This window comes from Micromonospora sp. NBC_01412 (assembly GCF_045040215.1).
Classification (GTDB): domain Bacteria; phylum Actinomycetota; class Actinomycetes; order Mycobacteriales; family Micromonosporaceae; genus Micromonospora; species Micromonospora rubida.
The window spans coordinates 6,468,655-6,583,997 of the sequence record NZ_CP109528.1 but is presented as its reverse complement, the minus strand read 5'-3'; the positions used below and the strand labels follow the sequence as shown (position 1 = coordinate 6,583,997).

The window sequence follows — 115,343 nt, the reverse complement described above, 5'->3', positions numbered from 1 at the left end:
GGCCCGGCCAGGGGCGGCCCGGGGTGCGGATCGGTCGCGGTGGCGCCCGTCGACGCTGTCGCGCCCGGTAGAGGTCGCGCGGCAGCGCGGTGAGCAGGACCGCCCGCCACGCCCTGGCACCGGAGTCGAAGGCGGCGACGGCCTCCGCGACCGTGGCGCTCAGCACCTGGTCAGTCGACGGGAAGCGGCGAGCCGCCGGCCCCTCCGTGGGCGGGATTGTGGGCGGGGGCGTTGATCTCGACCGGCGGCGGGAAGCGCGTCACGAAATCGCACAGCGTGATGTGGGTCGGGATGATCGTGACCACCACCATGTCCGTCGTGTGCGCGCGCTTCTGGCTTTCCCACCCCGGCGCCAGGCCCTTGTCCGCGAACATCCGCCAGGACGCCTCGACGTGCTCATCCGGGACCCCCGGCCGAACCTCGATCGACGCCGTGCCGCGCACCAGCATGACAACGGGCGTGTAGTCGGCGACCGGGTCAGCCCCGAGCTTCGCCGCCACCTTCCTCCGCACCTCGGCCGAGTACGTGTCGACGCTGAAGGACACCTGCGGGTGCGCCGCGATCGCCTTGACCTTGTATGCGGTCGTCGGGCTGGCGAAGACGAACGCCTTGCCGTTCCACAGGTAGGCGACCGGCACCGTGCGCGGGTGGCCGTCCAGTCCCACGTACCCGAGCCGCATCGCGACCGGCGACTCCAACAGCGTCTGTGCCACCGGGTCGGTGTTCACCAGATGAACGATCTCCGCGTAGTCCACAGCTGTCCCTTCCTACAAGCGGATGCCGGCACCCGCCCCATCATGGCGCTCACCCCGGACGGCGGCCGCGATCTCCCGCGTCACGGAATGTAGCCTGATCACTACCAGAAAAGTATCGGCAAGGTGCGGGGCCCACGTCTATACGACTGGTTGCCATTCCGGTATCAGGGGGTTTCACGGCGTTTTCCCGGGGGCCTGCGACCGATGGGTGAACGGGTCCCGGATAGTCACGCCGGCCGAAGCGGCGGTGCCGGGCGCGTCGTTCCGGGCCTCGGGGCGGGGCCGCGCCCGCCGGGGCAGGTCGGGGCATCCGGCGCGGGGCGTTGCCGACTGCATAGACGTGCATTACTATACCGATGCTCGGGAAGTGACCACGGCGTCATCGGTCCACTGCGGACCGTCGGTGCGCTGACGGGCTGCGTTCCCGTCCCCCCACACCGCCACCACCAGGCGATCGAGCGGCGTCAGGAAGACACCATCCCGCGAGCGGTGGATGGGGAAGGGGGGAGGATGAGTGGGATCGCGTCCCTGGTCATCGGCATCGCCTCCTCACCGGCGCATCGCCGGCAACTCGCGCAGCTGTTCGGCGGCACCGAGGCGTTCCTGATCGTGTCGAGCGTCGACCAGGCGCGGCGGTTCCTCGGGGTGGTCCGCCGGCCCGACGCCGCAGAGCCGGTAGTGCCCGAACCGGCCGCACGGACCGAACCGGCCGCTCGGACCGAACCGGTGGCCGACGGTGGTACGCCGACGCCGGGGCTGAGCGTCGACTCGGACCGCCGGGTGCTGTGCTGGCGGGGCCGCGAGATCGGCCTGACCCCGCTGGAGCACGACCTCCTTCGCTGCCTGGTCGGCACGCCCGGACACATCTGGAGCTACCAGCGGCTGCACCGTGAGGTCTGGGGCACCGAACACCTGGGCCGGGGCTCCGACCTGCACTCGGTGGTGCGCAGGGTACGGCGCAAGCTGGTCCGGTTGGGCACTTCGGCGACGATCCACACGGTACGTGGGGTCGGCTTCCGCCTCGCGGTGTGCTGACCGCGAGGCCGGTTCGCCACCCACCCATGGAACGGGTCCGGCCCGCCCGGTCGGGTGACCAGGCGGGCCGGATCTGTTCGTCAGCGGTCAGTCGTCAGCAGCGGACCGGGGACAGGGCGAAGTTCTCCACGGTGGGCGTGGCGGTAGTGATCTTCGTCTGCCGGGTCTGCGGCTTCCAGTCGTCCTTGGCGACGATCATGGTCAGCGGGTTGTTCCGCTTGTCCAGCCAGTAGGCGTACCGGCCCTCGGCGTCGGTGGTGAAGGTCAACGACGTGGCCCACGAGTCGACCTGGACCAACGCGCCGGCGATCGGCGCGCTGGCACCCTGGCAGCTCGTCCCGGTGACCGTGCCCATCAGCTTGCCCCAGGTGGTCGGCTGCTGTGCGGTCATCTTCACCGACACCGGCTGCACCGTGTACGGGGTGTCCTCCTTGATCAGGATCGACGCCGAGTAGGTGCCCGGCTGGTCCACGGTGGCCGCGATCCCGACGGTGATCGTGACCTTCTCGCCCGGCGCCAGGGTGGCCGCCGTCTTGTCGATCGTCAGCCAGCTGACGTCCGCGGAAGCCTCGGCACACTCCTCGAAACCGGGCAGGGCCTCGCTGTCCGCCGTGGCGGTGAAGCCACCGGACGAGCCACCGACCTTGTAGAAGCCGCACGCCGCTCCGCCACGGTACCGGGCGGTGTTGGCGTTGGGCAGGTTCGACCACGAGTTGGTGGCCGGGTCGTAGGCGAAGCCGGCGTTGGTGATGGCGCCGCCCTGCGAACCGCCGACGACCAGGAGCTTGCCGTTGGCGACGGCGAACGAGCTGGCCCAGTTGTCGACCGGCGCGTCGGCGATCGCGGTCCAGGCGTTGGTGCCCGGGTCGAAGGCGTAGCCGGCCTTCTGCGCCGCCGTTCCGTCGTTGCCGCCGGCGCAGTAGACGATGCCGCCGATCCCGCCACAGGACAGGAAGGCCACCGCCTTCGGGTAGTCGGGCAGCGCCTCCCAGGCGTCGCTGCCCGGGTCGTACCGGACGACGTCGTTCGACATCGGCGTGCAGCTCGCCGTGGTGCACCCGCCGATGGCGTACAGCTTGCCGTCGACGACCGCCTGACCGGCGGCGGACCGCGGTGCGGGGTTGTTCGCCTTCTTGGTCCAGGTGTTGGCCGCCTGGTCGTACGACCAGGTCGCGGCGTCGGGGCCGGAAGCCCCCCAGCCGCCGGTCACGATGATCTTCCCGTCCACGACGCCCGCCGTCACGGCGTTGCGCGCGCCGGGAAGGTCGGCGATCGGCTTCCAGCTCTGCGCGATCGGGTCGTAGACGTAGTTCTTCGCGCTCGACGCCGAGCCGTTACCGCCGGCGATCGAGTACACCTTGCCGTCCAGGTTGACCACCCGGTTGTCCATCACGTTCGTCGGGTAGTCGGCGATGTCCGTCCAGGGATCGGCCTGCGGGCCGACCGGGGCGGGGGTGGCCGTGCTCGCCTTGCCCGACGCCTGCGCGGCGAACGACGTGGCGGCGGTGAGCCGCTGCGGCGGAGCGCCTGCGGAGCCCAGGATCTGCTGCTTGGTCAGCCGGGATCCGTCGGCCCGCAACAGCTCGAACCCGTCGTCCCGCTCGCTGAACTGGACCTTGACGGGGGCGCCGCCGGTGTTGGTCACCGTGACGGTCTTGGTGGCCTTGCCGCTGGGCATCCGGACCGTGGCGGCGACCGCCGCCGGCTGCACCGACAGCCGGCCGGCCGCGAGCTGGAAGTTGACAGGGGTGGCCCAGTCGGTCTGGACGTCGACCTGCTTGCTCTGGCTGACGTAGTTGCCGGCCTTCGCGGTGAAGCGGTGCGTGTCGGTCTGCGACGAGAACAGCCAGTAGAAGCCGTCCGCCAGCTCGGTGTCGTCGGGGGTCGCCACGGTGGTGGCCGTCTCGTTCGGCTTGTCGTCGCTGGTGACGGTGGCGCCGTTGACGTAGCCGTTGTCGTTCTTGTCCCGGACGTGCCCGAGCACCAGGCCGCCGTTGGTCGGCTTGCAGGTGACCGCGCTACCGATCAGCACGTTGTCGACCTGCCACCACCACTCGTAGGAGGCCTCGTAGTAGTGGAACCGGACCTGGACCTCCGACTTGCCCGCGGCCTGCGGGATCGGCACCTGGGTCACCCGGGGGCCGCGGAAGTCCGCCGCCTGCCGGAGCACGTTGGCCCAGGTCGCACCGCCGTCGAGGCTGAGGTCGACGTCCGCGCGGTCCGAGCTCAGCCAGTTGTAGTCCTGGTTGAACCGGATCATCGGGGTCGCGACGTCGGTGAGGTCGACGACCGGGCTGACCAGGGAGGTGTCCTGCCGACCACCGGCTGCGTAGTTGTCGCTGTCGATGATCGCAAAGTTACCGGCGCCGCCGGTGAGGTTGCCCCGGTCGCCGGCGTCGGTGAAGTCCCACACCTGACCGGTGCCGGCGTTGTCCACCACCGACCAGTCGGTCGGAACGCGGTTGCCGTCGAAGGTCTCGTACACGCCGTCCGAGCCGTACGTGTATCCGGGCGCCGTGGTGCAGGCGGCGGAGTCGACGGGCACGGCGACGTTGTGGGTGGCGTTGCCCGAGCCGACCACGACGTCCTTGGTCACGGTCTGGTAGCCCGCGTACTTCGGCTCGACCTTGAGCTGGTACGTCGCGCCGGCGGGGAGCGTGAGGCTGTACCGGCCGTTGGCGGGCGTGGTGTAGTCGGACGCCGACAGGCCCACGACGCTGACCTTGGCGTACAGCGGCCAGCCGTGTCCGGAGCCGTCGGTCACCGAGCCGCTGACGGTCACGCTCGGCACGGCGGTCAGGGCGACGTCGATCGTGGTGGTCGCGTTCTTGGCGACCGTCGCCGGGACCGTCTTGCTCCCGTAGCCGAACGCGGTCACGGCGACCTGGTAGTCGCCGGCCGGGAGCAGGGTCGAGTACGTGCCGTCGGTCCCGGTGGTCAGCTCGCGGGCCGCCGGGCCGGTGAGGGCCAGCGTGGCGCCCGGCAGCGGGGCGCCGGTGTCCGCGTCGGTGACCTTGCCGGCCAGGGTCCCGGTGTCGCCGATGGGGGCGGCGGCGAGCAGCGCGAGCGCGTCCAGTCGACCCTCGCCGTACACGTTGTTGTCGTCCGCGGTGCCGCCGCACTGGGCGTCGGCCTTGTCGATCGCCGAGTTGTCCAGCAGGGCGCGCGTCGCGGTGATGTCACCGGCCAGCGCGGGCGCCGCCGACCACAGCAGCGCGACCGCACCCGCGAGGTGCGGCGCGGCCATCGAGGTGCCGCTGTAGCTGGCGTAGCCGCTGCCGGGAACGCTGGAGCGGACGTTGACGCCGGGCGCCGAGATGTTGGGCTTGATCCCGCCGTCCTGCCCGGACCCCCGGGAGGAGAAGCTGGCGATGTTGTTGTTGACGTCGTACGCGCCGGTCGAGTAGTTGCTGGTCCGGCTGCCCGGTGAACCACTGGTCTGGCAGGCCGGGCCCTTGTTGCCGTTGGACCAGGTCCCGAAGATGCCCGACGCCTCCCAGGCCAGCGTCACATCCTCCATGAACGGGTCGTTGGAGGGCTGCGTGGTGCCCCACGAGTTGTTGATGATGTTGGGCCGCTTGCTGGCGTCCGGGTTCTGGCCGGCGAGATCGGTGGGCTCCAGCATCCACTGGCCGGAGGTGACCAGCGCGGCGTCGCTCGGGCAGCAGCCGTTCGCCGCGATCCACTTGACCCCGGGCGCGACACCGATCTGGTTGGCGCCGGCGGCGCCGGCCATCGTGCCCATGGTGTGCGTGCCGTGGCCGTCGCCGTCGCAGGGCGCGGTGGCGCACTCGCCGGCGGCGTCGAACCAGTTGTAGTTGTGGTCGAAGGTGCCGTCGCCGTTGTTGCCGCGGTAGGCGCCCACCAACGCCGGGTGGTCGAACTGCACCCCGGTGTCGATGTTCGCCACCGTGATGCCCGCGCCGGTGACGCCGTACTCGGACCAGACGTCGTCGGCGTTGATGTTGGCGATGCCCCACTCGAGGGCGTTCGCCGCCTTCGCGTCGGCGTCCTTGGTGACCTTGGGCACCTCGTAGGCCGTCGAGGCGTAGACGCCCTCGACCTCGGCGTGCTCGGCGAAGTTCTGCGCCATGGCCAGGGAGCCGCTGCTGACCTTGATGGCGTTGGTCGCCCAGAAGGACTGGTACTTGGCGCCCGAGCCGTCGAGCTCGGCGCGGACCTTGGTCTGACTGTCGACCGCGGTCTTGCGCAGCGCGTCGGCGACCGCCGCGCCCCGCTCGGTCCAGTTCTTGATCGCGCTGGCCTTGCTCAGGTCGGCCCGGTCGGTGAAGCGGATCCAGAAGTCGCTCTCGCTCTTCGCCTGGAGCTGGTTCATCAAGTCGGGTCGGATCTTGTCCGCGGACGCGGCGGGCGCGGCCTGCACGCCGGAACCGGTTGTCGCCAGACCTGCCGCGGCGAGCGCGATCGCCGCACCCGCGCTCGCCAGGCGCCTGAACAGGCGCCTGCCGTGTGGACGTCTCAGCATCGGTGCTGTCTCCTCCAGAAACGACCCGCGGTTAATCGAGCCATGGCGAAGGGTGCAAAAGACCCATCTCCTGTCTGGATCACACCGGAATGAACGAACCCCCCAGGCCCCCAGGCGCCGTGCGGGTCACGCCGGCTGCCTGTGTGGACACTATGATCGAAAAAGATGAACGATCAAGCACGGCACGTGAGCAACTTGTCGCTAAGAGTTGCTCACGTGGCGGCGGGTTTGACAATTACTGTCACGGCCATGACCAAGTCGGGCAGAAATTGCCCATCGTTTCCGGGTGGGTGCGGTGACCGAGGACGACGACAGCACGACGCCGGCCGGGTTCGACGAGACCGGCAGCCCGTTCCCGCTGGTGATCGCGGTGACACCGTCACCGGCCGAACGGATCCGGCTCGCCGAACACCTCGACGGCATCGCGCCGCTGCTGCTGGTGGCCGACCTTGACGAGCTGCGCAGGCTGATCACGGCCGCACAGGCGCAGCCGAAGCCCGGTGCGCCGCCGGCACGGACCCCCGCCGCCGCGCCGGCGGCACCGGACGACACCCTGCGGATCGACCCGGCCCGGCTCACCGCCCGGTGCCGGGACCGCGAGGTCTCCCTCACCCGGCTCGAACACGACCTGCTGGCCTGCCTGATCACCGAACCGGTCCGGGTCTGGAGCTACGCCGAGCTGCACCGGTCGGTCTGGCGTGCCGAGGGACGCCAACGCACGGCGGACGTGCAGTCCCTGGTGAAGCGGTTGCGGCGCAAGCTCGGCGAGCTCGGCACCGGCGTCACCGTCGTCGCGGTGCGCGGTGTCGGGCTCCGGCTGACCGATCACCGACAGCCGAGGGTCGGCGGCGCCGACGGCTGACCCTCGCCCGGTGGCCGTGGGCCGGCCGCGCGTGGCAGCCCGACAGGCGGGAGCCCCACCGCGGCCGGCCGGATCGCGCCCCAAGGCGCGTGGTCACCCCGGGCCGGGCTCGGGGCGAGGGTCTCTCTTCACGGCGGCGGCCAGGTCGCCTGTGTCGGCGAAGGTCCTCATCCGAGATGCCCGCCGATCTTCGTGTAGCCGCGCAGCAGGTCCCGCGCAATGATCAGGCGCTGCATCTCGTCGGTGCCCTCGAAGATCCGGTACAGCCGGACCTGCCGGTACCAGCGCTCGATCGGCAGTTCCCGGGTGTAGCCCATGCCGCCGTGGATCTGGAGCACCCGGTCCACCACGCGGTTGACCATTCCGGCACCGTAGAGCTTGCCCATCGACGAGGCGTGCCGGGGGTCCATTCCCTGGTCGACCGTCCAGGCGGCGCGCAGCACCAGCCAGCGGGCCGCCTCGAGTTCGGTCTCCGAGTCGGCGATCATCCACTGGATGGCCTGGTTGGTGCCGATCTTCGCGCCGAACGTCTCCCGGGTGTTGGCCTGGTCGATCGCCATCTGCAACGCCCGCTCGGCGATGCCGATGGCGTGCGAGGGGATCGTGTAACGACCCTTGCCGATCCACTCCATGCCCAGCGCGAAGCCCTGGCCGACCTCGCCGAGGATGTTGCGGTGCGGCACCCGTACGCCGTCGAAGACCAGCGCGGCCGGGCCGCCCTCGCCCATGGTCTGGATGAACTCGGAGCGCCAGCCCATCGACCGGTCCACCAGGAAGGCGGTCGCCCCGCCGTTGCGGGCGCCCCGCTCCCGGTCGGTGACGGCGACCACGATGGCGAAGTCGGCGTCGTTGCCGCCGGTGATGAAGGTCTTCTCCCCGTCGAGGATCCAGTCGTCACCGTCCCGGCGGGCCGCGAGCCTGATGTTGGCGGCGTCCGAGCCGGCGCCCGGCTCGGTGATCGCGAAGCAGGACAGCCGTTCCCCCTCGATGGTCGGGATCAGGAACTCCCGCTTCTGCTCCTCGCTGGCGTGGAAGAGGATGTTGTCGGCCTCACCGCCGAAGCGGAACGGCACGAAGGTACGGCCCAGCTCGGTCCAGATCAACGACTGGGTTACGGCGGGCAGCTCCATCCCGCCGTACTCCTGCGGGGTGGCCAGGCCCCAGAAGCCGAATTGCCTCGCCTTGAGCTGCAACTCGCGCAGTTCGTCGCGTTCCAGGCCGGGCCGGTGCGCCCGCTCGCGCCGCAGCAGCTCCTGCTCCAGCGGCCTGACCTCCCTGCTGATGAAGCTGCGGGCGGTGTCGCGGATGGCCCGCTCCTCGTCGGAAAGCGCGAAGTCCATGTCCCCTCCGGATCTCTTCGGACGTGGCGCGGGTCAGCGCGCGCAGCCGTTGACGTACGGGGTCTGCCCGGTGACGTACGACGCGTCGCCGCTGGCTCCCCTGCGTCCCGCCGTGACGACGGCGGGCCGGGCGACGAATCTGGTCACGGTTCTCCCTGGGCTAGAAGGCGTTGACGCCGGTGAGCGCGCGTCCGATGAGGAGTTGCTGGATCTGGCTGGTGCCCTCGTAGAGGGTGGCGACGCGGGCGTCGCGCAGATACTTGCCCACCGGGTACTCGTCGATGTAGCCGTACCCGCCGAAGACCTGGACCGCGTTGTTGGCCGCGCGGACGGCGGCCTCGCTGGCGAAGAGCTTGGCCATCGACGCCTCGGTGGCGAAGGGCTCGCCCCGGTCGATCAAATCGGCCACCCGCCAGACCAGCAGCCTCGCCGCGGCGGTGTCGACCGCGATCTCGGTGAGGAGCTGCTGCACGAGCTGGTGGCCGGCGATGGGTTTGCCGAACTGGGTGCGCTGCCCGGCGTAGCCGACGGCGGCGTCGAGGCAGCCCTGGGCGATGCCGACGCAGCCGGCGGCCACCGACATCCGGCCCTTGGCCAGGGTGGCCAGCGCCAGCCGGAAGCCGCCGCCCTCCTCGCCCAAACGGGCCGAGTCGGGCACCCGGACGCCGTCGAGGACCAGCTCGGCGGTGGCCTGCCCGCGCAGCCCGAGCTTGCCGTGGATCTCCCGCCGGGTCAGCCCCGGGCTGTCGGTGGGCACCAGGAAGGCGGTGATCCCCCGGTGCCCCGGCCCGCCGGAGCGGGCGAAGACCAGGGCGACATCGGCGGTGGTGCCGTTGGTGATGAACACCTTCGCGCCGGTGAGCAGCCAGTCGTCGCCGTCGCGGGTGGCCCGGGTGGTCAGGGCGGCGGCGTCGGAGCCGCTGCCCGGCTCGGTCAGCGCGAAGCAGCCGAGGGCGGTGCCGGAGCAGAGCCGGGGCAGCCATCGCGCCCGCTGCTCCGGGGTGCCGTGCGCGGCGATCGACTTCGCGACCAGTCCGAGCGACACCGAGACGATGCCGCGCACGGCGGAGTCGCCGCGGCCCAGTTCCTCCAGCACCAGGCAGTAGGAGAGGTGGTCGCCGCCGGAGCCGCCGTGTTCCTCGGCGACGGTGAGGCCGAGGAAGCCGACGTCGCCGAGCTTGCGGACGATGCCCGGGTCGACCGACTCCCGCCGGTCCCAGGTCGCCGCGTGCGGCACCACCTCGCGCGCGACGAAGTCCGCGGCGAGCTGGCGTACGGCCGCTTGCTCGGTGGAAAGGTGCAGGTCCATGACAATAAACTAGCGGTGCAAGTTTTAATCTGTCCAGACCCGCCTGTGGCAGAGTTCTGCACGGATCATCGAACAGAGGAGGAAGCCGATGCCCCGGCCGCGGCAGGCACTGCTCAGTCGGCAGCGAATCGTCGAGGCCGCTGCCGCGCTGATCGACTCCGCAGGGCTGGAGGGGTTCTCCACCCGCCGGCTCGCCGCCGAGCTGGGCGTCCGTGGCCCCTCGTTGTACAACCACTTCGCCACCAAGGACGAGATCCTCGACGCGGTGGCCGACAGCATCACCGCGCGGGTGGACGTGTCGTTCTTCGGCAGGCTCGACTGGCGGGAGGCACTGCTCCGGTGGGGGCACTCGTACCGGGCCGCGCTCGCCGCCCACCCACACATCGTGCCGTACCTGGTCCGGGGCCCGGGACGCCGGCCGGCGGCGCTGGCCATGGCCGACGCCGTGTACGGCGGGCTGGTCGACGCGGGCTGGCCACCGGCCCGGGCCACCCACGTCGGCGCGCTCATGCGGTACTTCGTCGCGGGATCGGCGCTGGGGTCGTTCGCCCAGGGCTTCGTGGAGGACCCGGGGCTGTACGCCGACCAGTACCCGCACCTCGCCCAGGCCCACCGGCTGGCCGAGCACCAGCAGCGCGTCGACGAGGGCGCCTTCGACCTCGGCCTCGACGCGCTCGTCGACGGCCTGGCGCGCACCTACGAGCGGACCGTAGGCCCGCTACCGCCCCTCCCGCCGGCCGGCGAAACGGACTAAAGTCGAAACTTTCACTGCTAGTTCAGGGCCGACGTACGTGAGGGGCGCGATGGATCTCGCACGGACCGACTTCTACCTCGACGGCCGCTGGGCCGCCGCCTCCGGCTCGGGGACCCTGCCGGTGCACAACCCGGCGACCGAGGAGGTCATCGCGACCGTGCCGGCCGGCACGGCGGACGACGTCGACCGGGCCGTCGACGCCGCCCGGGCCGCGTTCGCCGGCTGGGCCGCCGCCGCGCCGGCCGACCGGGCGGCGTGCCTGGGCCGGCTGCACGACGCGCTGACCGCCCGCGCCGACGACATCGCCCGGACCATCGCGTGCGAGCTGGGCACCCCGCTCAAGGTGGCCACCCGGATGCAGGCCGGGCTCCCCCTCACGGTCCTCGGCGGCTACGTCGAGCTGGCCGCGCGAGGGCCGGCCGAGCAGACCGTGGGTCACTCGCTGGTGGTGCGTGAACCCGTCGGCGTGGTCGGCGCGATCACCCCATGGAACTACCCGCTGCACCAGGTCGTGGCCAAGCTCGCCCCCGCCCTCGCCGCCGGCTGTCCGGTCGTGCTCAAGCCCAGCGAGCTGACGCCGCTGGTGGCGTACCTGCTCTTCGACGCGATCGACGAGGCCGGCTTCCCGCCCGGGGTGGTCAACCTGGTCACCGGCACCGGCCCGGTGACCGGCGAGGCCCTCGCCGCCCACCCGGGCGTCGACATGGTCTCCTTCACCGGGTCCACGGCCACCGGCCGGCGCATCTCCCACCTGGCCGCGGACCGCATCGCCCGGGTCGCCCTGGAACTCGGGGGCAAGTCGGCCAACGTGATCCTCGACGACGCCGACCTGGCCGCAGCGGTGAAGGTGGGCGTCGGCAACGCCTTCCTCAACTCCGGGCAGACCTGCACCGCCTGGACCCGGATGCTGGTGCACCGGACCCGCTACGAGGAGGCCCTCACCCTGGCCGCGCAGGCCGCGGCGGGATACCGGCTGGGCGATCCGTTCGACCCGGCCACCCGGCTCGGCCCGCTCGTCTCGGCCGCGCAGCGGCAGCGGGTACGCGACCACATCGACAGGGGCCTGGCCGACGGGGGCCGGCTGGTCGCCGGCGGACCGGACGCCCCGGTTCCGGACCGGGGCTTCTTCGTCGCCCCCACGGTGATCGGCGACGTCGACCCGGACAGCGCGCTGGCCCAGGAGGAGGTCTTCGGGCCGGTGCTCGCGGTGATCCCGGTCGACGACGACGCGCACGCCGTCGAGGTGGCCAACAACTCCCGGTACGGGTTGGCCGGCGCGGTCTGGTCCGGCGACGAGCAGCGGGCGCTGCGCGTCGCCCGGGCGCTGCGCACCGGCGCGGTGGACATCAACGGCGCCCCGTTCAACCCGCTCGCCCCGTTCGGCGGCTACAAGCAGTCCGGCCTCGGCCGGGAGCTGGGCGGCTACGGGCTGGACGAGTTCCTGCAGACCAAGGCGATCCAGCGATGAGGGCGCTGGTCGCCCGGGCCGTCGGGGAGCCGCCCCGGGTGGAGGACGTCGACCTGCCCGCCCCCGGCCCCGGCCAGGTACGGGTGGAGATCCGGGCCGCCGGGGTGTGCCACTCCGACCTGTCGATGGTCAACGGCACGGTGGCGTCGCCGTACCCGCTGGTGCTCGGGCACGAGGCGGCGGGGGTCGTGGTCGAGGTCGGCGACGGCGTCTCCCGGGTCGTGCCCGGCGAGCACGTGGTGCTCAACTGGGCGCCGCCGTGCCGGCGATGTTGGCACTGCGGGCACGACGAGCCGTGGCTGTGCGAGCGCGCCGGGACGCCCGCCGTCGCCCGGGGCCGGACCTCGGGCGGCGAGCAGCTACACGTCACCCTCGGCCTCGGCGCCCTCGCCGAACAGGTGGTGGTGCCGCAGCACGCCGTGATCCCCGTCCCGGCAGAACTGCCGATGGAGGTCGCCGCGCTGCTGGGCTGCGCCGTGCTCACCGGCATCGGTGCGGTCCGCCGGACCGCCCGGGTGGCCCCCGGTGACTCGGTGGCCGTCGTCGGCCTCGGCGGGGTGGGGCTGTCGGTGGTGTCCGCCGCCCGAGCCGCCGGCGCCGGCCCGGTGCTCGCCGTCGACGTGTCGCCGGCGAAGGCGGAGCTGGCTCTCGCCGCGGGCGCCACCGACTTCCTGGTCGCCGACGAGTCCCTCAGCCGGGCGGTCCGGGCGCTGACCGCCGGGCGGGGCGTCGACCACGCCGTGGAGTGCGTGGGGCGGGGCAGCACCATCCGCGCCGCCTGGCGGGCCACCCGGCGGGGCGGGCAGGTGATCGTGGTGGGCATGGGCGGCAAGGACGACATCGTCAGCCTCAGCGCGATGGACATCTTCCACTCGGCCCGGACGCTGCGCTCGTCGGTCTACGGCCCCTCCGACCCCGACCGGGACGTGCCGGAGCTGGCCCGGGCCGTGCTCGACGGCACCCTCGACCTCGGCTTCCTGATCACCGACCGGACCACCCTGGACGGCGCGGCGGAGGCGTTCGCCCGGATGGCCCGGGGGGAGGGGGCCCGCACCGTGGTCGTGCCCCAGTAGAGCCGGCCCCGGTCACGAAGATGGTCGTCACCGCTGTCCCCCCACCGCCGTGACCTGCTGAAGCAGGCGCCCGAGCGCGGCGTTGAAGACCGCTTCCCGCTCCAGGTTGGGCAGGTGGCCGGCGCCGTCGACCACGACCAGCGTCGCGCCCGGGACGCACTCGGTGATGAGTTCGGCATCGCCGATCGGGGTGAACTCGTCGTCACTGCCCACCACGACCAGGGTGGGGACCTCGACCCGGCGCAGCGTCTCGACGTAGTCGGGGCGCTCGGCACGTCCGCGCAGGGCGGCGGCGGCACCGACCGGCGAGGTCGTACGCATCATGATGCTGACCTGCCGGGCGATCTCCGGCAGGGCCGAGATGTTCCGCGGAGCGAGCATCTTCGGCAGGACCTCCTCGGCGTAGCCGGCCATGCCCTCCCGGAGCAGCCGGTCGGCGAGCTCGTTGCGGAGCTCGCGCCCGAGATCGGTCTCCGCCGGCGCGGAGGTATCGGCCAGCAGGACGCCGGTGATGCGCTCGGGGAACTGGCGCAGACACTCCATCACGACCTGCCCGCCCATCGACAGTCCACCGAGGACGAATCGGGGTACGCCGAGCCGGTCGAGCAGGCCAGCAACGTCCCGGGCGAACACGTCGAGTGTGGTGCGGCCCGAAACCACCGTGCTCTCGCCGTACCCGCGCAGGTCTGCGGCGACGACCCGCCACCCGGCGGCCACCGCGAAGTCGACCTGTGGACGCCACATGGAGCGGTTGAAGGGATGCCCGTGCACGAGGACCAGAGTCTGCCCGTCGCTGCGATCGTCGTATCCGACGCTGACTCCGTTGACCTGTGTCGTGGCCATCGCCGCCTCCTCCCGAGGTTGATCTCGACAAGAAGGCTATGCGGTGCAATAGTCAGGTGCAATAAGAACAATGCCCTCGGAGCAATTGGGAGCGGATCGTGGACGACTACCGGCGGATCGCCGAGGGGATCGCCACCGACATCGCCGCCGGCCGGCTCGCCGCCGGACACCGCCTGCCGCCGCAGCGGACCTTCGCCCGCCAACACGGCATCGCCAACTCCACCGCCTCCCGGGTCTATGCGGAGCTGGCCCGGCGCGGGCTGGTGACCGGGGAGGTCGGCCGGGGCACCTTCGTCCGGACGGCGACCCCGCCCCCGGAACCCGCCCTCGCCGAACCCGGTGACGTCCGCGTCGACCTGGAGCTGAGCTTCTCGGTGCTGCCGCAACAGCCCGCGCTGCTGGCCGGTGCTCTGGCCGGCCTGCTGCGGCCCGAGGCGCTGGCAACCGCGCTGCCCCCGGTCGGAGTCGCCGGGACGCCCGCGGTGCGGGAAGCCGTCGCCGGGCTTCTCGGCCGCCCCGACTGGGCCCCAGACCCACGGCAGATCCTGTTCACCGGCAACGGCCGGCAGGCGATCGCCGCCGCCATCGCCGCCCTTGTCCCGGTGGGCGGGCGGCTCGGCGTCGAAGCGCTCACCTACCCCGTCGTCAAGGCCATCGCCAGCCGGCTCGGCGTCACCCTCGTCCCGATGCCGACCGACCAGGACGGCTTGCTGCCCGAGGCCGTCGCCGAGGCACACCGCGCCGCCCCGCTCCGGGCCGTCTACCTCCAGCCGACCCTGCACAACCCGCTCGGCACGACCATGCCGGCGCACCGCCGCGCCGCGCTCGCCGGCCTGCTCGACCAACTCGGGGTGTACGTCATCGAGGACGCCGTCTGGTCGTTCCTCACCGACGCCCCGACACCGCTGGCCGCACTGGCACCGTCCCGCACCATTCTCGTCGACAGCCTCTCGAAGCGGCTCGCTCCGGGCCTCACCGTCGGCTTCGCCGCCGCGCCACCACAGCTCATCGACCAGCTCGCGACCGCGATCCGGTCCGGCACCTGGACCGCCACCCGCTTCGCGCTGGACGCGGCCACGCGATGGCTCTGCGACGGGGCGGTCGCCACCATCACCGCCGGCAAGCGCCGGGACGCCCGCGCCCGGCAGGAGCTGGCGCGAACCCGGTTGGCCGGCCAGATCCTCCAATCCGATCCGGACGCCTATCACTGCTGGTGGGAGCTGCCGGAGCCGTGGCGCGCCGAGACATTCGTCGCGGCCGCGGCCCGCCGGGGCATCGCGGTCACCCCCGCCGCCGCGTTCACCGTCGGGACCAGCCACGCCCCCAACGCCGTACGGCTCGGGCTGGCCGCACCGCCGCTGCCGACCCTGTCCTGGGCGCTTGACACGCTCGCGGCGCTGGCCCGCTCCAGTCCGGAGGACGGCGGGCCGGAATAGCCCGCCGGCCCGAGCGACACCGGGTGGAGACCGTCGCATCAGAGCCGAGGCAACGAATACACGCTCTAGGACAACGCGCGGGCCAGTTGGGTGCGGGAGCGGATGCCGAGGCGGTGGAAGATGTTGCGCAGGTGGTGGTCGACCGTGCGGGTGGAGAGGAACATCCGGCTGGCGATCTCCCGGTTGGTGGCGCCCTCCGCGACCAGCTGCGCGATCCGCAGCTGCTGACCTGTCAGCACCGCCGCCGCCGGCAGGTCCGGCCCGCCCACCGCCTCCCCGGCGGCCCGCAGCTCGGCGGCGGCCTGCTCGGCCAAGGCTGTCGCCCCGAGGACGGTGAACGTCTCGCGGGCGTCGTGCAGGTGCTCGCGGGCGTCTCGGGGCCGCCGGCTGCGCCGCAACTCCCGGCCGAACAGCAGCCCGGTGCGGGCCCGCTCGAACCCGCCCGCCGGGTGCAGCCGCAACGCGGCACGGAAGCCCTCCTCCGCCTCCGCGCTGCCCCGGGGGGCGAGCAGCGCGTGGCACCGCGCGGACAGCGCCCGACGCGACGGGCTCGCCGTACTGTCGGCCCAGCGGTCGAAGACGGCGAGGGCGGCGACGGCCACCGGCCGGTGTGCCGGGTGAACCGCGGCCTCCACCAGGTACGGCGTGGCCATCACCTGGACGAGGACCTGCCCGCGGCCGGTGCCGGGCCGGGCCAGGCCCGCCAACCGGGCCGCGGCGTCGCCGGGTCGCCCGTCGACCAGGTCCAGCACGGCCAGGGCCCAGCGCGCCAGGGCGGCGGGACGGCTCTCCGGCGCCGGGGCCTCGCCGATCTGGCGGATCAGCCGCAGGCCGGCGTCCCGGTCGGCGCGGATGGCGCAGAGCACCGCCAGCATGCCCAGGTGGACGCCGGCCCAGGTGGCCTGGCCGGTGATCCGGGCGAGGCGCAGCCCTTCCCGGGAGGTCTCCGCCGCCGCCTCGTGCCGGCCCAACCAGTACTCGGCGTCCGCCCGCAGCTCCAGCGCCCGCGGCAGGACTGCCAGTTCACCGCTCGTACGGGCCAGCTCGACGGCCCGGTCGGCGAGCCGGTGCGCCGTGGCGTCCACGGCCACCAGGAGACCGGCCACCGAGGCGCAGGTCAGGGCGGCCGGGGTAAGGGCCTGGCCGGTCAGCTGGTCGGCGAGGACGACGACCCGGCGCAGCGCCGGGCCGGCCCGTTCGTGGTCGCCGCGCAGCGTTGCCGCGACCCCGGCGACGTGGGTCGCCAGCAACTCCGCGCCGGGCCCCTGCCCGGGGCGACACAGTGCCGGCGCACGCCGCGCCACCTCGGCGTAGCGGTACTGGTCGCCGGCGAAGCAGACCGCCTCGCCGGCCCGCACCAGCGTGCCGAGGGCCAGGGCGGGTTCGGCGCCGGCCACCGCGTCCGCCGCGGCCAGCAGCGTCGTCAGGGCCACCGGGGTCGGGCCGCAGCGCAGTGCCATCTCGCCGCGCAGCAGCGCCGCCCGGCCGGCCGGCTCCGGCGCGGCGGTGGGCAGGCCCGCCAGCAGCAGCCGGGCCCGGTGCGGTTGGCCCGCCGCCCAGGCGTGGTGAGCGGCGTCCACGAGCCGGGCGGCGGCGCGGGCGGGCTCGGCGCTGAGCTCGGCGGCGCGGTGCAGCGCCGCCGACAGTGCGGCCGGCCGCCCACCGCCACTCGCCGCAGCCTCCAGTTCGCCCGCCAGATCGGGATCGGGGCCGTCGGCGGCGGCGGCGAGGTGCATGGCCCGGCGCAGTCGCCGCCCGGGGCCGTCGAGCAGGCCAGCGAGCAGCAGGTGCGCCGTACGACGCTCGGCGAGGGGCGCCGTGGCCTCGACCATCGCCCGGGCCACCGGGTGGGGGAACGTCACCCCGTGCGGCTCGACGCGGACCAGTCCGGTGACCTCGGCGGGGACGAGCGCCTCGATCACCGTGCCGGCGGCACGCGCGGCCCGTACCAGGGTGGCCGGGTCCAGCTCGCTGTCGAGGGCGGCGAGCAGCAGCACGCGTCGGGTGTCGTCCGGGAGCCGGCCCAACCGGGCCCGGTAGCCGCGGCCCAGCGCGCCGTCGGCCGGTGGCGCGGCGGGCAGGGGTTCCTCCCCTCGGCACTGGGCGGGGCTCAGCGAGCCGGCGAGGTCCACCAGCGCCTGCGGGTTGCCCCCGGCGAGCGTGCCGAGGGCGGTGGCGACCAGTTCGGACGGGCGGGTGGGCAGCCGGTCGACGAGGACCGCGCGGCTGTCACGTTCGTCGAGGGCCCGGAGCCGCCGGGTGGGGATGCCGCCCGGCGCGGTGTCGGTGGCCCCGGTGAGGACGACGACGACCGGCAGGTGGCGCACGCGGCGGGCGACGAACGCCAGCAGGTCGGCGGTGGGGCGGTCGCCGACGTCGACGTCGTCCATGGTGCAGAGCAGGGGGCGCTCCCGGGCGGCGGCGGCGAGCAGCCCGAGCACGGCCATCGAGAACGCCAGGCGATGGTCGACCGGGCAGCCCTCGCCGGCCAGGGCGTGCCGCAGCACGCGGCGTTGCCGTTCGGGCAGGGATTCGGCCCGGTCGAGCACCGGGTCGAGGAGTCGTTGCAGTCCCGCGTAGGGCAACGTCGCCTCCTCCGCGAGCCCGGCCCCGGACAGGACGGCGCACGCCCGCGCCTGCCGGTGCGCGTAGTTGACCAGGGCGGTGCGGCCGGAGCCTGGCTCGCCCTGGATCAGCAGCGCTGCCCCGCCGCCCGCCACGCCGTCGAGCAGGCCCCGGATCGCCCGGCACTCGTCGTCCCGACCCCGCAACACGGTTATTTGCACTGGCGATGCATTAACCATGCAGCCAGTGTCACCCATCGTCAACCCGTTGGAAAGAGGCCGGTGACGGCCCACCCCGGCCACCCCGGGCGGGCCGCCGCCTGCGCGGCCGCGCTACGGGCGCCCACGCAGGCGCTCGACTTCGCCCCGGGCATGGTCGACGGCCGGGGTGTCCCGGCCGCCGCAGCGGGCCAGTTCCTGCGCCAGGTCGTGCGCCGCGGCGAGGGTGTGGTCGGCGCTCCGGCGTTCACGGTGGCCATGGATCGACCTGTGGTAGGCGCGCCTGGTCTTCCATCCCCCACTGACGGCCCGCACCTCCGCGTCGGTGAGCAGGCCGCGCTCCGCCTCGGGGGCGAGGATGGCGTACAGCCACGCCTGTTCCTGCGGCGCGGCCAGCCGGAACGCGGTCCACAGCAGCAGGAGGCCGCCCACGGCCAGTAGGAGCATCATGAGCGGAATGCCGAGGACACCGGCGATGCTCAAGCCGTACGCGCTGAAATTGTCCCAGCCGCTGTGCACGACCATGGCGCCGAGCATGAGCAGCAGACCCCGCCCGCGGTGCCGGGTGCCGCCGCGGCCGAGCAGCCACATCAGCCCGGAGCAGAAGACGGCGCTGAACAGCACGTGCTGGAAGAGCCCGGCACCGGCCCGGGCCGCGAAGATGCCCCACGCGCTGGCCACCTGGTCGGCGCCGAAGCCGTTGGCGGCGGCGTTGAACGCGTACGACACGTCCTCGGAGATCTGGAAGCCGAGGCCGGCGAACGCGCCGATGATCAGCCCGTCGTACGGGCTGCGCACCAGCCGCGGCGCCAGCCCGAGCAGCAGCACGAGCGCCGTGGCCTTCGCCGCCTCCTCGGTGAACGGGGCGGTCAGACCGGGGCCCCAGTCGCGGGCCCAGCCGGGGCCGAACAGCTTGCCGTACAGGGAGAGCACCGCGCCGTTGGCCTGCACCGCCATCCAGTACGTCGAGGCGACGAACGCCCACGCGAACGCGACGAACAGCAGCTTCGGCGGCAGGGACGTGTAGCGGTTGTGGTAGGACAGCAGCAGCAGCCACGGGACGGTGTACAGGCCGAACGCGATGACGCCGATGGTGAGCCCGGCGCCGTACGCGCCCACGCCGGGCACGTAGAAGTGGACGAGCTGAAGCGTGCCGGCGGCCATGCCGAACGCGAACACCCAGAAGCAGGCATTGCGCAGTTGCACGAGGTGGAACGGCGCGCCCCAGCCGGACGCCTCGATCGCCGCGGACCGCGCGGCGGCGAGGTCGCCGGTCTCGTTGGTCGTCATGACGGCTCCTCGGGGGTGACGCTGCGCAGCATGGCGGTGATCTCGGCGGTGTTGGCCGCGTACTGGCCGGTGGGCGCGCCTACGACGATCGTCATTCCGGTACCGCTTACGGGAAACTGGTACGCGGCGACGACGCCCTCGGAGGAGGCGCTGGCGTAGCTCTCGGCCAGCCCGACGAGCCCGCCCTGCGCGGTCACCGTGACGCGCCCGGCGGCCACGGCGAACTTCGGCCGCGCCGGGGACACGGCGTCGATCCGCTCGACCTGGTCCAGCAGGGCACCAGGGTCGCCGGCGAACTTCGCCACGTGGATGGTGGCCGTCACCCCGTTGCGGGTCACCTGCGCGTTCGCGGAGCCGGGCGAGGTCGGCACCGTCGTGTTCGCGCCGACGCGTACGCCGCTGGTGAGCTGCCAGCCGACCGGTGGGGTGACGGTGATCCCGCCGCCGAGGTCGAGCCGGTCACCGGCCCTGATCGGGTCGTCGGACGGTACGGCTCGACCGATTGCCGGCAGGATCACGACGAGGACGACGGCGATGGCCGCGACCACGAGGGCAGGGGCCAGGCTGCGCCGGTCCAGGCCCAGCCAGCGCCGCTCGACCGGCACCCACGTCTCGGCGGGGGTGCGATGTGCTCCGGATGGGTTGACCATGCCTCACCATGGCATCCCCGCTCCGGAGGGCCAAGCCAGATGCGCTGGTGATGACCGTTACGCCACCCACAGGCGTCCTCGGTCACGGTCGCGCCGCGGCGCCCGGGCCGGCCGTCAGCGGGCCGCCAGGTCGGCCAGCAGGGCGGCCACCGTGCGGGTCATCACCGCGCGGGCCTGGTCCACGCCCAGCCCCAGCCCGTCCCGCAGCATCGACCAGGCCGGCCACATGCTCGTGGCCACCAGGGCACTCACCAACTGCTCCCGCCCCGGCCCGGCGTGCTCCAGCTCGGCGGCGAAGAGCTGCTCGACCTCGTCGCGGACCCGGGCGATGTGCTTGAGTCGGTTGCGGTGCAGCTGCCCGGAGACCGGCTCGCGCATCTGCGCGGCCCGGGCGGACGGCGCGATGAGCTGGAGGAGCCTGGCCCGCTGCCGGCAGAACGCGTCGACCCGCTTGGCCAGCGGCAGCGCGGGCGAGATCGGCCGGTACGCGGCGTCCTGCTGCCGGAGCAGCTCCTGCCCGCTGGCCTCGAACAGCGTCTCCATGTCCTTGAAGTTGGTCCAGAGGGTGCGCAGGGAGATGCCGGCCCGCTCGGCGATGCGCTCGCCGGTCGGCCGCAGGTCACCCTCGGAGATCAGCGCCAGGTGCGCCTCGACGATCGCCGCCCGGGTTCGTTCGGCCCGGGCAGCCCGTCCGTCGACCCGGCCCGGCACCTCGGCTACGCCCATCCGTGCCCACCCCCTTCACACCGTGGTCTCCCCCGGACCGCACCGAGTCTAGGCACGCGGCGATCGGCCGGGCGCGGCTGACGGCGTGGCGGCCGGTGGGCCGGCTCAACGCCTCCCGGCCGGTCAGCGACCGGGAGGCGCGGCGTCGACCGGTCAGGGTGTGGTCGGCACCCCGTTGGCCGGCGGCGTCGCCGGCACGGCCGCGTACTCCCGCACCGGCCCGTCGCCCTCGTCGGTCTCGTACGCCGGGCCGAAGTAGCTCTGCGCTCCCCCGGTCACCCGGGTCAGCCGCTGGCCGCCGTAGCCGGAGTGGTCGGTGGCGGAGAAGCGGAGCGGGGCAAGCCCGGGCCCCCGGTAGCCCCCCTTGCGGACGGCCTCGGTCACGGACTCGCGGGTGAGGTCGCGGCCCGCGGCGAGGAGCACCTGCACGAAGAGGTAGCCCACCGCCATGCCGTAGACGGTGTTGCCGTCGAACGGCGCGTCCCCGTTGTGAGCCATGTTGACCTTGGTGAACAGCTGGATCCACGGGTCGGCGGTGTCGTTCTGCATCGGCAGGTAGTTAGCGCCGACCATGCCCTCCAACAGCGGGGCCCCGGCGCCGAGCTGCCGGGCCAGGGTCGGGTGGTCGGCGCCGACGTTGGAGACCAGCCACTGCGGCTTGAAGCGCAGCCGGGCCGCCGTGCCGACGGCGAGCGCGGTGAACCCGGGCACGGTGGCGAGGATGACGACCTGGCATCCGGCGGCCTTGAACGCGCCGATCTGGGGTGCGACGTTGGGGTTGCTGGTGACGTAGGTCTGGCGGGCCGCGACGCCACCGGCGCCGAGCACCTTCTCCACCCCGACCAGGCTGTCGCGGCCGAAGTCGTCGTCCTGGCCGAGGAAGCAGACCTTGCGACCGGGCAGCTCGGTCTTCACGTGCTGGGCGAGGATCTTGCCCTCCACCGTGTAGTCGGGGTTGAACCCGAACGTGCCCGGATACCTGTCGGGCTGGTCCCAGCTCCGGCTGCCGGAGGCGACGAACAGGTCGGGAACCCGGTTGCTCTTCAGGAAGTCGACCACGCCCGCGTGGGTCGGGGTGCCGAGGCCGTTGAGGATGGCGAAGATCTTGTCCTGCAGGACCAGTTGGCGGACCACCTGCTGGGTGTTCGCCGGGTTGTACCCATCGTCCATGACCTTGTAGGTGATCTTCCGACCGTGCACGCCGCCGTTGGCGTTGACGTAGTCGAAGTACGCCTTGGTGGCAGGCGCGATCTTGGAGTAGCCGGCCGAGGCGGGCCCGGTGAGCGGCATGTGGGTGCCGACGACGATCTCGGTGTCCGTGACGCCGGGCACCGGGCTACGGCTCCCGGCGTCGCCGCCGCAGCCGGCGGCGGTGACGAGCAGGGTGATGGAGGTGGCGATCGCGAGAGCGCGGGGTGCGAGGCCTGGCATGTGGGGCATCGACCTTCCTCGGTCTGGTTCTGGTCGAACGGGTGGTCGGGCGGCCGGCGGTGTCCGGACGACCGTGGTGGGACAGGAACAGCTCAGGTTCGCCGGGATTGTCGGCGGGCCTGCAGAGCGCGGCCGAGGCGGGACAGCAGGCCCTGCACGCCGCCGGGGGCGGCGATCATGACGACGACCAACGTGGTCCCGAAGATCGCCAGCGGCAGGTTCCCCTCCAGCCGTTGCGCCACCGCCGGCGAGAGGGTGAGCAGGTCGCTCACGGTGTGCGTCAGGTCGGGCAGGGCGACCAGCAGGACGGCGCCCCACACCGCCCCGGCGAGGCGACCGAGGCCGCCGATGACGACGGCCATGAGCAGGAAGAGCGACAGGGTCAGCGAGAACGCGCCGGGCGACGCGCTCTGGGCGAGCACCGCGAGCAGGGCACCGCCGAGTCCGGCGCCGGCGGCGCTGACCACGAAGGCGAGCACCTGGGTGCGGGCGACGTGGATGCCGGCGAGGCGCGCGGCGACCTCGTCGTCGCGGACCGCCCGGAACGTCCGGCCGAAGCGGCTGCGGACGAGGTTGCCCAGCAGCAGCAGGGCGAGCAGGGTGGCCGCCCCGGCGACCCAGAGCTGCCACCGCTCGTAGGGGAAGTAGGGGCCGAGCGCCGCCGGTGGTGGCTCGACGGGAACGGACAGCCCCTGCTCGCCCTTGAACACGCCGTCGAAGGTGACGGTCAGCGCCGGCACGACGACGGCGACGGCCAGGGTGACGCCGGCGAGGTACGGCCCCCGCAGCCGGGCCGCGGCCACGCCGATGACGGCGCCGACGGCGACGGTGCTCAGCAGGGCCGCGCCAAGCGAGATCGGCAGCACCCACTGCCCGGTGACGCCCCGGTCGGCGAACGCGTTCTGGCTCAGGGCGGCGGTGTAGGCGCCGACGGCCATCAGCGCGCCGTGCCCCAGCGAGAGCTGGCCGTTCAGTCCGGTGAGGACGGTCAGCCCGGCGGTCGCGCAGAGGTAGGCCGCCACGGTGGCGAGCTGGAAGTTGCGGAACGGCTCAAGGCCGTAGCTGACCGCCACCAGCAGCAGCGCGGCGACGGCGACGACGGCGAGGTGGCGCAGCAGGGTCGAGCCACGGGGCCCCTCGGCCGGGCGCACGCCGGCGGCGGTTCTCCGGCTCGCCGGTGGGGCCGCCGCCCGGGTGGCGCTCACACCTGCCTCGCGGTGACCGGGGCGAACAGGCCGGCGGGGCGGACCAGCAGCACCGCCAGCAGCAGGGCGAGCACGGCGAGGGGGGTGAGGTCGCTGCCGGCGTAGCCGCTGACGTAGGAGAGCAGGAGACCGACCAGGAGGCCGCCGACGACGGCACCGGGCGGGCTGTCCAGCCCGCCGACGACGGCCGCGGTGAACGCCGAGACGAAGACCAGGTCCATCGCGTGCGGGTGCAGGCCGAGCTCGGTGGGGATGACCAGCATGGCGGCCAGGGCGCCGACGCCGGAGGCGAGGGCCCAGCCGAGGGTGAGCATGCCGCCGACGTTGACCCCGAGCAGCCGGGAGACCTCGGGGGCGAACGCCGCGGCGCGCATCCGCAGGCCGACCGCGGTGCGGGTGAAGGTCCAGGCGAGCGCGGCGACCACCACCCCGACGGTGGCGAAGACGAACAGGTCGTACGGCGAGAGGACGGCGAGCCCGCCCACGGTGAGGGCGGCCCGGGAGAACGGGGTCTCGGCGGGCAGGAACTCGTTGCCGTGGATCATGCCCAGCACGGCCTGGATCAGCAGGACCAGCCCGAGCGCGACGATGACCGGGCTGAGCGGGGACCGGTGGTCGACGAAACGCATGACGGTCACGTCGACGAGCGCGCCGAGGGCCAGGCCGGCCGCGAGCGCGGCCAGGAGACCGAGCCAGTAGGAGCCGGTCTCGGCGGACACGGTGTAGGCGGCGTAGGCGGCGGCGACGGCCATCGCTCCCTGGGCGAAGTTGACGATGCGGGCGGCCCGCCAGATGAGCACCAGGGCCAGGGCGAACGCGGCGTGGACCGCGCCCCTCGACAGACCGTCGAGGGTGAGGAAGAGGAAGCGGTCCAACGGTCCTCCTTCCGGCGGACGGGGTGGTCAGAAACCGAGGTAGGTATGGCGCAGGTCGTCGTCGTCGCGCAGCCGGGCGGCCGGGGCGGTGGTGACGACCCGGCCGAGGGCCATCACCACACCCTGGTCGGCGACGGACAGGGCGCTGCGGACGTTCTGCTCGACGAGCAGCACGGTCAGCCCGGTGCTGTCGCGTAGCCGCCGCAGCAGGGCCATGATCTGGCCGACCACCCGGGGCGCCAGGCCGAGCGACGGTTCGTCGAGCAGCAGCAGGCGGGGTCGGCCGACGAGGGCCCGGCCGAGGGCGAGCATCTGCCGTTCCCCGCCGGAGAGCTGGTGGCCGAGTTGTCCGCGCCGCCGGGCCAGCGGATCGAAGAGCTGGTAGACCTCGTCGAGGGCGCGACGGGCGTCCGCCCGGTCGCGCCGCCACAGTCCGCCGAGTCGCAGGTTCTCGTCCACGGTGAGCTCGCCGACCACGCCACGCCCTTCCGGTACGTGGGCCAGGCCCCGCCGGACGAGTTGCTCCACCGGCACGCCGCGCAGGTCCTCGCCGTCGAGGACGATGCGGCCGGTGGTGGGGCGCAGCATGCCGGAGAGGGTGCGCAGCAGGGTGGTCTTGCCGGCCCCGTTGGCGCCGACGACCGCCACGATGGCGCCGGGCGGGACGGCGAGGTCGACGGCGTGCAGCACCGGCGCCGCGCCGTAGCCCGCGACCAGCCCGTGGACGGCGAGCAGGGCGTCGGCGCTCACTGCGCCGCCTCGCCGGCGGCGACGCCGAGGTAGGCGTCGGTGACCGCCGGGGCGGCGCGGACCTCGTCGGGAGTGCCGGCGGCGATGACCCGGCCGAAGTCGAGCACCACGATCTCGTCGCAGACCGACATCACCAGGTCCATGTGGTGCTCGACCAGCAGCACGGCGCAGGGGTCGGTGTCGCGGCGGGGCAGGTCACGGATCAGGGTCGCCAGCTCGGCGATGTCGTCGGCGCCGAGGCCGCCGGCGGGTTCGTCGAGCAGGAGCAGCCGGGGGCGGGCGGCGAGCGCGCGGGCCAGGGCGACCCGCTGGCGTACGGCGAAGGGCAGGGTTCCCGGCAGGGCGCCGGCGTGCCCGGCGATGCCGAGCCCGTCGAGGGTGTCGAGGGCGTGCCGGCGCAGCCGGCGCTCGTCGCGGTCGCTGGGACGCAGGCCGAGCAGGGCTGAGAGGAAGCCGGCCCGGGCGGTGTGCGAGGCGCCGGTCATGACGTTCTCCAGCACGGTGAGCCCGGCGAACAGACCGGTTCCCTGCAGGGTCCGGGCGATGCCCAGGCGGGTGAGCTGGTGCGGTCGTGGCCGCAGCGACCGGCCGTCGAGGGTCAACGAACCCGACTGGGGCGTGACGAAGCCGCAGATGACGTTGAACAGGGTGGTCTTGCCGGCCCCGTTTGGGCCGATCACGCCCACCACCCGGCCGGCGGGCGCCCGCAACGATACGTCGTCGAGGGCGGTGAGGCCCCCGAAGCGCACCCCGACGTGGTGCAGTGCGAGCCCTTGCTCCATCACGCACCCCCAGACCCGCGAATGTTATTTACACTGGCAGTGTACATTTCCGAGCAGTCTCGTCAATGTCTTCGATGCCTGGCTGTCGACGAGTGGGCACCCAGGCCAGCCCGGTGTCGAACCGGGCGCGAAGGAAGCCGGCGCGGTCGGCTGCGGGCTCGCGCCGCCGCAGCAGCTCGGCGACCATGCGCCGCAGCCGGTCGGCAATGGCGCCCGGCACACACAACTCCCCGGAATTGTCTTTGCACTGTCAATGCAGCATCAACCGTCGCCGGGCAATACGAAAGCCCGCCGCCCCGGGCCCGGGGCGGGGCGGCGGCTCGTGGCCGCCGCCCCGATCGCGCTCAGGAGCTGGGGCAGGTGCTGCGGTACTCCTCGACCTCGAAGCCGCTGGGCCCCGGGCAGAGGAACTGCTCGTACCGGGTGTCGTCGTCGACAAACCGCTTCAACCAGGCCACCGCCTGCTTCGCCGTGGGCGTGTTGACCGTCTGCGGGAAGAAGTGGCTCGCCCCGTTGAGCTCCAGGTACGCCTTCTCCGACGACGCCGGGATGCTGCTGTAGAACGGCTCGGAGTGCGACAGGACCGGGGCCACGGTGTCGGACTCACCACCGACGATCAGCGTCGGCACCCGCAGGTTCGACCAGTTCTTGGTGAGGTTCCACGGCGCGAGCGGCACGGCGGCCTGCAGCGAGGGCCGCGCGGCGGCGGCCTCCAGGCTCCCCCCGCCGCCCATCGAGTGTCCCGCCACGGCGAGCCGGGTGGCGTCGATCCGGCCGCGCACGGAGCTGCGCTGGACCAGGTAGTCCAGCGCGGCCAGCAGTTGGCGGCCCCGGCTGTCCGGCTGGTCGAAGACGGTGTTGGTCTCGATGCCGATGACCACGAACCCGTGCGAGGCGATCCGCGGCCCGAGCCAGCTCAGGCTGGACCATCTGGCCGTGTATCCGGGTGAGATGGCGACGGCGCCGAAGGTGCCCTCGCTGGTGCTGGTCGGGTAGTAGATGACCCCGCCGCCGAATCCGGTGACGCTCAGCGACGAGACGTCCTGCGAGGCGGTGGCGAAGGGGCCGCGATTGGCCTCCAGGATGGCGCTGGTCGGAGCCGGGCCGCGCTCGTGGGGGTTGTCCGCGGCCTGGGCGGCGGACGAGGCCGTCGCGACGCCCACGGACGCCAGGACGGCGGCCAGGGCCAGTCGGGCCAGGACACGGACGGCGGGACGGGGGCGGGTGATGGTTGATCGCACGTCGGGTACTCCCTGCCGGTCGGGGCGATATCGACGTAGATCAGTGTCAGGGGTGCCCCGCCGGTCCCGCATCGGCGAAATCACCAGTGCGGGCCGCCCGTGTCGCGGCGGCCCTCACTGGTGGCACGTCGATCAGATGATCTCCACCCCGTAGACGCTCAGCGCCTCGGTGACCGGCTGGAAGTAGGTCGTCCCGCCGGAGGAGCAGTCACCGCTGCCGCCCGAGGTCAGGCCCACCGCGGCGCTGCCGCTGAAGAGCGCGCCGCCGCTGTCGCCCGGCTCGGCGCAGACCGTGGTGCGGATCAGTCCGGTGACCGTGCCCTCGGCGTAGTTCACCGTCGCGCCGACCGCCTCGACAGCGCCGCCGTGCAGGCCGGTGGTGCTGCCGGAGCGCTGCACCGACTGCCCGGCGAAGGCGTCGGCCGCGCCGGTGATGTCCCGCGTGGTGCCGTCGTAGAGGTCGACGCTGCCGTCGGCGGCGGCCGAGTTGCTGTGCTGGACGATGCCGTAGTCGTCGCCGGGGAAGCTGCCGGTGCCGCCGGAGCCGAGCGGGCTGCTCTGCGCGGAGTCGGCGTACCAGTTGGCGGCGATGGCGGTGCAGTGCCCGGCGGTGAGGAAGTAGTAGCTGTCGCCGCTGCGCACGTTGAAGCCGAGCGAGCAGCGACCGCCGCCCTCGGCCCAGATGGCCTCGCCGCCGGCGGCCCGGGTGCTGAGCTTCCCGGCCTCCCGCTCGATCCGGACAGTCCCGCCGAGCCGGCCGGCGACGGCCTCGACGCGCTGGAGCTTCGCGCCGGTCACGGTGCTGTCGACGGAGACGACGACCTCGTTGGTCGCCGGGTCGGTCCACCACGCCGTGCCGGGGATCCGGGCGGAGCCCTCGAGGGTGGCGGTGGCGCGGGCCAGGTCGTCCGCGCCACGGGTGACGAGCTTCGGGGTGGCGCCGGCCGCGCGGACCTTTCGGGCGGCGGCGTCGTCGGTCACGGTGACGACCATGGTGCCGTCGGCCTGGGCGTACGCCCCGCCGGAGCGCCCGCCGAGTGCGGCGGCGAGCGCGGTGGCCTGGTCGGGGGAGGCGTTCTTCGCGGGTGCGGCCTGAGCGGGAACGCTGGTCAGCGCTCCGACGACCAGGGCGCCGGCCACCGAAAGAGCGGTGACGTGGCGCAGCGGGGACCCGGAGAGTCGCATGTGGATACCTCCATGGAGCTGAGCACGGGCCACCCTTTCGGGTGGCCCCGGGCAGCCGATCGGTTGGTGAGGCTCACCCGATCGGAGGCGTCGAAGTATTCATAGGTTTAACAATGATTGCAAGAGTGATGGTTGGCCGGACTCGACCACTTCTCACACCTTGGGTCCCGACAGCCCGACGAGTGGCGAGTCAGGCGATTAGCGGCTATTCGTCGAGTCTCCGCAGGTCAGCAACCGAGGTCGGCGGCCCGGTCGGGCCGGTCCGCGCACCTGCCCGACCGGATGGCGGGACAGGATCGATTCGGCGGGAATCGGTGTCGGTGGGAGTTGCTCGGGCACCCCCGGCGGGTCGGGCCGCCCGCCGGGTCGCACGGCCAGCGAGGCCGCCCGGGGCGCCGACGGGGCCGCGCCCGGGCCCGTCAGGAACCAGGCGGACCGGGCCCGTCAGGAACCAGGGGGGCCGGCGCGGTACGCCGCCACCGAGCCGCCGGGGCCGAACCATGTCCCGCGAGAGTCGCCGATCGCGCCTGTGGGCGAGCACGGCGTCGTAGCGTTGTCAGTGGGCACCCTCCGTCACGGGGCCGGAGACTGAGCAGTGGGAGGCGACTGATGACCGAACCGGAGGAAGAGCAGGAGAAGACCCCCAAGACCGACCGTGTCCTCTTCTCCCCCGACGGCGACCCGCACCACACCCTCGCGGAGGCGGGGCAGCCGGACGAGCACCTGGCCGTGCGCTACCAGCACGACGGTGAGAGCGAGACGGTGGGCGACGACGAACAGCGGCCCTGACCACGCCGACCGCCCGGGTCGGCGCGGATCATCGTCAGCGGCTGCCCACCGCGCTCCACCCCACCTCACCCCACCTGGCGGATCCTCGGACGGGCCGCACCAGAATGGTCGCGAGCGGTCTTCATATTCTTCTAGATCGGGTTTACGCTCTGCCTCAGTCCTGAAGCGAGTCACAGTGGAGGTTCCCGTGAAGAAGATGACCGTCCGACGCACGAGCGCGCTGCGCCTGGTGTCCGGTGCCCGCCGGCTCTGGATCGAGTGGTGCTGGTAGTTCCCGGCACGGCGGGCGCTCTCGGGCGCCCGCCACTACGGCGACGGGCACGGCCGTGACCGGCGAGCCGGGCCACTACGACTGCCACCGCGCCTACGGGCCGTACGCCGGGGTCGCGGACTTCCTCGGCCGGATCGCCGCCGAACGGCCGCGCCTGGCGTCCCGCCACGAGGTCGAGCTGTACGCCATCGCGCCCCGGCTCGACCACGCGGCACGACCGGCCGCCGAGGAGGAGCCGATCCGGTTCCATCCCGCCCGGCGCACCGCCTGCCTGGCCTACGGCGCGACGGAGTTCGTGGCGGCCTGGGCTGACAGGCTCCGGCGCCCGGTCACGATCCGGTTCGACCACGTCGCCAGCGCCGACGAGACCACCCGCGAGCTACTGGACGCGCTGGCCCGTCGGGTCGGGTCGTCCCCGGTACGCCTGGACCTGCGCGACGGCGGCGACCGCGAGCCGGCTGCGGCCGACCCGACGCCGGAAGCCACGCGCACGGCCCTCGGCGACAGCCTGGCCCGCGGCTTCTACCACCACGCGGCCCGGGTGGCGCGGCGCGGGCGCGCCACGGTGACCCCGGGCGGCGACCTGCGCCACTGGTGGGCGTTCACCACCGGTCTGGCCACCGCCCTGGCGGCGCTGGACGAGGCCACCGAGGCGCTCGACCTCTACCGCGAGGCCCGCGCCGCCACCGACGACCCGAAGATCACCATGTCGGCCGCGTACGCCACCGCCATGCTGTACGCCCGGCACCTGCCGGCGGCCGACCAGGACCCGGCGCAGGCCCGACTGTGGCTGGAACGGGCGGTCCACCTCGCCGCCGGCCTGGACGACCCTCGGCAGCGGATGCTGTCCACCGTCTTCTACGAGCAGGGCCTGGCGCTGCTGGACAGCAGGGCGGGCGACCCCGCCCGCGCGTTGCGGCTGATCGACGACGGGCTGGCCAGGCTGACGGCGGTACTCGGCCCCGGCGAACGCCCGCAGGATCTGGCCCGGCTGCGCCACAACCGGGCGCAGGTGCACCTGGCCCTCGGCGATCCGGCGCAGGCCCTGGCCGATCTCGACACCGTGATCGCCCACGACCCCGGCAACTGCGAGTACTACGTGGACCGGGCCGCCCTGCACCGGGCGGCGGGGCGGGCCTCGGCCGCGATCAGGGACTACGACACCGCGATCCGCCTGGGACCGCACCTGCCCGAGGCGTACTACAACCGGGCCGTGCTCCAACAGGAGCGGGGCCGCCCCGAGCGGGCGCGTGCGGATTTGGACCGGGTGCTCGCCATCGACCCCGGGCACCTCGACGCCCGGATCGCCCTGGTCAACCTGCACGTGGAACGCGGCGCGCTCGACGCGGCCGAGGCGGGCGCGCGAACCGGCCTGGCGCTGGCCCCGCAGGAGCCGGCGCTGCTGTGCACCCTCGGGCTGATCCGTTCGGAGCGCGGCGGCCTCGCCGAGGCCGACGAGCTGCTCACCCGGGCCCTGGCCGGTGATCCGGAGCTGGTCGAGGCGTGGACGAACCGGGCCGCCGTCCGGTTCGAACGCGGCGACGTGGCGGCCGCCGTGGCCGACCTGGACCGGGCCGTGGCGCTGTCGGCGGCGCCGGTGCCCCGCTACAACCGGGGCACGGCGCTGATGCGGCTGCGACGGTGGGACGAGGCCGCCCAGGACTTCACCCACGCGCTCGCCCAGCCCGGCCTGGACCGGGCACTACGGCGCGACCTGCGCGCGGAACTCGACCGCTGCCGTCGCGCGATGGCCGGATGACCCCGAGCAGGGCGGGCTGACGGTCACGACTGCGGCACCACGGGCGCAACCGCCCGGGCGGCGCACCCGGCCGAAAAGCGTTTGCTGCGCGCGGTGGGCTCCGGGAGGCTGGGTCCATGACGTTCTGACGGACCGCACCCAGCTGCTCCACGGCCGCACGGCGCCGACCCGCGCCGTCATGCCGTCCGTCCATGACCGCTTTCAGCAAAGTGAGCGTCCTTGTCTCAGCCATCCTTCCGGCAGGGTTCCCTGCCGCGGTCCGCCCCGGCCGCGGGTTCGGCCACCGTCACCGTGTTCGCCTCCCCCACGAGCTGGATCGAGTCCGACGCCCTCGCGCAGTGCCACCAGGTGGCCACCCTCGACGGCATGATCCACGTCGCCGCCATGCCGGACCTGCACCCCGGCAAGGGCGCACCCATCGGTGCCGCCATGTCGTCCACCGTGTTGTACCCGTTCCTGGTGGGCTCCGACATCGGTTGCGGCATCGCCGTGTTCCCACTCAAGCTCAGGCGCGCCGTGCCCGAACGCCTCGCCGCCCGGTTTCCCGACCTCGACCGCGCGTTGGACCCCGAGCGTGATGCCGACGACCCGGCCTGGGCCGTCGTGACGGGCGACGTTCCCGCCGGTCACGTCGAGGGCCTCGGGACGGTCGGTCGGGGTAACCACTTCGTCGAGCTGGCACGGATCGACACCGTCCTCGAACCGGACCACGCGAACCGTCTCGGGCTCGCCGCCGGCGACCTCGTGCTCATCGTCCACAGTGGTTCCCGAGGGCTGGGCGAGCGGATCCTCCGTTCGCACACCGAGGTCCACGGCGCGGGTCCCGCCCCGGATCCCGACGCCTACCTGAGGATGCATGACGACGCCGTACGCTGGGGCTCGCTCAACCGGCGGATCATGGCCGCCCGGGTCGCCCACGCCCTGGGAGCCGAGCCCACCGAGCCAATCGTCGACGAGTGCCACAACCTGGTCGAGGTCCGCGACGGGGTCTACCTACACCGCAAGGGGGCGGCGCCGGGTGACGGCCGCGACGTGCTCGTCGCCGGCACGCGTGGCACCCGTTCCTACCTGGTCGCCGCCCACGCCGGACCGGACGCCAACCATTCCGTGGCGCACGGCGCGGGCCGCAAGATGTCGCGCGCCGACGCCCTGCGCCGGGGCCGGGCCAAGCACACCGTCGAGGAGCTGCGCCGCACACCGGTGGGGTCGCTGGTGGTGTGCGGCGACCGCCAGCTGCTCTTCGAGTTGGCCCCGACCGCCTACAAGCGCATCGAGCAGGTGATCGCCGACCTCGTCGACCACGACCTGGCCACCCCCGTGGCCGCCACGGTTCCCCTGGTCACCTACAAGACGCCCGACCACGGGTCCACTCCCCCACGGGACCGCCGGGAGCACCGCCGCGGGCGTGGCTCCGGAGAGGACCTCGGCACGCTGCGCGCCGGTGCGCAGCACATCACGCAGGTGGTCCGGCTCCCACGCCGTACGGCGGGCGCGGATCGGCTCGAGGAACGCCTCGAAGGCCCGCGTCACCAGGTCGCGAGCGGCGTTCCACGACAGGGTGCCCGACTCGAGGCCGACACGAACCTCCGCCGCGGACTCCGGCGAGCCGATGACGTCGAGCAGGGCCGGAGCGAGCAGCTGGCCGTCCGATCCCCGGTAGGCCATCGCGTCCACCGCCTTGGCCACCTCCTCGGAGGTGGCCGAGAGCTCGATGGCGTTGCCGAGGCTCTTGCTCATCTTGTTGGCGCCGTCGAGGCCGATGAGGTCCCTGGTCTCGCGGAACACCGCGGTCGGCGCGGGCAGGCGCAGTGCGAACTCCTGCTCCAGTTCCGCGACGATCTCCCGCGCGATCGTCACGTGGTCGACGTTCTGGTCGCCCACGGCCACGTCGGTCGCGCCGAGCCCGATCACATCCGCCGCCTCGAGCACCGGGTAGCCGAGCAGACCGAGCGACGCGTCCTCAATGGCGCGACCGCCGAGCATGGCCTTGAAGCTGATCTGGTCCCGCAGCGCCCGCACCCGAACCAGGCTCTGAATGATGGCGTACAGGCGGGCCTGGCTGGGGACGTCGGACTGGACGTAGAAGGTGCACCGGTCCGGATCGAGACCCACCGACACGCAGTCCGCGATCAGGTTGAGGATCCGGTCCTGGATGACGGCGGTCGAGGATCGGGTCGCGTTCGTCGTGAACATGTGCAGGTCCGCGACGACGAAGAACAGCTCGGCATTCTCGTCGTTGGCCTGCCGCACCAGCGAGTCCAGCATGCCGAAGTAGTGTCCGACGTGAAGTGATCCGGTCGGGCGTGCGCCCGCAAGGAACCGCATCTGTGCTCCCTTTCCCTACGCGCGATCCGCTTGATGCGCGCAGGCCACTGCACTTGCGCGACCGGAGGCGTCACGGCGAGGTGTTCTACGTTGAGTGCTGGGGCGGGAACAGATTCCCGACGCCGCCTGCCGCCCTACTGGGCGAGCCTGCCGGGTGCCAGCCCGCGAATGGCAGGCACACCCTGCCCGACCACCCTCCCGTCGACCACACCTCCTCGACCCGATTACACTTGCCCGATGACTGAGGCCCCAAATGCCCCGCTCGCTGCGGCGATAGCCCGTAACCCCGCCCTCGTGCGGGAGATTTCGGAGCATCCCGAGCGGTTCCGGATGCTGACGGGGGAGCGCCCCACCGGCCGGTTGCACGTCGGGCACTACTTCGGCACTCTGCAGAACCGGCTCCGCCTGCAAGACCTCGGCGTCGAGCTGTTCGTCCTGCTCGCCGACTACCAGGTCTTCACGGATCGTGACATCAGCGCCGAGATCGGCCAGAATGTTCTCGAATGCATGGCCGACTATCTCGCCATCGGGCTCGATCCCCAGCGATGCACGATCTTCGCGCACAGTTACGTGCCTGAGCTGAACCAGTTGATGTTGCCATTCCTGAGCCTGGTCTCGGTCAGCGAGTTGCAGCGGAACCCGACTGTCAAGGAGGAGATTCGTTCCTCCAACCGGCCGCAGGTCAATGGCTTGATGTTCACCTATCCGGTTCACCAAGCCGCAGACATTCTGTTCTGCAAGGGAAACCTGGTGCCTGGCGGGAAGGACCAGTTGCCGCACGTGGAGGTGACCCGGGACATCGCCCGGCGGTTCAACGAGCGGTTCGGTGCCGGTGAGGCCTATTTCCCTGAGCCTGAGATCCTGCTCAGCAACGCCCCTCTGCTGCTGGGGGTCGATGGCAAGAAGATGGGCAAGAGCCTCAACAACTCCATCAACCTCGGTGCCACGGCCGAGCAGACCGCAAAACTGATCAAGGGTGCGAAGACCGACTCGATCAGGGAGGTCACCTACGATCCGGATCAGCGACCGGAGGTCTCCAACCTGGTGCTGCTGGGCTCTCTGGCGGCGGGGCAGAGTCCCGAGGAGTTCGCGGCCGCCTGTGCCGACAGCGGCGGTGCCGGGCTGAAGAAGGCCGTGACGGAGGCGGTGAACGAGTTCTTCCGCCCGATCCGCGAGCGCCGCAGCGCGCTGCTGACTGATCCCGGCCATCTGATGTCCGTCCTCAAAACGGGGAACGAACACGCTTCCGGGATCGCGCGACAGACCCTCACCGACGTCCGCCGGCTCATGGGCACCGACTACTACCCGCTCGGGAACGCCTGACCGCAGTGCGGGCGGCCGAACACGACTTCGCGTACCTCGAGGAATCACTGCGCGTCCACTGGCGTGCCGACGCCCATGCCTCAGCGGATGTGGAGCGTTACTCACACGGCGATTGCGAGTCGGGCGGGAGCGCTTCGATCAGGATGTCTGAGGGGTCCTGGCGTGGGTGCCGCTCCACGGCAGGTATGTCTCCCGGTGCCTATGGAGCTGAGTCGGATACGACATCAGCCATCCTCGCCGTGCTCGGCGACCGCAAGCGACGACCCGACGGGGCGGTGGGTAACGCGACGGCGGTGGGTAGCGCGACGGCGGTGGCCCGACCGGCGGTGATGACGTGGACGACTCAGCTCCATAGGCGCCGCCCCACCGCATCGACCGCCCCGGCCACAGCTCCGCCCCGGCCACAGGCCACCGGCCACCGCCACCAGCCACCGGCCCGGGCCAACCAGGGACCGCACCCGCGACAACGCAATGACCCTGCCCTCCGGCGGCAGAAAAAGCGACAGCGATCCGTCGGCGATCTCCCCTGCCAGTTCCAGATTCTTCGGCCCCAACGCCGCCAGGTAGATCGGCAGGTCACTCCGCAGGGGGCGCATCGTCAACCGTTGCGGCTCACCCGGCGCCCCGGGCAGCGGCAACGTCGTGTGCCGCCCGGCGAACCGGACCGGCCGGCGGGTCAGTGCCGCGCGGACCACGGCCACGTACTCCCGGGTGCGGGTCAACGGCTGCCCGAAGGGCACCCCGTACCAGCCCTCCGACACCACCGGGCCGGAGATCCCCAGCCCCAATCGGAACCGGCCCCCGCTGGCCAGATCGAGCGTCGCCGCGGTCATCGCCGTCATCGTCGGCGCCCGCGCCGGAATCTGCATGACCGCCGCGCCCAGGTCGATCAGCTCGGTCTGCGGGGCCAGCCAGCCCAGCAGCTTCGGCACGTCGCTGCTGTACGCCTCGGCGATCCACAGCGCGTCGTACCCCAACTGGTCCGCCGCCTGCGCCAACGCCAACAGATCGTCGAGACTGGTCCGGTCGTGCAACATACCGAGACTGAGTCCGAGCCTCATCGTCATGCCCCATCCGATTGCTGGTTCAGCACGAACCCGGCCAGCGCCTGCGGTGTCGGTGCCGAGAAGACCGCCGCCAACGGCACATTCACCCCGGTCGACCTGGTGACCTGTTGTGCCAGTTTCGCGGCGAGCAGCGAATGACCGCCGCTGCGGAAGAAATTCGACTGCTCATGCAGCTGCGGTGCCCGTTCCTTCGCGGACAACACGGTTCACCTCACCGGATCGGCGTCGAGGACGTCATGGCGGTCGTCTGCTGCGGCCCACCGAACGCAAGCGGAGCGGCTGGCGGAGCGGCGCCCGAGCCGCCTCTGCCGGTAACAGTCAGTGACCTGACCGTCCGGATCGGAGGCGATCCCGGGGCCCACTCGCACACCGTCAGAGGCCGCCGCCCGGACCAGGTGGAGCAATGCGGCTTCCGGCACACGAACCCCCTGAGGCGCGACTCCGAGCCGCCCGCGACGAATGATCCCCGACAGGCTAGCGGCGCACGTCGCGTGGCATCAAGCGCTTGGCACACGCGGACGAGACCCCCACCGCCGCACCGCGCCGCCGGCCCTCGAACCTCGTCCCGGGCCTCCGCCGGGGCGGCGACGTCGAACGGTTGGCGGAACCGACACAGACTCAGGCAACACGGAGGTCCTGCGGGCCGCCATGGTCACTCAGCGTCAGATCTCCCGCACTCCGCCGTCAGGCCGAACGCAGTCGGCCATCGAGCGCCGGCTCCGCTGCGGCGCGACGGAGGCCGCCGCCGCTCAGCGATCCGGGGCGTTCTCCGCCAGGTACATCTCGAGCTGGATGTTGTCCGGGTCCCGGAACGCGATCAGCGTGAAGCCCATCGGTGGCGTGACTGTGATCCCGGAGTGCGCGACGCCGGCACCCGTCAGCCGGGAGGCCCACGCCTCCAGTTCGGCCCGCGTCCGCACCGCGAACGCCAGGTGGTCGAGTCCCGTCCGATGTTCACTGAATTCCGCGCCGGCATCCGCGTGCTTGTGCGTCGTCAACCCGATGACGACCCCGCTCGGGTGGCGCATCAGCTGCCGGTCGAAGCTGTCGGTGTCCCACCGGAACAGCGGCGAGAAGTCCAGGATGGCGCTGTACCAGCGCACCGAGGCGTCGAGGTCGCGCACGTTCAGCGCGATGTGGTGGATCCCCGAGAACCCTGCTACCGCCACGTCTCACGCCTTTCGTAACCCTTGGGCCCCCGCAGAACAGTAAGCGGATGGTACGGCGCGGGAGAGCGCTCCGGCGGGCTGGGTCGGATGCGCAATCCCCCGGGCCTGCGCCGGACACGTGGCCGGTGGTCGCCGTGCGGCGCGCGCTGGATCGGCAGCGCACTCGGCGGCGACGAGCCCGTTGACACCGAGCAGTTCAAGGCTTAGAACAATTCATTGATAGTTGTAAATTGAAAGGTTGTCACCGGAAGGCGCCACCCCACGCCCAAGGAGGACCCGGAGCATGCACCGACCAGGCCCGTCCCGTCTGCTCGGCCTGCTGGCCGCCGCCATCACCGCCACGTCCGTGCTCGCCGCCGTCGTCCCGCCCGCCGAGGCCGCGGCGGCCGACCTCACGCAGTACGTCAATCCGTTCATCGGCACCGACGACAGCAACGCCCCCAACCCGGTGGGCGGCGGCGCCGGTGGCAGTACGATCCCCGGCCCGGTCCAGCCCTTCGGCATGGTGCAGCTCAGCCCTGACACACCGACGGCCTCGCCCTCCGGCTACCGCCACAGCGACACCGAGATCGAGGAGTTCAGCCTCACCCACTTCAACGGCGCGGGCTGCTCCAACAACGAGGACCTCGGCATCCTGCCGATCACCGGGGCCCTCGGGTCCTCACCCGGGACGTCCTGGACGTCCTACCGGGCCACCCAGAACAAGAGCCAGGAGCAGGCCAGTCCCGGCTTCTACCAGGCGGTGCTCAGCAACTACGGCAACACGAGGGTGGAGGCCACGGCGACCACGCGCACGGCCGCCCTCCGCCTGACGTACCCGTCCACCACCACGGCCAGAGTGTTGATCAACACCAGTCGCAGCGCCACCGGCAACCGGAACGGCTCGGTCACCATCAGTGGGTCCTCCGTGACGGGCAGCGTCACCGGCGGCGGCTTCTGCGGCAGCGCGAAGACCTACCAGATCTTCTACCGGATGGAGTTCGACCGCGCCCCGACCGGGATCGGAACCTGGTTGGGCGGAACGGTGAACGCCGGCTCGGCCAGCACCAGCGGCACGAACTCCGGCGGCTACCTGACCTTCGACACGTCCAGCAATCCCGTCGTGCAGGTCAGGGTGGGCATATCGTTCGTCAGCCAGGCCGGCGCCCAGGCCAATCTCGCCGGCGAACAACCCGGCTTCGGCTTCGACGCGACGCGCGCCCAGGCCGCCGCCCAGTGGAACGCCATGCTCAACCGGGTACAGGTCACCGGCGGCTCCGGCACCGACCTGCAGAAGTTCTACACCGCCCTGTACCGCGTCTTCATCAACCCCAACGTGTCCAACGACGTCGACGGGCAGTACCGCGGATTCGACAACGTCATCCGCACCGCCGGCCATCCCGTCTACCAGAACTACTCCGGCTGGGACATCTACCGTTCCTGGGCGGCCCTGATCGCGTTCCTCGCACCCGACGAGGCAGCCGACATCGCCAAGTCCATGGTGCTCGACGGGCAGCACGGCGGCCTGCTGCCCAAGTGGTCGCACAACACCAGCGAGGCGTTCGTCATGACCGGGGACCCCGGCCCGATCGTCGTGGGCAGCCTCTACCAGTTCGGCGTGCGCGACTTCGACACCGCCGCCGCGCTGTCGCTGATGAAGAAGAGCTCCGCCGGCGGCACGACCCAGGGCAGCCCGGTCCGGGGGCGGCAGAGCGGTTACGTGCAGCGCCAGTACATCGACGGCGACCCCTCCGACTCGTTGGAGTACTCGGCGAGTGACTTCGCGGTCGCCCAGTTCGCCCGGGCCCTGGGCGACACGGCCACGTACGACACCCACATGGCACGTGCCCAGTGGTGGCGCAACGTGTTCAACACCGAGTCGGGCTACGTCCACCCGCGCAACGCCGACGGCACCTGGCCGTGGCCGCTCGACCCGGCCAGCCAGTCGAACTACGTCGAGGGCAACGCGTCGCAATACACCTGGATGATCCCCTACAACCTCGGCGGCCTGATCAACCTGATGGGTGGTCGGCAGACCGCGATCCAGCGGCTCGACCACCACTTCACCCAGACCAACGGCGGCCAGTCGCAGCCGTACTTCTACATCGGCAACGAGCCGGAGCACGGCGTGCCGTGGGCCTACCACTTCGCCGCCGCGCCGGCCGGCACCAGCGCCGCGGTCCGGCGGATCATGAACGAGTCGTTCACCACCGGCGCCGGCGGGCTGCCCGGCAACGACGACCTCGGCGCGACCTCGGCCTGGTACGTCTGGTCCGCGCTCGGCATGTATCCGCCCACCCCCGGCGCGGACACCCTGGCCCTGCACGGGCCGATCTTCCCGTCGATCCTGGTCGACCGTCCGACCGGTGACCTCCAGATCAACGCCACCAACGCCGGGCAGGGCAACCAGTACGTGCAGAGCCTGTCCCGGAACGGCTCGGCGACGCAGCGCACCTGGCTGCGGTACGGCGACCTCGCCGGTGGGGCGACACTGTCGTACGCGATGGGAGCCGCACCCTCGGCGTGGGGCACCAGTCCCGTCGACGCGCCGCCGTCGTTCACCGACGGGTCCACTCCTCCGGCCGCCGCCCCCGAGCTGGGCCCCAACCTGGCCGCCGGGAAGCCGGCCACCGGGTCGGCCGGGTGCAACTCCAACGAGGGCCCCGACAAGGCCCTCGACAGCCGGCTCGGCGGCGCCAGCAAGTGGTGCTCGCTCGCCGCCGGCACCAAGTTCCTCCAGGTCGACCTGGGATCGAGCCAGACGGTCCGCTCGTTCGTGGTCAAGCACGCCGGACTCGGCGGCGAGACCACCGGCTGGAACACCGGCGATTTCACGATCCAGACCAGCACCGACGGCAGCGCCTGGACGACGCGTGTCTCGGTGTCCGGCAACCGGTCGAGCCGGACCTACCACCCGATCCTCGCGGCGCCCGCCCGTTTCGTCCGGCTGAACGTCACCACCCCCACCAACAACGGCAACAACGCGGCGCGCATCGACGAGTTCGAGGTGTACGGCACGAACAACCAGACCAATCTCGCACTGAACCGGCCGGCCACCGCGGACTCCCAGTGCGCCGCGAGCGAGGGGCCCGAGAAGGCCGTCAACGGCAGCACCTCGGGCGGCGGCTCCGACAAGTGGTGCGCCAGCGGCGGCACCAGATCCCTCCGCGTCGACCTGGGCGCGAACCGCCGTGTCGGGTCGATCGACATCCACCACGCCGGCGCCGGCGGCGAGAACCGTGCGTGGAACACCAGGGACTTCGACCTGCAACTGTCCGCCGACGGCGCGACCTGGACGACCGTGGCGCAGGTCAGGGGCAACACGGCCGACATCACCAGCCACCAGGTCTCGACGGACGGCCGGTATGTGCGCCTGAACGTCCTCACCGCCACCCAGACCACCGACACCGCCGCCCGACTGTACGAGGTCGAGGTCTACGGAACCTGACGCCCCCGTGGCTGGCCGCGCCGCGCGGCCAGCCACGGTCGGCCGGTCCGGCGGCCTACGCCCACCAGTTGCCGGAGTCGCTGTCGGCGCCCTGGACGTCGTCGGTCATCTGCGCGTTCACGGTGACCTGGTGGAAGGACTGCCACCCGAACCCGCTGAAGATGAAGATCTCCCAGGCAACCGGACCGCTCGCGCAGGGCACGTCCATGGCCGCCATTCCGAACGAGAACGGCATGACCTGCGTCGCCGACACGCTGATGTGCGCGGCGCCGGTCGAGCCGGTGCAGGTCACCGTGCCGTTGACCTGCAGCTGGTCGACGGTTACCGCGCTGGCCGAGGTGACAGTGATGTCGGCCGTCGCCGCCCGCGCCGGCGCGGCGACGGCCAGCCCGGCCGTGGTGAGCACGGCGACGGTCAGCACCCCACGACAGGCCCGTTCGATCATGGTCATCATCCCCTCAAGATTCGCGAAACCGGCGGGACAGGCCGGACCAGCCTAGCGAATACATCCACAAATACGAATCTCCCATGACAAATGTACTGACCGTCGCGGCTGCTGGCGCAGGTCCCGGTCAGCGCGGGACCAGACCGTTCTGGTACGCCCAGACCACGGTCTGCAACCGGTCGCGTACGCCGATCTTGGCCATGGCCCGCCCGAGGTGTGACTTGACCGTGCTGGTCTCGATGAACAGCTCGCCGGCGATCTCGACGTTCGACAGGCCCTGGGCGAGCAGCCCCACGATCTCCCTCTCCCGCGCGGTGAGCTGGTGTGCCGCCGCGGCGTCGGACGAGGGCGCCGGCCTGCGCCGCGCGAACTCCGAGATCACCCGATGGGTGACGGCCTGGTCGACGAGCCCGTATCCGTTGGCGAGGCGGCGTACCGCGTCGATGAGGTCCTCGGGCTCGCAGTCCTTGAGGATGAACCCGCTCGCCCCGGACTCGAGCGCGCCGAAGACGTACTCGTCGAGGTCGAAGGTCGTCACCACGAGCACGGCCGGCGGCGCCCCGGCGGCGTCGGCGACGATCTGGCGGGTCGCGGTGAGCCCGTCGCCGCCGGGCATCCGGACGTCCATGCAGATGACGTCCGGGTGCAGCCGGCGGGCCTGCTCGACAGCCGAGGATCCGTTGGACGCCTCCGCCACGACCTCGATGTCCCCCGCCTGCTCCAGGATGACGCGGAAACCGGCCCGCACGACCGCCTGGTCGTCGACGAGCATCACCGTGATCATGCCGGGTCCTCCCCCTTCGTGGCCGTCGCCGTCGAACCGGTGGGCGCGTCGTCGCGCCCCGTCGGCAACCTCACTGTGACAGACCACCCGCCCGGCGGCGTCGGGCCGGCGGCGAACCGCGCGCCGATCAGCTGGGCGCGTTCCCGCATGCCGACCAGCCCGACTCCGCCGCCGGTCCGCGCCGCGGGTTCGGGGCCACGCGTGGCGGGTTCGTTCGACACCCCGAGCGCGACCTCGCGCGGCAGGAAGCGGAGCTCCACGCGCACCGGGGCGCCGGGGGCGTGCTGGCGGGCGTTCGACAGGCACTCCTGCACCATCCGGTACAGCGCGACGTCGGCGATCGGGGGCACCTCGCGTTGCGGTCCCTCCCTGACGAACTCGACGGAGGCGCCGAGGTCGCGTGCGGTGCGCACGAGGTCGTCGAGGCTGACCAGCCCCGGCACCGGGGCGTTGTTGTCGTCGTCGTGCCCGGCGGTGTCCGCGCCGCCCCTGTTCACCGACCGTCCCCGGAGCACACCCACGACGAGCCTCAGGTTGTCGAGGGTCTCCTTGCCCTGCCCGCGGATCCAGGCGACGCCGGCCTTCGCCGCCGCGGGATCGCGGTCGATCAGCCGCTCGACCGCCGCCGCCTGCACCACCATGCCGGACAGGTGGTGGGCGGCGACGTCGTGCAGTTCCCGGGCCATCCGGGCGCGCTCCGCGCCGATCGCCGCCCGCACCTTCTCCCGGTGCGCCCGGAGCGCTTCGTCCGCCCGCACCCGCACCAGTTCCAGGTACCGCCGGTGGGTGGCGACGTAGCTGCCGACGAAGGTCGCCCCCAGGTAGGACAGGGCTCCCGACGCGAGGTGGCCGAGCGCCGTGACGAGGATGTCGGGGGCCACCCCGGCGGTGACCGCGACCACCCCCGACGCCTCGGCCACCGTGGCCGCCCCGGCCAGCAGCAGCGCCGTCCGGACGGGGAACAGGGTGCCGACGGTGTAGGCCGCGACGAGCGGTGCGAGGCCACGGACCGTCGCTTCGGACGGGACCACCGCGGTGACGACGACCTGCAGGCCGACGACGAGCCCGAGGCAGAGCCGCGGGCGTACCCGACGCAGGCACAGCACCAGCGCCTGCACGGAGACGACGGCGACGAGCACCCGGGCCCGCGCCGGGTCGACGGAGAGCCCTTCGACGGGCGTGGCGAACCGGAGGAACGTCGTCAGCAGCGCGAACGTCGCCACGGTGACACCGGCCGCCAGCAGGCAGTCCCGCGCGAACCGTCCGGTCACTCCGAGCCTCGTGAGTCGTTCGTCGATCCGCCGGGTCAGTCTCGGCGAGCCGGGGATGTCGGCGGGCGCTCGGCCGACGCCGGGGTGGTCTGCCATGGCGATGAGCATCCTTCGTCGGGGATCGTCGCGGGTCGGCGGGTCAGTAGGAGATGTCCGGGGCGAGCAGCATGAACTCGACGGCGAACCACCCCGTACCGGCGAGCGCGAGCAGGATCAGGCCGCTGCCGGCGGTCCGGTGCCAGCCGGAGCGGCGGCGGATGTCGCCGACGAGCCGGACGGCGGCGGGCAGCACACCGAGCAGGCCGATCAGCTGCAGCGCCTGCACGGCGCGCAGGGCGGCGCTGGGGACGTCCTGGAGGCCCATGATACTGACGATGCTCACCCCCCAGCCGACGAGTGCGAGGACGGCACCGGCGACGGCGAGGTGGCTCAGGACCCGCGCGGTGCGCCCGGCGGGGTCGCGGGGGGCGCGGCCGAGGCGGCGACGGACGACCGCGCCGACCGGCCAGGACAGGACGGCGAGGACGAGCACGACGGTCGAGGTGGTGATCACCGGGACGGCGAGGGCGGAGCTGCGGGCGGGCTCGACCGGCAGGAGGGCGAACGCGGAGTCGAAGCCGATCGCCTGCACCCTGCCGTCGGCCACCCGCATCGAGAGAGTGCGCTGCCCGCCGACCTCCCGCCAGACGTTGGGGGTGATCTCCTCGTACCGGGCGGGAGAGTCGGACAACGGGCCGGGCTCGAACAGCAGCCGGCCGCCGTCCTGGACGCTCACCGTCGTACGGCCGACCAGGCCGATCGCGGTCAGGAAGGTGCTGCGCATCGCCCGCGAGCTCTCGTAGGTGCCGGCCGCCATCGCGGCGTGCTCGGCGGTGGCCGCCGCGTCGACGGCCCGGGCCGGCAGGGGCTTCGTCGGCGGGAAGTAGCGGTCGGCGAACCCCGACAGAACCGCCTGCCGCAGCTCGTGGCTGTCCATCGCGCCGCGTCCGTTGCTGTTGAGCGAGATGAAGATGCCGGCCCGGTCATCGGGGAAGATCTGCAGGTGGGAGTGGAAGTAGTTGGTGTCGCCGCCGTGGCCGAGGATCCGGTGGCCGTTGCGGTTCTCCTCGAAGAACCCGAGAGTCATCCGGGGGCCGTCGGCGAGGGTGCCGAGCGAGGCCGCGTCGAGCGCCGGCCGATGCATGAGTTCTAGGGTCGGGGCGCCGAGCAGGGCTGTCCCGCCGACCGGCGTGCCGAGGTGGGCGAGCATGAAGCGGGCCATGTCCGTCGCCGGCGCGCTGAGCGCCCCGGCGGGTGGGACGCCGACGGTCTCGAACGGTGCGGCCGGTTGGGAGGCGTCGCCGTATCCGTTCGACAGGCGGTCCCGCAGGTGCGGCGGCAGCGGCTGGGCGAAGGTCGACGACGTCATGCCGGCGCGGCCGAGGACGTTGCGCTCGACGTACTCCTCGAAGCGCATTCCGCTCACCCGCTCGACGATGTACCCGGCGAGCGCGTTGCCGTAGTTGGAGTATGCGGGCACGGTGCCCGGCTCGTAGATCTGCTCGGGTGGGTCGGTCGCCAGCGCCTTGCGCAGGTCGGCGCCGGTGCCCGTCAGGTCGATCAGGCCGGCGACCCGCTCCTCGAACCCGGCGGTGTGGGTCAGCAGGTGCCGCAGGGTGACGGCCCGGTCGAAGGTGCGGGGCGGGGTGAAGTCGAGATGGTCGCGGATGTCGGCGTCGAGGTCGAGGTCGCCCTTCTCGACGAGCTGCATGACGGCGGTCGCGGTGACGAGCTTCGACACCGATCCCACCCGGAACAGGTGCCGGTCGGGGTCGACGGGCACGGGGACCGCGCCGCCGTCGGTGCCCGTGTCGGCGTGGCCGTAGCCCCGCGCGGTGAGGATCTTGCCGTCGCGGACGACAGCGACCGAGGCTCCCGCGATGCCGGTCCGTTCGAGTGCGGCCGGGAGCAGGCCGTCGAGCCAGGCGTTGACGTCCCTGCTGTTCAGGGCGGCCGGGTCGGTCGACGCGCCGGGGGCGGCCGGGGCGCCGACGGGCGGGGCCGGGTTGGCCGGCGACGTGCCGGCGCCGCAGCCCGCGAGCGCCGTCGCGGCGACGGCGAACAGGGTCGCCAGGAACGCCGCGCGGCGCGGCAGGCGGGACCCGGATCGGGGTGGGCGGGTTCGTGAGGTGAGTCGTCCGGGTGCGTCATCGTGGGTCATGGTCATCTGCTGCCTTCCGAGGCTCTCGGGTGTCCGGAGGAGGTCCGTTCGGCGTCACCCGAATGCCCTTAGGGCAGCCTGCGGGAGCAGCGCCGCCGCGCCATCTGGCGCAGGGACGCAATCGGTTTGCGACCTGAGTGGGAACCGTGGCGTCGCGAACCGGTCGCGGGGCGGTCAGGCATGGTCCGCGATCGGCCCGGGTGCGCTTCGGGCCCCCTCGGGGGCCCGCCTGGAAGCGCGGAAATTCCCCGGTGCAACAACCTCGACCGCTCGGCGGCCCCTGTGAGTCCACTGTGTACGGTGGCGGTCTGATCCCGCTCGGCCGGCGACCTTCTGGGCGGTTGCCGGGCCGCACCGGTCGCTGCCGCGCCGGATTGTCGGCCGGCTGGGCAGCCGAATCCCCCATCGGAGGAACTGCGAATCATGTACGACGCGATAGTGGTCGGCGCCCGCTGCGCGGGCGCCTCCACCGCCCTGCTGCTCGCCAGGCAAGGGCACCGGGTGCTCGTGGTGGACCGGTCGTCGTTCCCCAGCGACGTCATCTCGACACACTTCCTGTGGCCGCACGGGATGTCCTACCTCAACCGCTGGGGCCTGTTGGACCAGGTCACCGCGGTCACCCCCACGCACACGACCATCGATATCGTCAACGACGGCATCCGACTGACCGGATCGGTGCCGGCGGGCCTGCTGCGCGAGCACTTCCGGGACCTGCACGGCGACGACTCGGGCGTGGTGCAGAGCTACGCCTCCGTCCGCCGCCGGGTGCTGGACGAGATCCTCGTCGAGGCCGCGGCCAAGGCCGGCGCCGAGGTCCGCACCCACTGCACCGTACGGGAGCTGATCGTGGAGGACGGCCGGGTCGTCGGCGTCCGGGGGCGAGCGGCCGACGGCCAGGTGTTCGAGGAGCGGGCCCGGATCGTGGTCGGCGCCGACGGCCGGAACTCGTTCGTCGCGCGCGCCCTCGACCTGCCCAAGTACGACGAGCGGCCCCGGTGCACGTTCGCCTACTGGAGCTACTGGTCCGGCTTCGACCTCGGCTCCGGGCAGATCCACCGGCGTGGCCGGCTCGGCTGCGCGGCGGTGCCGACCAACTTCGGGCAGAACATGGTCCTGGTCTGGGGGCCGAGCGAGTGGTCCCGGGAGTTCCGCGCCGACGTGCCGGGCAACTACCAGCGGGCGCTGGACTTCGTCAGCCCCGAGCTGGGCGAGGTGGTCCGCACCCGGGGGACGCGGGAGGAGCGGATCTACGGCACCCTGGACCAGTCGGCCTTCCTCCGGCCGCTGCACGGGCCCGGCTGGGTGCTCGTCGGCGACGCCGAGTCCGCGAAGGACCAGTGCACCGCCATCGGCATGACCCACGCCTTCCGCGACGCGGAGCTGGTCAGTGCCGCCCTGGACCGGTGGCTGACCGGGGAGGTGCCGATCGACGAGGCGATGACGGCGTACGAGGGCCGCCGCCGCAGCCAGAACGCCGCCGCCTACTACGACTACGTGTGCACGTTCGCGGAGATGCGGCCGTACCGGCACGACGAGTTGCAACTGTTCGTCGCGTTGCGCGGCAACCAGGAGGAGACCGACCGGTTCATCGCCACGCACGCCGACGTCGCGCCGGTCTCGGAGTTCTTCCAGGCGTCCAACCTCTTCCTGCTCAACGACGCCGCGAAGGAGTCCTCGGCCGGCTACGCGGTCTTCGACGACTTCGCCGCGACGTCCCGCATGTACCAGCAGAACCTCTTCGCCTGATGCCGCACCAGGGAGCCGACACCGTGACCACCACCGACCTGCACCAGCGTGACGACGGCGAGCTGATCGAGGTCATCCTGCACGCGGCCCAGCACGGGGACGTCGAAGCCATGGCACGCACCGCGGCCGAGGTCTCCGAGATGACCCGCAACTGGGCCGCCCACATCCCGTGGGACGACTTCGCGACCCTCGACCGGTCCGGGGCCGACGGCGAACTCGCCCAGATCGTCGCAGACCTGACGGAGATGTGGGAGCCGGCCCACCTACGCAACCCCGTCGACCCGGACGAGGAGTACGCGCTGGACAAGAACGCCTACGACTTCTACCGCCCCGCCGGCCGGAACCTGCTCGCCCGCACCGAGGACTTCTACGGCTGGGTGCAGGCCCGCCGCCGTACGGAGACCTGGCAGTACTCCCGGGTGCTGGAGGCGGCCCCGGACAGCATCGCCCAGATCACCAACGACCTGGGCCGGCGGACCCGGGGCATCAACTTCAACTCGCAGGACTACCTGTCGTTCAACACCCATCCGGCGATCCGGGAGGCGGCGGCCCGCGCGATGCGCGACTACGGTCCGCACAGCGCCGGCTCGCCGATGGTGCTCGGCAACACCCTGATCTCCGACGACCTCGAGGCGGCCCTCGGCGATCTGCTGCGGCTCGACCACGTGACGCTCTTCCCGACCGGGTGGGCGGCGGGCTTCGGCGCGGTGGTCGGTCTGGTCCGCCAGTCCGACCACGTGCTGATCGACCGGCTCGCGCACTCCTGCCTCCAGCAGGGCGCCCGGGCGGCGACCCGCAACGTGGTGCGCTATGAGCACCTCAACGTCGAGGCGGTCCGCCAGCACCTGGTCGACATCCGGTCGCACGACACCCGCAACGGCATCCTGGTGGTCACCGACGGCCTCTTCTCAGTAGACGCCGACTGGCCGGACCTGGTGACCCTCCAGCGGGTCTGCCGGGAGTACGACGCCACCCTGCTGGTCGACGTCGCGCACGACCTCGGCTCGATGGGGCCGGGCGGTACGGGCGTGCTGGGGACGCAGAACCTGCTCGGCGAGGTCGACATCGTCATGGGCGCGTTCTCGAAGACGTTCTGCTCCAACGGCGGTTTCGTGGCCTCCCGCTCGCCGGCCCTGAAGCAGTACATCAAGATGTTCGGCGGTAGCCACTTCTTCTCGAACGCGCTCTCCCCGGTGCAGACCGCGGTGGTGCGGGAGGCCACCCGGATCATCCGGTCCGCCGAGGGGGACGCGCTGCGCGCCAGGCTGTTCACCGCGATCCACGCGCTCCGCGACGAGCTGACCAGCCGGGGCCTGACCTGCATGGGGGAGCCTTCGCCGATCGTCCCGCTGCTGATCGGCAACGAGAAGCTCGCCCGAACCGCGAACCGGCTGCTGTTCGACCGGGGGGTCCTCGCGTTCATGGTGGAGTTCCCGGTCACGCCGACCGGCTCGTCCCGGTTCCGGCTCCAGGTGCAGGCCGGTCACCGGCCCGAGGAGGCCCGGGAAGCCGCCCGCATCATCGAGGGAGCCATCGCCGACTCCCGGGCGTACCTGTCCAGCGCGTTCGGCAGCGCCCCCCGGTAGCCCGCGGGTGGGGTGCCGGAGGCTTCGGGCCCGGCACCCCACCCGGCCTCGTGGAGGCTCACCGGTGGCCACAACCGACATCGACGACGGGCGACGGCCCGAGTTGACGCAGGTCACCCCGGTCGGGGCCGGCGGCGGGTCACCGCCCGCGAGCTGGGTACGCTGGGTCACCAGCCTGATCCAGGGCGGTTGGGACAGCAGGAGCCGAAGGAAGGGAGCTGTCATGGACAGCAGTGCCCCCGTCGTGGTGGGTGTCGACGGTTCTGCCATCGCGCTGGACGCGGTCCGCACCGCCGCTCGGGAGGCGGCCAGCCGTCGGCGGCCCTTGCGGATCGTGCACGCGTTCATCTGGCCGCTGATGCGCGTCACGGTCGATCCGGCGCCCGGCGCCCCGGCCGGCGCCGGGCTGCGCAACCAGGCCGAGCGGTACGTCGCCGAGGCGGTGACCGAAGCCGGCAGGATCGCCCCGGAGGTGGTGGTCACCGGCGCGGTGGTCGACGGTTCGCCGGCTCCGGTGCTCCTCGCCGAGTCGCGCGACGCGTCGTTGCTGGTGCTGGGCAGCCGCGGCCTGGGCGGCTTCGCCGGGCTGCTGATCGGCTCGGCCACTGTGCAGTTGTCCGCCCGCGCGGCGTGCCCGGTGCTCGTGGTGCGCGGCGAGTCGCGCGCCGACGGCCCGGTGGTGGTCGGCGTGGACGGCTCCGAACTCTCCACCGAGGCGGTCGGGTTCGCGTTCGACGAGGCGGCCCGCCGGGGTGTCCCGCTGGTGGCGGTGCACACCTGGCTCTACCCGGCGCCGCTCGGCCCGGGTGACATTCTGCCGCTCGTGTACGACCTGGAGGCGCTCGCCGCGGAGGAGGAACGCGCCCTCGCCGAGTCCGTCGCCGGCTTCGCGGCGCAGTACCCGGATGTGCCGGTCCAGCAGCGGCTGACGCGGGGCTCCCCGGCCGGGGTGCTGGTGGAGGAGTCGAAGACGGCCCAACTGGTGGTTGTCGGAGCCCGCGGCCGAGGCGCGCTCGCCGGTCTGCTGCTCGGCTCGGTCAGCCACGCCGTGCTCCAACACGCGCACTCTCCCGTGGCCATCCTCCACCACCGGGGAACCACCGCCGGCAGCTGACGCTCCCCGCCCCGACGCCATCCCGATCCAGCACCCGGCGACCGGGAACGCTTGGAGCGGACCCGGGCCGACGAAACGATACGGGTCACCGCAGTCGCCGATGCCCGCCACAGCAGTCTTGATCTTTGCGGGGTGCGGAGGGCTGTGGCCAGGAACAATGAGGCAATGGCTCAGTCAGCGACGCAGGCGCGCGCCTGGTACGCCGTTCCCGCCGAGCACGTCGTGCGGGAGTTGGCTGTGGACCCGGCGACCGGCCTGTCGTCGGACGAGGCGGCCCGCCGGTTGGAGCGCCACGGTCCGAACCGGCTGACCGAAGCGGCGCGGGAGTCGCGGTTGCGCGCGTTCCTGCGGCAGTTCCAGGATGCGTTGATCCTGATTCTGCTCGTCTCGGCGCTGGTCAGCCTGATCGTGAGTCGGGAATGGGAGACACCGGCCGCGATCGCCGTGGTGGTGCTGTTCAACGCGACGATCGGCTTCGTTCAGGAGTCGCGGGCGGAGGCGTCGCTGGAGGCGTTGCGGCGGATGCTGGTCACGACCGCGACGGTTCGCCGGAACGGGCGGTTGGTACGCCTGGACGCCGCGCAGTTGGTGCCCGGCGATGTGATCGCGGTGGAGGCGGGCGCCCGGGTACCCGCCGACAGCCGGTTGCTGAGGTCGGCCTCGCTGGAGGTGCAGGAGTCGTCGCTGACGGGCGAGGCGCAGGCGGTGGCGAAGGCGGCGGACGCGGAGATCGACGAGCGGGCTCCGCTGGGCGACCGGGCGACCGCGCTGTTCATGAACACCATGGTCACCCGGGGCCGGGGGGCGGCCGTGGTCACCGCGACCGGAATGGCGACCGAGACCGGCCGCATCGCCGGCATGCTGCAGCAGGCGAAGCCGGGGCCGACGCCGTTGCAGCGCCAGATCGACACGCTCGGGCGAACCCTGGCCCTCGTCGCCGGCGCGGTCATCGTGATCGTGTTCATTCTGGGCCTGGTGCGCGGGCAGGACTTCGGGGACCTGTTCATCAGCGCGGTCTCGCTGGCGGTGGCCGCCATCCCGGAGGGGCTGCCCGCGGTGGTGGCGTTCACCCTGGCCATGGGCACCGGTCGGCTGGCCAGACGCGGCGCCATCGTGAAGCGGCTGGCGTCGGTGGAGACGCTGGGAAGCACCTCGCAGATCTGCACCGACAAGACCGGCACTTTGACCCTGAACCAGATGACGGCCCGGGAGATACTGCTGGCGGGCCGGCGGTTCACCGTCTCCGGGGAGGGTTACCGCACTGACGGGCGGATCCGCACCACCGACGGATCGCCGCTGCCCGGGACCCTCGACGAGGCGTTGGTCGCCATGGCGCTGTGCAACGACGCCGTGCTGCGTGACGGCGACCTGGTCGGCGACCCCACCGAGGGCGCCATGGTGGTGCTCGCCGAGAAGGGCGGCATCGACGTGGCCGTCCTGCGCCGCGAGCGCCCCCGGCTGCTGGAGATTCCGTTCGACGCCGACTACAAGTTCATGGCGACGTTCCACCAATGGACCGACGAGCACGGCCGCGAGACGGTCCGGTCCTTCGTCAAGGGCGCCCCGGACGTGCTGGCGGCCCGTGCCGACCGCCACCTCGGCGGCACGGGGATCCTGCCCTTCGACGACGCCGCCCGGGCCCACTACGACCAGAGCAACGCGATGCTCGCCGAGCAGGGCATGCGGGTGCTCGCGGTCGGCGCGCAGGATTTTCCGGCGGACGGGTTCAAACCCACCGATGATCCCAAGGACATGCTCGATCGGGTGGTCCTGGTCGCGCTGGTGGGGATCGTGGATCCGCCCCGGCCCGAGGCGCGACAGGCCATCGCCGAATGCCGGGCCGCCGGCATCCGCGTCAGGATGATCACCGGGGATCATGTCGTCACGGCCGGCTCGATCGCCGCCGAACTGGACATCCCGGGGAAGGCGGTGAGCGGCACGGACCTCGACGGGATCGAGGACGACGCCGAGCTGGCCCGCCGACTCGACGACATCGGGGTGATCGCTCGCGTCTCCCCCGAACACAAGATCCGCATCGTTCGGACGTTGCAGGCCCGCGGCGACGTGGTGGCGATGACCGGCGACGGGGTCAACGACGCCCCCGCCCTGCGCAGGGCGGACATCGGGATCGCGATGGGCCGCACCGGGACCGAGGTCACCACCGAGGCCGCGACGATGGTCCTCACCGATGACAACTTCGCCACCATCGTCCGCGCCGTCCGCGAGGGCCGCGGCGTCTACGACAACATCGTCAACTTCACGCGCTTCCAGGTGTCGACCGCGTTCGGCTTCGTGCTGACGTTCCTGGTCGCGTCGCTGACCGGCATCGCCGGCGGCACGCCGTTCACCGCCCTGCAGATCCTCTTCGTCAACCTCGTCATGGACGGCCCACCGGCGATGTCCATCGGCGTCGACCCGATCAGTCAGGATTCGATGAGCCGGCCGCCACGGCCCGCAGGCGAGCGGATCCTCACCCGGCACCGGCTCGGGCGGATCCTGCTGGCCAGTGCGGTGATGGCCGCCGGCACCCTCGCGGTTCTGGTGCTGGCACCCGGCCCCGACCCCGCGCCGGGGCTGGCCACCGTCGCCGGCACCATGGCCTTCGTCACCTTCGTGTTCTTCCAGGTGTTCAACCTGCTCAACGTCCGGCACTTCAGCCGCAGTGTCTTCGCCCGCGAGACACTGCGGAACCCGTCGGCGTTCATCGCCGTCGCGGTCGTCGTCGTGCTTGTGGTCCTGCTCGTCGAGATGGATCCCCTGCGCCGCTTCTTCGACACCGTCGACCTCACCTCCGGCCAGTGGCTGGCATGCGTGGCGGTAGGAGCCACGATCCTGTTGACCAGCGAACTCGTCAAGGCCGTGACACGCGCCAGGCTGCGCCGCCGGAGCGCGGCGCAAGCGTATGCGGTGACCCCCTGACGATCCGCCGGGAGGGAGTTCTGACCACCCGCGGGGCCTACTCCAGTGCGGGTGCGAGATGGTGGCCGGTGTCGTTGGGCGGTAGATGCTCTGGGCGGTGGCGGGCGAAGGCGTCGACCCTGCCCCAGCGGCCGGGGATGTCCAGCAGCGCGATCCGCCTGAAACTGGGTGGCAGCGCGGGGGCCACGACGAGATGGTTCTCGTGGGGGTCGATGCCGAGCATGGTCCGGAGGAGCAACAGGGACGCCCCGCTGGACCATGCCTGGGGGCTGCCGGCGGTCGGATAGCGGACCGGGTATCGGGTGGTGTCGCGGGCGAAGCCGCCGAAGGCTTCGGGAAGCCGACCTTGGAAGTAGGCGGCGGCGGCGATGACGCCCTCGGCGATGCGGCCGGCCTCGGCGGCGAATCCGTAGCGGCGCAGGCCCCAGGCGATGAACGAGTTGTCGAATGGCCACACGGTGCCGTTGTGGTATCCGAGTGGGTTGTAGCGGCGTTGCCCCTCGGCCAGGGTGCGTACTCCCCAGCCGGAGTACAGCGCCGGGCTCATCAGGTGCTCGGCGACCTGCGGGGCCCGCTCCGGCGGCACAATGCCGCTCCACAGCAGGTGCCCGATGTTGGAGGACAGACTGTCGACGGGGGTGCCGTCGCGGTCGAGTGCGAGGGCGTAGTAGCCGCGGTCGTCGATCCAGAAGTCCCGGTTGAACCGGTCCTTGAGCGCCGCCGCCTCGCGTTCCAGCCGGTCGGCAAAGGCTTGGTCGCCCCAGAACGTACGGGCCAGCCGCGCCCCGCGGATCTTGGCGTCGTAGGCGTAGCCCTGGACCTCGCAGGTGGCCCTGGGGAAACCCGGCAGCCTGCCGTCGGCGTAGGAGATGCTGTCCCAGGAGTCCTTCCAGCACTGGTTCTCCAGGCCGGTGACCCGGTTGCGTCGTTCGTACCAGACGTAGCCGGTGGACGTCAGATCCGCGTACTGGTCGATCCACGCCAGGGCCGCTCGGGCCTCCTGCTCCAGCTCGATCACCAGCGCCGCGTCGCCGCTCCACCGCTCGTACTCGTCGAGCAGCACCACGAACAGCGGCGAGGCGTCCACGGTGCCGTAGTACGGCGAGTGCGGCTGTTCCTCGAACGCGGCCGACTCGCCGTAGCGCAACTCGTGCAGGATCCGGCCGGGGTCCTCCTCCAGGACATCGTCGGTCCGGGCGCCCTGCAGCGAGGCGAGGATCCGCAACGTCGGCGGGGCCAGCGACGGTGTGAAGGGCAGGGTCTGCAGGCAGGTGAGCAGGCTGTCCCGGCCGAACAGGGTCATGAACCAGGGCAGCCCGGCCGCGGGTACGGTCGCGCCACCGAGCGAGAGCGGAGCGAAGCGAAGCGCCGCCAGGTCCACCAGGCTGCGCTGGTACACCTGCTGCAGCGCGGTGTTCTCGGTGTCCAGCTGCGGGGCCGCCGCGACCCACGCGCGCACGCTCTCCGGCAGGGTGGACTCGTCCGGGCGCAGGGTCCGCAGCGCGGAACGGAGGTCGTGGCCATCCGGGCGCAGCGCTCGCATGACCACCCGCAGCTGCGTCGACCACTGCTGTCCGCAACGCACCCGGGGCCTGAACCGGAGACCTCGCGGATCGAAGGTGGTCGGCTCACTCGCCGACACGGACACCTCCCGCTGGAACGTGCCGCGCCGGTAGCCCAGACGCAACTCGTCCGGCCCGACGTGGGTGTAGTAGCTGCCAGCCTTGTCGCGGATGTCGAACTTGATGTCGAAGATGTCGGCGAAGTCGGCCGCCGCCTCCCACCGCACGTCGAGGTCGACGTCCTGCTCGCCGTAGTTGAACACCGTCAGCGACTCGGTCAGATCCGGCCCGATCCGCCGCCGCCGGATCGCCGACACGTCGGCCTCCACGTAGTCGACCCGCCCGCCCGGCACCACGAAGAACGCCACCTCGTAGTACTGGCTGTCATCCACCGACAGCGCGGTCAACCGCTCCCCGTTGACGGTGAGCACCCATCGGGACAGGAAACGGGTGTCGGCGGCGAACAACCCGACCGGGGTGGCGGGCGAGGCGTCCACATCACCACTGGCGTCCGACACGATGAAGGTGCTGCCATCGATGCACGACACGGTGCCCGGAGTGTCCTCCATCGGGTCACTTTCCTCCGCGATGGGGGACTGCCTGCCGCTGTGCGGCGGGCGGCACCGGGAACAGCCGACCGATCCGCAGCGCCAGGCCGAGGTCCCCGTCGACCAGGATCTCGCCCCGCGTGATCGCGGCGAGGCCGTTCAGCTCACCCCGGGCCATCGCATCTGCGACCTCCGCAGACGTGGTGATGACGGTCCCGGCGGGGTCAGCGCCCCGCGTCACCCGCAGCCGCCCATGATCAATATCCAGCAGCCACTGCTCCACCCGATCCCCGTCCCGGATGTCGAACCGGACGGTACCGCGCACCTTGCAGAACCGTGGATCGCTGCCAACGTCCGTCAACTGCTCGAAGAAGGCGCTGATCGCCGTCATACGACCTCCACAGCCGCTGGTAGGGGCGCCCGCCGCCTACCCAACGCACGCGGATCCTAACTCTCGCCGGATGGCCAGAAGCCACGCCGGTGACCGCGGAGTTCGTCGCTGGGCGCCACGATCGCCGCCCTCGACGAGCGATACGGCGAGGCACGCCGTGAGAGGCGCTCAGCCGGTGCCCGGCGGAGCAAGCCGGAGAGGCAGGTGGGGTGGCGGTTCACATCAAAGGTCTTCGTTTGATCTAATCCGGTCTCCGGAGCAGCCCCACCGCGACGGCCCCTCAAGGATCAAGGAGAGCTAATCATGACCGTCTCGCAGCGCGTCGCGATCGTCACCGGCGGCTCCCACGGAATCGGCCGGCAGGTCGTGGAACGGTTGGCGGCGGACGGCTACGCGGTTGTACTCAACTACGCCACGAGCAAGGTCGAGGCGCAGGAGGCCGTGGCCGAGGTCATCGCCGCCGGCGGAGACGCCGTCGCGGTGCAGGCCGACGTCGCCGACGAGTTCGCGGTGGCCGACCTCTTCGACACCGCCGAGCGAACGTACGGCGGGATAGACGTCGTCGTGCACTCGGCCGGGATAGTGATCCACTCCCCCATAGCCGAACTGGACCTCGCAGACCTGGACCGGGTGCACCGCACCAATGTCCGCGGCACCTTCGTGGTCGACCAGCAGGCGGCCCGCCGGGTCCGCCCCGGAGGGGCGATCATCAACATCTCCAGCACGACGCCCCGACTGTCCCTGCCCGGCTACGCCGCCTACGCCGCGAGCAAGGCCGCGATGGACTCGATCACCCTGATCCTGGCCCGGGAGCTGCGGGGGCGCGACATCACCGTGAACGCGGTCGCGCCCGGCGCCACCACCACCGCCCTCTTCCTCGAGGGCAAGGACGAGCAGATGATCGCCCGGATGGCGGCGATGTCGCCGATGAACCGGCTCGGCGACCCGACCGACACCGCCGACGTGGTGTCCTTCCTCGCCGGCGCGGCCCGCTGGATCAACGGCCAGGTGCTGTATGTCAACGGAGGCGCCGCCTGACCCACCCGAACAGTGCCGCACGCGTCGATCCGGAGCTCCGGCCTGGGCCGGAGCTCCGGACGTCGGGACCGGCGGGAACCGGTCGGCGTGGTGTTACAGGGTCACAGTCCAGCTGTTGATGTAGCCGACATCCCCGGCGGCGGCGTCCTGCACCCGCAACGTCCAGGTGCCGGCGCGGGTCTCGCTGGCGAGGTTGACCGTGTACGTCTGGTTGATGTTGTCGGTCGAACTACCGGTCCGGTTGTGCAGGGTGTAGACCGAGCCGTCCGGCGCGACCAGGCTCACCACCAGGTCACCGATGAAGGTGTGCACGATGTTCACCGCGACCGTGCTCGTCGCGCTGGCGTTGCCGGCGCAGCCGGTGATCGCGATGGTGCTGTTCACCGTGCTGTTGTCGGAGATCGTCACGTCCGTGCCGTTGGTGCCGCTGCAACCCGGGGTCACGGCGCCGTCGAGCTTGAGCGTCCAGCTGTTGATGTAGCCGACGTCCCCGGAGGCCGCGTCCTGCACCCGCAGCCGCCAGGTGCCGTTACTGGTCTCGCTGGAGAGGTCGACCGGGTAGGTCTGGTTGATGTTGTCGGTCGACCCACCGGTCCGGTTGTGCAGGGCGTAGACCGAGCCGTCCGGCGCGACCAGGCTCACCACCAGGTCACCGATGTACGTGTGCACGATGTCCACCGCGACCGTGCTGGCCGCCGAGGCGGTGCCGGCGCAGCCGGAGATGGTGACCGAGCTCTCCACCGTGCTGTTGTCCGAGATCGACACGTCCGTGCCGTTGGTCTGCGAGCAGCCCGGCGGGCCGTTGACCGTCAGCGCGTACGAGGTGCTCTGGGTCGTCACCGGGCCGGTGCCGACGATGGTCACGGAGTAGGTGCCCGGTGCCGCCGTGCCGGCGGTGCTGAGCGTCAGGGTCGCCGAGCCGCCCGAGGTGACCGACGACGGGCTGAAGTTCGCGGTGACGCCGGCGGGCAGGCCGGACGCGGTCAGGGCCACCGTCTGCGGGCTGCCGATCGTCGTGGTCGTGCTGACCGTCGCGGTGAGCGAGCCGCCCGGGTTGACCGTCCCGCTGGCCGGAGCCACGGCGATGCCGAAGTCCTGGGTCGGCGGAATGATGTTGCCGGTGTAGAGCAGCTTGTTCGGCGAGCCGGTGCCACCGCCGGTCACCACGTCGCTGGTGGCGTCGTTGTACAGCTTGTCGCGGACCTGCTGCGGGGTGTACGACGGGTTGGCGGCGAGCACCAGCGCGGCGGCGCCGGTGACGTGCGGGGCCGCCATCGACGTGCCGCTGATCGTGTTGGTCGCGGTGTCGCTGGTGTTCCAGGCCGAGGTGATCGACGTTCCGGGGGCGAAGATGTCCAGGCAGGTGCCGTAGTTGGAGTAGCTGGCCTTGGCGTCGGTGGAGGTGGTGGCGCCGACGGTGATCGCGGTCGGGGTGCTGGCTGGCGACTTGGTGCACGCGTCGGTGGTCTCGTTGCCGGCCGCGACGCCGTAGCTGACGCCGTCGGCGATCGAGGCGGCGACCGCGTCGTTCAACCCCTGGTCGGTGGGGCCGCCGAGGCTCATGTTCGCCACGGCCAGTTCGCCCGGGTCGTGGTCCCCGGTCACCCAGTCGATGCCCGAGATGACCTGGGCGTAGGTGCCGCTACCGGCGTTGTCCAGCACCCGCACCCCGACCAGGGTGACGCCCTTGGCCACCCCGTGGGCGGTTCCGCCGACGGTGCCGGCCACGTGCGTGCCGTGCCCGTTGCCGTCGTCGGCGCTGCCGCCGTCGATGGCGTCGAACCCGGTGATCGCCCGGCCGCCCAGGTCACTGTGGGTGAACCGGATGCCGGTGTCGATGATGTACGCCCGCACGCCCGCGCCGTTGTTCGGGTAGGTGTAGGTGCTGTTCAGCGGGAGGTTGCGCTGGTCGATGCGGTCGATGCCCCAGGACGGGGTGGGCGTCTGGGTGCCCGCGATCGACACGGTGCGGTTCTGCTCGACGTACTTGACCGCCGGGTCGGCGGCGAGTCGACGGGCCTGCTGTGCCGACAGTCGCGCCTCGAAACCACGCACCGTGTTCTGGTACGTCCGGGCCACCGTGCCACCGTGCCGGGCGGCGAGGTCCTTGGCACTGTCGCTGACCAGGGAACGGGTCACCGCGGTGTCCTTGAAGACCACGATGTACGACTCCGCGACGGCGGTGGCAGCCCCCGCGTGGAGGATCTCCCCCTCCGCCGGAGCCGCCATCGCCGGTGTCCCGAGGGCCACCACGGTGGTGGCCGCGGTGGCCGCCACTCCAAGGCGCCAACGGCGCCGAGACGATCCTGTCATATCTCCAGCCTCCTTGCGATCCCCAGCCGACGGGCTTGTGACACATCGACCGACAACTTTGTATCTGCCTGACACAGATGCTAGGGCCAGGAGGCATAGATGTTTAGATATATGATTCGGACTCACCGTGCCGTACGCTGTCCTCCGATTATCGGCATCCAAAATGGTCGATTGGAGTGCGTACCGACAGAATGTCCTGACCGGACTGACATTTCCGGCTCACTTCGGTCGGCCGGCACGTCCATGGCGGAGCGCGAGGCACTCCTGACCTCAGGACAGGGTCGACGTACCGACCGTCGCGGAAATCCACGTTCCCCTCTACACGAGATGGCCGCCGCACCCCCTCGCCACCACCATGCCCACACACCGGGGTCGAACCGTCACGCCGCCCACCACCGGCTCACGAGGGCCGCGTCGGCAGGACTGCGGACCACTGACGACGCGGGCCGACGCGCCGCAACAATGCATGCCGAGCTTGCAGTGGATCCGGGACAGGCTGCCATCATTGCCGCAGGGAAACAATAGACGTTCGGCAATGTCACGGTTGCCGAGCCATTGCGCGGCAGCCCCGCGATCTGCATCTCCTGCGGGGTGGCCGACGGTTGGGTGATGGCGAGCGCGGCGAGGATCCGGCGGCCGTGGGTGGTGGGTGCCCGCCGACCGGGTGGCCGGCGGGCACCGTGCCGCTGTTGGTGGCGGGCATCAGTTGGAGCAGCAGCCGCCGGTCTGGCCGGTGGGGGCGGCGCTGAGGGTGACCAGGTTCAGCGGTGTGGACAGGAGCCCGCCGGAGATGCCGGTGGCCAGGCCCCGTCCGGCCGGCTCGGCGACGGGGGCCGGCCCGCAGCAGTCGCCGCCGGTGGAGTCGTCGGTGTTGGTGTTGCACACGCCGGTCTCGGGCAGGTCGAGCTGGACGTCGCGGGCGGCGTCCCAGTCGCCGGCGAGCGCGGCGACGACGGAGCGGACCTGCTCGTAGCCGGTGGCCATGAGGAACGTCGGCGCCCGGCCGTAGCTCTTCATGCCGACCGCGTTATAGCCGGCCTCCGGGTGGGACAACTCGTCCACGCCGTGCGGGGGGACGGTGCCGCAGGAGTGCTCGTTCGGGTCGATCAGCGGCGCGAGTGCACGGGTGGCGCCCATCACCGGGTCCAGGTCCAGGCGCAGTTCCGTGGCGATGGAGTGGTCGGGGCGGAAGCCGGTGGCGGCGACGATCCGGTCCACGGTGACTGCCTCTTCGCCGCCGTCGGTGTGCCGGACGACCACCGCGACGCGGTCGTCGGTGGGGATGAGAGCGTGCACGGTGAAGCCGGTGAGCAGCCGGATCCGGCCGGCGTCGACATGCTCGCGCAGCCGGGAGCCGAGGGCGCCGCGCGCGGGCAGGGCGTCGGCGTCGCCGCCCCCGTAGGTGCGCGCCGGAGAGGCGGTCCGGATCGCCCAGGTCACCTCGGTGCCGGGCCGGCCGGCAGCCAGTTCCGCGAGGGACAGCAGGGTATTGGCGGCGGAGTGGCCGGCGCCGACGACGAGGGTGTGCCGGCCGGCGAACCGGTCCCGGTCCGCGCCGAGCACGTCCGGCAGGGCGTGCTCCAGGAACGCGGCGGCGGCCGTCTCGCCGCTGGCGGGCAGGCCGGAGGCGCCGAGGACGTTCGGGGTGTGCCAGGTGCCGGAGGCGTCGACGACCGCCCGGGCGAGCATCTCGTCGCCGTCGGTGAGGCGGATCAGGAACGGCGTGGTGTCGCGGCCGGCGGTGCGCAGCCGGTCCAGGCCGAGGCGGGAGATCGCCTCGACCCGGGCGCCGTAGCGCAGGTTCGGCTTGAGGCCCGGCAGCTCCGCGAGGGGCTGGAGGTAGTCGCTGACCAGCTCGGCGCCGGTGGGCAGGGCATCGGGGTCGGGGGCGACCCAGCCGGCGTCGGCGAGGAGTCGGCGGGCAGCGGGGTCGATGTTGTACCGCCACGGGGAGAACAGGTGGACGTGCCCCCACTGTCGTACCGCCGCACCCGGGCTCTCGCCGGCTTCGAGGACGGTGCAGGGCAGGCCGCGCTCGTGCAGGTGCGCGGCGGCGGCCAGCCCGACCGGGCCGGCGCCGATCACCACGACGGGCAGGTTGTCCATGGCGCTCATCAGGTAACTCCTCTGTGCTGAGAACTGTCGGATCAAGGGGGTGGGCCGGTGAGCCGCTTTGGGGACAGGGTTCAGTCGATGACGGGGCTGCGGCGTTCGAGGAGGACGACGTCGCGCCACCGACCGTGGCGGCGGCCCACCCGTTCGCGGACGCCGACGACCCGGAATCCGGCCCGCTCGTGGAGGGTCAGGCTGGCGGCGTTCTCGGGGAAGACGCCGGACTGGATGGTCCAGATGCCGGCGGTCTCGGTCGAGGCGATCAGCGCGTCCAGCAGCCGCCGGGCCACCCCTCGGCCCCGGGCGGCCGGATCGACGTAGACGGAGTGTTCCACCACCCCGGCGTAGACCGCGCGGGTCGAGGTCGGTGAGACGGCGATCCAGCCGAGGGCGGTGTCGTGGCCGTCGACGGCCACGAGGCGGTAGTCGGGAAGCCTGCCCGCGTCGAACGCCGCCCAGGTGGGTGCGGTGGTTTCGAAGCTGGCGTCGCCCCCGTCGAGGCCGACCTGGTAGATAGCCAGGACACGCTCGGTGTCGTCGGCCGTCATGGGTCGGACGGTGATGTCGGCCATCAGCAGGCTCCGCTCGGGTGGGCGCGGGGCGGCCCATGACGACGCGAGGCCGACTCCGGCCGGGTTGCCGGCGACCGCCGAGCCTTGCCCACCATGAAGACTCCCCTCCACGACGCCTGTCTCGACGCCCGTCGAACGCGAGGCCGACTCCGGCCGGGTTGCCGGCGACCGCCGAGCCTTGCCCACCATGAAGACTCCCCTCCACGACGCCTGTCTCGACGCCCGTCGAATCAGAGACTTGCACGCTGATTAGATGAATGTCAACCTAGAGGCATGTCAAAGCAAGGGGTGTCGCCTCCCGCCGTCGATCTCACCGCCGATGAGCCGTGCTGCCCGCCGTTGGCGCAGCGGCGGGTGCCGGCGGCGACCGCAGCGGTTCTCGCGCCCGCGTTCAAGGCGCTCGGCGACCCGGTGCGGTTGCAGTTGATGTCGATGATCGCCTCGGCCGAGGGCGGGGAGGTGTGCGTCTGCGAATTGACCCCCGCGTTCGACCTGAGCGGGCCCACCATCTCGCATCACCTGAAGACGCTGCGCGAGGCCGGCCTGGTCGACGCCGAGCGGCGCGGCACGTGGGTGTACTACCGGGCCCGGCCAGCCATCCTGCGCCAGCTCGCCGCGCTGCTCACCGTCGAACCGACCCCGGTCGCGTGAGCCGCGCCCTGCCCACCGGACGCACCCCGGACCTGGGCGGCGGCCTCGGCGGCCTCGGCGCAGGGGTCGCTGCCCGCACCGAATCCCGACGGGAGTGTCCGTGAGCACCGCCACCCACGCCGACCCCACCACCGCGGTGGTCGGCCGCCTGTCCCGCCTCGACCAGTTCCTGCCGATCTGGATCGGCCTGGCGATGGTCGCCGGCCTCCTCCTCGGCCGACTCATCCCCGGCCTCAACACCGCGCTGGACGCCGTCAAGATCGGCGGGATCTCCCTGCCCATCGCCCTCGGCCTGCTGATCATGATGTACCCGGTGCTGGCCAAGGTCCGCTACGACCGCCTCGACACCGTCACCGGCGACCGCCGACTGCTGGTCTCGTCACTCGTACTCAACTGGCTCGTCGGCCCCGCGCTGATGTTCGCCCTCGCCTGGATCTTCCTGGCCGACCAGCCCGAGTACCGCACCGGCCTGATCATCGTCGGCCTGGCCCGCTGCATCGCCATGGTCATCATCTGGAACGACCTCGCCTGCGGCGACCGCGAGGCCGCCGCCGTCCTGGTCGCGCTCAACTCCGTCTTCCAGGTCCTCGCGTTCGGGCTGCTCGGCTGGTTCTACCTGGCCGTGCTCCCCGACTGGCTCGGCCTGTCCGGCGCCGAACTGAACGTCTCCGGCTGGGACATCGCCCGCAACGTGCTCATCTTCCTCGGCCTCCCGCTGCTCGCCGGGTACCTCACCCGCCGCCTCGGCGAACGCGCCAAGGGCCGCGACTGGTACGAGGCCCGCTTCCTACCCAGGATCGGCCCCGCCGCCCTCTACGGCCTGCTGTTCACCATCGTGATCCTGTTCGCCCTGCAGGGCGACGCCATCACCAACCGGCCACTCGACGTCGTCCGCATCGCCCTGCCGCTGCTGGTCTACTTCGCCCTCATGTGGGCCGGCTCCTACCTGCTCGGCCGGGCCATCGGCCTGAACTACGAGCGCACCACCACCCTGGCCTTCACCGCCGCCGGCAACAACTTCGAACTCGCCATCGCCGTGGCCATCGGCACCTTCGGCGTCGCCTCCGGCCAGGCCCTCGCCGGCGTCGTCGGCCCACTCATCGAGGTGCCTGTCCTCGTCGGCCTCGTCTACGTCTCCCTGTGGGCGCGCCGACGGTTCTTCACCGCCACCCCGGCACCCCGGCCCTGACCTGCCTGGGCCGCGTCGATGGTCAGCCCTCATCGTTGTCTCGCCACCGGGCGAGGTTCCGGCGGGAGACAAGAGTGTCGGGGTGGCCGGGGCCGAGCACTCGAAGCTGGTCGGCGAGCACGTGCTCGGTCGCCTCGACGGCCCCGGCGCGGTCACCGGCCTCGCTCCGCCAGTAGGCCAGGTTGCGCCGGGTGGTCAGGGTGTGTGGGTGGTCAGGGCCGAGCACGCGGAGGTAGTCGGCCAGCACCTGCTGAAGGGACTCCACCGCGCCGGCCGGGTCACCGGCCTCACCCCGCCAGTAGGCCAGGTTGCTGCTGGTGCTCAGCGTATGTCGGTGGTCGGGGCCCAGCACCCGCGAACGGTCGGCCAGCACCTGCCGGAGGGACTCCACCGCGCCGGCCGGGTCACCGGCCTCACCCCGCCAGTAGGCCAGATTGTTGCGGGTGCTGAGGGTGTCGGGGTGGTCGGGACCCATGACCCGCAGGCGATCGGCCAGCACCTGGATGAAGGCTTCGACTGCGCCGGCCGGGTCGCCGGCTCGGCCCTGACTGTAGGCCAGGTTGTTGCGAGTGGTCAGCGGGTCGGGGTGGTCGGGGCCCAGCACTCGGAGCTGCCCGGTCAGCACCCGCGTGAAGACTTCGACCGCGCCGGCCGGGTCACCGGCCTCACCCCGCCACTGGGCGATGTTGTGAAGGGCGGTCAGGGTGTCCGGGTGGTCTGGGCCGAGCACTCGCAGGCAGTCGGTGTGCAGATCGGTGAAGTAGGCCACGGCGGCGGCGGGTTGGCCGGTGTCGCCGAGACTGCGTCCAGCCCGGAACAGCACGGCGTGGCAGTGGAGGTCGAGCAGGGCGTGGCGGGGGTGCTCGTACAGTGCTGCGGTGTTCGCGCGCAGAACCTGGCTGCCGGCCGGGTCGTCCCGTTCCGGGTCCGGCCAGAGCTGCAGCAGCGCGTCGGCGGCGACCCGGGCGGCGGTGTCGAGTTGGCCCGGCGTGAGTTGGTCGCGGGTGGCCCGTTGGACGAGGGCGTGGACCTGGAGCCGGCTGGCGCCGTGCGTGACGAGGCTGAGGCGGTGCAGGTTGTGCAGGGCGTCGGCGACCGCCTCCCGGTCGACTGGCTCGGCGTTTCCGTTCCGGTCGAGGCCACTGAGATGGTCGGTGATCGCAGAGGTGGTGAACAGGCCGACGGGGGTCCCGTTGGGGTCCAACATCGCGGCCAGCTCCAACAGCGGCCGGGCCAGCCCTCGTGGGTGGAGCAGATCGGCGGCGGTGATCGACAACCACCAGGTCGCCGTGACCGTCGCGCGGTGCTCGTCGGGCAGCGCCTCGGGCTCGGGCAGCAGGTGGGCGAGCGCGCGTTGACGGTCGGCCAGCCGAGCTCGGTACGCGGCGCAGTCCAGCCCCCGGTCGGTGAGGTAGGCGGTGGCCTGAGCCAGCGCCAACGGAAGGTGGCCGAGGTCGGCGGCGAGCTGGTGGAGTTGGTCGACGGGCTCGTGCGGCAGTTTGTGCCGCAGGTACGCGGTCGCTTCGCCAGGGGTGAACACGTCGACGTCGAGCAGCCGGCGCTCGCCGCCGGCGAGAGCGGCATCGCGGCGGCGGGTGGTCACCAGCACCGTGCCGGTGGGCGTGGCGGGCGGCCACAAACCGGTGAGGTCGGCGGGGGCCCGCAGGTCGTCGAGCACGATCAGCCAGCGCCGGTCGGTCGTCGCCAGCCACGCCAGGAACCGGGTGGCGGCCTGTTCCCCCTCCTCGTCGGCGGTGTCGAGGACTCCGTACGCACCCTGGGCGTACGCGGCGACAACGCCCTGCCGGGTGGCGGCGGTGACCCATACCAGCAGATCAACCCGTTGCCGCGACCACACATGGTGGGCGTGGGCGGCGGCCAGCTGGGTCTTGCCCACCCCACCCAGCCCGGACAGCACCCGCGTGAGCGCCGCTGCCCCGCCACCCGCTGTTGCCTGCTCCAGCTCGGTGGTGAGCCGCCGGCGACGGTAGCCGTCGGCCACCGTCGGGACCACCCCGACGCGGTGTGGCCACCGCACCACTCGACCGGCGTTGATCGTCACGGGTGCGTGAAACTGGCCCACCGGACCGTAGGTGGCGCCGAGATGTACCGCTGCGGTGGGGTCGGTGGGGTCGGTGCCGGGGGCGGGCGACCCCGCTACGCCTCCGGCCGGGCCGGGGGGACCGGCAGCTGCCCGTAGCTGACGCTGACCGGGCCGGTCATGATGCCTGCGGTCGGCCCGTAGGTGGTGTCCACACGTAGGGTGCCGTCACCGATCTGCGCACCCCGCGCCCCGCGCAGATCCACCGGGTATCTGCCGGCCCGGGAGCCTTCCGGGTCCACCAGATCGAGAAGCCTGCCGGCTGCGGTCAGGATCTTCTCGTCCCGGTCGGCCCCGGAATCGGCCAGCTCCGCGCCGATCCGTCTCTCCCACACCCCCGGATCGGTCTCGTCGGCCTCCAGGAGTTGCTCGGCGGCACGGCGACCTGCCAGCCGACGCCGCAACGCGTCACGCAGCCCCGTATAGACATCCACCACCGCGGCGCTGGTCCCCGCGCCCGCCCCCGCCGCCAACGCCGCCGCGATCAATTCGACACCGGTCACCGCGATCTCCTCCATTCAGGACACCAGCCGATTCTGCCACCGCCCACCAAGAGCGCGCATGTCGACCGGCCGAAGCGGACGAGTGGGCGGAAGTGTCCGGTTTCCGGTGCATCCCGCCTAGCCGATTCAGTCGGTAGCGCTCAAGGCAATGCGACGGACCTCGACGTTTACACATAGTCAGGCTTCGATTACGATCGGCACCTCGGCCGTCCGTAGGAACGGGGTCGTCGTGATTCCACTGCGCGCACCGGCATTCGCCGCCAACGATTCGCTCCGGGCCATCGAACTCGACGACGTCGGTGGCCGTTCCCAGGTCGTCTCCTGGGACCGCGCCACCGGTGGCCGCCGGATCCTGACCCAGGCGCGGCACGGGGTGGACGCCTGTGACCTGGAGCCGGACGGCGGCCACGTCTGGTGGTTCGACACCGACCCGGACGGCGTGGGGCTCTGGCGACGCCAGCCGTTCGAGGACGGGCCGGCCGCCCCCGCGTTGACCGGGGTGCCTCCAGGCCGGCCGTACGGCATCGCCTTCGACCACGCCGGAAAGCTGGCGGTCGTCTGTGTCGGGTTCGGCGCGGAGTCCCGGTACTTTCTCGGGACGCCCGGCGGGCCGGCGCACCTGCTGGCGACCGCCCCGGGCTACGTGCCCCTGGTGGACCTGAGCGCGGACGGCACCCTGCTCGCCCTGGCCGGACGACCGGACGGCCCCACCGCGGTCACCGTGGTGCGGCTCACCGACGGCCGCACCGAGTTCCTGGCCGGTGACCGGCACCGCCGGGTGTGGGCACTGGAGTTCCGCCCGGGTTCGGGGAACGACCCCACCCTGCTGGTGGTCGTCGAGGCGGGCGGGCGCTACACCGTCGCCACCTGGCGGCCGGGGCACGACATCCGGCCGCACGAGCAGTTGGCGTTCGACACGGAGATCACCGCGCACTGGTACGTCGACGGCCGCCGGGTGCTGGTCCAACAGGATCGGTCGGGGCGCAGCCGGCTATTCCTGTCCGACCTCGTCGGCGGCGCGCCGAGCGTCCTGCCCACCCCGCCCGGGACCATCCTCGACCTGGCCTGCTCGCCCGAGGGCGGGATCCACTACGTGTGGAGCCGGGAGGCGGTGCCGCCGCGCCGGCTGGTCGTCGACCCGGCCGCCGACCGCCACCCGGCACCGGCCCCGCCGACCGCGTCCGGACGTGGCGAGGTGTGGACCTCCCGACCGTACGGCCGGATCCACAGTTTCCTGGCCACCCCGCCCGGAACCGGGCCATGGCCGATGATCTTCCTGCTCCATGGTGGGCCGTTCCTGCACGACCGGGACAGCTACGACCCACGGGTGGAGTTGCTCACCGGCGCCGGTTACGCCGTCGTGCGCACCAACTACCGGGGGTCCACGGGCTACGGTCCGCAGTGGCGGCACGACTTCGGCCATCGGGTCGGCCTGGCCCAGCTGGAGGACCTCGGCGCGGTACGCCGACACCTGGTCGACCTCGGTGTCGCGGAGCCGGGACGGATCGGGCTGTGCGGCTACTCCTGGGGCGGCTACCTGGTCCTGCTCGCGATGGGCGTCGAGCCCGACGACTGGGCGGTCGGGCTGGCGGTGTCCCCGGTGGCCGACTACTCCACGGCCCACCGCACGGCGCTCCCCGCCCTGCGCGAGGCGGACGAGGAACTCTTCGGCGGCACCCCCGCCGAGGTTCCCGACCGGTACCGGGCCGCCAACCCGATGACCTACCTGGACCGGGTCCACGGCCCGCTGTTCGTCGCCGCCGCGACCGACGACGAACGCTGCCCGGCGGAGGCGGTCCGGCGGTACGTGGCCGCGCTGCGGGACCGGTCGGTGCCGCACGAGGTGGTCTGGACCACCGGCGGGCACCACGGGGACGCCGCCGACCAGACGACCGTCTTCACCGCCCTGCTCCGGTACGCCGCCACGGTGCTGCCGCCGGGCGCCCGGACCCCGGCGTCCCCCAGCCAGGACCACCGCGACCGGCGGGGTCCGACCCCGGACCAACCGGAGGGAGGTGAATGGAATGAAGCGACGCACTGTGCGACACGACCCGATCAGCACGGGCGAGCGGGACCGCGGCGCCGTCATCGTCAAGATGCTCCTCGATCTTGACCGGGCGGTCCCGGCCGCGCGGCCCCAGGTGACCGAGGCACCCCGAACCACCGGCAAGTGACACGGCAACGGTGACGGCACGTCCAAGGCGTCGTTCCGGGGCGCCACCGCGATGCCCCGGAACGATGTCCACCCCGTCGAAAGGAGACCGGCGATGAAGGTCGTCCTGGTGCACATGCCGTGGGGATCGCTCGACGTCCCGTCGCTCGCCCTGGGCATCCTGCGCACCGCGGCCGGCGCCGCCGGCCACGACGTGCAGGTCCGCTACGCCAACCTGGACTTCGTCGACTGGGTGGTGGACCGCCTTCCCTTTGGCCTGGCCGAGTACCAGTACTTCTCCGAGACGTCCTACTTCCAGGGCGCCGGGGACTGGGTGTTCGCCGGCGCGCTCTACGGCGAGCGGCGCGACTTCGCGACGTTCCACCGGCTGCTGGCCGACGCGGGATCGAGCCCGACCGAGACGGCGACGACCGCCGCGCTGCACGAGCTGGTGCCCGACTTCGTGGACACGCTGGTCGCCGAGCTGGACGCCACCGCGCCGGACGTCGTCGGGTTCACCAGCACCTTCCAGCAGAACACCGCCAGCCTGGCCGCCGCCCGCCTGCTCAAGCAGCGACGGCCCGCGGTGCGGACCGTGCTCGGCGGGGCCAACTGCGACGGGGTGCAGGGCGCGGCGCTGCACCGCAACTTCCCGTTCCTCGACTTCGTCGTCCGGGGCGAAGGGGAGGTGGCCTTCCCCCGCCTGCTCGACGCGCTCGGCGGCGCGGCGGACGACCTCGCGGACATCCCCGGGCTGTGCTGGCGGGACACGACGGGTACCGCGCGGGCCAACCCGATGTCGGCGCAACCGTTGCCGCCGGCGCGGATCGTCACCCCGGACTACACCGGCTTCGTCGAACGCCTGGACGCCTCGGCGGCGGCCGAGTGGGTGGCGCCGAAGCTGGTCGTCGAGGGCTCCCGCGGCTGCTGGTGGGGCGAGAAGCACCACTGCACGTTCTGCGGTCTCAACGGCTCGTCGATGCAGTTCCGCAGCAAGAGCCCGGGCCGCTTCCTCGACGAGGTGCTGGACCTGGCCCGCCGGCACCAGCTGCTCGACTTCATCGTGGTCGACAACATCCTGGACATGACGTACTTCGACTCGGTGCTGCTCCGGTTGGCCGAGTCGGAGTACGACGTCCGCCTGCACTTCGAGGTCAAGGCCAACCTGCGCCGGCACCACTTCCAACGGCTGGGTGAGGCCGGGGCGGTGCAGGTCCAGCCGGGGGTGGAGAACCTCAGCACCCACGTCCTGCGGCTGATGGACAAGGGCGTGACCGGCTGCCAGAACGTCCGGGCGCTGCGCGAGGCGCAGAGCGCCGGGGTGACGACGAGCTGGAACTACCTGTACGGGTTCCCCGGCGAGACGGCCGAGGACTACACCGACGTCATCGCGCAGCTGCCGACGCTGTACCACCTCGATCCGCCGATGGGAGCGGCGCGGATCGCCATCGAGCGGTTCAGCCCGTACTTCAACCAGCCGGAGTTGGGCTTCCCGGTGCTGGAACCGGCCCCGCAGTACCGGGAGATCTACCATCTGCCCGCCGGAGAACTCGCCGACCTGGCGTACATCTTCACCACCGTCGCCCGGGGCATCGGCCGGGACGAGGCGGCGGCGCTGGACGCGGCGATCGAGCGGTGGCGGGCCGCGTACCCGGTCAGCCGGCTCACCTGCCAGGAGATCGACGACCGGATCGTGCTGGTCAGCCGGCGGGCCGCGTACGACTGGTCGGTGTGCGAGCTGACCTCGCCGGTCGAGGTCGGGCTGTTCCGGCTGCTGGAGCAGCCCCGGACGGCCACCACGCTGGCCGCGCGGACACCCGGCGGGGCGGCGGTGGTCCAGCCACTGCTCGACCGCTGGTCAGACCTGGGCATCGTGTTCCGGGAGGGGGGCTGCTGGGTGCACACCGCCGTGGAGTCACACAACCAGGTGCTGGCCCGGATCGACCATCACCGGGCCGCGGCGGACGCCACCGCGCGCGGCGGGGAGGACCGCCATGTCGTCGCAGCGGGCTGACTTCAGCGCGACCGAGATCCGGGTCGAGCTGTCCCGGGACTACGATCCGGCCGCCGCGCGGCTGCCCGGGATGGCGCTCGGCACGCGCCGGCTCGTCGGGCCGTGCGGCCCGGCGGTGGCCGGCTGGTACCGCGATGGCGCACGGCACGCGCGGCTCGCCCACCCGGTGGACCTGTGCCGGGACGCCGACGCCACCTCGGCGCGTTCCCTCGTGCTGATCCGCGAACTGACCGCGCGCGGGATCGCGGTGGACTGGACGGCGCGCTGCCGGGACGGGTGCCACGGCAGTGACCTGTTCACCCACCTCCACCCGCCGGCACGGCTGGACGGGGACCCCGAAGGCACGGTCACAACCCGCTGGCGGGAGGCGTTCTTCCTCTGCCGGTGCGTCTACCGGCGCGGTCCCGGGTTCGTCGAGGTCCGCGACCGTCGCTCCGGCTCCCTGGAGGTGGTGACGATCGACGAACCGGGTCACCTGACGGCGATCGCGGCGCTGGTGGAGGGCGTCGCCGCGACGGAGGTGCCGGCCGAGGTGCGCCGGGACCTCGTCGGGGCCCACCTGGTCGTCGAGCAGGCCGACCACCTGTGGTGGTTGCCGACCCGCGCCCACCGCTGGCCCTTCCCCGCCCTGCTCGTCTAGCTCCCCCGACCGTCCAGCTCCCCCGACCTTGCACCCCGAGGAGACCCATGAGCACCGCCGAGGACGAGCTGACGCCGCCACGGCAGGCCCCGTTCATCGTCGACCCGTACCCGACGTTGGCCCGGATCCGGGCCAACGGTCCGGTGTCCATCCTGCACAGTGACGAGGGCCTGCCCATGTGGGTGATCGCCCGGTACCGCGACGTGCGGGCGGTGCTGGCCGACCCGAGGTTCGGGCAGGACGCCCGCCGGGCGCAAAAGCTGGCCGACGACCGGGTGGCGGGCGTGACGCTCGGCAGCGACATGGTCCACATGCTCAACAGCGACCCGCCCGACCACACCCGGCTACGTCGGCTGATCCACGGGTTCTTCACCGCCCGGCGGGTGGCGGCCATGCGCCCGCTGGTGGAACGGGTCACCGCCACGTTGCTCGACGGGATCGCCGACCGCGACACCGTCGATCTCGTGACGGACTTCGCCTTCCCGCTGCCCATGCTGGTCATCTGCGAGTTGATCGGCTTCCCGCCGGAGGACCGGGCCGCCTATCGGAGCTGGTCGACGGCGATCCTGACCCACGGCGACGACCCGGAGGCCTTCGGGCGGGCGATGCGGGAGCTGACCGACCACATCGCCGTCGTGCTTGCGCGGCGGCGCACGGACCCCCGCGACGACCTGCTGACCGTCCTGCTCGCGGCCCGCGACCAGGGTCAGCTCACCGACGACGAGATCGTGGGCATGGTGTTCCTGCTGCTGATCGGGGGCCATGAGACGACCGTGAACCTGCTCGGCACCGCCACCCTCGCCCTGCTCCGCAACCCCGACCAGCACGCCTGGTTGCGGCGGAACCGGGCCGCGCTGCCGATGGCGGTCGACGAGTTCCTCCGCTACGAGTCCCCGGTGAGCATGGCGACCCTGCGGTTCACCACCGAGCCGGTGGACGTCGACGGGGTCGAGATTCCCGCCGGGGAACTGGTCCTGGTGTCGCTGGGCGGGGCGAACCGCGACCCCGACCGGTTCCCCGACGCCGACCGGCTCGTCCTGGACCGGGGCGACGCCGGGCACCTCGCCTTCGGCCACGGGCTGCACCGGTGCGTCGGCGCGTTCCTCGGCAAGCTTGAGGGCGAGGTGGCGCTGGACGCGCTGCTCAGCCGCTTTCCGGTGCTGGCGTTGGCCGGCACCGACGCGGACCTGCGCTGGCGGAACACGATCATGCTCCGTGGGCTGGAATCGTTGCCGGTGGCCACGCATGGCTGACTCCGCCACCCGAACCCCGCGTCGGCTGTGGCCCCGGCTCAGTCTGGAGCCGCTGCGGTCCCGCGACTACCGGCTGCTCTTCGTCGCCGAGTCGGTGTCGGTCTTCGGCGACGCGTTCCACGCCGTCGCGCTGCCCTGGCTGGTCTACCAGGTCGGCGGGGGCGCCCGGGAACTCGGGCTGCTGGTCGCGGTCTACGGCCTGTGCCGGCTGGCGACCACGCCGCTGGGCGGGACCCTCGCCGACCGGATCGGCCCCTGGCAGGTGATGCTGGTATCCGACCTCGGCCGGTTGGTGTTCACCGCCGCGATCGCGGTGGCCGCCGTCGCCGGCGACCCGGATCTCGTCCTGCTCGGGGTGCTGGTCGCCGGCACCGGCCTGGGGGCCGGCCTGTTCCAGCCGGCCGCCTACGCCATCACGCCCCGACTGCTCCCCGCCGACCAGTTGGCGGCCGGCAACGCGCTGCACAGCAGCGCCGGCTTCGCCGCCGGCCTGGTCGGGCCCGGGGTCGCCGGGCTGCTCGTCGTCGCGCTCTCGCCGGGCGTCGCGTTCGGCGTCGACGCGCTCACCTTCGCGGTCTCGGCCGGCTGCCTCGCGGCCATCGGGGTGCACCATCGCCGGGTCGCGCCGGTCGCCCGGCCCGCCGACGGGACGCCACCGCCGCCTCGGTTGACGTTCTGGCAGCTGCTGCGCGGGTCGCCGCTGCTGCGGACCGTCCTGGCGGTGACCGCCGCGGCCAACCTGACCGTCGGCGGGATGATCCGGGTGGGGCTGCCCTCGCTGGCCAGCACCGACCTGGCCGCCGGGGCCGGTGGCTTCGGTGGCCTGCTGGCCGCGTTCACCGGCGGCTCGCTGGCCGGCGGGTTCTTCACCGCGGGGTTGGCCGGGCTCCGGCGGCGCGGTGCCACGGCCATGCTCTCCGGGCTGGTGATGGCCGGGGCGGTGGCTCTCGTGCCGTTCGCCGGTTACGCCGGTGCCGTCGTCGCGCTGGTCGTCGCCGGGGTCGCCAGCACCGTGACCAACGTTCTGATCATCACCGTCGTCCAGCAGCACACCGCCGCCCACCTGCTCGGCCGGGTGATGAGTGCCATCCTCTTCGCGGCGTTGAGCCTCTTCCCGCTGTCCGGCGTGGCGGCGGGGCTGGTGGTGGAGGCGTACGGGAGCGGGGTGCTCTTCCTGGCCACCGCGGCGACGCTGGGCGCCGCCTTCAGCTTCGGGCTCTCCCGCCGAGCCCTCCGCGACGGGTAGGCCGTCCTGGCGTTCCCGTCAACGACTGCCCGGCATGAGCGGCAGGATCATCCCCGCCCGCTTGACGGAACGTAGGGCAACGGCTATGTCCGCGTGTTGTAGGCCGGGTAGCTGGCCTATCGTGCCGGACAGGAACTCGTAGAGCGCGGCGTCATTCTCCAGCGCGACCTCGCCGCACAGGTTCCGGTCTCCGGTCGTCGCGGCGATCATGAGGACGGCCGGGTGCGCGGCGAGCAGTTCACCGGCCTGCCCGAGCTGGGTGGGGTTGATGCTGAGGAAGATGAACGCGTTCACCGCGAGCCCGACCACGCTGGGCTCGACAACCGTCCGCATGCGCAGGAACCCGGCCGCCATCATCGCCTCGGCCCGCCGCCGTACGGTGGCAGGGCTCGCGCCGCACCGCTCGGCCAGCTGCTGCCAACCCTGGCGGCCGTCCGCGGCGAGGCTGCCGACGATCATCTCGTCGAGCGGGCTGAGCCGCGACGGCGCGTCGACGAGCGACTGCTCGTCCCAGCGATCCATCCGCTGCGCCCGTAGCCTGTCGACCACCTCCGCCGGCAGCAGGCTCGGGCTCCAGTTGTGTGGTGTGGCGAACCTGCGGATCACCTGGTTGCTCCAGACGGCGAGGACGCCGTCCAGGCCTGGCAGCTGCTTGAACATGAGCTGGAGCAGGTGCTCGTTGGAGGTGTAGGAGACCTCGGCGAGGCAGTCCACGCTGCCGGTGAGCAGCTTGACCGATCCGCATTCCTCCCACCGGGCCAGGTGCTCGGCCGAACGGCTGGCGGCGTCCGGGCGGCAGCGCAGCCGGACGAACAGCGATCGCGCCCGGCGGGTCGCCTCGCCGTCCATGACGCCGATGACCCGTACCGCGCCGCTGCGGAGAAGCCGCGGGATCCGCCGGGAGACGGTCGCCTCCGAAGTGAACACCGCCTCGCCGATCTGCGCGTGGGTGGCCCGCGGATGGGAGAGCAGGGCGCCGACGATCCGACGGTCGAGTTCGTCCAAGGATCCGTCGATCCCGTCACCTGAGCGGTTCTTCATACTCGAATCTTGCATCTCGCACCATGATCTTGACAATCTGCCTCGGGCCTCCGGCAGACTCTCGTCCACAGCTACCGAGGGTTGAGGAGGCAGAAGGTGGCGCATCCGATCAGGCGCTCGAACGCGGCCAGAGGTGTCGCGGCGAGCACGGTTGTACTGCTCGCGGCGGCCGTGCTGCCGGCGGGTACGGCGTCGGCGTCGTCCGACACGACGAAGAGCCGCACCCGGCCCGCGCAGCACGTGATCATGTTCGATTTCGACGGTTTCGACCCCCGTTTCCTCGATGGGCGCTATGCCGACCTGGCGGAACTGCCCAACATCCGGGCACTGATCGAGAACGGCGTCCACGGCGTCGCAGACGGGTCGCACTCGTCGTATTCCAACTCGTCACGGACGACGACGGCGACCGGCGCGTACCCCGCCGTGCACCGAAACACCGGCTACTACTACAACCACGAAACCGGTCGTGGCGTCTCCCAGGAGCGGTACATCGAGCCCGGCGTCGAGACGATCGCCCAGTCGCTGAAGCGGCAGGACCGCACCTCGGCCTATCTCCAGTGGTACGCGGTGCAGAACTACGGCGCCACGTACGGTGACCCCGCCGCGCTGTACACCCAGCCGGGCGGAAACTGCGAGACCCGCGCCGACCAGGCGATCGCGCTGCTGCGCGGCGAGCCCGTCAACTCCGGCGGCACGATGGTCGACCCGGCCGCGATCCCGGACCTGATCACCGTCTACTGCGACGACGTCGACGGCGTGCTGCACGACGGCGGATTCTCCGACCCCGAGCTGCCCGCCGCCCTGGCCCGGGTGGACGCCCAGATCGGGCGGGTCCGCGACGCCGCCCGCGAGGCCGGCATCCTGGACCGGACGGCCTTCCTCGTCACCGCCGACCACGGCGCCCGGGAGTGGACCGTTCCGCTGCTGCCCGAGGTGCTCGACCGGCTGTCCGGGACGGGCCTCACCGTCCAGGTCATCTCCTCCTCGGGCGGCGTACCGGACCCGGCGAGCGAGATCGTCATCGTGGCCTCGCCACGTACCGCCGACATCACCCTGAGCGGCAGGGCGGACACTCCGCAGAACGCGCGCCGCATCGCCAAGATCATTAAGGGCATCCCGGGGATCGCGGCCGTCCGTGACGAGCGGGACCTGCGCCGGATGAACGCCAGCGACAAGCTCGGTGACCTCGTCGTGGAGCCGGTCGAGCCGTACCACCTGTCGACGCTCGCCGACGGCGCCCCGCGCGCCTCGCACGGCGCGCTGCCGGAGGCGCAGGTCCCGATGGTGCTCTCCGGTGCCGGGATCCGTCGCGACGTCCCGCTGCGCAACGTCGGCCTGGTCGACGTGGCCGCCACCATCAGCGCCCTGCTCGGCGTGCAACCGCCGGCGACCTCACAGGGGCACGTCATGCGCGGGGCAGTCGAGCGGTCCTGATCGTCACCACACGCACATCAAGGAAAGGCACGACATGACCCACCTGACCAAGCGCCGGTTCGCGGCGGCGATCGCCGCCGCGACCGCGCTCACCACCCTCGCCGCCTGCGGCGCGTCGGGCGATTCGGAGGCGGAGAAGGCCAAAGAGATCACCTTCTGGACGCCGCAGACGACCCCGCAGCGGGTCGCCGCGCAGGAGAAGGTCGCGGCCCGGTTCACCGAGAAGACCGGCATCGCCGTGAAGGTCATTCCGCTCAGCGAGACCGACCAGAAGCAGTCCCTGGCGACCGGTGCCGCCTCCGGGGACGTACCGGACGTGATGTTGCACGGCGCCACGACCACGGCCGCCTGGCGTTCCCAGGGGCTGCTGAACACGAAGGCCGCCGAGGAGGTCGTCGAGGAGCTCGGCGCCGACACGTTCAACGCGAACGCCCTGAAGGCGTTCAGCCTGGACGGCAAGGTCGGCGCCGTGCCGAGCGACGGCTGGGTGCACCTCCTGGTGTACCGCAAGGACCTCCTCCAGGCCGCCAACGTCAAGGTGCCCGCCAGCCTCGAGGAGGTGGCGAAGGCCGCCACCACGATGAAGGCGACCGGGGTCACCGGCATCGCCCTGGGCACCCAGGCCGGCACCGCGTCCGGCACCGAGGGCATCTACTCCATGTTCCAGAGCGCGGGCTGTCAGCTCGTGCAGGACGGCAACGTCACGATCGACTCCCCCGAGTGCACCCGGGCGGCCGAGCAGTTCAAGGTCCTGCGCGACTCGAGCGCTCAGGGTGACTTCGACGTGACCAGCGCCCGGGCGGCGTACCTCGCCGGCAAGGCCTCGATGCTCCTCTTCTCGACCCACATCCTCGACGAGCTGGCCGGCCTGGACAAGGCCAACCCGACGACGTGCCCGCAGTGCAAGGCCGACCCGGCGTTCCTCTCGAAGAACTCCGGGTTCATCACGGTGCTCGACCAGAGCCACCCGGCACAGTACGGCGCCACGCTCGGCTACGGCATCCCCGAGGGCGCCAACACGGCCGGGGCGAAGGAGTTCATCAAGTTTATGATGGAGGAGGGCTACTCGGACACGCTCGCCTCGGCGACCGAGGGCCGGATCCCGCTGCGCAACGGGACCAAGGCCGACCCGAACGCCTACCTCGACGCGTGGGGGAAGCTCGGCATCGGGCCGGAGGCCAAGAGCTCCGTCGCCGAGCTGTACGGGCCGGAGATGGTCACCCAGATCCGCGACGGCGTCAACGCCGTGAGCCTGTGGGGCATGGGCACGAAGGACTCGCCCCTGGCCGGGGCGGTCACCGCGGAGAACGTGCTCGCGCAGTTCCTTGAGCGTCTCTACGGCGGGGAGTCGCCCGCACAGGTGACGAAGGGGATGGCCGAGGAGGTCAAGAAGGTCCAGGCCGACCTGTGAGCACGCCCACAGGTCGGTTCTCCCGCTGGGAGCGGCTCAGCCGTTCCCAGCGGGAGAACCTGAACGGCCAGCTGCTCACCGGCCCGACTCTGCTGCTGATCGCCCTGGTCGTCCTGCTCCCATTCCTCCTGGTCCTCGTCTTCGGGTTCTCCGACACGAGACTGATCGACATCCCCCGGTTGTCCCCGTCCACCATCGAGTGGACGTTCGACAACATCGTCGACGCCTGGCAGTCGGACGCGTTCTGGGACGCGCTCTGGACCACCGTCAGCTACGCGACCCTGACCACGATCGGGTCCATCGGCGTCGGCCTGCTCCTCGCCCTCGCCCTACGCCGCCCCTTCCGCGGCCAGGGGATCGTCCGCGCGCTGCTGCTGATCCCGTACGTGCTGCCGGTCATCGCGGCGGCCATGATCTGGCGCACGATGCTCAACCCGCAGTACGGCATCGTCAACGCGATCGGCCAGGAGTACCTCGGCTGGCAGAATCCCATCGGCTTCCTCAGCACCACCTCGACCGACGTGGCGGGGCTACCCGTACCGGTGTCGCTGCTCGTCGTCATCGCCTTCGAGATCTGGAAGTCGTTCCCGCTCGCCTTCCTCTTCGTCACCGCGCGATTGCAGAACGTGCCGGGCGGGGTCGAGGAGGCCTCGGCGCTGGACGGAGCCTCCCGGTGGCAGAACCTGCGCCACATCATCCTCCCCCAGCTGCGGGGGGTGCTCCTGCTGTTGCTGCTGATCCGGTTCATCTGGTCGTTCCAGAACTTCAACGACGTCTACCTGTTGACCGAGGGCGCCGGCGGCACCCAGGTCATGGCGATCAAGGTCTACACCGAACTGGTCACCCGGTCCGACATCGGCAGCGCCGCGGCCTACGGACTGCTGATGTCGCTGGTCCTCTGCGTGCTGCTGGCCGGCTACGTCCTGCTCTCCCGGCGGAAGGAGGCAATGTGAGTTCAGCCATGCGGCCCTCGCGCCCCGTCAACGTCCTGCGGTGGACGCTCATCACCGTCGCGCTCGTCTGCGCGGTGGGCCCCGTGCTCTACGGGGTGCTGCTCTCGCTGCGCCCCTACTCCGCGGTGCTGCTGGAACCCCTCGACGTCGTCCCCGGTCTCGGCGAGATCGACCTGTCCAGCTACGTCACGGCGATGAAGGACGAGTCGGCGGGTGGCTTCGGGCTCGGCCGGTTCGTGCTCAACTCCCTCCTGGTCGCCCTCGCCACCGTCGCGATATCGATCGTCGCGTGCATCTTCGGGGCGTACGCCGTCGCGCGCCTGCGGTACCGGGGCCGCCGCTTCACGAGCGGGATCATCCTCGCCGTCTACCTGTTCCCGGGCATCGTGCTCGCGGTGCCGAAGTTCGTCATCCTGAGCCGGTTGGGACTCTCCAGGTCGCTCGTCGGGCTACTCGTCATCTACGTCGCCGCCACCGTCCCCGTCGCGCTGTACATGATGCGCAACTACTTCCTCGCCCTGCCGGAGAGCGTCGAGGAGGCGGCGCTGCTCGACGGGTGCTCGTTGCCGACGATGCTGCGCAAGGTCGTGCTGCCGATCGCGCTGCCCGGCGTCGTGGCGACCGCGATCTACGTCTTCATGATCGCCTGGAACGAGTACTTCTACGCGTTGCTGTTCCTCGTCCAGGACCGCTCCCGATGGACGGCTCCGCTCGGTCTCGCCCAGCTCACCGACTTCCAGGTGCCGGTGACCGTGCTCCTGGCCGGTTCCATCGCGGTGACCGTGCCCGTCATCGCCATCTTCTTCCTCGCCCAGCGCTACATGGTCGCCGGCCTGACGGCGGGGGCGGACAAGTGAACACCGAAAGGATGATCGACGTGACAGGCCCTGTGTCACCGGGATCGGTTCCAGTGCGACTGCTCGTACTCGGCGCGGGAGGACGCGGCGCCCACGCGTACGCCCAGTGGTGCCTGGAGCATCCCGAGGCGGCCCGGGTCGTCGCGGTCGCCGAACCCGACGCGGAGCGCCGCGACCGGCTGGGTGACGCGCACGCCATCCCGGCTGCCCAACGGTTCGCCGACTGGCCGCAGGCTCTCTCGGCACGTGGGCCCTGGGACGCCGTCATCGTCGCGACGCCGGACCGTGATCACGTCGATCCCACCCTCCGCGCTCTCGAACTGGGCCACCACGTCCTGCTCGAAAAGCCCATCGCGCCGACGGCCGAGGAGTTGCACAGGCTGACGGCCGCGGCCCGCGACAGCCCCGGCACGGTGACCGTCGCCCACGTGCTGCGCTACACCCCGTTCTTCCGCACCCTGCGCCGTCTGCTCGACGAGGGCCGGATCGGCGAGCTGCAGGGCATCTCGCACATCGAGAACATCGCGTACTGGCACTTCGCGCACAGCTACGTACGCGGCAACTGGCACCGTGCCGACCAGTCGAACCCCATGCTGCTGGCGAAGGCGTGCCACGACATCGACATCCTCCGGTGGCTGGTCGGGGAGCCGTGCACGGCGGTCGCCTCATTCGGCGAACGCCGCCACTTCCGGGCCGAGCACGCGCCGAAGGGATCGACCGAGCGCTGCGTCGACGGCTGCGCGGTCGCCGACACCTGCCCCTACAACGCCGAACGCCTGTACGTCGACCAACTCGCCGCCGTCAACGGGCCGCCCGTCACGGTCGTCACGAACGACACGAGCGTGGCCGGCCGCCGGCACGCCCTGCGGGTGACCGACTACGGGCGGTGCGTCTACCGGATGGACAACGACGTCGTCGACCACCAGACGGCGGCGCTGCGGTTCGGCAACGGCGTCACGGCGTCGCTGGTGGTCTCGGCGTTCACCGCGTGGAACACCCGGACGATCACGTTGATGGGCAGCCATGGGCAGATCACCGCAGACATGCGCACGGGCCGGATCAACCTGACGTCCTTCGTCGAGACGCCGCCCAGCGTGGAGGCCCACCAGGCCGACGAGACACTCCAGGCCGACGAGACGTTCCAGGTCGGCGCCGGTGACCAAGGGGGCGTCAACGATGTCACCGAGGCCTTCACCGGCCACGGGGGCGGAGACGCCGGGCTGATGAAGGACTTCACCGAGCGCGTCCGGCGCGCGCTGGCCGGTGAGGACGTCGAGGCGGCGCCGAGCTCGTTGGAGGAGAGCGTGGAGAGCCACTTCGTCGCCTTCGCCGCCGAGCGGTCGCGGCTGAACCACACCCTCGAGGAGCTGTGACAGTGGACGAGGTTAGCGCTCTCGTGGCTCGCATCGCCGGCACCGCCGACGACGTGCGGGTGGAGAGGGTTCCCGCCGGCGAGGACGCCGCCGTCGCCGGGTACGAGTGCCGCGACGGCGTCCTCACCCTGCGCGGCTCGGACGCCGTCGCCGTGGCGTCCGCGTTCTCGCAGTACCTCAAGGCCCACGCCGGCCGCCAGGTGACCTGGGACCAGCCGCGGCTCGACCCCCGCCCGCAGCCCTGGCCGGAGGCGCCCCCGACCCGGCTGACCAGCCCGTTCCCGGTCCGCTACTACCTCAACGCCGTGACCTACGGCTACTCGGCGGCGTACTGGGACTGGGACCGCTGGGAACAGGAGATCGACTGGATGGCGCTGCACGGCGTCACCCACCCGCTCATGCAGGTCGGCCACGAGGCGGTGCTGGCGGAGATGTTCCGGCGCGCCGGGCTCGACGCGGCCCGGATCGACGAGTGGATCGGCAGCGCCGCGCACTTCCCGTGGACGTGGATGGGCAACACCAACTCGTTCGGCGGGCCGCTGCCGTCGGACTGGATCAGTCGCCACGTCGAGCTGGCGCAGCGGATCCTCGAACGGCAACGCTCGCTGGGCATGACGCCGGTCCTGCCGATGTTCGGGGGGCACGTGCCTCCGGAGCTCGCCGACCCGTCGGCCGGCGAGATCGAGTGGCAGGGCTGGCACACCCCGATCCTCGGTCCCGACAGCGAGCGGTTCGCGTCGTTGACTGCGGAGTTCATGAGCATCCAGCGGGGCCTGTTCGGCACCGACCACCACTACGCCGTCGACCCGTTCATCGAGTCGGTGCCGCCGTCGGCCGAGCCCGACTACCTGGCGTCGGTCGGGCGGGCGGTCTACCGGGCGATGACGGACGGCGACCCGGAGGCGACCTGGGTCCTCCAGGGCTGGCCGTTCCACTACCAGCGCGACTTCTGGCGTCCGGAGCGCGTGCGCGCGTTCCTCTCCGGCGTCCCGGAGGAGCGGCTCATCCTGCTCGACCTGTGGGGCGAGCACGCACCCATGTGGCGCCGCGACGGCATGTTCGAGCGGCGCTGGGTCTGGTGCGCGATCCACAACTTCGGCGGTCGCTTCGCTCTCTTCGGCGACCTGAGCGGCCTGCGCCGCGACGTCGACGAGCTGAGGCGTACGCGGCCGTCCCGGCTTGCGGGCATCGGGCTCGCCCCGGAGGCGATCGAGAACAACACGGTCTTCTACGAGCTGGCCACCGACCTCGCCTGGGACGTTCCGCAGCTCGACGACTGGCTGCGCTCGTTCGCACGGCAGCGCTACGCGGCCGGGCATGCCGACTTCGCTCAGGCCTGGCAGATCCTGGCCGACACGCTGTATGCGCCTGGACGTACCCGATCCATCCCGTCCCCGGTCATCGCCCGACCGTGGTCGGCCGGAACGCCGTTCGCCGCCCAGCGACTCGCCGGCGAGTTCGTCCGGCAGGACGAGGAGCCGCAGCGGCAGTCGGCGAACATCGACGCCGAGAACGACCCGACGGTGCTCGGCGGCCTTCCCCGGATCGCCGAGGCCGCGCGGTTGCTCCTCGGCCGGGCGACGGAGGCGGGAGTTCGGGGTCAGATCGAGCGGGACGTCGTCGATCTGGTCGGCCACGTGGTGGCGCAAGGGTGCCGGGTCCACATCCGCGGCATCGTGGCGGCCTTCGCCGCGCGCGACGGAGACGCGGTCCTGGACCACTTCACCCAGTTCAGGATGGCTCTGCTCGACCTCGACGAGCTCGCCGGCACACGCGCCGACTCCCGGGTCGGCCAGTGGATCGCCGACGCCCGCGCGTGGGGCGGGTCACCGGCTGAGGCCGACGTCATGGAGCGGGACGCCCGCAGTCTCATCTCCGTCTGGGGACACCAGACGAGCGGACTGCACGACTACTCCGGACGGCACTGGGCGGGCCTCATCCGGGACTACTACCTACCCCGTTGGGAGTTGTGGGCGAACTGGCTGGCCCGAGCGACCACGGCCGGGCAGGAGCCGGACGTCGGCCTCCTGCGGGCCCGCGTCGTCGAGCACGAGGAGTCCTGGCGGGGGGCGATCGGGGGCTACCTCGCCGCCCCGGAGGGGAACACCCTCGACGTGGCGGCCCGGATCCTCGACCGACTCGGACACTGACCCCGGCGGCCCCTGGACCCAGGGCGATTGCGAAGTCGGGCGGGAGCGCTTCGATCGGGAGGTCTGGGGGTTCCTGGCGTGGGCGCCGCTCCACGGCGGGTGTGCCTCCCGGCGCCTATGGAGCTGAGTCGGATACGACATCGGCCACGCTCGGCGTGCTCGGCGACCGTGAGCGACGATCCGGTGGGACGGTGGGTGATGCGACGGCGGTGGCCCGACCGGCGGTGATGACGTAACCGACTCAGCTCCAAAGGCGCCGCCCCACGGCATCGACCGCCCCGCCCACAGCTCCGCCCCGGGCCACGGTCCCCCGGGCCAACCGGGGAACCGCACCCGCGACAACGCAATGACCCTGCCTCCGGACCCGACGTGCCGCTGGGACCCCGGGGCCGGACAGGGGCACGCTCGCCCGGCGGCTCGGCGCCTGATCGCAACAGCGCCTCCACCGCCGGGCGAGCGTGCCCCTCGGTTGTCTACTTCGACGCGGGCGAGGTGAAGCCGACGACAGATGCCGCCTTGTTCGACGTGTTGAGGACGTGCTTCACCTGGTCGGAACGGTTGCCCTCGACGGAGTTGAAGGTGCCGTCGGTGTTGTTCTCGTTGTACGACGTGACGATGCCGACGTGTACTTCGCGGTGCCGCAGTAGAAGGCGAATTTCGCGAAGTCGGCGCGCCACGCCCGGGCCCGCCAGTTGACCGTCACCCAGGACTTCGTCCCGTCCCGGTACTCGTAGCCCTTGCTGGAGTTTCCACAGGTGGCGGTCGGGTTGTTGTCGTACCGGTCGTTGTTCGGGTCGGCCCAGAAACCGGTGTAGAAGTTGCAGTTGGCGCCCTTCTCGGACAGGCGCTCCTGCACATCGGCGCTGTCCGAGTAGAGCTGGTTGTAGGCGATGTTGCCGACGTCGATGCCCAGTGCGCTGTCGGCGGCGTGGGCGGCAGTCGCCGGAATGACCACGCCGGCACCGGCCACTGTCACGGCTGCGGCGGACGGGGTCAGCGGAGGGTGACAGCGGTGCTCCGGCGTGATCCGCGACCGCATCCGCCGCTCGATCGACCCCGGCAGCCGGGGCCGGGCACACCCGCGCGACCGGCCGCAGCACACGACAGCCCTCACCTGCGCCTCCTCCGGGCGGTGACGCCCGCCCACGCCGCGGCGACCAGCACCACGCCGACCACCAGTGCCGCCGCCAGCGTGGGCGCCCACAGCGGCGCCACCCGCAGCGTCCACCCGCCCAGCACGGCGCCGCCGAGCAGTGCCAGCAGCCGGCTGATCCCGCCCGCTCCCGCCGCGAACCGGTGCGGATCGAGCACCACGCTGCGGACCACGGTGGTCAGCGAGCCGGTCAGGTACGTCGTCGACGCGCCCCGCACCCCGGAGCTGATGGTGACCACGCTCTGCATCCCGCTGGCCGTCGAGGCGGCGAAAAGCAGCGCCAGCCCGCCGACGTACCCGGGACGTGCTCCGGTGCCCACCCAGCCGCCCGCCACGCCGACCAGCAGCACCGCCTCGGCCACCGCGACGGCCCCGGTTCGGCGGCCCCACCCCGGCCTGACCCGTCGCAGGTACAGGGTGGCTCCGGCCACCCCGAGCGCGTAACCGCCCACCGCCGCAGCCCCGCTCGCCACCACCCGGGCATCCGCCGTGGCGATCGCCTGGCCGGACTGCACCAGGTTGCCGGTGATCACGCTGGCGAAGAAGCCACCGAGTCGGGTCAGACAGAACACGTCGAGGCAGCCGGACGCGGCGGTCAGCACCACCAACAGCCGGACCACCAACCGCCTGGGCAGGACCGACCCATCGGATTCGTCCCCATCGCCGGGTCCGGTCAACCCCGGCCCCGGATGCCACCCATACGACTGCTCTCCCCGGCCCGTGTCACTGACTGCGCGAAGCGCTTCTTCCCGCTACCCCGCCATCCATGCCGCCGGCCGAGGACTTACGGGCCCGTGGACCAGGACGGGACCAGCCGCACCACGTGTGCTGCCGCCGAGCCCGGGAACCCGGCGCACGCCCCGGCGCGGTCGGTCGGTCCGGTGCGCCCGCTCCGGTGCGCCCGGGGGGCAGACGCGGTCGGGCCGGCGGGCCCGGGCGTAGGCACGTCGGGAACAGGCGCGGTCGGGAGCAGGCGTCGTCGACGAGTCGGGCGTGGTCAGCGGGCCGAGAAGGCGGAACCGGACGGGTCGCCGGTCTCCGGCCGGGCCAGGCAGTGCACGAGCCAGACCTCGGTGCCGGTGAGCTGGATCGGCCACGCCTCGCGTACCCAGGCGGTGGTGGTCCGGCCATCGCTGCGCGCGGCCATGACCGACCCCGAGCAGGCGGCACCGACGTCGGCGCGGGCCATCAACTCGTCCTGGGGGACATCGACCGCGTCGGCGGGCAGGTACGTCGCCGCGAAGGTCTCCCAGGCGTGGTCGGCCGTGCAGTCGACCCGGCGGGGCGGCATGGCGTTGCCACTGACCGAGGTCAATCCTCGCCAGCAGAGCGGGCGGGTGGGGCAGAACGCCGCACCGCAGGGCGTGAACCCGGCCTGCCGGGCGGCGTCGTCCGTCGACGCGGTGCTCGGCCGCTGCGGCCCGGTGCCGGACGCCGGCCCGTCGCCACGGCCGAGGCCGGCCTGCCAGACCACGACTCCCCCGACCAGCACGATCGCCAGCAGCGCGGCGACCAGCGGCCACCGCCGGCGCGCCGTGCGTGGGCCGACGGCGGGAACCGGTGGCGCCGTACCGGGCCAGACGTGTCCCGACGGGGACGACACCGCGGCCCTCGGCGAGGCCGGTGGCGCCGTGCCGGGCCAGGCCGGTCCCGGCGGGGACGGTACCGCGGCGCCCGGCGAGGCCGCTGCCGGCGACGGTCGCTGCCCACCCGGGCCGGACCGGCCGTCGGCGGCGGACCAGCCATTGGCGGCAACCCGGCCATCGGCGGCGGCCCGGGCGGCGTCGGCCAACTCGGCGGCGCAGGCCCAGCGGCCGGCCGGGTCGGTGGCCAGGGCACGCCCGACGACGGCGAGCACCGGGGCGGGCAGGTCAGCGCCGAGGGGACGCGGTGCGAACTGCACCCGCTGCAGGGCCACCGCGTACGGGCTGTCCCCGGCGAACGGGCGGTGCCCGGCGAGGCACTCGTAGGCAGTGAGCCCGAGGGCGTAGACGTCGCTGAGAGCGGTGGCGGGCTGCCCGAGCACCTGCTCCGGCGAGAGGTAGGAGGGGGTGCCCAGGACCGCGCCGGAGACGGTGAGGTGGGTGCCGTCCCAGGTCCGCGAGATCCCGAAGTCGGTGATCAGCACCGATCCGTTCCGGCGGATCAGCAGGTTGGCCGGTTTGACGTCCCGGTGCACGATCCCGCAGTCGTGCACGGCCTGCAGGCCGTCGGCCGCCTGGGCGATCAGGCGCATGACCTCCTCGGGGGCCAGCCGCCCGGACCGGCGCAGCACCCCGGAGAGGGACTCGCCGTCGACGAACTCCATCACCAGGAAGGTGACGCCGTCGCTGCGTCCGTAGTCGTGGATCGACGCCACGGCGGGGTGGTTCACACTGGCCATGGCCTTCGCCTCGGCCAGGAATCGACGGGCGAAGTCCGGCTCGTCGGCCACCTCCGGGAGCATGGCCTTCACCGCGACGACCCGGCCGAGCACCTCGTCGACCGCCCGCCACACCTCGCCCATGCCGCCGGCGCCGATCCGGGTGTCCAGGCGGTAACGGCCGCCGAGCCTCAGGCCGGAGTGCAGCATTCGTCTCACCCGTCCGCGCGTCGGATCTCCCCGGCTCGGACCGGGGTCGCGCCATCATGCCACGCCGCACCGGCCCTTCCGCCCGCCGTCCGGGCCCGAACGTCGGTCCCGCCACCGGGACCGGACCGTCCGACACCGATCGCCGCAACGTCGCAGCTCAGCGCCGGATTCCAGGGCGGGACAGGTCTTGTCACGGGCCCGAGCAAGGTGTACAACTACAGGCGGCTAGGTACATACCTAAGCGGTTATCGGTATGCAACAGTGGGAGGTTTGGCGTGGACCGCCTCAGGATCGGTGTGGTAGGTATCGGTGTCCAGGGTCAGCTGCACGCCCGCGCGCTGCGCGACGTGTCGCAGGCGGACCTGGTGGCCGTTGCCGACGTCTCACCGCAGAACCGCAGCTGGGCCGAGAACAACCTGGGGGTCCGGGCCGTCCCGGAGATCGAGGCGCTGCTCGACGACGTCGACGCGGTGAGCATCTGCACCCCCGACCACCTGCACGAGGCCGCGACCCTCACCGCCCTGGCGGCCGGCAAGCGGGTGCTGCTGGAGAAGCCGATGGCCCTCTCCACCGCCAGCTGCGACCGGATCCTCGCCGGCCGGCCCGACCCCGACTCGCTGATGATCGGCCACGTGCTGCGCTTCGACCCCCGGGTCACCCGGCTACGGGAGGTGGTGCGCTCCGGCGAGCTGGGCGACATCTGGCACGTCAAGGTCTGGCGGTGCACCTCCCAGGCGGTCGGGGCGGGCATCTGGGACCGGACCTCGGTCGCCTGGTTCCTCGGCATCCACGACGCGGACCTGCTGCGCTTCGTCACCGGCCGGGATGTCGAGGTCACCGGCGCGATCGGACGCAAGGTCCTCTCGCCCAGCCACGACGTGGTGCACGCGACGGTCCGGTTCGACGACGGCGCCATCGGCACCATGGAGAACAACTGGACGCTGCCGCACTCGCGGCCGTCCCGGGCCGACGCGGGCCTACGGATCGTCGGTGAACACGGCATCCTGGAGATGGACCTCTCCCACAACGACCTGATGTACGCCCGTCGCGACGGCGCCGCCAACTACCTGGACACCTACTTCTGGCCCAGCCGGAACGGCGGCGGCGCCTACAACCTTCGTACCGAGCTTGAGGCCTTTGTCGACGCCGCGCTGGTCGGCGGCCCGACCCCGGTCAGCGGCGAGGACGGCCGCGCGGCGGTCGCCGTCGTCGAGGGCATCGAGGCGGCGCTGGCCGGCACCCCGACGTCGCCGCCACCGGGCCACTGAGAGACCGGCATGCTGCGTTACGCACTACGCCGGCTGGCGATCTCCGCGCTGGTCCTCTTCGGCGCGGCGACCGTGGTGTTCTTCGCGATGCGGGCCGTCTCCGGCGACCCGGCGCGGGCCGTGCTCGGGCCGGACGCCGACCAGTCGGCCGTCGACGCGCTGCGTCAGGAGTACGGCCTGGACGCGACGATCCCCGTGCAGTACCTCCGGTTCCTCGAGCGGGCCTCGGTGCTCGACTTCGGTGACTCCTTCCGGCTCAACGACTCGGCGATGAACCTGGTGCTGACGCACCTGACCGCGACCGCGGCGCTGGCGCTGACCGCGTTCGTCATCGCCCTGCTCGTCGGCTCCGCCCTGGGCGTGCTGGCCGCGACCCGCCCGAACAGCTTCGCCGACCGGATCGTCTCGGTGCTGTCCATGCTGACCCAGTCCCTCCCGTCGTTCTGGGTGGGCATCATGCTGATCCTGGTCTTCTCCCGCTTCCTGCACCTGCTGCCGAGTTCGGGCTCGGCCTCGCCGGCAGCGATGATCATGCCCGCGGTCACGCTCGCCCTGCCGCTGCTCAGCGTGGTGCTGCGGCTGGTCCGTTCCGGGCTGCTCGATGTGCTGCACGAGGACTACGTGGTCACCGCACGGGCCAAGGGGCTCTCCGAGTTCCGGGTGGTCGGCTCGCACGCGATGCGCAACATGCTGATCCCGGTCGTCACCGTGGCGGGCCTGGAGTTCGGCAGCCTGCTGGGCGGCGCGGTGATCGTGGAGACGGTCTTCGCCTGGCCCGGGATCGGCCGGCTGATGACCGACGCCATCGCCGCCCGCGACTACTCCATCGTGCAGGCCTGCGTCATCACGGTCGCGGCCATCTTCATCACCATCAACCTGGTCGTCGACCTGCTGTACGTCCGGCTGGACCCCCGGGTCCGAGAGAGCGTCTGAGGAGGCGGTCGAGATGTCCGATGCGGTTCCCGGCTCCGCGCTGGCCGGCGTCCCGGTCCCACCGGCGCCCGGCAACAGTCCCGCCGATGTACCCGTCGCACCGGCTGCCACCCGACCCCGGCGCCGGCTGCGGCTCTGGATACCCCTCGGGGTGATCGCGGCCTACCTGGTGACCGGGTTGTTCGGCCCGATGGTCGCCCGGTACGACCCGATCGCCACCTCCGTGGTCGACCGGCTGCTCCCACCGGGCAGCCGGCTCTCCGACGGCAGCCTGGCCCTGCTCGGCACCGACCAGGTCGGCCGGGACCTGCTCGCCCAGATCATGCAGGGTGCCCGGGTCTCGATGCTGGTCGGCGCGGCGACCCTGCTGCTGGCCGGCACGGTGGGCACCGCGCTCGGCATCCTCTGCGGCTACCGGGGCGGCGTGGTGGAGGCGGTGGTGATGCGGCTGGCCGACATCCAGCTCGCCTTCCCGTCGATCCTGCTCGCCGTCTTCGTCGCCGGGGTGCTCGGCGCCAGCGTCACCAACGTGGTGCTGACCCTCTCCATCACCACCTGGCCCATCTTCGCCCGGGTCGCCCGGGCGCAGACCCTGGCCACGACGTCCCGCGACTTCGCCAACGCCGCCCGCACCCTCGGGGCCGGCCCCTGGCACGTCGTGCGGCACTGCGTACTGCCGGCGGTGGCCAGCCCACTGCTCGTCATCGCCACCGTGCAGTTGGGCTTCGTCATCGTCGCGGAGGCCTCGCTGAGCTTCCTCTCCCTCGGCATTCCACCCGGTACGCCGAGCTGGGGCACCACCATCGCCAACGGCCGTGACTACCTGGCCAGCGCCTGGTGGATCGCCACCCTGCCCGGCCTGGTGCTGGCCATCTTCGTGGTCTGCGTCGGGGTGCTCGGTGACGAACTGCGCGACCGCTCCGACCCGAACCTCTCCACCCGGTAACCGTCAGTGAAATGAGATGACATGAGATCTCTACCCCTCCGCCTCGGTGCGCTGGTCATGGCTGGTGCACTCGGACTGACCGGCTGTTCCTTCGGCGCCGACGACCCGGCCGGTGGCGGCGGCTCCGCCGACGCCACGCTGCGGGTGGCGAACCCGACGCCCGTCGTCTCGCTCAACCCGTTCGCGGCCAACTCCGCCGACCAGCCCACCCTCACCGTCCTGCAGGGGGTCTTCGAGACCCTGGTGGTCCGCACCGACGGCAAGTTGACGCCGAAGCTCGCCGAGAGCTGGACCAATCCGGACCCGCTGACCTGGCAGTTCGCCCTCCGCAAGGACGTGACGTTCGCCGACGGCACGCCGATGACCAGCGCCGACGTCAAGGCGTCGCTCCAGGCGCTGATCGACGGCAAGGGCCCGCTGGCCGGCCTCTGGGCGGCCGTGACGGAGGTCGGCACCCCCGACGGGCACACCCTGACCATCCGCACCGGGACCCCCCTCGGCACCGTGCCGAGCAACCTCGCCCTGCTCTCGGTCGCCCCGGCGGCCAAGCTCACCGACCCGGCCTTCTTCAACGCCCCGTACGGCACCGGCCCGTTCAAGGTCTCCTCGTTCACCGCCGGTCAACGGGTCGAGCTGGTCCGTAACGACAACCACCAGGGCGACAAGCCGAAGCTGGCGGGGATCTCGTACCGCTACATCCCGGAGGTCTCCGGGCGGGTGACCGCCCTGGCCAACAACGAGATCGACGTCTCCTGGGGCCTGCCGCCGGACCAGCTCGCCGGGCTGCGGGAGAACAAGGACCTCACCGTCTCGTCGTTCCCGACGTACGCCAACTACTACATCTGGTTCAACAGCTCGCGGAAGCCGTTCACTGACGCGCGGGTACGGCAGGCCATGTGGTACGCCGTCGACTTCGGCAAGATCAATGGCTCGCTCTTCGACCAGGCCGGCACCTCGGCCAAGGGTCCGCTGCCGGAGCCGGTGTTCGGCTCGGCCGCCCAGAACCCGTACGGCTACGACCCGGCGAAGGCCAAGCAGCTGCTCGCCGAGGCCGGCTACCCGAACGGCTTCAGCACCACGATGATGTGGAGCACCGGCTGCTGCACCAACGGCAACTCCTTCGCCGACGCCATGATCAGCGACTGGGCCAAGGTGGGCATCGTGGTCAAGCCGCAGGAGCTGGAGCGGGCCACCTGGCTGGACCGGCTGCTCAAGCTCGACTGGGACAGCACCATGACCACCGGCAGCACGGTCACCGGCGACGCCGACTTCAGCCTGGCCCGGCTCTACCTCTCCACCGCCAAGCGCAACGGCTACGCCAACCCGGAGCTGGACCGGATCCTGCTGGCCGCCCGGCAGGAGATCGACCAGGACAAGCGGACCGACCTCTACGCCCAGGCCGGCAAGATCGTCTGGGACGAGGCGGTGGGCATCTTCCCGCTGGACCTCAGCGGCAACGTGGTGCTGCGCAAGAACGTCCAGGGGTTCACCCCGACCCCCAACGACCTGCCCGACTTCGCCGACGTCTCGCTCGGCTGACGGACTCTCCCGCCCACCACATCGGCTCACGACGAACCGGACCCGGAGGACCCTGCGATGGCGGCACCACCGCACGCCCGGCAACCGCTGCTGGCGGTCGACGACCTCGTCGTCTCGTTCCGCAGCCCGCTCGGCGCCTACCGTGCGCTCAACGGCGTCTCGTTCCACATCGACGCCGGCGAGACGCTGGCCATCCTGGGCGAATCCGGGTCCGGTAAATCGGTCACCATGCGGGCGGTGATGGCGCTGCTGCCCAAGCACAGCGCGCAGATCGAACGCGGCACCATCCGCTACGACGGGGAGGACCTCTCCGCGCAGCCGGCGCGCCGCACCCGGCAGCTGTCCAGCACCGAACTGGCCATGGTCTTCCAGGACTCACTGACCGCGCTCAACCCGGTGGTCCGGGTCGGTAGCCAGATCGCCGAACTGTTCCGGGTCCGGCTCGGCACCTCGCGCCGCGAGGCGTGGGCCCGCGCGGTGGCCGGGCTGGACCGGGTGGGCATCCCGAACGCCGCCCAGCGGGCGCGCGACTACCCGCACCAGTTCTCCGGCGGGATGCGGCAACGGGTGGTCATCGCCATGGCGCTGGCACTCGGCCCCCGGCTGCTCATCGCCGACGAGCCGACCACCGCCCTGGACGTCACCGTGCAGGCGCAGATCATGGACCTGCTGCGGGACCTGCGCCGCGCCGACGGGATGGCGATGATCCTCATCACCCACGACCTCGGGGTGGTGGCCGACATCGCCGACCGGGTGGCCGTCATGTACGCCGGCGCCATCGTGGAGACCGGCCCCCTGCGCACCGTGTACGACGCCCCCGCCCACCCGTACACCCGGGGCCTGATGAACTCGCTCCCCGCGCCGGACCGGCCCGGCTCACGGCTGACCCCGATCGAGGGGATGCCACCGTCGCCGCTGCAGACCCCGACCGGCTGCCCGTTCCACCCACGCTGCCCGTTAGCCCGCGACCGGTGCCGCAGCGACCGTCCCGTGCTGCGCACCGTCGCCCCGGGCCAGGACGCGGCCTGCCACTACGCCGAGGAGGTGATGACCAGTGCCGACATCCGAGACCCGGCTTGAGGTAAAGCAGTTGCGGGTCGCCTATCCCGCCACCCGCCGTCTGCTGCGCCCGGCACCGGACATCAGCGCGGTCGACCAGCTCAGCCTCACCGTCACCACCGGCCGCACGCTGGGGCTCGTGGGGGAATCCGGGTGTGGCAAGTCCAGCCTGGCCCGCGCCATCGTCGGCCTGCGCCGCCCGGCCGGCGGCGAGATCTGGTACGACGGCGAGCGGATCGACGACGCCGACGCGGCACGGCGCCGCCGGCTCACCGCCGAGATCCAGATGGTGTACCAGGACCCGTACTCCTCGCTGAACCCCCGCAAGAAGGTCTCCTTCGTCATCGCGGAGGGTTGGCTCGCGCACCCGGGCATGGTGCCGCGTGACCAGTGGACGGACCGGACCGTCGAGCTGCTGGCCAGGGTCGGGCTCTCCGCCGAACTGGCCGACCGGTTCCCGCACCAGCTCTCCGGCGGCCAGCGTCAGCGCGTCGGCATCGCCCGGGCACTGGCCGTCGGCCCCCGGATCGTGGTCTGCGACGAACCGGTCAGCGCGCTGGACGTCTCCGTGCAGGCGCAGACCCTCAACCTCCTCGGTGACCTGCGCGACGACCTGGGCCTGGGGTACCTGTTCATCGCGCACGACCTGTCCGTGGTCCGGCACGTCAGCGACGAGATCGCGGTGATGTACCTGGGCCGGATCGTGGAGACCGGCCCGGCGGCGCGGGTCTACGACGAGCCGGCCCACCCCTACACCCGAGCGCTGCTCTCGGCCGCGCCGGTGCCCCGACCCTGGGCTGCGCCACCGCGCGAGCGCATCGTGCTCACCGGCGAGGTGCCCTCACCGGCCGATCCCCCGTCGGGCTGCCGGTTCCGCACCCGGTGTCCGCTCGCCCAGCCCCTCTGCGCGCAGCGGACACCCGAACTGCGCGTCGTCGCCGGCCGCGAGGTGGCCTGCCACTACGCCGAGGAGAGCCACGCCGGCCCGGTGCCGGCCGCGACGGGGGCGGCCCGATGACGGGCAGCACCGGCGCCGTCCGGGTCGGCGTCGACCTCGGCCAGGGCGGCTGCCGCGCCGTCGCATGCGAGGGCACCCGCACCGGCCACGCCAGCACCCCGGGATTCTGGGGTGCCGACACGGACGTCCTGGTCGCCGACGCGGTGACCGCCGCGCTGGCCGATCTGGGGCCGGACCGGGACGCGCCGGTGCGGGTCGGGGTCGGCATGACCGGGCTCAACGGCCAGTCGCCGCCCACCGAGCCGCTGCGGCACCGGCTGCGGGCGGCGGGCCTGCGCGGCACCCTGCGGATCGCCGACGACAGCGTGACCGCCTACCTCGGCGCCCTCGGCCCGGTCCGCGGCGCGGTGGTCGCCGCCGGCACCGGGGTGGTGGTGCTGGCGGTCGGGGCCGACGGCCGCACCGCCCGCGCCGACGGCTGGGGCGCCCTGCTCGGCGACCGGGGATCTGGCCACTGGATCGGCCAGGCCGCCATCCACCGCGCCCTACGCGACGCCGACCGGGGCACGCCCGGGCCGCTGGGCGACGCGGTGAGCGCCGCCTGGGGTCCGGTGGCGACCCTGCCGGCCCGCTGGCGGGAAAGCCCGCCGACCCCGGAACGGGTCGCCGGCTTCGCCGTCATGGTCGCGGAGCTGGCCCGGGCCGGGGACCCCGCCGCCCGGCAGATCTGGCGGACGGCCGGACGGCTGCTCGCCGAGTCGACGGTCGGCGCGCTGCGGCGGGCCGGGCTCGCCGACGCCGAGGTGCCCGTCGCCGGCACCGGCGGCCTCTTCCGGGCCACCGACCTGCTGCTGCCCTCCTTCGCCCGGGTACTGCGGGCCGGGGCCCCGAACGCGCGGCCGGTCCCGGCGACCGGCGATCCACTCGCCGGGGCGCTGGCCCTGGCCGGACCCGCCACCGGTCCGCCGGCTCTGACCGGACTGACCACCCATGTCGACATCGAGGAAAAGGCAGAACACCGATGAACGTGGCCGAGGCCATCCGTGGACGGCTGATCGTCTCGTGCCAGGCCCAGGAACCCAGCCCGTTCCTGGACACCCCGCACATGATGGCGATGGCGAGCGCGGCCGTGCTGGGCGGCGCCGCCGGACTGCGCGGTCAGGGGGTTGCCCACGTGCGGGGCATGGCCATGCTCGGGGTGCCGGTGATCGGCCTGGTCAAGCGGAGCACGCCCGGCAGCTCGGTCTACATCACCCCGACCGAGGCCGACGTGACGGCGCTGACCGAAGCCGGTGCCCGAATCGTGGCCGCCGACGCGACCGGACGGCCCCGACCGGGTGGGGAGAAGCTGGCCGACATGGTCGCGGCGACCCACGCCGGCGGCGCGCTGTTCATGGCCGACGTGGACAGTCTGGACGCCGCACTCGCCGCGGTCGACGCCGGAGCCGACCTGGTCGGTACGACGCTGGCCGGCTACACCACCGACACAGACGTACCGGACGACCCGGACATCGCGCTGGTCGGCACGATCAGCCGGCGTTGTCCGGTTCCGGTTATCGGGGAGGGGCGGTACCGTACCCCTGCCCAGGTCGCGGCGGCCTTCGATGAGGGCGCGTGGGCCGTCGTCGTCGGCACCGCGATCTCCGACCCGGTCAACACCACACGTCGGTTCGCGCACGCCTGCCCGCATTCCCCCGTGGAGCCTTGATGACCACCAAACTGAGCCAGACTCGCACCGAACTGCGGCGCCGGGTCGCCGAGCTGACGGCCCACGCGGCCCTGCCCCGGGAGCGGGACCTCGCCGAGGAACTGGGCGTGAGCCGGACGACGCTGCGCCAGGCCCTGCGCGAACTGCTCGACGACGGGTTGATCTACACCATCCGGGGCCAGGGCACCTTCGTCTCCGACACCCGGATCGCCAAGGGCACCAGCCTCAGTGGATTCACCGAGGACATGCGGGCCCGGGGGCTGATTCCGAGCAGCAAGATGATCGAGACGGACGCGGTGGTCGCCCGGGAAGCCCTGGCCGTCGAGCTCGGGCTGCCCGAGGGGTCCCTGCTCTACCGGGTGGAGCGGCTGCGGATGGCCGACGGCGCGCCGATGTGCCTGGAGGAGGTGCACCTGCCCGCCGACCTCTTCCCCGGCCTGCTGGTCGAGAACCTCGACGGGGCGCTCTACGAGACCATGCGGGACCGGTACCAGGTCCAGGTGACCGTGGCCCAGCAGATGATCGCCGCCGTCGTGCCCAACCAGCGGCAGTGCAAGCTGCTGGAGATCCCGCCCACCTCGGCACTGCTGGAGGTGCGGCGGATCGGCTTCGACAGTCGCGGCCGGGCGGTGGAGCGGGCGGTCTCGCTCTACCGCGGCGACCGGTACCACTTCGCGCTGACCGCACGACGAGGGGAAACCGGCTGATGAGCCGCACCGAACGGACCAACGAGGAGTACACCGACGTGCTGGTCGTCGGCGGCGGGGTGGGCGGCGTCGCCGCCGCGCTGGCCGCCTGCGAGGGCGGCGCCCGGGTGGTGGTCATCGAGCCGTACGCGTGGATCGGCGGTCAGCTCACCTCGCAGGCGGTGCCCCCGGACGAGCACCGCTGGATCGAGACCCACGGCTCCACCGCCAGCTACCGCCGGTTCCGGCAGGGCGTGCGGTCGTACTACCAGGACTGGTACGCCCTGGCCCCGGCCCAGGGCGGTGGACTGCTCAACCCGGGTAACGGCTGGGTCAGCGCGCTCTGCCACGAGCCGCGCGCCGCGCTCGCGGTGCTGCGCGCGATGCTCGCCCCCTGGCGCGCTTCCGGCCGGCTGGTCGTGCACACCCAGGCCACCCTGCTCAGCGCGACGACCGACGGCGACACCGTGACCGGGGTGAGTGTCCGCCTGGCCGACGGCTCGGTACAGCACATCGGCGCCCGGCAGGTGCTGGAGGCGAGCGAGACCGGTGAGCTGCTCGCCCTCGCCGGGATCGAGCACCGGACCGGCACCGAGTCGCAGGCGCAGACCGGTGAGCCGAGCGCGCCGGAGCTGGCCGACCCGTTGAACATGCAGGCGGCCACGGTCTGCTTCGCGCTCGAACACGTCGACGGCGACCACACCGTCGACCGGCCGGCCGACTACGAGCACTGGCGGGCCATTTCCCCACCCGGCTGGCCGAACCGGCTCTTCAGCTGGACCTACCCCGACCCCCGAACCGGCCGGCCGGTCACCGGTCGCTTCACCCCGAACCCCGGTGCCGGCGCGGCGTCCATGGAGGAGGGGCTGGTCGAGCCGGAGCTGTGGACCTACCGGCGGATCCTGGACCGGCAGACGTTCCGGCCCGGCCTGCTGCCCAGCGACGTGACCATCGTGAACTGGCCGATGAACGACTACCTGGACGGCCCGCTCTTCGGGGTGCCGGACGCGGACTGGCACGTCCGCCAGGCCAAGGAGTTCAGCCGCGCCTTCCTGTACTGGCTCCAGACCGAGGCGCCCCGGCCGGACGGCGGGGTCGGCTTCCCCGGTCTGCGGCTGCGTCCCGACGTGACCGGCACGACCGACGGCTTCGCCCAGGCACCGTACATCCGGGAGTCCCGCCGGTTGGAGGCGGTGACCACGCCGGCCGAGCAGGACCTGTCGGTGGCGGTCCGGGGCGACGCCGGCGCGGTCAAGTACCACGACACGGTCGGCACCGGCCATTACCGCATCGACCTGCACCCGAGCACCCGTGGCACCGGCTACCTCGACGTCGCCGCGCATCCGTTCGAGATTCCGCTGGGGGCGCTGCTGCCCCAGCGGGTGACCAACGTGGTGGCGGCGGGCAAGGCGATCGGCACCACCCACATCACCAACGGGTGCTACCGGGTGCATCCGTCCGAGTGGTCGATCGGTGAGGCCGCCGGCTCGCTGGCCGCCTTCTGCCTGGCCCGGCGGACCACTCCACACGGGGTACGCGAGACACCGGGCCTGCTCGACGAGTTCCAGAGTGGACTGGCCGGACGCGGCTCCGACCTGCGCTGGCCGGCCGGAACCACGCTGACCGACCGGCCGTAGCGCGAGCGCCTGGCCCCTGCGGCCGACTGGTCGGCCCGACGCCGGCCGGCCGGCAGCAGGGGCCAGGCGGCGGCAACACCCGCGGCCGCCGGGAGCCCTCAGCCGGCCTCCGGGGCCCCGGTCTCGGTCAGGCGTCCGTCGGCCAGCCTCAACCAGCGGGTCACCCCGATCTCGGTCAGGAACCGCTCGTCGTGGCTGACCACCACGAAGGCGCCCTGGTACGCGACGAGCGCGCTTTCCAGCTGGCCGACGCTGACCAGATCCAGGTTGTTGGTGGGTTCGTCGAGAAGCAGCAGCTGGGGTGCGGGTTCGGCGAACAGGATGCAGGCGAGCGTCGCCCGCAGGCGCTCGCCGCCGGAGAGCACCCGCACCGGCAGGTGGACGCGGGAACCGCGGAACAGGAACCGGGCGAGCAGGTTCATCCGGTCGGCGTCGGGCAGTGCGGGTGCGAACGCGGCGAGGTTCTCGGCGACCGTGCGGGCGGGGTCGAGCAGGTCGAGCCGCTGGGACAGGTACGCGACGCGGCCGTCGGCTCGGGCGGCGGTGCCGGACACCGGTGTCCGGTCGCCGCTGATCAGCCGGAGGAGGGTCGACTTGCCCGCGCCGTTGGCGCCGGTCAGGGCGATGCGCTCCGGGCCCCGGATGGTCAGGTCGACGCCCTCGCCGGCGAAGACCGGGCGGCCGTCGTACCCGGCCCGCAGGTGTTCGCCCTGGAAGACGGTGCGCCCGGCCGGCACGTTCGTGCCGGGCAGCTCGATCGCGATCCGGTCGTCCTGGCGGGCGGCGCGGCCGGCCTGGTCCAGGCGGGCCTGGGCGTCGCCGACCCGGTCCGCGTGGGTCTCGTTCGACCGGGCCGCCGAGACCTGGGCATCACGCTTCAGCCCGCCGGCGACGATCCGGGCCAGGCCGGCGTTGGACAGGTTGCGGGACGCGTTCGATGCCCGGCGGGCGGCGCGCTCGCGGGCCTGTTGCATGTCACGCTTCTGCCGCTTGAGGTCCTGCTCGGCGTTGCGCACCTGGCGTTCGGCCGCCTCGCGCCGGCCCCGCGCGGCCTGCTCGTAGTCGGTGTACGTGCCGCCGTACCACTCGATCTCGCCGTTCGCCAGGGCGGCGATGCGGTCCACCTCGTCGAGCAGCGCCCGGTCGTGGCTGACGACCAGGAGGCAGCCGGTCCACGCGCGCAGCACCGCGGTCAGCCGATCCCGCGCCTCGCTGTCGAGGTTGTTCGTCGGCTCGTCCAGCAGGAGGACGTCCGGACGTTTGAGGAGCTGGGCGGCCAGGCCCAGGGACACCACCTGCCCGCCGCTGAGGGTGCCCAGCTTCCGGTCCAGGGTGAGATCGCCGAGGCCGAGCCGGTCCAGCTCGGCGCGGGTGCGCTCCTCGACGTCCCACTCGTTGCCGACTGTCGTGAAGTGCTCCTCACTCGCGTCGCCGGCCTCGATGGCGTGCAGCGCGGCGATGATCTGGTCGACGCCGAGGAGTTGAGCGACGCTCTGCTCGCCGGTGAAGGGCAGGTGCTGGGGCAGGTAGCCGAGCGTGCCCCGCACCGTGACGGATCCGGTGGTCGGGCGGAGTTCCCCGGCGATCAGCCGCAGCAGTGTGCTCTTCCCCGCGCCGTTGGCCGCCACCAGGCCGGTGCGGCCACCGGGCACGGAGAAGGAGAGGTCGCTGAACACCGGGGTGTCGTCCGGCCAGGCGAAGGACAGGGCGGAGCAGACGATGTAACCGTTGGACATGGTGAGAACCTCGGAACGCGTGATCCGGGCGCGCACACAGAGGGGCACCCGGCGGGAACAGGGACGACGAGATGACCGCGGCGACAGCGCGATCACGCGCCTGTCGGCGGCCGGTCCGGGATCTCACCCGGAGATGTCGTCGTCACCTGCCATGTTGACTCCGTTCTCCGGCGACTCGGACAAGAGTAACGCGCGGTCGCTGCCGAGGCCATCTGGTCACGAGCCGACCACCGCCCATCCGGGGAACGCGGTGTCGGGGCCGCCCGGCACCATGACCTCCGCCCCCGTTCCGGCCAACGCCGCCAGGTCGGCCCACGCCCGCCGGCCGCAGGCCAGGTCGGGGTGGCTCCACCCCTCCCGCGTAACGACCCGCACAGCCCTCCGCCCGCCCGGGCCGGCCGGACCAGGTCGCCGGTCACGGCAGCCTGGCCAGCAACCGGGCGTCAGGTGCTCCCGGAGGGTGGACGCGTCGACCTCGGATACTCGCGGCCCGAGAACGGGACACTCGCTCCGACCGGCATCGACTCACCGCTGTGGCGTGTCGACCCGCTCGGGTGGCACGGGCGGGCCGGCCAGGCGGCGGGCGGTCACCCGGGCGGCGATCCGCGGGGCGAACAACGTCCGCGACGAGGTGATCATTTGGTACGAGCTCCACAGGGTGGAGGCGATGGCGGGGTCCCGCGTGGCCAGTTCCCAGAGGGTGTCGGTGTACCAGTCCATGGCGCGCGCGCCCGGGATCCGCACGCCGTCGGTGGTGGGCAGGCGGGTGTCCTGCACGGCGGCGGTGGTCCATGGCATCCGCACGATCTTCGCGAAGCGCCGAGGCAGCTGGGTGGTGATCCGGTCCACCGACGCGCCGGCGCGCAGTGCCCGGGCCAGCTCGACGACCTCGCGGGCGATCACGGTCATGCCCTGCCCGTAGGTGGGATTGAAGGCGCAGAAGCTGTCCCCGATCGGCAGGAATCAACTGTTCCAGCGTCTGCGCCCCGGCGGCGAGCAGCACGTGCGCGTGCCGGCTCTGCGGGGTGCCCCGCCGGATGCCGAACACGTCGGCGAGGACGTCCCGCTCCAGGACGGTCACCGGCAGACCGTGCCGGGCCAGGGCGGTGGCGGCGATGAGCCCCGCCACGCCGGCCCCGATCACCACGGGATGTCCGATGTTGCCTGTCATGCTCAACTCCTCCGGGCCCCTCCCGGAGACCCCGCGGGCACCGCCCGTGGCCCGCACGCTCACCGGTGGAAATGGTTCTCTGTGGACGCGGTGGGCCTCGGTCGGCCGGTCGTGACGTTCGGTCGTGAGCACTCCTGTGGACATTGGCCGGCCGGCCACGACCGGCCGGCCAATGCGGGGCTCAGGCCGGCGTGCCAGGTACGGCCTTGAGGCGGCGGAACACCGCCGCGAAGATCACGCCACTGCCGATCGTGGCGACCACGTCCGTCAGGACCCAGCTGACCGCGACCGACGAGGGCATCGGCAGGATCGCGTAGAGCGACAGGTGGGCGGCGACCATGAACAACCCGATCCACAGCCCGATCCGGGCGCCCTCGGCCACCGTCAGGCCTTCCCGGCCGTCCGCCACGATCAGGCAGAACACCAGGCTGGAGATGATCCAGCCGAGGAACATCAGGACGATCTTGGAATTGAGTTCCTCGGCGGGGCGGAAGAACTCGGGTGCGGCGTCGTAGACGCCCTTGAGCAGGACGTTGTGCACCAGGACGCTGAAGGCGATGTTGAAGATCAACACCGCGAAGGCGGCGCCGAGCAGGGGCTTAAACCTCATGGGGGACCTCGTTCTCGTTCTGTTCGGTGGGGGCTACCGGCCGGGACGGGGGCAGCGGGACATCGGTGCCGGTCCTCGTGCCGGACGCGGGACGCCAGACGCGGCGCAACACGTTCGGGCGCAGCAACTCGGTCGGCTGCCGGGTCAGGTGCATGACCTCGAGGAACATGCGGCAGAGCTGCACGTCACCCGGTGCGACCCTGAGCAGGCGGCCCATGTAGCGGTACATCAACCTGTTCACCGCCGTCGGCCGCATGCCCTCCGTCTCCGGCCACCGCACGTCCTCGCCGAGGGCCACGTCCCACGGGACGCGGGCGATGCGGGCGAACCTTCGGTGGAACCGGTCCTCGGGGCGGGGTTGCCCGTCGGCCAGGCATTCCCGCAGCGCCAGGGCGGCGAGGGCGTTGACGGTCAGGCCCTGCCCGTAGGCCGGGTTGAACGCGCACGCCGCGTCGCCTGTCACGACGAGGTTCGCCGGCATCCGCAGCCGTTCGTAGTGCCGCCACCGGTTCTCGGTGCGGCGGTAGCCCCGCACCGGTCCCCACGGCGTGGCTAGCCGCGCCGCCTCCGCCAGCAGCGGACTGGCCAAACTGCCGGCGAACTCCCACCAGGCGGCCTCGTCGGTGGGCGCCGCGTGCTGTCCCATGCCGCCGAGGGTGACCACCCACCTGTCGCCCTCAACCGGCAGCAGCACCCCGCCCCGGGCCAGCGACGGCGGCCGGTTGTTGATCAGGATGGCCTTCCAGTCGGCCTGGAAACCCGCCGGGGCGGCGAACCAGCGGGTGGCGTAGCCGAGCCGCGAGTTCACCACCGTCTCCGGTGGCGTCGGCAGGCCATGGCGGTCCAGCCACTCCGGCAGCCGGGAGGAACGACCGGTGGCGTCCACCACCAGGTCCGCCTCGATCTGCTGGCCCGGCACCAGCCCGGAGGCTTCGCCGACCGGAGCGACCTCGACACCACGTACCCGGTTGGCGGCGGTGTCCAGCAGCAACCCGGTGGCCCGGTGCCGGCCCAGGACGTGGACCTGCGGCTGTGCGGTCACCCGCCGCCGAACGGCCCAGTCGATGAGGCCACGGCTGGCCGAATAGCTGACCAGGTCGGAGTCGAAGGACGGGGTCCAGCCACCCGGCAGCAGCATCCGCGCGTCGGAGGTCCAGCAGATGCGCGGGGCGCCGGCCGCAGCCAACTCGTCCCCCAGACCGGGCAGCAGCTTCTCCAGCGCCCGGTAGCCGGCGGTCAGCAGGAGATGGTTGTGCAGCCCCTGGGGCAGTCCGGGACGCTGGTCGGGGCCGGCGGGCAGCTCGTCCCGTTCGACCACCGTGACCCGGGCGAAGTGCGGGGCGAGCACCCAGGCGGCCAGCATGCCGGCGGAACCGCCGCCCAGCACGACCGCGTGTCCGGTGCCATCCCGGCCCGCGGACGGGCCCGTCGTCGACGCCACCGGGCTCACCCGACCCGGTAGTCGACGCCGACGGAGGCCAGTTCGTCGGCCAGCAGCAGCGGGTCCGCCATCTTGTCCAGGGTCGCGATGCCGGCGGCGGCGACCTTGTCCTCGACGACCAGTCGCGCCGCGGTCGCCGGAATGACCCCGGACAGCCAGTACCCGTCCCGGCGGGTCTCGACGAGGTCGACCTGGAGCTGCTGGCCGTTCTCGGCGTGGACCCGCCCCCGCAGCACCTGCGCGACGCCCCGGCGCCGCACCCGCCGCCGGAAGGCCGGGCCGACCACCCGGTCGGCCAGCCACTGTTCGCCCTTGGTGGTGCCGTGCCAGAAGGACCGCACCACCGGGATGAGCAGTTCCGCGTCGTAGGCCAGGAAGACCTCGCGGTTGTGGTCGGCGCTGTCGGACATGACGAGTTTGCGGCCGACCGGCGCGGGCAGTTCGGCGAACCGCAGCCGGGGCTTGGACCGTTTGCGGTCCTCCGGCCGGATCGACATGTCCGCACTCGGCGGCGTCGGCGTCGGCCGCCGGCGTCGGGTGACCCGCTGTACCGCGTCGAGCACCCCGGGGCCGTAGAAGATGCCGCCGACCAGGTCGAGCAGGCCGTAGCCGAGGTATTCGTTGCAGTCGTACGCGTAGACCTCGACCGAGGCGACCGGGCCGAGCCGCGCGGCCCCCACCGTCTCCAGGTAGCGGACCACGATGTCCGGCAGGCCGGGCAGCCATCCGGTGTACGTGATCCACCGGATGCCCTTGTCCCGCAGCGCGCTCTCCTGCTCCTGCCAGCGTTCCGCGCGGAAGGCGGTGGTGTCGACCAGGTGGCAGCCGCTGTCCAGCACGGCCTGGGCGAACGCGTCACTGTACCGGCTGCAGTTCACCAGCACAGCGCACCGCTGGGCGAAGTCGGCCACCGACGTCTGGTCGAACACGTCGACCACCTGGGTGGCGGGGCTGCCGTCCACCCCCGCGGCTAGCTCGGCCAGGCGTTCCGGGTCGCGACCGCCCAGCAGCAACTCGTAGCCGCCGTACCGGGCCAGCTCCCGCACCACGTTGCGGCCCACGTGCCCGTAGGCGCCCAGTACCCCAATGGTCTGACGACCGTCGTTCATAACCAGATCTCCTCATCGAGCGGGCCAGCGACCGGGCTGGCCGGTGCCAGCCGAGCCTGTCCATGGGTAAGGACCGGACGTCCGTCCGCGGCTCGGCGGACGCGTACCCCGTGCCGCTGCGGATCGAGCGGCCAGCCCTCGCCCACGAGGGTGTCCCCGGGGTACGCGGCCCCGCTGAACCGCACGTCCAGGCCGGTCAGCCTCCCCGGATCACCGCCGCAGGCGTGCCGTACGACCATCAGGGCGGCAGCGCCGTAGACGCAGAGCCCGTGCAGCAACGGCCGGGGGTAACCGACGCGGGCCGCCGCGTCGGGCAGCACGTGGGCCGGGTTGCGATCACCGTTGAGCCGGAACAGCAGCGCCTGGGTGGGGGCGGTCACCACCTCGCCGCGCCAGCCCGGTGATCCCGCCACGGCCGGCGGGACGGCGCTCGTCGCCCGCTCCGCCCCGGGGCCGCCGGCTTCCCGGCAGAGCAGGGTGGACACCCCGTCGGCGAGAGGCACGCCCCGGCTGTCACACACCGTGGTCCGCAACCGCAGCAGGACGTCCCGGTCCTGCTCGTCGCGGCCGTCGACGGTGACGGTGGTGCTCAGCTCGGCACCCTCCGCCGGCAGCGGCGCCCGGCAGCGCAGGCTCTGGGCGACGTGCAGGACGGTGCGGGGGTCGACCCCGAGCCGCTCCACCGCGTCGATCACCGCCCGGCCCATCGGCACGGTGGCGAACGTGGGCAGCACCCGCAGCCCGCCGACCAGCTCGCAGAGCAGGTGCAACTCGTCGTCGCGGGCACCACAGCCCAACGCGTACAGAATCACATCGCGCTCGTCGTAGCGGTAACGGGCGTCGGTCAGCACGGGCGCCGCCGCGCCGCCGCCCGCCGGGCCACCGGTGGTCACCGCCGCCGCCCGGCGACCGGCGCCACCAGGTCCAGCGCGCGACGCACCTCGTCGAGCACCTGCTCCTGGCCGGGCACCAGGTAGAAGTGGTCGCCGGGCAGCATCCGCAGCCGCATCGGGAACGCGGTGTGCCGCTGCCAGCCGTGCAGCTCCTCCTGGGTGATGTCGTCCTGGTCGCCGCTGAGCACGGTCATCGGGATGGGCAGCGGCGGTTCGGGGGCGCACAGGTAGGTCTCCACCGCGTTGAAGTCGCTGCGCATCACCGGCAGCACCAGGTCGAGCAGTTCCTCGTCCTGGAGGACCTCGGGCGGGGTGCCCCCGTAGCCGCTGATGTGGGCGAAGAACTCCGCCTTGGCCAGGTTCCGGATGGGCGCCTGCCGGCGCGGGAAGTGCGGTCCCCGGTTGCCGGAGATGACCAGGTGCCCGGGTCCGGCCAGGCCACGCCAGCGCAGCGCGCGGGTGGTCTCCAGGCTCACGAACGCGCCCATGCTGTGCCCGAAGAAGACCAGCGGGGTGCCGTCGTCCTCGTGCGCGATCGCCTCGGCGATCTCGGCTGCCATCCCGACGGTGTGACTCAGCAGAGGCTCGTCGACCCGGCCGTCGCGTCCCGGCAGGCGGACCGCGCACAGCTCCACGTCGGCCGGCAGCTGGCCGGCCCACGGCCGGTACGCCATCCGGTTGCCGCCGCCGTGCGGGAAGCAGACCAGCCGGACCCGGGGCCGCTTGACCGGCGTCAGGCGGCTCAGCAGCGACTCCGCGCGTGCGGGCCGTCGCGACGGTACCGGCACCGCGTCGGCCAGCGCGGCGACCGTGGTCTGCGGCTCAGCGACCATCCGCTCCAGGACCCGCGTCCAGTCGTCGAGCATCACCGACACAGCGTTGGCACTGAGGTGCCGCTCGTAGTAGGACATGAACAGGGTGAGCTGCTCACCGGGGAAGACGTCGATGCGCAGCGGCACCTCGGTCTTGGTGTAGAAGCTGGGCAGGGTGGGGACGATCCGGATCTGCTCGGTTCCCCCCACGTCCATCAACGCGCCGAGATTCTGGAAGACCAGGTAGTGGTCGTACAGCGGGCTGCCCGACGGCAGACCGAGGGCCGCGCGGATCACCCGCTGCGGGGTCCGCTCGTACGGCAGCACCTCCTTCTGCGCCACCTGGACCTCACGCAACCAGTCGCCCAGTGCGCGTCCACGCTCGATCCGCAGCCTGGTGGGCAGCGTGTTGATGAACGGTCCCGCGATCAGGCCCACGCCGGGCATGCCAGCCGGCCGGCCGCTGGAGGTCACCCCGAAGACCACGTCGGAGGTGCCCCGGTAGCGGCTCAGCAGCAGCCCCCAGGCCGCCTGGACCAGGGTGTTGACCGTGACGTGGTGCTGTCGGGCCAGCTCGTCCAACGCCCTGGTCAGTTCGACGCTGAACACCCGGTGCTGGCGCGGGTACGCGTCGCCGGCGCGCGGCGGACGGCCCGGAGCGCCGCCGACGATGGCGGTGGGCATCCGCGCACCGCCCAGCCACCGCCGCCAGAACGACTCCTCGTCGCCCGGCGCGCCGGCCCGCACCGCGGCGAGGTACTCGGGCAGGGTCGGTGGTTCGTCGAGCTGAGCCTGCTCCCCGCCGCACCGGGCGAGGTAGCAGATCACCAGCTCCCGGAAGACGATCGCCAGGCTCCAGCCGTCGAGGAACATGTAGTTGAAGGTCAACGCGAAGCGGTAGTCGCGGTCGCCGAACCGGAAGAGCGTCACCGAGGCGGGACGGGGCACGGTCAGGTCGAGCCGGGAGCGCCGGTGCCGCTCGAACAGCTCCGTGATCCGCGCCTCCCGCGCCGCCGGGTCCAGCTCCCGGACGTCGCGCACCTCGATGTGTGCATCGTTGTCCCCGTGCACCACGAGCCACGGACGGGCCAGTCCTTCCCAGGCGATCGCGGCGCGCAGGATCGGATGCCGGCGCACGAGGTCCCGCCAGGCCAGCGCGAACAACTCGACGTCGATGTCGCCCTCCAGCGGGAACACCCGCTGGATGTCGTAGATCCCCGGTTCGTCGCCGGCCTGGAACATCTCGAACATGTGCTCCTGCACGGTCAGCAGCGGGTACACCCCGGCGATGCCCGGCCGGCCGGCCAGTTCGCGTGCCTCGTCGTCCAGCAGGTCCACCGGATCCGTCGGAGCGGGCGGCGTCGCCGCGGGCGCGGAGCCGACCACCTCGGCCAGTTCGGCGATCGTCGGGTGGGCGAACAGGTGTCTGGGTTCCAGGTGCAGCCCGGCCTCCCGCGCGGCCATCACCACCTGCACGGACAGGATCGAGTCGCCGCCCAACGCGAAGAAGTTGTCCCGCGCGCCGATGTCCTGGACGCCGAGCACCGTACGCCACAGCGCGGCCAGCCGCTCCTCGACCGGGCCGGACGGGGCCACCCGCTCGGCGTCGGTGGCCAGGCTGGACCCGTCCGCCTCCGGCAACGCGGCCTGATCGACCTTGCCGTTCGGGCCCAGTGGCAGCTCGTCGAGCAACACGAACGCCGCCGGGACCATCGCCTCGGGCAGCCGCTCGATGAGGTACTGGCGCAGCTCGGCCGGCTCCGGCGGCGGCGACCCGGCCGCGGTCAGGTAGCCGACCAGGCGGGTGTTCCCGCCGGCCGCGCCGCGGATCACCGCGACCGCGGACTCGACCCGCGGGTGGGTCCGCAGCGCCGCCTCGACCTCGCCCAGCTCGATGCGGTGGCCACGGATCTTCACCTGCCGGTCGGTCCGGCCGAGGAACTCGACCGCGCCGTCTGCCCGGAGCCGAGCCCGGTCCCCGGTACGGTAGAGCCGCCCGCCGGACAGGCCCGGCACTGCGCACTCGACGAAGCGCTCCGCGGTCAGCTCCGGTCGGTGCAGGTAGCCACGGGCGACCTGCACGCCGCCGATCCACAGTTCCCCCGGCACCCCGAACGGCGTCGGCCGCCGGTGCGTGTCCAGCACGTACAGCTGGACGTTCGCCACCGGCCGGCCGATCGGCACCGACGGTCCGTCGGGCTCCGGCGGGCAGTGCCACGCCGAGACGTCGACCGCGGCCTCGGTGGGCCCGTACAGGTTGTGCAGTTCGGCGTCGAGCAGCTCGGCGCACCGCCGTTGCAGGTCGGTGGTCAGTTCCTCGCCGCTGCAGATGACCCGGCGCAGGCTCCCGCACGCGGAGACGTCCGGTACGGCCAGGAACGCCCGGAGCATCGACGGCACGAAGTGCACCGTGGTGATCCCCCGCTGCTGGATCACCCGGGCCAGGTACTCGGGATCGCGGTGGCCGTCCGGCTCGGCGTGGATCAGCTCGGCGCCGCTCAGCAGCGGCCAGAACAGTTCCCACACCGAGACGTCGAAGCCGATGGGCGTCTTCTGCAGCACCCGGTCGGTGCCGTCCAGCCGGTACGTCTCCTGGGCCCAGCAGAGCCGGTTGACGATCGCCGCGTGCTCCACCACCACCCCCTTCGGGGTGCCGGTGGATCCCGAGGTGTAGATGACGTACGCCGCGGCCGAGCCCCCGCCGACCGGGGCGAGATCGTCGTCCGGGTGGGCGGCCAGCTCGTCCTGGTCGATGTCGCCGGCCCGCAGGACCAGGTCCGGCCGCGCCTCGGCCTCGATGGCGGCCAGCCGCGGCTGCGGGTACGAGGGGTCCAGGGGCAGGTACGCCCCGCCGGCCTTGAGTACCGCCAGCAGGGTCACCGACAGCTCGATCGAGCGCGACATGCGCACCGCCACCAGGGACTCGTGCCAGACACCCCGGGCCCGCAACACCCGGGCGAGCCGGTTGGCGCGGCCGTTGAGCTCCCGGTAGGTCAGTGTCTCGGAACCGGCGGAGACGGCGGGTGCGTCCGGCGTGCGACGCACCTGCTCCTCGATGAGTTCGTGCAGCCGCTGCGGCGCCTGGTAGTCGCGTACCGGGCCGACGCTCGCCGCGGACAACCGGGTCCGCTCGTCCGCGCCGAGCACCGGCAGCTCGCTGACCGGGGACTGCGGGGCGTCGGCGGCCCCGTCGAGCAGGGTGAGCAGGTGCCCGCTCATCCGGGCGACGGTCGGCGCGTCGAAGAGGTCGGTGGCGTACTCGAAGAAGCCGACCAGCCCACCATCGGCGGACGGCAGCAGGTAGAGCATCAGGTCGAACTGGGCGGCGGCGTGCTCCACCTCGCGGACGGTCAGTTCCGCCCGCCCGATCCGCATCGCCGGGGTCGGCGTGTTCTCCAGCACGAACATCACCTGGAACAGGGCGTTGCGGCTCAGGTCCTGATCAGGGTCGACGTGGTCGATGAGCTGCTCGAACGTGACGTCCGGGTCGCCGAAGGCGCCCAGCGCCGTGTCGCGGACCGCCGCGATGAGATCGCCGAAGCTGGCGTCGCCGTCGACCTCGGTACGCAACACCAGCGTGTTGATGAAGCAGCCGACGAGCGCTTCCAGCTCGCTGCGTTCCCGCCCCGCCACCGGGGTGCCGATGGTCAGATCGGACTGACCGCCGTAGCGGTACAGCAACGCGTAGAAGCCGGCGAGCAGCGTCATGAACGGCGTGGCGTGGTGCCGCCGGCTCAGCGTGTGAAGGCGTTCGTACAGATCCGCCGGGATCTGGAACCAGTGACGCGCGCCGCGCAGCGTCTGCTCAGCCGGTCGGGGGCGGTCGGCCGGCAGCCCGGCGAGCGGCTCGGGAGCGGTGGCGAACCGCTCGCGCCAGTAGTCGGGCAGCTCGACGGCCCCGCGTTGGCGCACCTGCCAGGCGTGGTCGCCGTAACTGACAGGCAGTGCGGGCAACTGCGGCGCCTCACCGGCCTCGGTCGCCTCGTACCAGGCCGCCAGCTCGCGCAGCAGCACCCCCTTGGACCAGCCGTCACCCACCAGGTGGTGCAGGGTCACCACGAGGACCTGCCGCCGGCCGGCGCGGCGGATCAGCCGGGCGCGTACCAGCACGTCGCGGTCGATGGCGAACGGCCGGCGGATCTCCTCGGCGGCGATCCGGTCGATCTCCGCCTCGGCGGTGTCGGCGGGCAGGTCCTGCACCGCCACCGTGATCTCGACGCGGTCCCGGACGATCTGCTGGAGCTGCCCGTCGGCGAAGGTGAACGTGGTGCGCAGCGGCTCGTGCCGGTCGGCCACCGCGGTCAGTCCACGGCCCAGCAGCTCCGGATCCAGCTCGCCGTCGACGTCGAGGACGAACGGGATGTGGTACGCCGACGTGCCCGGCACGAGCTGCTCGACGAACCAGATGCGCTGCTGCGATGGCAGGGCGGGTGCCCGACCGGGGTCGGGACGGGTCGCGGCGGTGACCGGCGTCGCCCGCGTCGCCGGAGCGGGCCGTTCGACCCCGGCCTTGCCCCGCAGGCGTTCGAGCAACGCCCGCTTGGCGTCCGAGAGCGCGTCGACGCTCACGTCACCGGGCTTGACCTGCATGATCGACTCGCTTCCTCTGGTGGGGCGGGGACCCCGGCCGTGTCGGGGGGTGGGGTCAGCCCTCGTCGAGAAGCCGCTGGGCTTCTTCCTCGGACATCGCGGCGACCTTCTGCAGCAGCAGCTCGTCGATGAGTTCGGCGAGCGCGCTGACCGTGGGCCGTTCGAAGATCTGCTTGAGCGGCGGTCGTACCGGCAGGTCCTCGCGCAACCGGGCGGCGAGCCGGGTGGCGCTGAGCGAGTCGCCCCCCAGGTCGAAGAAGTTGTCGTGGATCCCGATCGGCGCGTATCCCAGGGTCTGCTCCCAGTGGCCCACGATCAGCTTCTCGAGCTCGTTGCGCGGCTCCTCGTACGGGGTGGCGATGTTGGCTCGGGCGCGGTCGATCAGCGCGCTGTCCCCGAGGGACTCGGCGTCGGTCGGGGCCTCCTCCTCGTCGCGCGGGCCGCGCAGCAGTTGCCCCGGGTCGACGGCGCAGACGGCCAGCTCGGGACCGGGACGCTGCGCCAGTGCGGCGGCGATGGCCCGTACGGTGTCCGGACCGCCCACCCCGCCCGACGGCTGTCCCCCGCCGGCCGGCGCCTCGATCGCGAGCATGACCCACCGGCCGACACCCGCCGACCACTGCGCGGAAGCCACCGCGCCGGCCACCGCCGTCCGCACACCCGGCACCGAGAGTCCCGGCCCGCCCAGCCAGCCCGGCAACGAGCCGAGCAGGACGCAGGAGTCCACCCCCGCCGCCTCGGCGGCGAGATCGAGAGCGGTCAGCTCGGCCAGGACCTGTTCCACCACCGCCACCAGCGGGCCGGAGTCCTCCAGCCCGCGCCGCCGGCCCGGGTCACCGAGCAGGTGGATGATCCCATCGACCGGGCGGCCGTCGTCACCCACCGCCAGGCTCTGCACGCTCTCCACGTCGTCCAGGTCCAACTCACGGACCACCACCTCGGCGCGCCGTCCCCGCACCACCGCGAGGTCGCTCTCCGAGGGCTGTCCCCCGTCCGCGGTCCGGCAGGCCAGGACCAGCCGGGCGACCTGGTCGGCCAGCGCCGTGGCCACGGCCCGGGCCGACGGGCACCACTCGCCGGTGAGCAGGTAACTGCCGTCGGGCCGCAGGCCCTGGTCCGGCGCGGGCAGCGGCAGCCGGTCGAACGCCCGGATCCACCGGTATCCGCCGCGCACGGCGGTGACCCCGCCGGCGGTGCCACCGGCCAGCGCCGCGGCGAGCTGCCGGGCGTCGGTCTCGGCGCGGTCGGGTGGCAGGTCGACCACCTCCCAGCCGAACTCGGTGAACTCGGCGGCGGCGGAGCCCAGCACGGGGATCACGGCGTGATCGGCCGGGGCACCCTGTTCGCCGCCGAGCACGTGCTCGGCGGCGCGGGTGGCGACGACGACCCGCAGCGCGTCGGACTCGGGGCGGGACCCGACCGCGACCAGGACGTCGCGGAGCCGCCGCAACGCCTCCGGGGTGCCGTCGGGCTCCATCAGCCACAGCAGGCCGGTGAAGTCACCGAGCCGGTCCAGTTCGGCCTCGACGTCGGTCGCGCCCACGACGACGGCCTTGCCGCCCCGCTCGGCCACCGCGTCGGTGACCGCCCGGGCGAGGTCCTCGTCGGCGCCGGCCACCAGCCACGCCTGTCCCTCGGCGGGGCCGCCGGTCGTCGCCGGGGCCCGCCGCCAGGTGGGCACGTACAGCGCCGCGCTGCCCGCCCGCGCGCCGGTCGCGGCGTCCGGCCAGTGCCGCTTGCGGGTGAAGGGGTACGTCGGCAGGGGCACCCGGTGCGGCCGGTCGCCCTCGTGCAACGCCGTCCAGTCGATCGGCGCGCCGGCCAGCCACAGCCGGCCCACCGCCAGGTGCAGCGCCGCGAGGTCCGAGGTCGCGCTGTCGGTGGCCCGCCGGACGCAGCTGAGCACCAGCCGGGTCCGTTCGCACTCCGGATGCTGGCGGACCAGGCTGGCCATGCCCCCGCCCGGGGAGAGGTCCAGCACCACCGTGTCGGAATCGGCCAGGACCCGGCCGACACCGTCGGCGAACCGCACCGTCTGCCGCAGATGCCGCACGAAGTAGTCCGGGTCGGTGGCCTGCTCGGCGTCGATCCAGTCCCCGGTCACGTTGGACAGGTACGGAATCGTCGGCGGGTTCAGCCGCACCGGCTCCAGGGCGCGGGCGAACTCCGGCAGGATCGGCTCGACCGCCGGTGAGTGCGACAGCGCGTTGAGCCGCAGGCGTCGTACGGTGACCCCGCGTTCGGTCAGCCGGGTCTCCAGTTCGTCGATGGCGGCCACCGGGCCGGTCACCGTGCTCAGCGACACCCCGTTGACTGCGGCGATCTGCACGTGCGGGCCGAGCAGCGGACCGAGTTCCGCCTCGGACAGCTCGACGATGGCCATCCCGGCGTCGCTGAGGCTCCGATCGATCAGCTGTCCCCGGGTGGCCACGATGTGCACCGCGTCGTCCAGGGAGATCACTCCCGACAGGGTCGCCGCGACGTACTCGCCGAGGCTGTGCCCGAGCATCGCGGTCGGCTGGACCCCCAGGTCCATCCAGAGCCGGGCCAGGGCGTACTGCGTGGAGAAGAGCGCCGGCAACATGTACACGGTGCGGTGCAGCGCCCGGCCGGCGTCGGCCTCGCCGGCCGGCTCGACGAAGAGCACCTCGCGGAAGTCGGTGCCCGTCCGGCCGAGGAACGCCTCGGCGCACTCGTCGAAACGGGCCCGGAAGCCCGGCACGAGGCGGTACAGCTCGCGGGCCATGTTCGGGTACTGCGTGCCGCCTCCGGCGAACAGGAACGCCACCCGCTTCGGCTGGTCGGCGGCGACCCCGGTGAGCATCCGGGCGGGATCGGCGCCGCTGAGGACGGCCGTCACGTCGGCATGGTCGCGCCCGATCACCACCCGGCGGTGGGCCAGCTCCCGACGGCCGTTCTGCAGGGTGAAGGCGATGTCCGCCAGGCGGTGCTCCCCGGCCTCGCCGGTCAGGGCCGCGGCGAGGCCGGAGCCGGCACGCTCCAGTTCCGCCTCGGTCCGGGCCGACAACGGCAGCAGGTAGCTGGAAGCCGCCCCGGGCGCGCGTTCGGCGGCGGGCGGCGGCTCCTCGACCACGACATGCACGTTCGTGCCGCCGATGCCGAACGAGCTCACCCCGGCCCGGCGGGGATGGCTCGTGGCCGGCCACGGTCGGGCGACCGGGGAGAGGGTGAACGGGCTGTCCTCGATCCCGAGGTTGGGGTGCGGTTCCTCGAAGTTGACGTTGGGCGGAAGCTCACCGTGCCGGACCACGAGCGCGGCCTTGATCAGCGCCGCTACCCCGGCCGCGGAGACGAGGTGCCCCATGTTGGCCTTGAGCGTGCCGAGCGCGCAGAAGCCCCGCTCGTCCGTCTCCGCCTCGAAGACCTGCCGGAGCGCGGCGATCTCCACGGCGTCCCCGAGCGGGGTGGCCGTGCCGTGACACTCCAGGTAACCGATCGACTCGGCCGGCACGTCGGCGATGGCCAACGCCTCGGCCACCACGGCGGACTGCCCGTCGACCGACGGCGCGGTGTAGCCGACCTTGTCCGACCCGTCGTTGTTGATCGCGGTGCCTCGGATGACGGCGTGGATGTGGTCACCGTCGGCGAGCGCGTCGTCCAGCCGCTTCAGCAGCACGATCCCGACGGCGCTGCCGAAGAGGGTGCCCTCGGCGCGCGCGTCGAAGGACCGGCAGTGCCCGTCCGGCGAGGCGATGCCGTCCTCGCGGTAGAAGTAGCCCACCTGCGGCAGGGTGACGGAGGATCCGCCCGCCAGGGCCATGTCGCACTGCTGGGTGTGCAGGCTCTCGCAGGCCAGCGCGATCGCCGTCAACGACGTGGAGCAGGCGGTCTGCACGGTGATGCTCGGTCCCCGCAGGCCCAGCTTGTAGGACACCCGGGAGGTGGCGTAGTCCTTGTCGTTGGTGATGATGTCGCCGATCCGGCCGGTGGCCTCGGCGATCGGCACGTCGGAGCGCAGCTTGAAGGCCAGATAGGTGTTCATGTTGATGCCGCCGTACACGCCGATCGGCCCGGGGTAGCGGTCCGGGTCGTAGCCGGCGTTGTCGAGCGCCTCCCACGCCGTCTCCAGGAACAGCCGGTGCTGCGGGTCCATCGTGGTGGCCTCCCGCGGGCTGATGCCGAAGGCGGCGGCGTCGAACATCTCGATGCCGTCCATCCGGCCACCGGCCGGGACGAACGTCGGGTCCCGCAGCACCTCCGGATCGATGCCCTCGGCCTCCAGATCACCCGCCGAGCCGAAGGTCACGCACTCCACGCCGGTACGGATGTTCTCCCAGAACTCGGCGACGCCGCCGGAACGGGGAAACCGGCCGGCCATGCCGATGATGGCGATGTCAGACACGAGCTGTTCCTCTCACTGGCCTATCGAGCCCGGCGGCGGCGGTCCGCGCGTTGCTTGGCGGCGGTCAGGACGTTGCGGCTCTTTCCGCCGGGGTCACCCGGACCGCCCCCGGCGGCGGGCGCGCCGAACGCCTGGGCGAGCTGGGCCAACGTCGGCCGCTGGAGGATCTCGGCCACGGGCACCTCCCGCCCGAACTCCTCGGCCAGCATCCGGCGCAGGCGAACCAGGTGGATGGAGGTCGCGCCGAGGTCGAAGAAGTTGTCGTTGCGCCCGATGCTCTCCCGCTCCAGCAGCCCGCACAGCAGGGCCGCGATGCGCCGTTCGCCGTCGCTGTCGGGGGCGGTGAAGCTACTGCCGCCGGAGGGCGGAGCGGCCTGCTCGGGATCGGGCAGGGCCCGCCGGTCGACCTTGCCGTTGGCCGTCAACGGGAACTCGTCCAGCGGTACCAGCGCGGCCGGCACCATGTGGCTGGGCAGGCGTTCCCGCAGGTGGGTGGAGATGTCCGCGATGTCCGGGCGGGGATCGGCACCCAGCACCAGGTACCCCACCAGCTGCGGCACCGGCCGGTCCGTCCGGGCCACCACCACCGCGTCGCGCACCCCGGGATGCGCCTTGAGGACGGCGGCGACGTCGCCGGTCTCCACCCGGTTGCCGTTGATCTTCACCTGGTCGTCGTTGCGGCCGAGGAACTCGATGCTGCCGTCCGGCAGGCGTCGGCCCAGGTCCCCGGTCCGGTACATCCGGCCGCCGCCGACCGGGTCGGCGACGAAGACGGCCCCGGTGCGCTCGGGGTCGCGCCAGTAGCCCGGCGACAGGCCAGGACCGGTGGCGTACAGCTCACCGGGCACCCAGACCGGCCGGTCCTGGAGGTCCTCGTTGAGGATCCGGTAGCCGGCGTCGTCGATCGGGTAGCCGTAGGGCACCGAACGCCACCCCGGGTCCGGCTGCTCGACCTCGAACATGATGTTCCAGACGGTGGTCTCCGTGGGCCCTCCGACGCTGACGATCCGCGCCTGGGGCAACTGGTCACGCAACGTCCGGGGCATCGGCAGCGGAATCCAGTCGCCGCCGAGGAAGATCAGCCGCAGCGATTCGGGCAGCGTGCGCCGCCGGCTGTCCGCCTCGTCCAGCAGCATGCCCATCGTCGCCGGCACCGAGTTCCACACGGTCACCCGGTGCTCGTCGAGCAGATCGAGCCAGTGGTCGGGCTCACGGAGGCGTTCGGCGTCCGGGTAGACCACGGCCGCGCCGGCGGCCAGCATGCCGAACATGTCGTAGAGCGACATGTCGTGGTGCAGACCGGTGATGCCGAACGCCCGGTCGGCCGGGCCCACGTCGAACCGCCGGTTGGTGTACCGCACGACGTGCGAGATGCTCGCGTGCGCCAGCGTCACGCCCTTCGGCGTACCGGTGGAGCCGGAGGTGAAGATCACCACGGCCGGGTCGTCAGCCGCCGGCACGCCGGTCGGCTCCCAGGCGGGCGCGCCGTCGAGGTCGGTGGTGGACACGTTCACCGCGGCCAGCTCCGCCGGCAGTTCGAAGCGCGCCGTCGTGGCGGTGGTGGTCAGCACCAGGTCCGGGGCGGCGGCCGACAGCAGGGTGGCCACGCGCAGCGACGGCAGCGAGGTGTCCAGCGGGATGACCGCGGCGCCGGTCAGCACGACGGCCAGCGCGGCCACCGGTTGTTCCAGTCCCTTGTCGATGAGCAGGACCACCGCGGAACCCCGACCGATTCCCCGCTCCGCGAGGATCCCGGCCAGGGCAAGGGACCGCCGCCGCAGCGTCGCGTAGGAGAGCGCACCCGTCGGGGTGAGGACCGCAGGCGCCTGCGGGGCGCGGTCGGCCTGGGCCAGGAAGCCCGCGTACGCCGCTTCCGCCGGCAGGTCCGCCCGGTGTCCGCCGGCCGTTCCGGCCAGCTCCGCCGGCCCGGCGGCGACCATGGCGGGAGGTGGTTCGGTCCAGGCCGCCGGAGACTCCAGCAGCCGGTGCACCAGTGCGCTGTACTGCGCGAACATCTCCGCCATCATGCCGTCGGGGAACAGTTCCGCGACCACGTCCCAGTACAGGTGCAGCGGGCTCTCGTCCTGCGCCAGGATGCCGTGCTCCATCCAGATCTGCGGCGTCTGGGTGATGGTCTCTACGGGGTCGCCGAGCCAGTCCGGCCAGCCACCGGTCTCCCGG

Annotated in this window: 82 protein-coding genes and 4 pseudogenes (1 of these 86 running past the window's edge); 39 read left to right on the top strand and 47 right to left on the bottom strand. The window is 72.3% G+C overall.

Features of this window, described 5'->3' with window-relative positions; genetic code table 11:
* Positions 1-170: 170 nt before the first annotated feature.
* On the bottom strand, positions 171-728 hold the full coding sequence (locus OG617_RS28750; protein WP_405096054.1) for a pyridoxamine 5'-phosphate oxidase family protein: 558 nt from the start codon (positions 726-728) through the stop codon (positions 171-173).
* Positions 729-1,265: 537 nt separating this feature from the next.
* Here OG617_RS28750 and OG617_RS28745 point away from each other — a divergent pair.
* On the top strand, positions 1,266-1,790 hold the full coding sequence (locus tag OG617_RS28745; RefSeq protein ID WP_405096053.1) for a winged helix-turn-helix domain-containing protein: 525 nt from the start codon (positions 1,266-1,268) through the stop codon (positions 1,788-1,790).
* A 94-nt stretch (positions 1,791-1,884) separates the two neighbouring features.
* On the opposite strand, the gene OG617_RS28740 is transcribed toward OG617_RS28745, so the two are convergent.
* Positions 1,885-6,126 carry a S8 family serine peptidase gene (locus OG617_RS28740; RefSeq protein WP_405096052.1) on the bottom strand — a complete coding sequence of 1,414 codons (4,242 nt, stop codon included), beginning with the start codon at positions 6,124-6,126 and terminating at the stop codon, positions 1,885-1,887.
* A gap of 445 nt (positions 6,127-6,571) precedes the next feature.
* Here OG617_RS28740 and OG617_RS28735 point away from each other — a divergent pair, with 445 nt between their 5' ends.
* Positions 6,572-7,138: a winged helix-turn-helix domain-containing protein gene (locus tag OG617_RS28735; protein WP_405096051.1), complete on the top strand. Its 567-nt coding sequence runs from the start codon at positions 6,572-6,574 to the stop codon at positions 7,136-7,138.
* Between the two features lie 167 nt (positions 7,139-7,305).
* Here OG617_RS28735 and OG617_RS28730 read toward each other — a convergent pair whose 3' ends face one another.
* Both OG617_RS28730 and OG617_RS28725 read right to left on the bottom strand, forming a co-directional pair.
* Positions 7,306-8,478, bottom strand: a complete 1,173-nt coding sequence (locus OG617_RS28730) for an acyl-CoA dehydrogenase family protein (RefSeq protein ID WP_405096050.1) — start codon at positions 8,476-8,478, stop codon at positions 7,306-7,308.
* A gap of 160 nt (positions 8,479-8,638) precedes the next feature.
* Positions 8,639-9,787, bottom strand: coding sequence for an acyl-CoA dehydrogenase family protein (locus OG617_RS28725; RefSeq protein WP_396678879.1), 1,149 nt, complete (start codon positions 9,785-9,787; stop codon positions 8,639-8,641).
* A gap of 88 nt (positions 9,788-9,875) precedes the next feature.
* Between OG617_RS28725 and OG617_RS28720 the strand changes: the two genes are divergently transcribed.
* From OG617_RS28720 to OG617_RS28710, 3 genes are read left to right on the top strand one after another with little or no spacing between them, the layout of a single operon-like run.
* Entirely contained in the window at positions 9,876-10,541 is a 666-nt protein-coding gene (locus OG617_RS28720; RefSeq protein ID WP_405096049.1) for a TetR/AcrR family transcriptional regulator, read from the top strand.
* A gap of 49 nt (positions 10,542-10,590) precedes the next feature.
* Positions 10,591-12,009 (top strand): aldehyde dehydrogenase family protein, encoded by a 1,419-nt coding sequence (locus OG617_RS28715; RefSeq protein ID WP_405096048.1) that lies wholly within the window; start codon positions 10,591-10,593, stop codon positions 12,007-12,009.
* Positions 12,006-13,082: an alcohol dehydrogenase catalytic domain-containing protein gene (locus tag OG617_RS28710; RefSeq protein WP_405096047.1), complete on the top strand. Its 1,077-nt coding sequence runs from the start codon at positions 12,006-12,008 to the stop codon at positions 13,080-13,082. The genes OG617_RS28715 and OG617_RS28710 overlap by 4 nt, the downstream gene beginning before the upstream one ends.
* A gap of 27 nt (positions 13,083-13,109) precedes the next feature.
* Here the strand turns inward: OG617_RS28710 and OG617_RS28705 are convergent, their stop codons facing one another.
* Positions 13,110-13,925: an alpha/beta fold hydrolase gene (locus OG617_RS28705; protein ID WP_405096046.1), complete on the bottom strand. Its 816-nt coding sequence runs from the start codon at positions 13,923-13,925 to the stop codon at positions 13,110-13,112.
* Between the two features lie 98 nt (positions 13,926-14,023).
* Here OG617_RS28705 and OG617_RS28700 point away from each other — a divergent pair, with 98 nt between their 5' ends.
* Positions 14,024-15,361, top strand: coding sequence for a PLP-dependent aminotransferase family protein (locus OG617_RS28700; protein ID WP_405096045.1), 1,338 nt, complete (start codon positions 14,024-14,026; stop codon positions 15,359-15,361).
* Positions 15,362-15,426: 65 nt separating this feature from the next.
* On the opposite strand, the gene OG617_RS28695 is transcribed toward OG617_RS28700, so the two are convergent.
* The 12 genes from OG617_RS28695 to OG617_RS28640 form a co-directional block, all read right to left on the bottom strand.
* Complete coding sequence (locus tag OG617_RS28695; RefSeq protein ID WP_405096044.1) at positions 15,427-18,135, bottom strand: LuxR C-terminal-related transcriptional regulator; 2,709 nt, start codon at positions 18,133-18,135, stop codon at positions 15,427-15,429.
* 123 nt (positions 18,136-18,258) lie between these two features.
* A complete protein-coding gene (locus OG617_RS28690; protein ID WP_405096043.1) occupies positions 18,259-19,434 on the bottom strand; it encodes a PrsW family intramembrane metalloprotease in 1,176 nt (391 codons plus the stop codon).
* Positions 19,431-20,084 (bottom strand): hypothetical protein, encoded by a 654-nt coding sequence (locus OG617_RS28685; protein ID WP_405096042.1) that lies wholly within the window; start codon positions 20,082-20,084, stop codon positions 19,431-19,433. Before OG617_RS28685 ends, OG617_RS28690 begins: the two co-directional genes overlap by 4 nt.
* Positions 20,085-20,198: 114 nt before the next feature.
* Positions 20,199-20,810: a TetR/AcrR family transcriptional regulator gene (locus OG617_RS28680; protein ID WP_405096041.1), complete on the bottom strand. Its 612-nt coding sequence runs from the start codon at positions 20,808-20,810 to the stop codon at positions 20,199-20,201.
* 153 nt (positions 20,811-20,963) lie between these two features.
* Positions 20,964-22,250 (bottom strand): ABC transporter substrate-binding protein, encoded by a 1,287-nt coding sequence (locus tag OG617_RS28675; protein WP_405096040.1) that lies wholly within the window; start codon positions 22,248-22,250, stop codon positions 20,964-20,966.
* Between the two features lie 83 nt (positions 22,251-22,333).
* Positions 22,334-23,446 carry a branched-chain amino acid ABC transporter permease gene (locus OG617_RS28670; protein WP_405096039.1) on the bottom strand — a complete coding sequence of 371 codons (1,113 nt, stop codon included), beginning with the start codon at positions 23,444-23,446 and terminating at the stop codon, positions 22,334-22,336.
* A complete protein-coding gene (locus tag OG617_RS28665) occupies positions 23,443-24,321 on the bottom strand; it encodes a branched-chain amino acid ABC transporter permease (RefSeq protein ID WP_405096038.1) in 879 nt (292 codons plus the stop codon). Before OG617_RS28665 ends, OG617_RS28670 begins: the two co-directional genes overlap by 4 nt.
* Before the next feature lie 27 nt (positions 24,322-24,348).
* Entirely contained in the window at positions 24,349-25,071 is a 723-nt protein-coding gene (locus OG617_RS28660) for an ABC transporter ATP-binding protein (protein WP_405096037.1), read from the bottom strand.
* Positions 25,068-25,853: an ABC transporter ATP-binding protein gene (locus OG617_RS28655; RefSeq protein ID WP_405096036.1), complete on the bottom strand. Its 786-nt coding sequence runs from the start codon at positions 25,851-25,853 to the stop codon at positions 25,068-25,070. Before OG617_RS28655 ends, OG617_RS28660 begins: the two co-directional genes overlap by 4 nt.
* A 28-nt stretch (positions 25,854-25,881) precedes the next feature.
* Positions 25,882-26,073, bottom strand: coding sequence for a hypothetical protein (locus OG617_RS28650; protein ID WP_405096035.1), 192 nt, complete (start codon positions 26,071-26,073; stop codon positions 25,882-25,884).
* A 124-nt stretch (positions 26,074-26,197) separates the two neighbouring features.
* The gene (locus OG617_RS28645) at positions 26,198-27,094 is read right to left on the bottom strand and encodes an alpha/beta hydrolase family protein (protein WP_405096034.1); all 897 of its coding nucleotides are present in this window, start codon (positions 27,092-27,094) and stop codon (positions 26,198-26,200) included.
* Positions 27,095-27,226: 132 nt separating this feature from the next.
* Positions 27,227-28,279 carry a S1 family peptidase gene (locus OG617_RS28640; protein ID WP_405096033.1) on the bottom strand — a complete coding sequence of 351 codons (1,053 nt, stop codon included), beginning with the start codon at positions 28,277-28,279 and terminating at the stop codon, positions 27,227-27,229.
* Positions 28,280-28,888: 609 nt separating this feature from the next.
* Here OG617_RS28640 and OG617_RS28635 point away from each other — a divergent pair.
* The 3 genes and pseudogenes from OG617_RS28635 to OG617_RS28625 form a co-directional block, all read left to right on the top strand.
* Entirely contained in the window at positions 28,889-29,068 is a 180-nt protein-coding gene (locus OG617_RS28635) for a hypothetical protein (protein WP_161690845.1), read from the top strand.
* Between the two features lie 326 nt (positions 29,069-29,394).
* The gene (locus OG617_RS28630; RefSeq protein ID WP_405096032.1) at positions 29,395-31,098 is read left to right on the top strand and encodes a tetratricopeptide repeat protein; all 1,704 of its coding nucleotides are present in this window, start codon (positions 29,395-29,397) and stop codon (positions 31,096-31,098) included.
* A 219-nt stretch (positions 31,099-31,317) separates the two neighbouring features.
* Positions 31,318-32,508, top strand: a pseudogene (locus tag OG617_RS28625) (RNA ligase RtcB family protein); the annotation flags it as partial.
* 312 nt (positions 32,509-32,820) lie between these two features.
* Here OG617_RS28625 and OG617_RS28620 read toward each other — a convergent pair.
* Positions 32,821-33,423, bottom strand: a pseudogene (locus tag OG617_RS28620) (tryptophan--tRNA ligase); the annotation flags it as partial.
* 237 nt (positions 33,424-33,660) lie between these two features.
* Here OG617_RS28620 and trpS point away from each other — a divergent pair.
* Entirely contained in the window at positions 33,661-34,746 is a 1,086-nt protein-coding gene (gene trpS, locus OG617_RS28615; protein WP_405096031.1) for a tryptophan--tRNA ligase, read from the top strand.
* A 449-nt stretch (positions 34,747-35,195) separates the two neighbouring features.
* Here trpS and OG617_RS28610 read toward each other — a convergent pair.
* From OG617_RS28610 to OG617_RS28600, 3 genes and pseudogenes are all read right to left on the bottom strand, one after another.
* Positions 35,196-35,807 (bottom strand): annotated as a pseudogene (locus OG617_RS28610) (LLM class flavin-dependent oxidoreductase); the annotation flags it as partial.
* Positions 35,808-35,809: 2 nt separating this feature from the next.
* Positions 35,810-36,016 carry a phosphopantetheine-binding protein gene (locus OG617_RS28605; RefSeq protein ID WP_405096030.1) on the bottom strand — a complete coding sequence of 69 codons (207 nt, stop codon included), beginning with the start codon at positions 36,014-36,016 and terminating at the stop codon, positions 35,810-35,812.
* Between the two features lie 546 nt (positions 36,017-36,562).
* On the bottom strand, positions 36,563-36,982 hold the full coding sequence (locus tag OG617_RS28600; RefSeq protein ID WP_405096029.1) for a VOC family protein: 420 nt from the start codon (positions 36,980-36,982) through the stop codon (positions 36,563-36,565).
* A 283-nt stretch (positions 36,983-37,265) separates the two neighbouring features.
* Between OG617_RS28600 and OG617_RS28595 the strand changes: the two genes are divergently transcribed.
* Positions 37,266-40,409, top strand: coding sequence for a GH92 family glycosyl hydrolase (locus OG617_RS28595; RefSeq protein ID WP_405096028.1), 3,144 nt, complete (start codon positions 37,266-37,268; stop codon positions 40,407-40,409).
* 55 nt (positions 40,410-40,464) lie between these two features.
* On the opposite strand, the gene OG617_RS28590 is transcribed toward OG617_RS28595, so the two are convergent.
* From OG617_RS28590 to OG617_RS28575, 4 genes are all read right to left on the bottom strand, one after another.
* The gene (locus OG617_RS28590; protein ID WP_405096027.1) at positions 40,465-40,854 is read right to left on the bottom strand and encodes a hypothetical protein; all 390 of its coding nucleotides are present in this window, start codon (positions 40,852-40,854) and stop codon (positions 40,465-40,467) included.
* Between the two features lie 127 nt (positions 40,855-40,981).
* Entirely contained in the window at positions 40,982-41,638 is a 657-nt protein-coding gene (locus OG617_RS28585) for a response regulator (protein ID WP_405096026.1), read from the bottom strand.
* On the bottom strand, positions 41,635-43,005 hold the full coding sequence (locus OG617_RS28580) for a sensor histidine kinase (protein ID WP_405096025.1): 1,371 nt from the start codon (positions 43,003-43,005) through the stop codon (positions 41,635-41,637). Before OG617_RS28580 ends, OG617_RS28585 begins: the two co-directional genes overlap by 4 nt.
* A gap of 43 nt (positions 43,006-43,048) precedes the next feature.
* Positions 43,049-45,109, bottom strand: a complete 2,061-nt coding sequence (locus tag OG617_RS28575) for a serine hydrolase domain-containing protein (protein ID WP_405096024.1) — start codon at positions 45,107-45,109, stop codon at positions 43,049-43,051.
* A gap of 423 nt (positions 45,110-45,532) precedes the next feature.
* On the opposite strand from OG617_RS28575, the gene OG617_RS28570 reads away from it, so the two are divergent.
* From OG617_RS28570 to OG617_RS28555, 4 genes are all read left to right on the top strand, one after another.
* On the top strand, positions 45,533-46,855 hold the full coding sequence (locus OG617_RS28570; protein WP_405096023.1) for an NAD(P)/FAD-dependent oxidoreductase: 1,323 nt from the start codon (positions 45,533-45,535) through the stop codon (positions 46,853-46,855).
* Positions 46,856-46,878: 23 nt separating this feature from the next.
* A complete protein-coding gene (locus tag OG617_RS28565; protein WP_405096022.1) occupies positions 46,879-48,441 on the top strand; it encodes an aminotransferase class I/II-fold pyridoxal phosphate-dependent enzyme in 1,563 nt (520 codons plus the stop codon).
* Between the two features lie 223 nt (positions 48,442-48,664).
* Positions 48,665-49,555, top strand: coding sequence for a universal stress protein (locus OG617_RS28560; protein ID WP_405096021.1), 891 nt, complete (start codon positions 48,665-48,667; stop codon positions 49,553-49,555).
* A 165-nt stretch (positions 49,556-49,720) separates the two neighbouring features.
* Positions 49,721-52,474 carry a cation-translocating P-type ATPase gene (locus OG617_RS28555; protein ID WP_405096020.1) on the top strand — a complete coding sequence of 918 codons (2,754 nt, stop codon included), beginning with the start codon at positions 49,721-49,723 and terminating at the stop codon, positions 52,472-52,474.
* 37 nt (positions 52,475-52,511) lie between these two features.
* Here the strand turns inward: OG617_RS28555 and OG617_RS28550 are convergent, their stop codons facing one another.
* On the bottom strand, positions 52,512-54,605 hold the full coding sequence (locus tag OG617_RS28550) for a glycogen debranching N-terminal domain-containing protein (RefSeq protein ID WP_405096019.1): 2,094 nt from the start codon (positions 54,603-54,605) through the stop codon (positions 52,512-52,514).
* Between the two features lie 4 nt (positions 54,606-54,609).
* Positions 54,610-54,975, bottom strand: a complete 366-nt coding sequence (locus OG617_RS28545; protein WP_405096018.1) for an SCP2 sterol-binding domain-containing protein — start codon at positions 54,973-54,975, stop codon at positions 54,610-54,612.
* 303 nt (positions 54,976-55,278) lie between these two features.
* Between OG617_RS28545 and OG617_RS28540 the strand changes: the two genes are divergently transcribed.
* Positions 55,279-56,013 carry an SDR family oxidoreductase gene (locus OG617_RS28540; protein ID WP_405096017.1) on the top strand — a complete coding sequence of 245 codons (735 nt, stop codon included), beginning with the start codon at positions 55,279-55,281 and terminating at the stop codon, positions 56,011-56,013.
* A 93-nt stretch (positions 56,014-56,106) separates the two neighbouring features.
* Here OG617_RS28540 and OG617_RS28535 read toward each other — a convergent pair whose 3' ends face one another.
* The 3 genes from OG617_RS28535 to OG617_RS28525 all read right to left on the bottom strand — a co-directional run bounded on the left by OG617_RS28535 (position 56,107) and on the right by OG617_RS28525 (position 61,010).
* The gene (locus OG617_RS28535) at positions 56,107-58,326 is read right to left on the bottom strand and encodes a proprotein convertase P-domain-containing protein (protein WP_405096016.1); all 2,220 of its coding nucleotides are present in this window, start codon (positions 58,324-58,326) and stop codon (positions 56,107-56,109) included.
* A 702-nt stretch (positions 58,327-59,028) separates the two neighbouring features.
* Positions 59,029-60,441, bottom strand: coding sequence for an FAD-dependent oxidoreductase (locus OG617_RS28530; protein ID WP_405096015.1), 1,413 nt, complete (start codon positions 60,439-60,441; stop codon positions 59,029-59,031).
* Positions 60,442-60,512: 71 nt separating this feature from the next.
* A complete protein-coding gene (locus OG617_RS28525; RefSeq protein WP_405096014.1) occupies positions 60,513-61,010 on the bottom strand; it encodes a GNAT family N-acetyltransferase in 498 nt (165 codons plus the stop codon).
* 273 nt (positions 61,011-61,283) lie between these two features.
* On the opposite strand from OG617_RS28525, the gene OG617_RS28520 reads away from it, so the two are divergent.
* A complete protein-coding gene (locus OG617_RS28520) occupies positions 61,284-61,661 on the top strand; it encodes an ArsR/SmtB family transcription factor (protein WP_405096013.1) in 378 nt (125 codons plus the stop codon).
* Between the two features lie 100 nt (positions 61,662-61,761).
* Complete coding sequence (arsB, locus tag OG617_RS28515) at positions 61,762-62,850, top strand: ACR3 family arsenite efflux transporter (protein ID WP_405096012.1); 1,089 nt, start codon at positions 61,762-61,764, stop codon at positions 62,848-62,850.
* Between the two features lie 22 nt (positions 62,851-62,872).
* Here arsB and fxsT read toward each other — a convergent pair whose 3' ends face one another.
* Positions 62,873-64,912 carry an FxSxx-COOH system tetratricopeptide repeat protein gene (gene fxsT / locus OG617_RS28510; protein ID WP_405096011.1) on the bottom strand — a complete coding sequence of 680 codons (2,040 nt, stop codon included), beginning with the start codon at positions 64,910-64,912 and terminating at the stop codon, positions 62,873-62,875.
* A 95-nt stretch (positions 64,913-65,007) separates the two neighbouring features.
* Positions 65,008-65,454, bottom strand: a complete 447-nt coding sequence (locus OG617_RS28505; protein ID WP_405096010.1) for a hypothetical protein — start codon at positions 65,452-65,454, stop codon at positions 65,008-65,010.
* Between the two features lie 280 nt (positions 65,455-65,734).
* Between OG617_RS28505 and OG617_RS28500 the strand changes: the two genes are divergently transcribed.
* From OG617_RS28500 to OG617_RS28480, 5 genes are all read left to right on the top strand, one after another.
* Complete coding sequence (locus OG617_RS28500) at positions 65,735-67,567, top strand: prolyl oligopeptidase family serine peptidase (protein ID WP_405103989.1); 1,833 nt, start codon at positions 65,735-65,737, stop codon at positions 67,565-67,567.
* Positions 67,568-67,721: 154 nt separating this feature from the next.
* Positions 67,722-69,620, top strand: a complete 1,899-nt coding sequence (locus tag OG617_RS28495) for a RiPP maturation radical SAM C-methyltransferase (RefSeq protein ID WP_405096009.1) — start codon at positions 67,722-67,724, stop codon at positions 69,618-69,620.
* Positions 69,601-70,260, top strand: coding sequence for a DUF5825 family protein (locus OG617_RS28490; RefSeq protein WP_405096008.1), 660 nt, complete (start codon positions 69,601-69,603; stop codon positions 70,258-70,260). Before OG617_RS28495 ends, OG617_RS28490 begins: the two co-directional genes overlap by 20 nt.
* 47 nt (positions 70,261-70,307) lie before the next feature.
* Positions 70,308-71,513 (top strand): cytochrome P450, encoded by a 1,206-nt coding sequence (locus tag OG617_RS28485; RefSeq protein ID WP_405096007.1) that lies wholly within the window; start codon positions 70,308-70,310, stop codon positions 71,511-71,513.
* Complete coding sequence (locus OG617_RS28480) at positions 71,506-72,759, top strand: MFS transporter (protein ID WP_405096006.1); 1,254 nt, start codon at positions 71,506-71,508, stop codon at positions 72,757-72,759. Before OG617_RS28485 ends, OG617_RS28480 begins: the two co-directional genes overlap by 8 nt.
* Positions 72,760-72,777: 18 nt before the next feature.
* On the opposite strand, the gene OG617_RS28475 is transcribed toward OG617_RS28480, so the two are convergent.
* Entirely contained in the window at positions 72,778-73,800 is a 1,023-nt protein-coding gene (locus tag OG617_RS28475) for an Lrp/AsnC family transcriptional regulator (RefSeq protein WP_405096005.1), read from the bottom strand.
* A gap of 96 nt (positions 73,801-73,896) precedes the next feature.
* On the opposite strand from OG617_RS28475, the gene OG617_RS28470 reads away from it, so the two are divergent.
* The 6 genes from OG617_RS28470 to OG617_RS28445 are packed head-to-tail and all read left to right on the top strand — an operon-like array spanning position 73,897 to position 81,978.
* Entirely contained in the window at positions 73,897-75,234 is a 1,338-nt protein-coding gene (locus OG617_RS28470; protein ID WP_405096004.1) for an alkaline phosphatase family protein, read from the top strand.
* Positions 75,235-75,268: 34 nt separating this feature from the next.
* Complete coding sequence (locus OG617_RS28465; protein ID WP_405096003.1) at positions 75,269-76,645, top strand: ABC transporter substrate-binding protein; 1,377 nt, start codon at positions 75,269-75,271, stop codon at positions 76,643-76,645.
* Positions 76,642-77,598: a carbohydrate ABC transporter permease gene (locus OG617_RS28460; protein WP_405096002.1), complete on the top strand. Its 957-nt coding sequence runs from the start codon at positions 76,642-76,644 to the stop codon at positions 77,596-77,598. Before OG617_RS28465 ends, OG617_RS28460 begins: the two co-directional genes overlap by 4 nt.
* Positions 77,595-78,455: a carbohydrate ABC transporter permease gene (locus tag OG617_RS28455; RefSeq protein WP_405096001.1), complete on the top strand. Its 861-nt coding sequence runs from the start codon at positions 77,595-77,597 to the stop codon at positions 78,453-78,455. Before OG617_RS28460 ends, OG617_RS28455 begins: the two co-directional genes overlap by 4 nt.
* 53 nt (positions 78,456-78,508) lie before the next feature.
* Positions 78,509-79,828, top strand: a complete 1,320-nt coding sequence (locus OG617_RS28450; RefSeq protein ID WP_405096000.1) for a Gfo/Idh/MocA family protein — start codon at positions 78,509-78,511, stop codon at positions 79,826-79,828.
* Positions 79,829-79,830: 2 nt separating this feature from the next.
* The gene (locus tag OG617_RS28445) at positions 79,831-81,978 is read left to right on the top strand and encodes an alpha-N-acetylglucosaminidase TIM-barrel domain-containing protein (protein WP_405095999.1); all 2,148 of its coding nucleotides are present in this window, start codon (positions 79,831-79,833) and stop codon (positions 81,976-81,978) included.
* A 541-nt stretch (positions 81,979-82,519) separates the two neighbouring features.
* On the opposite strand, the gene OG617_RS28440 is transcribed toward OG617_RS28445, so the two are convergent.
* From OG617_RS28440 to OG617_RS28430, 3 genes are all read right to left on the bottom strand, one after another.
* Positions 82,520-83,092 carry a hypothetical protein gene (locus tag OG617_RS28440; RefSeq protein ID WP_405095998.1) on the bottom strand — a complete coding sequence of 191 codons (573 nt, stop codon included), beginning with the start codon at positions 83,090-83,092 and terminating at the stop codon, positions 82,520-82,522.
* Complete coding sequence (locus OG617_RS28435; RefSeq protein ID WP_405095997.1) at positions 83,089-83,808, bottom strand: YoaK family protein; 720 nt, start codon at positions 83,806-83,808, stop codon at positions 83,089-83,091. Before OG617_RS28435 ends, OG617_RS28440 begins: the two co-directional genes overlap by 4 nt.
* 320 nt (positions 83,809-84,128) lie before the next feature.
* On the bottom strand, positions 84,129-85,703 hold the full coding sequence (locus OG617_RS28430) for a serine/threonine-protein kinase (RefSeq protein WP_405095996.1): 1,575 nt from the start codon (positions 85,701-85,703) through the stop codon (positions 84,129-84,131).
* A 275-nt stretch (positions 85,704-85,978) separates the two neighbouring features.
* On the opposite strand from OG617_RS28430, the gene OG617_RS28425 reads away from it, so the two are divergent.
* From OG617_RS28425 to OG617_RS28380, 10 genes are read left to right on the top strand one after another with little or no spacing between them, the layout of a single operon-like run.
* A complete protein-coding gene (locus tag OG617_RS28425) occupies positions 85,979-86,971 on the top strand; it encodes a Gfo/Idh/MocA family protein (protein WP_405095995.1) in 993 nt (330 codons plus the stop codon).
* 9 nt (positions 86,972-86,980) lie between these two features.
* The gene (locus tag OG617_RS28420) at positions 86,981-87,904 is read left to right on the top strand and encodes an ABC transporter permease (protein WP_405095994.1); all 924 of its coding nucleotides are present in this window, start codon (positions 86,981-86,983) and stop codon (positions 87,902-87,904) included.
* 13 nt (positions 87,905-87,917) lie between these two features.
* Positions 87,918-88,850, top strand: coding sequence for an ABC transporter permease (locus OG617_RS28415; protein ID WP_405095993.1), 933 nt, complete (start codon positions 87,918-87,920; stop codon positions 88,848-88,850).
* A gap of 21 nt (positions 88,851-88,871) precedes the next feature.
* Positions 88,872-90,389, top strand: a complete 1,518-nt coding sequence (locus OG617_RS28410; protein WP_405095992.1) for an ABC transporter substrate-binding protein — start codon at positions 88,872-88,874, stop codon at positions 90,387-90,389.
* A gap of 57 nt (positions 90,390-90,446) precedes the next feature.
* A complete protein-coding gene (locus tag OG617_RS28405; RefSeq protein WP_405095991.1) occupies positions 90,447-91,469 on the top strand; it encodes an ABC transporter ATP-binding protein in 1,023 nt (340 codons plus the stop codon).
* Entirely contained in the window at positions 91,444-92,466 is a 1,023-nt protein-coding gene (locus OG617_RS28400; RefSeq protein ID WP_405095990.1) for an ABC transporter ATP-binding protein, read from the top strand. The genes OG617_RS28405 and OG617_RS28400 overlap by 26 nt, the downstream gene beginning before the upstream one ends.
* Positions 92,463-93,431 carry an N-acetylglucosamine kinase gene (locus OG617_RS28395; RefSeq protein WP_405095989.1) on the top strand — a complete coding sequence of 323 codons (969 nt, stop codon included), beginning with the start codon at positions 92,463-92,465 and terminating at the stop codon, positions 93,429-93,431. Before OG617_RS28400 ends, OG617_RS28395 begins: the two co-directional genes overlap by 4 nt.
* Positions 93,428-94,114 (top strand): N-acetylmannosamine-6-phosphate 2-epimerase, encoded by a 687-nt coding sequence (locus OG617_RS28390; RefSeq protein WP_405095988.1) that lies wholly within the window; start codon positions 93,428-93,430, stop codon positions 94,112-94,114. Before OG617_RS28395 ends, OG617_RS28390 begins: the two co-directional genes overlap by 4 nt.
* Positions 94,114-94,821: a GntR family transcriptional regulator gene (locus OG617_RS28385; RefSeq protein WP_405095987.1), complete on the top strand. Its 708-nt coding sequence runs from the start codon at positions 94,114-94,116 to the stop codon at positions 94,819-94,821. Before OG617_RS28390 ends, OG617_RS28385 begins: the two co-directional genes overlap by 1 nt.
* Positions 94,821-96,437, top strand: a complete 1,617-nt coding sequence (locus tag OG617_RS28380) for an FAD-dependent oxidoreductase (RefSeq protein ID WP_405095986.1) — start codon at positions 94,821-94,823, stop codon at positions 96,435-96,437. The genes OG617_RS28385 and OG617_RS28380 overlap by 1 nt, the downstream gene beginning before the upstream one ends.
* 98 nt (positions 96,438-96,535) lie before the next feature.
* Here the strand turns inward: OG617_RS28380 and abc-f are convergent, their stop codons facing one another.
* From abc-f to OG617_RS28325, 11 genes and pseudogenes are all read right to left on the bottom strand, one after another.
* Positions 96,536-98,173, bottom strand: coding sequence for a ribosomal protection-like ABC-F family protein (gene abc-f / locus OG617_RS28375; protein WP_405095985.1), 1,638 nt, complete (start codon positions 98,171-98,173; stop codon positions 96,536-96,538).
* 216 nt (positions 98,174-98,389) lie between these two features.
* On the bottom strand, positions 98,390-98,548 hold the full coding sequence (locus OG617_RS28370) for a hypothetical protein (RefSeq protein WP_405095984.1): 159 nt from the start codon (positions 98,546-98,548) through the stop codon (positions 98,390-98,392).
* A gap of 150 nt (positions 98,549-98,698) precedes the next feature.
* On the bottom strand, positions 98,699-99,082 hold the full coding sequence (locus OG617_RS28365; protein WP_405104125.1) for a hypothetical protein: 384 nt from the start codon (positions 99,080-99,082) through the stop codon (positions 98,699-98,701).
* Between the two features lie 163 nt (positions 99,083-99,245).
* Positions 99,246-99,344: pseudogene (locus tag OG617_RS28360) on the bottom strand (FAD-binding protein); the annotation flags it as partial.
* Positions 99,345-99,525: 181 nt separating this feature from the next.
* On the bottom strand, positions 99,526-99,954 hold the full coding sequence (locus OG617_RS28355) for a hypothetical protein (protein WP_405095983.1): 429 nt from the start codon (positions 99,952-99,954) through the stop codon (positions 99,526-99,528).
* Positions 99,944-101,395: an NAD(P)/FAD-dependent oxidoreductase gene (locus OG617_RS28350; protein ID WP_405095982.1), complete on the bottom strand. Its 1,452-nt coding sequence runs from the start codon at positions 101,393-101,395 to the stop codon at positions 99,944-99,946. The genes OG617_RS28355 and OG617_RS28350 overlap by 11 nt, the downstream gene beginning before the upstream one ends.
* Positions 101,396-101,400: 5 nt before the next feature.
* Positions 101,401-102,504: a saccharopine dehydrogenase NADP-binding domain-containing protein gene (locus tag OG617_RS28345; RefSeq protein ID WP_405095981.1), complete on the bottom strand. Its 1,104-nt coding sequence runs from the start codon at positions 102,502-102,504 to the stop codon at positions 101,401-101,403.
* Entirely contained in the window at positions 102,501-103,397 is an 897-nt protein-coding gene (locus OG617_RS28340; RefSeq protein WP_405095980.1) for a MaoC/PaaZ C-terminal domain-containing protein, read from the bottom strand. The genes OG617_RS28345 and OG617_RS28340 overlap by 4 nt, the downstream gene beginning before the upstream one ends.
* A complete protein-coding gene (locus OG617_RS28335) occupies positions 103,394-108,799 on the bottom strand; it encodes an amino acid adenylation domain-containing protein (protein ID WP_405095979.1) in 5,406 nt (1,801 codons plus the stop codon). Before OG617_RS28335 ends, OG617_RS28340 begins: the two co-directional genes overlap by 4 nt.
* 55 nt (positions 108,800-108,854) lie before the next feature.
* On the bottom strand, positions 108,855-113,162 hold the full coding sequence (locus OG617_RS28330) for a type I polyketide synthase (RefSeq protein WP_405095978.1): 4,308 nt from the start codon (positions 113,160-113,162) through the stop codon (positions 108,855-108,857).
* 20 nt (positions 113,163-113,182) lie between these two features.
* On the bottom strand, positions 113,183-115,343 hold the final stretch of the coding sequence (locus tag OG617_RS28325; RefSeq protein WP_405095977.1) for an amino acid adenylation domain-containing protein. It continues 8,393 nt past the right edge of the window; only the last 2,161 of its 10,554 coding nucleotides appear in the window; the start codon falls outside the window, past its right edge; its stop codon occupies positions 113,183-113,185.

Coding starts and splice junctions, on each gene's coding strand:
- OG617_RS28745 (WP_405096053.1), top strand. CDS start 1,266: ATGAGTGGGATCGCGTCCCTGGTCATCGGCATCGCCTCCTCACCGGCG.
- OG617_RS28740 (WP_405096052.1), bottom strand. CDS start 6,126: ATGAACCAGCTCCAGGCGAAGAGCGAGAGCGACTTCTGGATCCGCTTC.
- OG617_RS28730 (WP_405096050.1), bottom strand. CDS start 8,478: ATGGACTTCGCGCTTTCCGACGAGGAGCGGGCCATCCGCGACACCGCC.
- OG617_RS28725 (WP_396678879.1), bottom strand. CDS start 9,787: ATGGACCTGCACCTTTCCACCGAGCAAGCGGCCGTACGCCAGCTCGCC.
- OG617_RS28720 (WP_405096049.1), top strand. CDS start 9,876: ATGCCCCGGCCGCGGCAGGCACTGCTCAGTCGGCAGCGAATCGTCGAG.
- OG617_RS28715 (WP_405096048.1), top strand. CDS start 10,591: ATGGATCTCGCACGGACCGACTTCTACCTCGACGGCCGCTGGGCCGCC.
- OG617_RS28710 (WP_405096047.1), top strand. CDS start 12,006: ATGAGGGCGCTGGTCGCCCGGGCCGTCGGGGAGCCGCCCCGGGTGGAG.
- OG617_RS28705 (WP_405096046.1), bottom strand. CDS start 13,925: ATGGCCACGACACAGGTCAACGGAGTCAGCGTCGGATACGACGATCGC.
- OG617_RS28690 (WP_405096043.1), bottom strand. CDS start 19,434: ATGACGACCAACGAGACCGGCGACCTCGCCGCCGCGCGGTCCGCGGCG.
- OG617_RS28685 (WP_405096042.1), bottom strand. CDS start 20,084: ATGGTCAACCCATCCGGAGCACATCGCACCCCCGCCGAGACGTGGGTG.
- OG617_RS28680 (WP_405096041.1), bottom strand. CDS start 20,810: ATGGGCGTAGCCGAGGTGCCGGGCCGGGTCGACGGACGGGCTGCCCGG.
- OG617_RS28675 (WP_405096040.1), bottom strand. CDS start 22,250: ATGCCCCACATGCCAGGCCTCGCACCCCGCGCTCTCGCGATCGCCACC.
- OG617_RS28655 (WP_405096036.1), bottom strand. CDS start 25,853: ATGGAGCAAGGGCTCGCACTGCACCACGTCGGGGTGCGCTTCGGGGGC.
- OG617_RS28640 (WP_405096033.1), bottom strand. CDS start 28,279: ATGCGACTCTCCGGGTCCCCGCTGCGCCACGTCACCGCTCTTTCGGTG.
- OG617_RS28635 (WP_161690845.1), top strand. CDS start 28,889: ATGACCGAACCGGAGGAAGAGCAGGAGAAGACCCCCAAGACCGACCGT.
- trpS (WP_405096031.1), top strand. CDS start 33,661: ATGACTGAGGCCCCAAATGCCCCGCTCGCTGCGGCGATAGCCCGTAAC.
- OG617_RS28595 (WP_405096028.1), top strand. CDS start 37,266: ATGCACCGACCAGGCCCGTCCCGTCTGCTCGGCCTGCTGGCCGCCGCC.
- OG617_RS28590 (WP_405096027.1), bottom strand. CDS start 40,854: ATGATCGAACGGGCCTGTCGTGGGGTGCTGACCGTCGCCGTGCTCACC.
- OG617_RS28585 (WP_405096026.1), bottom strand. CDS start 41,638: ATGATCACGGTGATGCTCGTCGACGACCAGGCGGTCGTGCGGGCCGGT.
- OG617_RS28580 (WP_405096025.1), bottom strand. CDS start 43,005: ATGGCAGACCACCCCGGCGTCGGCCGAGCGCCCGCCGACATCCCCGGC.
- OG617_RS28575 (WP_405096024.1), bottom strand. CDS start 45,109: ATGACCCACGATGACGCACCCGGACGACTCACCTCACGAACCCGCCCA.
- OG617_RS28570 (WP_405096023.1), top strand. CDS start 45,533: ATGTACGACGCGATAGTGGTCGGCGCCCGCTGCGCGGGCGCCTCCACC.
- OG617_RS28560 (WP_405096021.1), top strand. CDS start 48,665: ATGGACAGCAGTGCCCCCGTCGTGGTGGGTGTCGACGGTTCTGCCATC.
- OG617_RS28555 (WP_405096020.1), top strand. CDS start 49,721: ATGGCTCAGTCAGCGACGCAGGCGCGCGCCTGGTACGCCGTTCCCGCC.
- OG617_RS28550 (WP_405096019.1), bottom strand. CDS start 54,605: ATGGAGGACACTCCGGGCACCGTGTCGTGCATCGATGGCAGCACCTTC.
- OG617_RS28545 (WP_405096018.1), bottom strand. CDS start 54,975: ATGACGGCGATCAGCGCCTTCTTCGAGCAGTTGACGGACGTTGGCAGC.
- OG617_RS28540 (WP_405096017.1), top strand. CDS start 55,279: ATGACCGTCTCGCAGCGCGTCGCGATCGTCACCGGCGGCTCCCACGGA.
- OG617_RS28535 (WP_405096016.1), bottom strand. CDS start 58,326: ATGACAGGATCGTCTCGGCGCCGTTGGCGCCTTGGAGTGGCGGCCACC.
- OG617_RS28530 (WP_405096015.1), bottom strand. CDS start 60,441: ATGAGCGCCATGGACAACCTGCCCGTCGTGGTGATCGGCGCCGGCCCG.
- OG617_RS28525 (WP_405096014.1), bottom strand. CDS start 61,010: ATGGCCGACATCACCGTCCGACCCATGACGGCCGACGACACCGAGCGT.
- OG617_RS28520 (WP_405096013.1), top strand. CDS start 61,284: ATGTCAAAGCAAGGGGTGTCGCCTCCCGCCGTCGATCTCACCGCCGAT.
- OG617_RS28495 (WP_405096009.1), top strand. CDS start 67,722: ATGAAGGTCGTCCTGGTGCACATGCCGTGGGGATCGCTCGACGTCCCG.
- OG617_RS28490 (WP_405096008.1), top strand. CDS start 69,601: ATGTCGTCGCAGCGGGCTGACTTCAGCGCGACCGAGATCCGGGTCGAG.
- OG617_RS28485 (WP_405096007.1), top strand. CDS start 70,308: ATGAGCACCGCCGAGGACGAGCTGACGCCGCCACGGCAGGCCCCGTTC.
- OG617_RS28480 (WP_405096006.1), top strand. CDS start 71,506: ATGGCTGACTCCGCCACCCGAACCCCGCGTCGGCTGTGGCCCCGGCTC.
- OG617_RS28475 (WP_405096005.1), bottom strand. CDS start 73,800: ATGAAGAACCGCTCAGGTGACGGGATCGACGGATCCTTGGACGAACTC.
- OG617_RS28465 (WP_405096003.1), top strand. CDS start 75,269: ATGACCCACCTGACCAAGCGCCGGTTCGCGGCGGCGATCGCCGCCGCG.
- OG617_RS28430 (WP_405095996.1), bottom strand. CDS start 85,703: ATGCTGCACTCCGGCCTGAGGCTCGGCGGCCGTTACCGCCTGGACACC.
- OG617_RS28420 (WP_405095994.1), top strand. CDS start 86,981: ATGCTGCGTTACGCACTACGCCGGCTGGCGATCTCCGCGCTGGTCCTC.
- OG617_RS28415 (WP_405095993.1), top strand. CDS start 87,918: ATGTCCGATGCGGTTCCCGGCTCCGCGCTGGCCGGCGTCCCGGTCCCA.
- OG617_RS28410 (WP_405095992.1), top strand. CDS start 88,872: ATGAGATCTCTACCCCTCCGCCTCGGTGCGCTGGTCATGGCTGGTGCA.
- OG617_RS28405 (WP_405095991.1), top strand. CDS start 90,447: ATGGCGGCACCACCGCACGCCCGGCAACCGCTGCTGGCGGTCGACGAC.
- OG617_RS28395 (WP_405095989.1), top strand. CDS start 92,463: ATGACGGGCAGCACCGGCGCCGTCCGGGTCGGCGTCGACCTCGGCCAG.
- OG617_RS28390 (WP_405095988.1), top strand. CDS start 93,428: ATGAACGTGGCCGAGGCCATCCGTGGACGGCTGATCGTCTCGTGCCAG.
- OG617_RS28385 (WP_405095987.1), top strand. CDS start 94,114: ATGACCACCAAACTGAGCCAGACTCGCACCGAACTGCGGCGCCGGGTC.
- OG617_RS28380 (WP_405095986.1), top strand. CDS start 94,821: ATGAGCCGCACCGAACGGACCAACGAGGAGTACACCGACGTGCTGGTC.
- abc-f (WP_405095985.1), bottom strand. CDS start 98,173: ATGTCCAACGGTTACATCGTCTGCTCCGCCCTGTCCTTCGCCTGGCCG.
- OG617_RS28365 (WP_405104125.1), bottom strand. CDS start 99,082: ATGACCGTGATCGCCCGCGAGGTCGTCGAGCTGGCCCGGGCACTGCGC.
- OG617_RS28355 (WP_405095983.1), bottom strand. CDS start 99,954: ATGAGGTTTAAGCCCCTGCTCGGCGCCGCCTTCGCGGTGTTGATCTTC.
- OG617_RS28345 (WP_405095981.1), bottom strand. CDS start 102,504: ATGAACGACGGTCGTCAGACCATTGGGGTACTGGGCGCCTACGGGCAC.
- OG617_RS28335 (WP_405095979.1), bottom strand. CDS start 108,799: ATGCAGGTCAAGCCCGGTGACGTGAGCGTCGACGCGCTCTCGGACGCC.